Origin of the sequence: Ramlibacter sp. AN1015 (assembly GCF_037726105.1) — a bacterium.
GTDB lineage: Bacteria > Pseudomonadota > Gammaproteobacteria > Burkholderiales > Burkholderiaceae_C > Ramlibacter.
In genome coordinates this window covers 386,742-498,720 of sequence record NZ_JBBJUM010000001.1, presented here as the reverse complement: position 1 = coordinate 498,720, position 111,979 = coordinate 386,742, and the positions used below count along the sequence as shown (strand labels likewise).

The 111,979-nt window shown below is 69.5% G+C and carries 106 protein-coding genes and 2 pseudogenes (2 of these 108 only partly in view); 40 read left to right on the top strand and 68 right to left on the bottom strand.

Features of this window, described 5'->3' with window-relative positions; translation table 11 throughout:
- The 4 genes from WG922_RS02440 to gspG all read right to left on the bottom strand — a co-directional run.
- Positions 1-329 carry the beginning of a PulJ/GspJ family protein gene (locus tag WG922_RS02440; protein WP_340280386.1) on the bottom strand. Its footprint begins 457 nt before the window's first position, so the window shows 329 of its 786 coding nt (coding positions 1-329); its start codon is at positions 327-329; its stop codon lies off the left edge, out of view.
- On the bottom strand, positions 329-697 hold the full coding sequence (gene gspI / locus WG922_RS02435) for a type II secretion system minor pseudopilin GspI (protein WP_340280385.1): 369 nt from the start codon (positions 695-697) through the stop codon (positions 329-331). The genes WG922_RS02440 and gspI overlap by 1 nt, the downstream gene beginning before the upstream one ends.
- Complete coding sequence (locus WG922_RS02430; RefSeq protein ID WP_340280383.1) at positions 694-1,152, bottom strand: pilus assembly FimT family protein; 459 nt, start codon at positions 1,150-1,152, stop codon at positions 694-696. Before WG922_RS02430 ends, gspI begins: the two co-directional genes overlap by 4 nt.
- Positions 1,153-1,216: 64 nt before the next feature.
- Positions 1,217-1,651 (bottom strand): type II secretion system major pseudopilin GspG, encoded by a 435-nt coding sequence (gene gspG, locus WG922_RS02425; protein WP_340280381.1) that lies wholly within the window; start codon positions 1,649-1,651, stop codon positions 1,217-1,219.
- Between the two features lie 48 nt (positions 1,652-1,699).
- Here gspG and WG922_RS02420 point away from each other — a divergent pair, with 48 nt between their 5' ends.
- Positions 1,700-2,170 carry a type II secretion system protein N gene (locus WG922_RS02420; RefSeq protein ID WP_340280380.1) on the top strand — a complete coding sequence of 157 codons (471 nt, stop codon included), beginning with the start codon at positions 1,700-1,702 and terminating at the stop codon, positions 2,168-2,170.
- A 9-nt stretch (positions 2,171-2,179) separates the two neighbouring features.
- Here the strand turns inward: WG922_RS02420 and ilvA are convergent, their stop codons facing one another.
- Complete coding sequence (gene ilvA, locus WG922_RS02415) at positions 2,180-3,727, bottom strand: threonine ammonia-lyase, biosynthetic (RefSeq protein WP_340280379.1); 1,548 nt, start codon at positions 3,725-3,727, stop codon at positions 2,180-2,182.
- Between the two features lie 270 nt (positions 3,728-3,997).
- On the opposite strand from ilvA, the gene WG922_RS02410 reads away from it, so the two are divergent.
- A complete protein-coding gene (locus tag WG922_RS02410; protein ID WP_340280496.1) occupies positions 3,998-4,450 on the top strand; it encodes an OsmC family protein in 453 nt (150 codons plus the stop codon).
- 67 nt (positions 4,451-4,517) lie between these two features.
- On the opposite strand, the gene coq7 is transcribed toward WG922_RS02410, so the two are convergent.
- Positions 4,518-5,141: a 2-polyprenyl-3-methyl-6-methoxy-1,4-benzoquinone monooxygenase gene (gene coq7, locus WG922_RS02405; RefSeq protein WP_340280378.1), complete on the bottom strand. Its 624-nt coding sequence runs from the start codon at positions 5,139-5,141 to the stop codon at positions 4,518-4,520.
- A 229-nt stretch (positions 5,142-5,370) separates the two neighbouring features.
- Here coq7 and WG922_RS02400 point away from each other — a divergent pair, with 229 nt between their 5' ends.
- From WG922_RS02400 to WG922_RS02360, 9 genes are all read left to right on the top strand, one after another.
- Positions 5,371-6,471: a porin gene (locus WG922_RS02400; RefSeq protein WP_340280377.1), complete on the top strand. Its 1,101-nt coding sequence runs from the start codon at positions 5,371-5,373 to the stop codon at positions 6,469-6,471.
- 276 nt (positions 6,472-6,747) lie between these two features.
- Entirely contained in the window at positions 6,748-7,455 is a 708-nt protein-coding gene (locus WG922_RS02395) for a DUF3047 domain-containing protein (RefSeq protein ID WP_340280376.1), read from the top strand.
- An 81-nt stretch (positions 7,456-7,536) separates the two neighbouring features.
- A complete protein-coding gene (locus WG922_RS02390; RefSeq protein WP_340280375.1) occupies positions 7,537-9,120 on the top strand; it encodes an ABC transporter substrate-binding protein in 1,584 nt (527 codons plus the stop codon).
- 202 nt (positions 9,121-9,322) lie between these two features.
- Positions 9,323-10,303 carry an ABC transporter permease gene (locus WG922_RS02385; RefSeq protein ID WP_340280374.1) on the top strand — a complete coding sequence of 327 codons (981 nt, stop codon included), beginning with the start codon at positions 9,323-9,325 and terminating at the stop codon, positions 10,301-10,303.
- 4 nt (positions 10,304-10,307) lie between these two features.
- Positions 10,308-11,543 carry a M20 aminoacylase family protein gene (locus WG922_RS02380; RefSeq protein ID WP_340280373.1) on the top strand — a complete coding sequence of 412 codons (1,236 nt, stop codon included), beginning with the start codon at positions 10,308-10,310 and terminating at the stop codon, positions 11,541-11,543.
- Positions 11,544-11,637: 94 nt separating this feature from the next.
- Positions 11,638-13,224: an ABC transporter substrate-binding protein gene (locus tag WG922_RS02375; protein WP_340280372.1), complete on the top strand. Its 1,587-nt coding sequence runs from the start codon at positions 11,638-11,640 to the stop codon at positions 13,222-13,224.
- A gap of 144 nt (positions 13,225-13,368) precedes the next feature.
- Entirely contained in the window at positions 13,369-14,280 is a 912-nt protein-coding gene (locus WG922_RS02370) for an ABC transporter permease (RefSeq protein ID WP_340280371.1), read from the top strand.
- Positions 14,281-14,287: 7 nt separating this feature from the next.
- Positions 14,288-15,265, top strand: coding sequence for an ABC transporter ATP-binding protein (locus WG922_RS02365; RefSeq protein ID WP_340280370.1), 978 nt, complete (start codon positions 14,288-14,290; stop codon positions 15,263-15,265).
- A 62-nt stretch (positions 15,266-15,327) separates the two neighbouring features.
- The gene (locus WG922_RS02360) at positions 15,328-16,353 is read left to right on the top strand and encodes an ABC transporter ATP-binding protein (RefSeq protein ID WP_340280494.1); all 1,026 of its coding nucleotides are present in this window, start codon (positions 15,328-15,330) and stop codon (positions 16,351-16,353) included.
- A 240-nt stretch (positions 16,354-16,593) separates the two neighbouring features.
- On the opposite strand, the pseudogene WG922_RS02355 reads toward WG922_RS02360, so the two are convergent.
- Together WG922_RS02355 and zwf are read right to left on the bottom strand one after the other, a co-directional pair.
- Positions 16,594-16,809, bottom strand: a pseudogene (locus WG922_RS02355) (MurR/RpiR family transcriptional regulator); the annotation flags it as partial.
- Between the two features lie 22 nt (positions 16,810-16,831).
- Positions 16,832-18,298, bottom strand: a complete 1,467-nt coding sequence (zwf, locus tag WG922_RS02350) for a glucose-6-phosphate dehydrogenase (protein WP_340280369.1) — start codon at positions 18,296-18,298, stop codon at positions 16,832-16,834.
- Positions 18,299-18,496: 198 nt separating this feature from the next.
- Here zwf and tal point away from each other — a divergent pair, with 198 nt between their 5' ends.
- The 3 genes from tal to WG922_RS02335 all read left to right on the top strand — a co-directional run bounded on the left by tal (position 18,497) and on the right by WG922_RS02335 (position 21,496).
- Positions 18,497-19,444, top strand: coding sequence for a transaldolase (gene tal, locus WG922_RS02345; protein WP_340280368.1), 948 nt, complete (start codon positions 18,497-18,499; stop codon positions 19,442-19,444).
- Between the two features lies 1 nt (position 19,445).
- Positions 19,446-21,029, top strand: coding sequence for a glucose-6-phosphate isomerase (gene pgi, locus WG922_RS02340; protein ID WP_340280366.1), 1,584 nt, complete (start codon positions 19,446-19,448; stop codon positions 21,027-21,029).
- Positions 21,030-21,175: 146 nt separating this feature from the next.
- Positions 21,176-21,496, top strand: a complete 321-nt coding sequence (locus tag WG922_RS02335; RefSeq protein WP_340280364.1) for a DUF805 domain-containing protein — start codon at positions 21,176-21,178, stop codon at positions 21,494-21,496.
- Between the two features lie 321 nt (positions 21,497-21,817).
- On the opposite strand, the gene groL is transcribed toward WG922_RS02335, so the two are convergent.
- Together groL and groES are read right to left on the bottom strand one after the other, a co-directional pair.
- A complete protein-coding gene (groL, locus tag WG922_RS02330; protein ID WP_340280363.1) occupies positions 21,818-23,464 on the bottom strand; it encodes a chaperonin GroEL in 1,647 nt (548 codons plus the stop codon).
- A 38-nt stretch (positions 23,465-23,502) separates the two neighbouring features.
- Entirely contained in the window at positions 23,503-23,796 is a 294-nt protein-coding gene (gene groES, locus WG922_RS02325) for a co-chaperone GroES (protein ID WP_340280362.1), read from the bottom strand.
- Between the two features lie 532 nt (positions 23,797-24,328).
- Here groES and WG922_RS02320 point away from each other — a divergent pair.
- On the top strand, positions 24,329-25,282 hold the full coding sequence (locus WG922_RS02320) for a DMT family transporter (protein WP_340280360.1): 954 nt from the start codon (positions 24,329-24,331) through the stop codon (positions 25,280-25,282).
- A 144-nt stretch (positions 25,283-25,426) separates the two neighbouring features.
- On the opposite strand, the gene WG922_RS02315 is transcribed toward WG922_RS02320, so the two are convergent.
- The 4 genes from WG922_RS02315 to WG922_RS02300 are packed head-to-tail and all read right to left on the bottom strand — an operon-like array spanning position 25,427 to position 29,723.
- Positions 25,427-26,329 carry a 5'-nucleotidase gene (locus WG922_RS02315; protein ID WP_340280359.1) on the bottom strand — a complete coding sequence of 301 codons (903 nt, stop codon included), beginning with the start codon at positions 26,327-26,329 and terminating at the stop codon, positions 25,427-25,429.
- Positions 26,330-27,553 (bottom strand): type II secretion system inner membrane protein GspF, encoded by a 1,224-nt coding sequence (gene gspF / locus WG922_RS02310; protein ID WP_340280358.1) that lies wholly within the window; start codon positions 27,551-27,553, stop codon positions 26,330-26,332. It abuts the gene before it with no gap.
- A gap of 58 nt (positions 27,554-27,611) precedes the next feature.
- Complete coding sequence (locus WG922_RS02305; protein WP_340280356.1) at positions 27,612-29,222, bottom strand: AMP-binding protein; 1,611 nt, start codon at positions 29,220-29,222, stop codon at positions 27,612-27,614.
- A gap of 24 nt (positions 29,223-29,246) precedes the next feature.
- Positions 29,247-29,723 (bottom strand): MarR family winged helix-turn-helix transcriptional regulator, encoded by a 477-nt coding sequence (locus WG922_RS02300; RefSeq protein ID WP_340280355.1) that lies wholly within the window; start codon positions 29,721-29,723, stop codon positions 29,247-29,249.
- Between the two features lie 134 nt (positions 29,724-29,857).
- Between WG922_RS02300 and WG922_RS02295 the strand changes: the two genes are divergently transcribed.
- Both WG922_RS02295 and WG922_RS02290 read left to right on the top strand, forming a co-directional pair.
- Complete coding sequence (locus WG922_RS02295; RefSeq protein ID WP_340280354.1) at positions 29,858-31,120, top strand: class I SAM-dependent methyltransferase; 1,263 nt, start codon at positions 29,858-29,860, stop codon at positions 31,118-31,120.
- 4 nt (positions 31,121-31,124) lie between these two features.
- The gene (locus WG922_RS02290; RefSeq protein WP_340280352.1) at positions 31,125-31,448 is read left to right on the top strand and encodes a DUF1840 domain-containing protein; all 324 of its coding nucleotides are present in this window, start codon (positions 31,125-31,127) and stop codon (positions 31,446-31,448) included.
- Between the two features lie 288 nt (positions 31,449-31,736).
- On the opposite strand, the gene WG922_RS02285 is transcribed toward WG922_RS02290, so the two are convergent.
- The 4 genes from WG922_RS02285 to WG922_RS02270 form a co-directional block, all read right to left on the bottom strand.
- Positions 31,737-32,765, bottom strand: a complete 1,029-nt coding sequence (locus WG922_RS02285) for a Bug family tripartite tricarboxylate transporter substrate binding protein (RefSeq protein WP_445322778.1) — start codon at positions 32,763-32,765, stop codon at positions 31,737-31,739.
- Between the two features lie 198 nt (positions 32,766-32,963).
- Positions 32,964-33,941: a tripartite tricarboxylate transporter substrate-binding protein gene (locus tag WG922_RS02280; protein WP_340280492.1), complete on the bottom strand. Its 978-nt coding sequence runs from the start codon at positions 33,939-33,941 to the stop codon at positions 32,964-32,966.
- Between the two features lie 114 nt (positions 33,942-34,055).
- A complete protein-coding gene (locus WG922_RS02275) occupies positions 34,056-34,526 on the bottom strand; it encodes a hypothetical protein (protein WP_340280349.1) in 471 nt (156 codons plus the stop codon).
- A complete protein-coding gene (locus WG922_RS02270) occupies positions 34,523-35,284 on the bottom strand; it encodes a hypothetical protein (protein ID WP_340280347.1) in 762 nt (253 codons plus the stop codon). Before WG922_RS02270 ends, WG922_RS02275 begins: the two co-directional genes overlap by 4 nt.
- A gap of 248 nt (positions 35,285-35,532) precedes the next feature.
- Between WG922_RS02270 and WG922_RS02265 the strand changes: the two genes are divergently transcribed.
- Positions 35,533-36,312: a pseudouridine synthase gene (locus tag WG922_RS02265; protein ID WP_340280346.1), complete on the top strand. Its 780-nt coding sequence runs from the start codon at positions 35,533-35,535 to the stop codon at positions 36,310-36,312.
- A 17-nt stretch (positions 36,313-36,329) separates the two neighbouring features.
- Here WG922_RS02265 and WG922_RS02260 read toward each other — a convergent pair whose 3' ends face one another.
- The 4 genes from WG922_RS02260 to WG922_RS02245 form a co-directional block, all read right to left on the bottom strand.
- Complete coding sequence (locus WG922_RS02260) at positions 36,330-38,723, bottom strand: fimbria/pilus outer membrane usher protein (protein ID WP_340280344.1); 2,394 nt, start codon at positions 38,721-38,723, stop codon at positions 36,330-36,332.
- A gap of 191 nt (positions 38,724-38,914) precedes the next feature.
- Complete coding sequence (locus WG922_RS02255) at positions 38,915-39,694, bottom strand: fimbrial biogenesis chaperone (protein ID WP_340280343.1); 780 nt, start codon at positions 39,692-39,694, stop codon at positions 38,915-38,917.
- Positions 39,691-40,125, bottom strand: a complete 435-nt coding sequence (locus tag WG922_RS02250) for a hypothetical protein (RefSeq protein ID WP_340280342.1) — start codon at positions 40,123-40,125, stop codon at positions 39,691-39,693. The genes WG922_RS02255 and WG922_RS02250 overlap by 4 nt, the downstream gene beginning before the upstream one ends.
- A gap of 55 nt (positions 40,126-40,180) precedes the next feature.
- Positions 40,181-40,645, bottom strand: coding sequence for a hypothetical protein (locus WG922_RS02245; RefSeq protein ID WP_340280341.1), 465 nt, complete (start codon positions 40,643-40,645; stop codon positions 40,181-40,183).
- A gap of 227 nt (positions 40,646-40,872) precedes the next feature.
- On the opposite strand from WG922_RS02245, the gene htpG reads away from it, so the two are divergent.
- Positions 40,873-42,795 carry a molecular chaperone HtpG gene (gene htpG / locus WG922_RS02240; RefSeq protein WP_340280340.1) on the top strand — a complete coding sequence of 641 codons (1,923 nt, stop codon included), beginning with the start codon at positions 40,873-40,875 and terminating at the stop codon, positions 42,793-42,795.
- A 109-nt stretch (positions 42,796-42,904) separates the two neighbouring features.
- On the top strand, positions 42,905-43,303 hold the full coding sequence (locus tag WG922_RS02235) for a hypothetical protein (protein WP_340280338.1): 399 nt from the start codon (positions 42,905-42,907) through the stop codon (positions 43,301-43,303).
- Between the two features lie 48 nt (positions 43,304-43,351).
- Here the strand turns inward: WG922_RS02235 and WG922_RS02230 are convergent, their stop codons facing one another.
- The 4 genes from WG922_RS02230 to WG922_RS02215 form a co-directional block, all read right to left on the bottom strand.
- Positions 43,352-44,347, bottom strand: a complete 996-nt coding sequence (locus WG922_RS02230; RefSeq protein WP_340280336.1) for a serine/threonine protein kinase — start codon at positions 44,345-44,347, stop codon at positions 43,352-43,354.
- A gap of 23 nt (positions 44,348-44,370) precedes the next feature.
- A complete protein-coding gene (locus tag WG922_RS02225) occupies positions 44,371-44,790 on the bottom strand; it encodes an organic hydroperoxide resistance protein (RefSeq protein ID WP_340280335.1) in 420 nt (139 codons plus the stop codon).
- A gap of 150 nt (positions 44,791-44,940) precedes the next feature.
- Complete coding sequence (locus tag WG922_RS02220) at positions 44,941-45,744, bottom strand: ABC transporter permease (protein WP_340280333.1); 804 nt, start codon at positions 45,742-45,744, stop codon at positions 44,941-44,943.
- 4 nt (positions 45,745-45,748) lie between these two features.
- Positions 45,749-46,681 (bottom strand): ATP-binding cassette domain-containing protein, encoded by a 933-nt coding sequence (locus WG922_RS02215; protein ID WP_340280331.1) that lies wholly within the window; start codon positions 46,679-46,681, stop codon positions 45,749-45,751.
- Between the two features lie 121 nt (positions 46,682-46,802).
- On the opposite strand from WG922_RS02215, the gene asd reads away from it, so the two are divergent.
- A complete protein-coding gene (asd, locus tag WG922_RS02210) occupies positions 46,803-47,636 on the top strand; it encodes an archaetidylserine decarboxylase (RefSeq protein ID WP_340280490.1) in 834 nt (277 codons plus the stop codon).
- A gap of 18 nt (positions 47,637-47,654) precedes the next feature.
- On the opposite strand, the gene WG922_RS02205 is transcribed toward asd, so the two are convergent.
- A complete protein-coding gene (locus WG922_RS02205) occupies positions 47,655-49,154 on the bottom strand; it encodes an AMP nucleosidase (RefSeq protein ID WP_340280330.1) in 1,500 nt (499 codons plus the stop codon).
- Positions 49,155-49,327: 173 nt separating this feature from the next.
- Here WG922_RS02205 and WG922_RS02200 point away from each other — a divergent pair, with 173 nt between their 5' ends.
- The 4 genes from WG922_RS02200 (at position 49,328) to WG922_RS02185 (ending at position 52,243) form a co-directional block, all read left to right on the top strand.
- Positions 49,328-49,585 carry a hypothetical protein gene (locus WG922_RS02200; protein WP_340280329.1) on the top strand — a complete coding sequence of 86 codons (258 nt, stop codon included), beginning with the start codon at positions 49,328-49,330 and terminating at the stop codon, positions 49,583-49,585.
- Positions 49,586-49,738: 153 nt separating this feature from the next.
- Positions 49,739-50,545, top strand: a complete 807-nt coding sequence (locus tag WG922_RS02195; RefSeq protein ID WP_340280328.1) for an MlaE family ABC transporter permease — start codon at positions 49,739-49,741, stop codon at positions 50,543-50,545.
- A gap of 4 nt (positions 50,546-50,549) precedes the next feature.
- Positions 50,550-51,530 (top strand): MlaD family protein, encoded by a 981-nt coding sequence (locus WG922_RS02190; protein WP_340280326.1) that lies wholly within the window; start codon positions 50,550-50,552, stop codon positions 51,528-51,530.
- Positions 51,527-52,243 (top strand): hypothetical protein, encoded by a 717-nt coding sequence (locus tag WG922_RS02185; RefSeq protein ID WP_340280325.1) that lies wholly within the window; start codon positions 51,527-51,529, stop codon positions 52,241-52,243. The genes WG922_RS02190 and WG922_RS02185 overlap by 4 nt, the downstream gene beginning before the upstream one ends.
- Positions 52,244-52,726: 483 nt before the next feature.
- Here WG922_RS02185 and WG922_RS02180 read toward each other — a convergent pair whose 3' ends face one another.
- From WG922_RS02180 to WG922_RS02145, 8 genes are all read right to left on the bottom strand, one after another.
- Positions 52,727-53,332, bottom strand: a complete 606-nt coding sequence (locus WG922_RS02180; protein WP_340280488.1) for a histone — start codon at positions 53,330-53,332, stop codon at positions 52,727-52,729.
- 196 nt (positions 53,333-53,528) lie between these two features.
- Positions 53,529-54,764, bottom strand: a complete 1,236-nt coding sequence (locus WG922_RS02175; protein ID WP_340280324.1) for a ribonucleotide-diphosphate reductase subunit beta — start codon at positions 54,762-54,764, stop codon at positions 53,529-53,531.
- Positions 54,765-54,902: 138 nt separating this feature from the next.
- Positions 54,903-57,767, bottom strand: a complete 2,865-nt coding sequence (locus WG922_RS02170; RefSeq protein WP_340280487.1) for a ribonucleoside-diphosphate reductase subunit alpha — start codon at positions 57,765-57,767, stop codon at positions 54,903-54,905.
- Between the two features lie 311 nt (positions 57,768-58,078).
- Positions 58,079-58,678 (bottom strand): 1,6-anhydro-N-acetylmuramyl-L-alanine amidase AmpD, encoded by a 600-nt coding sequence (gene ampD, locus WG922_RS02165; protein WP_340280323.1) that lies wholly within the window; start codon positions 58,676-58,678, stop codon positions 58,079-58,081.
- Positions 58,662-60,113, bottom strand: coding sequence for a sigma-54-dependent transcriptional regulator (locus tag WG922_RS02160; protein ID WP_340280322.1), 1,452 nt, complete (start codon positions 60,111-60,113; stop codon positions 58,662-58,664). The genes ampD and WG922_RS02160 overlap by 17 nt, the downstream gene beginning before the upstream one ends.
- Positions 60,113-61,810, bottom strand: coding sequence for a sensor histidine kinase (locus WG922_RS02155; RefSeq protein WP_340280321.1), 1,698 nt, complete (start codon positions 61,808-61,810; stop codon positions 60,113-60,115). The genes WG922_RS02160 and WG922_RS02155 overlap by 1 nt, the downstream gene beginning before the upstream one ends.
- A gap of 11 nt (positions 61,811-61,821) precedes the next feature.
- Positions 61,822-62,079, bottom strand: coding sequence for a PP0621 family protein (locus tag WG922_RS02150; protein WP_340280320.1), 258 nt, complete (start codon positions 62,077-62,079; stop codon positions 61,822-61,824).
- Complete coding sequence (locus WG922_RS02145) at positions 62,079-62,876, bottom strand: cytochrome C assembly family protein (RefSeq protein ID WP_340280319.1); 798 nt, start codon at positions 62,874-62,876, stop codon at positions 62,079-62,081. Before WG922_RS02145 ends, WG922_RS02150 begins: the two co-directional genes overlap by 1 nt.
- A 66-nt stretch (positions 62,877-62,942) precedes the next feature.
- On the opposite strand from WG922_RS02145, the gene ffh reads away from it, so the two are divergent.
- Positions 62,943-64,307, top strand: coding sequence for a signal recognition particle protein (gene ffh / locus WG922_RS02140; RefSeq protein WP_340280318.1), 1,365 nt, complete (start codon positions 62,943-62,945; stop codon positions 64,305-64,307).
- 123 nt (positions 64,308-64,430) lie between these two features.
- Here the strand turns inward: ffh and mdoH are convergent, their stop codons facing one another.
- The 12 genes from mdoH to WG922_RS02080 form a co-directional block, all read right to left on the bottom strand.
- Positions 64,431-66,467: a glucans biosynthesis glucosyltransferase MdoH gene (gene mdoH / locus WG922_RS02135; RefSeq protein WP_340280317.1), complete on the bottom strand. Its 2,037-nt coding sequence runs from the start codon at positions 66,465-66,467 to the stop codon at positions 64,431-64,433.
- Entirely contained in the window at positions 66,431-67,966 is a 1,536-nt protein-coding gene (locus WG922_RS02130; protein ID WP_340280315.1) for a glucan biosynthesis protein, read from the bottom strand. Before WG922_RS02130 ends, mdoH begins: the two co-directional genes overlap by 37 nt.
- 426 nt (positions 67,967-68,392) lie before the next feature.
- Positions 68,393-69,799 (bottom strand): sigma 54-interacting transcriptional regulator, encoded by a 1,407-nt coding sequence (locus tag WG922_RS02125; RefSeq protein WP_340280314.1) that lies wholly within the window; start codon positions 69,797-69,799, stop codon positions 68,393-68,395.
- A 42-nt stretch (positions 69,800-69,841) separates the two neighbouring features.
- Positions 69,842-70,582 carry a hypothetical protein gene (locus WG922_RS02120; RefSeq protein ID WP_340280313.1) on the bottom strand — a complete coding sequence of 247 codons (741 nt, stop codon included), beginning with the start codon at positions 70,580-70,582 and terminating at the stop codon, positions 69,842-69,844.
- Positions 70,572-72,026, bottom strand: coding sequence for a sensor histidine kinase (locus tag WG922_RS02115; protein WP_340280312.1), 1,455 nt, complete (start codon positions 72,024-72,026; stop codon positions 70,572-70,574). The genes WG922_RS02120 and WG922_RS02115 overlap by 11 nt, the downstream gene beginning before the upstream one ends.
- A gap of 3 nt (positions 72,027-72,029) precedes the next feature.
- The gene (gene miaB / locus WG922_RS02110) at positions 72,030-73,373 is read right to left on the bottom strand and encodes a tRNA (N6-isopentenyl adenosine(37)-C2)-methylthiotransferase MiaB (protein ID WP_340280311.1); all 1,344 of its coding nucleotides are present in this window, start codon (positions 73,371-73,373) and stop codon (positions 72,030-72,032) included.
- Between the two features lie 16 nt (positions 73,374-73,389).
- Positions 73,390-73,836, bottom strand: a complete 447-nt coding sequence (locus WG922_RS02105; RefSeq protein WP_340280310.1) for a hypothetical protein — start codon at positions 73,834-73,836, stop codon at positions 73,390-73,392.
- A gap of 130 nt (positions 73,837-73,966) precedes the next feature.
- Positions 73,967-74,869 (bottom strand): spore coat protein U domain-containing protein, encoded by a 903-nt coding sequence (locus tag WG922_RS02100; RefSeq protein WP_340280309.1) that lies wholly within the window; start codon positions 74,867-74,869, stop codon positions 73,967-73,969.
- Positions 74,866-77,253 carry a fimbria/pilus outer membrane usher protein gene (locus tag WG922_RS02095; RefSeq protein WP_340280307.1) on the bottom strand — a complete coding sequence of 796 codons (2,388 nt, stop codon included), beginning with the start codon at positions 77,251-77,253 and terminating at the stop codon, positions 74,866-74,868. The genes WG922_RS02100 and WG922_RS02095 overlap by 4 nt, the downstream gene beginning before the upstream one ends.
- Entirely contained in the window at positions 77,234-77,926 is a 693-nt protein-coding gene (locus WG922_RS02090; RefSeq protein ID WP_340280306.1) for a fimbrial biogenesis chaperone, read from the bottom strand. Before WG922_RS02090 ends, WG922_RS02095 begins: the two co-directional genes overlap by 20 nt.
- A gap of 129 nt (positions 77,927-78,055) precedes the next feature.
- The gene (locus WG922_RS02085) at positions 78,056-78,565 is read right to left on the bottom strand and encodes a hypothetical protein (RefSeq protein WP_340280304.1); all 510 of its coding nucleotides are present in this window, start codon (positions 78,563-78,565) and stop codon (positions 78,056-78,058) included.
- 149 nt (positions 78,566-78,714) lie between these two features.
- On the bottom strand, positions 78,715-79,410 hold the full coding sequence (locus tag WG922_RS02080) for a glutathione S-transferase family protein (RefSeq protein WP_340280303.1): 696 nt from the start codon (positions 79,408-79,410) through the stop codon (positions 78,715-78,717).
- A gap of 195 nt (positions 79,411-79,605) precedes the next feature.
- Between WG922_RS02080 and WG922_RS02075 the strand changes: the two genes are divergently transcribed.
- Complete coding sequence (locus WG922_RS02075) at positions 79,606-80,055, top strand: hypothetical protein (protein WP_340280302.1); 450 nt, start codon at positions 79,606-79,608, stop codon at positions 80,053-80,055.
- Positions 80,056-80,233: 178 nt separating this feature from the next.
- On the opposite strand, the gene WG922_RS02070 is transcribed toward WG922_RS02075, so the two are convergent.
- The 5 genes from WG922_RS02070 to WG922_RS02050 form a co-directional block, all read right to left on the bottom strand.
- A complete protein-coding gene (locus WG922_RS02070) occupies positions 80,234-81,010 on the bottom strand; it encodes an ABC transporter ATP-binding protein (RefSeq protein WP_340280301.1) in 777 nt (258 codons plus the stop codon).
- 5 nt (positions 81,011-81,015) lie between these two features.
- Positions 81,016-82,791: a branched-chain amino acid ABC transporter ATP-binding protein/permease gene (locus WG922_RS02065; RefSeq protein ID WP_340280300.1), complete on the bottom strand. Its 1,776-nt coding sequence runs from the start codon at positions 82,789-82,791 to the stop codon at positions 81,016-81,018.
- A 1-nt stretch (position 82,792) separates the two neighbouring features.
- The gene (locus WG922_RS02060; RefSeq protein ID WP_340280298.1) at positions 82,793-83,833 is read right to left on the bottom strand and encodes a branched-chain amino acid ABC transporter permease; all 1,041 of its coding nucleotides are present in this window, start codon (positions 83,831-83,833) and stop codon (positions 82,793-82,795) included.
- Between the two features lie 165 nt (positions 83,834-83,998).
- A complete protein-coding gene (locus WG922_RS02055; protein ID WP_340280297.1) occupies positions 83,999-85,138 on the bottom strand; it encodes an ABC transporter substrate-binding protein in 1,140 nt (379 codons plus the stop codon).
- A gap of 99 nt (positions 85,139-85,237) precedes the next feature.
- Positions 85,238-87,040, bottom strand: coding sequence for a feruloyl-CoA synthase (locus WG922_RS02050; protein WP_340280296.1), 1,803 nt, complete (start codon positions 87,038-87,040; stop codon positions 85,238-85,240).
- Between the two features lie 128 nt (positions 87,041-87,168).
- Between WG922_RS02050 and WG922_RS02045 the strand changes: the two genes are divergently transcribed.
- The 6 genes from WG922_RS02045 (at position 87,169) to WG922_RS02020 (ending at position 92,551) form a co-directional block, all read left to right on the top strand.
- Positions 87,169-87,798 carry a TetR/AcrR family transcriptional regulator gene (locus tag WG922_RS02045; protein WP_340280295.1) on the top strand — a complete coding sequence of 210 codons (630 nt, stop codon included), beginning with the start codon at positions 87,169-87,171 and terminating at the stop codon, positions 87,796-87,798.
- A gap of 130 nt (positions 87,799-87,928) precedes the next feature.
- Entirely contained in the window at positions 87,929-88,309 is a 381-nt protein-coding gene (locus WG922_RS02040) for a chorismate mutase (protein WP_340280293.1), read from the top strand.
- On the top strand, positions 88,306-89,307 hold the full coding sequence (locus tag WG922_RS02035) for a Bug family tripartite tricarboxylate transporter substrate binding protein (protein ID WP_340280291.1): 1,002 nt from the start codon (positions 88,306-88,308) through the stop codon (positions 89,305-89,307). Before WG922_RS02040 ends, WG922_RS02035 begins: the two co-directional genes overlap by 4 nt.
- Positions 89,308-89,317: 10 nt before the next feature.
- Positions 89,318-91,510: a chorismate-binding protein gene (locus WG922_RS02030; protein WP_340280289.1), complete on the top strand. Its 2,193-nt coding sequence runs from the start codon at positions 89,318-89,320 to the stop codon at positions 91,508-91,510.
- 229 nt (positions 91,511-91,739) lie between these two features.
- Positions 91,740-91,880: a hypothetical protein gene (locus WG922_RS02025; protein ID WP_340280287.1), complete on the top strand. Its 141-nt coding sequence runs from the start codon at positions 91,740-91,742 to the stop codon at positions 91,878-91,880.
- A 119-nt stretch (positions 91,881-91,999) separates the two neighbouring features.
- Positions 92,000-92,551: a sugar O-acetyltransferase gene (locus WG922_RS02020; RefSeq protein WP_340280285.1), complete on the top strand. Its 552-nt coding sequence runs from the start codon at positions 92,000-92,002 to the stop codon at positions 92,549-92,551.
- A gap of 55 nt (positions 92,552-92,606) precedes the next feature.
- Here WG922_RS02020 and WG922_RS02015 read toward each other — a convergent pair whose 3' ends face one another.
- Positions 92,607-93,650, bottom strand: a complete 1,044-nt coding sequence (locus tag WG922_RS02015; protein WP_340280283.1) for an AI-2E family transporter — start codon at positions 93,648-93,650, stop codon at positions 92,607-92,609.
- A gap of 288 nt (positions 93,651-93,938) precedes the next feature.
- On the opposite strand from WG922_RS02015, the pseudogene acnA reads away from it, so the two are divergent.
- A pseudogene (acnA, locus tag WG922_RS02010) lies at positions 93,939-96,758 on the top strand (aconitate hydratase AcnA); the annotation flags it as partial.
- A 182-nt stretch (positions 96,759-96,940) separates the two neighbouring features.
- Here acnA and WG922_RS02005 read toward each other — a convergent pair.
- Positions 96,941-97,489, bottom strand: coding sequence for a PaaI family thioesterase (locus WG922_RS02005; protein WP_340280279.1), 549 nt, complete (start codon positions 97,487-97,489; stop codon positions 96,941-96,943).
- A 96-nt stretch (positions 97,490-97,585) separates the two neighbouring features.
- Between WG922_RS02005 and WG922_RS02000 the strand changes: the two genes are divergently transcribed.
- Both WG922_RS02000 and WG922_RS01995 read left to right on the top strand, forming a co-directional pair.
- Positions 97,586-98,044: a MarR family winged helix-turn-helix transcriptional regulator gene (locus WG922_RS02000; protein ID WP_340280277.1), complete on the top strand. Its 459-nt coding sequence runs from the start codon at positions 97,586-97,588 to the stop codon at positions 98,042-98,044.
- The gene (locus tag WG922_RS01995) at positions 98,028-99,305 is read left to right on the top strand and encodes an MFS transporter (RefSeq protein ID WP_340280276.1); all 1,278 of its coding nucleotides are present in this window, start codon (positions 98,028-98,030) and stop codon (positions 99,303-99,305) included. Before WG922_RS02000 ends, WG922_RS01995 begins: the two co-directional genes overlap by 17 nt.
- Positions 99,306-99,363: 58 nt before the next feature.
- Here WG922_RS01995 and msrA read toward each other — a convergent pair whose 3' ends face one another.
- Both msrA and msrB read right to left on the bottom strand, forming a co-directional pair.
- A complete protein-coding gene (gene msrA, locus WG922_RS01990; RefSeq protein WP_340280275.1) occupies positions 99,364-99,990 on the bottom strand; it encodes a peptide-methionine (S)-S-oxide reductase MsrA in 627 nt (208 codons plus the stop codon).
- Positions 99,987-100,478: a peptide-methionine (R)-S-oxide reductase MsrB gene (gene msrB, locus WG922_RS01985; protein ID WP_340280273.1), complete on the bottom strand. Its 492-nt coding sequence runs from the start codon at positions 100,476-100,478 to the stop codon at positions 99,987-99,989. Before msrB ends, msrA begins: the two co-directional genes overlap by 4 nt.
- Before the next feature lie 277 nt (positions 100,479-100,755).
- Here msrB and WG922_RS01980 point away from each other — a divergent pair, with 277 nt between their 5' ends.
- On the top strand, positions 100,756-100,977 hold the full coding sequence (locus WG922_RS01980) for a YgaP-like transmembrane domain (RefSeq protein ID WP_340280271.1): 222 nt from the start codon (positions 100,756-100,758) through the stop codon (positions 100,975-100,977).
- Between the two features lie 55 nt (positions 100,978-101,032).
- Here WG922_RS01980 and WG922_RS01975 read toward each other — a convergent pair whose 3' ends face one another.
- Positions 101,033-101,416, bottom strand: a complete 384-nt coding sequence (locus tag WG922_RS01975) for a DOPA 4,5-dioxygenase family protein (protein ID WP_340280270.1) — start codon at positions 101,414-101,416, stop codon at positions 101,033-101,035.
- Positions 101,417-101,592: 176 nt separating this feature from the next.
- On the opposite strand from WG922_RS01975, the gene WG922_RS01970 reads away from it, so the two are divergent.
- The gene (locus WG922_RS01970; RefSeq protein ID WP_340280268.1) at positions 101,593-101,808 is read left to right on the top strand and encodes a hypervirulence associated TUDOR domain-containing protein; all 216 of its coding nucleotides are present in this window, start codon (positions 101,593-101,595) and stop codon (positions 101,806-101,808) included.
- A 48-nt stretch (positions 101,809-101,856) separates the two neighbouring features.
- On the opposite strand, the gene WG922_RS01965 is transcribed toward WG922_RS01970, so the two are convergent.
- From WG922_RS01965 to WG922_RS01940, 6 genes are all read right to left on the bottom strand, one after another.
- Positions 101,857-102,093, bottom strand: coding sequence for a hypothetical protein (locus WG922_RS01965; protein ID WP_340280267.1), 237 nt, complete (start codon positions 102,091-102,093; stop codon positions 101,857-101,859).
- Positions 102,094-102,325: 232 nt separating this feature from the next.
- Complete coding sequence (locus WG922_RS01960) at positions 102,326-102,718, bottom strand: hypothetical protein (RefSeq protein ID WP_340280265.1); 393 nt, start codon at positions 102,716-102,718, stop codon at positions 102,326-102,328.
- A gap of 59 nt (positions 102,719-102,777) precedes the next feature.
- Positions 102,778-104,079, bottom strand: coding sequence for a TRAP transporter large permease (locus WG922_RS01955; protein WP_340280263.1), 1,302 nt, complete (start codon positions 104,077-104,079; stop codon positions 102,778-102,780).
- Between the two features lie 4 nt (positions 104,080-104,083).
- Positions 104,084-104,575 carry a TRAP transporter small permease gene (locus WG922_RS01950; protein WP_340280262.1) on the bottom strand — a complete coding sequence of 164 codons (492 nt, stop codon included), beginning with the start codon at positions 104,573-104,575 and terminating at the stop codon, positions 104,084-104,086.
- A 3-nt stretch (positions 104,576-104,578) separates the two neighbouring features.
- Positions 104,579-105,571: a TRAP transporter substrate-binding protein DctP gene (gene dctP, locus WG922_RS01945; protein ID WP_340280261.1), complete on the bottom strand. Its 993-nt coding sequence runs from the start codon at positions 105,569-105,571 to the stop codon at positions 104,579-104,581.
- Positions 105,572-105,608: 37 nt separating this feature from the next.
- Complete coding sequence (locus tag WG922_RS01940; protein WP_340280486.1) at positions 105,609-106,067, bottom strand: type II 3-dehydroquinate dehydratase; 459 nt, start codon at positions 106,065-106,067, stop codon at positions 105,609-105,611.
- A gap of 141 nt (positions 106,068-106,208) precedes the next feature.
- Between WG922_RS01940 and WG922_RS01935 the strand changes: the two genes are divergently transcribed.
- A complete protein-coding gene (locus WG922_RS01935) occupies positions 106,209-107,003 on the top strand; it encodes an IclR family transcriptional regulator (protein ID WP_340280260.1) in 795 nt (264 codons plus the stop codon).
- A gap of 77 nt (positions 107,004-107,080) precedes the next feature.
- On the opposite strand, the gene WG922_RS01930 is transcribed toward WG922_RS01935, so the two are convergent.
- The 5 genes from WG922_RS01930 to WG922_RS01910 all read right to left on the bottom strand — a co-directional run bounded on the left by WG922_RS01930 (position 107,081) and on the right by WG922_RS01910 (position 110,959).
- Positions 107,081-107,974 (bottom strand): sugar phosphate isomerase/epimerase family protein, encoded by an 894-nt coding sequence (locus WG922_RS01930; RefSeq protein WP_340280258.1) that lies wholly within the window; start codon positions 107,972-107,974, stop codon positions 107,081-107,083.
- A gap of 2 nt (positions 107,975-107,976) precedes the next feature.
- Positions 107,977-108,846 (bottom strand): 4-hydroxyphenylpyruvate dioxygenase, encoded by an 870-nt coding sequence (locus tag WG922_RS01925; RefSeq protein ID WP_340280257.1) that lies wholly within the window; start codon positions 108,844-108,846, stop codon positions 107,977-107,979.
- 36 nt (positions 108,847-108,882) lie between these two features.
- A complete protein-coding gene (locus tag WG922_RS01920) occupies positions 108,883-109,803 on the bottom strand; it encodes a shikimate dehydrogenase (protein WP_340280256.1) in 921 nt (306 codons plus the stop codon).
- Positions 109,804-109,884: 81 nt separating this feature from the next.
- Positions 109,885-110,553, bottom strand: coding sequence for a TetR/AcrR family transcriptional regulator (locus WG922_RS01915; RefSeq protein ID WP_340280254.1), 669 nt, complete (start codon positions 110,551-110,553; stop codon positions 109,885-109,887).
- A gap of 211 nt (positions 110,554-110,764) precedes the next feature.
- Positions 110,765-110,959, bottom strand: coding sequence for a hypothetical protein (locus WG922_RS01910; RefSeq protein ID WP_340280253.1), 195 nt, complete (start codon positions 110,957-110,959; stop codon positions 110,765-110,767).
- A 169-nt stretch (positions 110,960-111,128) separates the two neighbouring features.
- Here WG922_RS01910 and WG922_RS01905 point away from each other — a divergent pair, with 169 nt between their 5' ends.
- On the top strand, positions 111,129-111,979 hold the 5' portion of the coding sequence (locus tag WG922_RS01905; RefSeq protein WP_340280252.1) for a hybrid sensor histidine kinase/response regulator. The gene runs 1,285 nt beyond the window's last position; the window shows 851 of its 2,136 coding nt (coding positions 1-851); it begins with the start codon at positions 111,129-111,131; its stop codon lies beyond the right edge, outside the window.

The following is a 111,979-nucleotide window of genomic DNA, read 5'->3' as shown; positions in this document are numbered from 1 at the left end:
GCGGCGACCCGCACGCCGTCGCCGGGGTTCACCGTGTTGCGACGAGTCATGCGCAACACCCGACCGTTCCACTCGAGGGCCCCCAGCTGCGGCAGCTGCACGATGGCGTCGAGATCGGCCTGCCACTGTGCGAGTGCGACCTGCAGCGCGAGCACGTCGTCGGCGCGCTGCTGCGTCTGCGACTGGGTGCGGACCATGCCGTCGAGCCCGCGCCAGCTGAGGATCGCCACCAGCGAAAGCACGAACAGCGCCACCAGGAGCTCGACCAGGGTGAAGCCGCGCGCTGCGGTGCGGCGTCGGGGGGCGGGGCGACGGTGCGGCAGCGGCATCAGTAGCGTCCGACGACGGTGGAAATGCGCAGCATCGGCTGGCCGGCCTGGCGTACCTGCGCATCGACGCGCAGGAAATTGGGGTTGGGCGTGGCGGCGACGCCGAGGACCACCTCGAAGGCCTGGCCGGCCTGCTCGCAGGTGGAACTGCTCTCGCCCACACCGGGCATCTGCCGGGCCAGGCGGATGCGCGCCAGTTCGTTTTCGGCGCAGATCTGCGCGAGCAGCATGTCAGACTGGCGCAGCGCGTTCCGGGTCAGGGCCGCGGTCGCCTGCAGCCCCGCCACCAGCGCGATCGACACCACCGCGAGCGCCACCATCACCTCGACCAGCGTGAACCCCCGCGAACGGGCGGTGGTGCGGCTCATGGCGGAATTCCTTCACCGGCCAGGCGGAACGGCCGCAGCCCGCCGGTGACCACGCGCACGCTGCGGTCGGGCAGTGCGGTGGACACCAGCACCACCTCCTGCGGTCCGATGACCGGCTCGGGGCCGAGCACCAGCACCGGTGTGCCATGCACTTGCACGGCGTCGGAAAGCCAGTGGTTCGGCAGCGTTCCGTCCATCGCGCCGACGAAGCGGAAGCCGGCTTCGGTGGGTTGCCAGACGATGGGGCGGCCGGTACTGCGCGACTGCGCGCGGGCGGCCTCGAACAGCGACGCGAGGCGCAGCCCCTCGCGCTCCAGCTGATTCGCCGCCGAGTCGCGCAGCGCGAACGCCACGCCGGCGCTGCCGATGGCGATGATCGCCACCACCACCAGCAACTCGATCATGGTGAAGCCGTGCCCGCGGCGGCGGGCGGCGAGCAACGGCGCAAGGCGCATCACGAACGGCTGGACGCGCTGCGCCGATGGGGAGCGGCGCAGCGACCGCGCGCACGGCAGGGCGCTACTGCCAGCTGCCGACGTCGGCATTGACGCCTTCGCCGCCGGGCTGACCGTCGGCACCGAGCGACATCACGTCGATTTCGCCCTTTACGCCCGGATTGAGGTATTGATAGGGCCGGCCCCAGGGATCGGCAGGCAGCTTTTCCAGGTACGGCTTCCAGTTGGCGGGAGCCGGTGCGGTACTGGGGCGGGCCACCAGCGCCTGCAGGCCCTGCTCGGCCGTCGGGTAGCGCTGGTTGTCGAGCCGGTAGAGCTTGAGCGCCTGCATCAGGTTGTTCACGTCGGTTCGGGCGGCCGTGACACGCGCGTCGTCTGCGCGGTCTAGGACGTTCGGGACGATCAGCGCCGCCAGGACGCCGATGATGACCAGCACCACCATGAGTTCAATCAGGGTGAAGCCGGCCGCGCGGCGGAGTCGTTTGCCGAGAAGCTTCATGTGGGGAAGGGAAAGTTGGGAGCCTTGCGGTACATGATAATCGCCGGCATGGTGAGCACTCTGCGCGGCGGACCGCAGCCCCGGTGGGTGGTCCGCGTCACGACCTTGCTGCTGTGGGCACTTGCTCTCTTCAGCGTGGGTTATTGGGTCCTGCGGTTCATGGCCACGCCGGTCGGTGTCCCGACGCAGGCGCCGGTCGTGGGCGAGCCGGCGCCCACGCAACCGGCGGCCGTCGCCCGCCTTCTCGGTGCAGGCGCGCAGCAGGCCGCTGAACCCGCGGCGGATGCGCCGCCCCCCGAACTGGCCAAGCGCTTCGTGCTCACGGGTGTGGTCGCCGGCCGCTCCGGCGGCGGCGCCGCACTGCTGGCCATCGACGGCCGGCCGCCGCGGCCTTACCTCGTGGGCAGCCGCCTCGACGAAAACCTGATCGTGCAGGCCGTCGAGGGTCGGCGCGTGATGATCGGCGCCGAACCGGGTGGGCCCCACGCGTTGGTGCTCGAGCTGCCGGTGCGGCAGTAGGGCCGCGTCTCAGGAGCGCAGGAACAGTCGATAGACCGGGTTGGCGGTCTCGTCCACGTACGGGTAGCCGAGGGTGTCGAGAAACTCCTTGAACGCGTCGTCCTCCGCGCTCGGCACCTGCAGGCCCACCAGGATGCGGCCGTAGTCGGCCCCCTGGTTGCGGTAGTGGAACAGGCTGATGTTCCAGCCGGGACGCATGTGCGAGAGGAACTTGAGCAAGGCGCCGGGGCGCTCGGGGAACACGAATCGCAGCAGCCGCTCGTCCTGCGCGAGGGCCGAGTGCCCGCCGACCATGTGGCGAATGTGCTCCTTGGCCAGGTCGTCGTGCGTGAGGTCGAGCGCCTCGAAGCCGTGCCGGCTGAAGTTGGCGGCGATTCGGCCGGACTCGCCCTTGCCGTGCGTCGTGAGGCCCACGAATACGTGCGCCACCGACGCGTCGCTGATGCGATAGTTGAATTCCGTGACATTGCGCATGCCGCCGGGCAGCGCGCCGATGGTTTCGCAGAAGCGCTTGAAGCTGCCGCGCTCCTCGGGAATCGTGACGGCGAGGAGCGCCTCACGCTCTTCGCCCACTTCCGCGCGTTCGGCTACGAAGCGCAGGCGGTCGAAGTTCATGTTGGCGCCGCACAGGATGACCGCGTAGGTCTGCCCACGCGTCTTGTGCTGCGCGACGTACTGCTTGACGGCCGCGACCGCCATCGCTCCGGCCGGCTCGACGATGCTGCGCGTATCGACGAACACGTCCTTGATGGCGGCGCAGACCGCATCGGTATCGACGCGGATGTAGTCGTCCACCAGGGTGCGGGCAAGGCGGAAGGTCTCCTCGCCCACCATCTTCACCGCGGTGCCGTCCGAAAACAGCCCGACGTCGTGCAGGTTGACGCGTTCCTTGGCGGCGATGGAACGAATCATGGCGTCGGAGTCGCTCATCTGCACGCCGATGATCTTGATCTCGGGACGCAGGGCCTTGATGTAACTGGCGACGCCCGAAATCAGGCCGCCACCGCCGATCGCCACGAAGACGGCATCGAGCGGCCCCTGGTGCTGGCGCAGGATTTCCATGGCGATGGTGCCCTGCCCTGCGATCACGTCGGGGTCGTCGAACGGATGCACGAACGTCAGGCCCTGCGCCTTCTCCAGCTCCACCGCGTGCGCATGGGCGTCCGAATAGCTGTCGCCGTGGAGCACGACCTCGCCGCCGAGTCCCTTCACCGCATCGATCTTCACCTGCGGCGTGGTGACCGGCATGACGATGACCGCGCGCGAGCCCAGGCGATGCGCTGCGAGCGCAACCCCCTGCGCGTGGTTGCCGGCGGACGCGCAGATCACGCCGCGCCCGATCTGCTCCGGCGTGAGCTGCGCCATCTTGTTGTAGGCACCTCGCAGCTTGAAGCTGAAAACCGGCTGCTGGTCCTCGCGCTTGAGCAGTATCTTGTTGTGCAGCCGGCGGCTGAGGTTGCGGGCCGGCTCCAGGGGCGTTTCGACCGCCACGTCGTAGACCCGGGCTGTGAGGATCTTCTTCAGGTAATCGGCGGCGTGCAGGTGAGGCTTCGTCATGTCCGGTCATGATATGCGGCGAGCTCAGCCGCGAGCCGCGAGGGCGCCGGTGGCGCTGGATCGAAAAAAGCCCCCGGACCTTGCGATCCGGGGGCTGAATCCACCAAAGGAGAGGTGGAGGAGACAATCGATGCGTGAGGGCCCGGATGGTGGGCAGCGACACGCTTGCCCGCAGTATAACGCCCGCGTGTGCTGCAACGCAGCAAGGAAATGTGGTCCGCGCAACAGATTTCGCTGCTGCTGCGGCAACTCAACAACAGGAGTACGACTATGGAATGCACCGTCAGTTGGACGGGGGCGACCGGCGCCCGATCAGGGATGGGTTTTCTGGCCGAGACCGGCAGCGGGCACGTGCTCGTCATGGACGGGGCACCCGATGCGGCAAAGCCCGAGCATGGCGGCCAGAACCTCGCCCCGCGCCCGATGGAAACCGTGTTGGCGGGCGCCGGCGGTTGCGCCGCCTACGACGTGGTGCTGATCCTGCGCCGCGGGCGGCATGACGTGCGCGGGTGTTCGGTGCGGCTGGAGGCTGATCGGGCCGAAACCGAGCCCAAGGTCTTCACACGCATCCGCATGCACTTCCTGGTCAGCGGCAAGGCCATCCCGGCTTCGGCCGTGGAGCGCGCGGTGGCGCTGAGTCGCGACAAGTACTGCTCGGCCAGCGCCATGCTGGGCAAGACGGCGGAGATCACCACCAGCTTCGAAATCGCAGAGGTCACCTAGACCGTCGGCAGCGCTGCACCACGCATCGCACGGTCGGCTCCTAGAGCGCCGCCCTGCCGCTGCCTTCTTATATGTAGTGTGCGGTCGTGGTCATGACTCGGGCAGCCGCTCGCATCAGACCCCGTACGGGAGCGGGCAGCTCGGCGGCGCCGGCCTCGCGCGCGCGCAGGGCGTGGCTGGCTTCGTCCGCTTTCATCTGGGCGACGATGGCGCGAGACGCATGGTCGCCGGCGGGAAGGCGCTCGAGGTGCGAATCCAGGTGGGCCTCGACCTGGCGCTCGGTCTCGACGACGAAGCCCAGGCTGATGCGGTCTCCAAGCCGGCCGGCCGCCAGGCCGATGCCGAAGGCGCCCGCATACCAGAGCGGGTTCAGCAGCGAGGGGCGGCTGCCGAGTTCCTCGATCCGCTCGCGGGTCCAGGCGAGGTGGTCGGTCTCCTCGCGGGATGCATCCTCGAACTGCCGACGCAGGTCCGGCCTGCGGGTGGCGAGGGCCTGCGCGGTGTAGAGGGCCTGCGCGCACACCTCGCCCACGTGGTTGACCCGCATCAGCGCCGCGGCCTGGCGCTGTTCGGCAGGATCGAGCTGGCTGAGGGCAGTACGGTCGGAGGTGGTGGGGGTTGGGCGCACGGCCCGGGGACGGGCGAACAAGGTGCGCAGCGCGCTGTCTGCGGCTATGAGCAGGCTGTCCATCGCGACGAGTGTATCGACGCCCCAGTGCTCGCGTGGGGGAGGGCGGCGTTTAAGGCAGAGCCACCCGGCCCGGCTTTGTTGTCGGTCTGCAACGGAACGCCTTCGCCGAAGCTAAATACTTTGCGCGCCAAAAGCCGGTCTGGTGCAATACCCCCAGCTTCCCAAAAGGAGGTTGGCCCGGGGTCCGGCATAAGCATCAATGCCTGCAGTTCCGCGAGACCGGCGCCCTATGTTTAACCTTGGAGAAACTTGCATGAAAAAGACTCTGATTGCGCTGGCCGCTTTCGCTGCCGCTGGTGCCGCCTCCGCCCAGTCGTCGGTCACCCTGTTCGGTATCGTTGACGCCGCCGTGACCATCGGTCGTGGCGACGCGACCGACTTCACCGGCCTGACCACCAACGGCTACAACTCCAGCCGCCTGGGCTTCCGTGGCGTCGAAGACCTCGGCGGCGGCCTCCAGGCCTCCTTCTGGCTGGAAGCCGGCATCGAGACCGACACCGGTCTGGGCCAAGCCACCAACGAAACCAACCTGGCTTCCGGCACCGGCGCCGCCGTTGCTGGCCGCCAAGGCCTGACCTTCAACCGTCGTTCCACGATCAGCCTGGCTGGTGGCTTCGGCGAACTGCGCGTGGGCCGTGACTACACCCCGGCGTTCTGGAACTTCACCGTGTTCGATCCGTTCGGCACCAACGGCGTTGGCACCAACCAGGCTTACCTGGGCTACGCCGCCGCCTACGGCCCGACCGCAGTGCGCGCTTCCAACAGCATCGGCTACTTCCTGCCCCGCAACATTGGCGGCTTCTACGGCCAGGCCCAGTACCACTTCGGCGAGCAGAGCGGCGCCGTCGCTGGCATCGGTGAAGACGACGGCAACGGCTACGGTCTGCGCCTGGGCTATGCTGCCGGTCCGTTCGACGTTGCCATCGCTTACGGCAACACCGAACTGGCTGCTGGTGACCGCACCAACCTGAACGTTGCTGGTGCCTGGAACTTCGGCATGGCCAAGGTCGTGGCGCAGTACAGCCGCACCGAGTCCGACGCTGCTGGCGCATTCGACGTGAACGGCTGGATGCTCGGCGCAACCGCCCCGGTGGGCGCTGGCGAGATCCGTGCTTCCTACGGCCAGACCGAAGTTGACGGCGGCGGCGACGCCCGCGGTCGCAAGCTGGCCCTGGGTTATGTCCACAACCTGTCCAAGCGTACGGCCGTCTACACGACCATCGCTCGCGTTCGTAACGACGGCGGTGCCTCCTTCGGCATCGGCGGCGCCGCTGCCGGCGTCAACGGCGACGCCACCGGTTTCGACCTGGGTGTTCGTCACTCCTTCTAATCCCACGGCCGGCGCAAGCCGGCCGCGAGATGAAGAAACTTGAAAGCCGCCTTCGGGCGGCTTTTTTTTTGAACGCGCCGTGCAATGCAGCAGGCGCATGCACCTACGCAGATGTGAAGGACGCGATTCTTGGCTGTGCTGATGTATCGAAGGTGGTTGGTGGGTGCGCTGGTGCTGGGACTCGGTGCCCTGAATGGTTGCGCACACCGGCAGCCTCCCGGGGAGGATGTGGCGAGCAGTCCGTGGGCCCTGCAGTCGCGGCTGGCGCTCGCTGCCATGAGCTCGCTCGCTCCAGCCCCCGTGGCCGCGCCGGCTTCCGCAGTCCACCCGCGCGGCGGCAACGCACCCGCGGCCCGCGAATGGGAGCACCGCAGGTTCCCCGGAAAGCGTGCAACCGAGTACACGCCCGCCCGCAAGGCGGGACGCGATGCCCTGGTCGTGCGGGCCGCCGCGTCGGCCAGCATGCTGCGCCACCGCGTGCACGTGCCGCCGCAGGCGCTCTCGACGGTCCGCTTCTCCTGGTTTCTGCCGGCGCTCATCGATGCGGCCGACCTGCACGAACGAGATGCCGACGATTCGCCCCTGCGAATCGTCTTGGCGTTCGAGGGCGACCGGTCGCGCTTTTCGACGCGGGACGCGGCGCTCTCCGAGCTGGCCCACGCGCTCACAGGCGAGCCCATGCCGTACGCCACGCTCATGTACGTCTGGAGCAATGCGTCGGCCACGGACGCCGTGGTGCGCGCTCCGCGCACCGACCGCATCCGCAGCATCGTCGTCGAATCAGGGGCGGCCCGGCTGAACCGCTGGATCGATTACGAGCGTGACATCCGCGCCGACTTCGAGCGCGCCTTTGGCGAGGCACCCGGTGCGCTCGTCGGCGTCGCGCTCCTGAGCGACACCGACAACACGGGCGCTATGGCGCAGGCCTGGTACGGACCGCTGAGTCTGAGCCGGCGCTCCGCACAGCAATCCGTGCGGCACTGAGCGCTTGCGGGAAAGTCCCTGGGGAAACACGGGCACGCCTGTTGCATAGTCCGGCTCCTCATGTATTCACTCGAGGCTCTCATGAAGTACAGGATCGCCCTGCTGGCCGCCGCAACGTCGGCCGCGCTGTTGATCGCTCCCGCCGTCCACGCCAAGCCTTTCAAATGGGCAAGCGCCGGCGAAATTTCGACGTGGGACATCCACTCCCAAAACAACGCACTGCAGAACGGCATCCACGCCGCGGTCTACGAGTCGCTGGTCTACTACAACAGCCGCACCTTCAAGGTCGAGCCCATGCTCGCCACGTCCTGGACGCTCGTGCAGCCCAATCAGCTGCGCGTGACCCTGCGCGAAGGCGTGAAGTTCCATGACGGCAGCGCGATGACGGCCGACGACGTGGTGTTCTCGCTGACGCGCGCCATGGCCAAGACCTCGAACTTCACCCCCTATGTGGTGGGCTTCGATCGCATCGTCAAGGTGAACGACAACCAGGTCGATATCTTCACCAAGGGGCCGAATCCGGTGCTGCTCAACCAGCTCACCGAGCTGCGCATCATGAGCAAGGCCTGGGCCGAGAAGAACAACTCGGTCGAGCCCAAGGACATCAAGAACGTCAACCAGGAAACCTTCGCCAACCGCAACGCGATGGGCACCGGACCCTACATGCTCAAGCAGTGGGTGCCCGACCAGCGCATGGTGCTGGCCAAGAACCCCAACTGGTGGGGCCAGGCCGAGACCAACGTCACCGAGATCATCTACACCCCGATCAAGTCCGAGGCGACGCGCGTCGCGGCGCTGCTCTCCGGTGAGATCGACCTGCTGCTCGACCCCAGCCCCCAGGACCTTCCGCGCCTGCGCAACAGCGGCAACCTGAAAGTGGTGGACGGCGTCGAGAACCGCACCATCTTCTTCGGCCTGGACCAGCACCGCGACGAGCTGCCCGGCTCCAACATCAAGGGCAAGAACCCGCTGAAGGACGAGCGCGTTCGCCGCGCGCTCTATCAGGCCATCGACAGCGACGCGCTGCATCGCGTCACCATGCGCGGCCTGAGCCAGCCCACCGGCACCCTCGTGGCGCCCCAGGTGACCGGCTGGACCGAAGGGGTGCACAAGCGGTTGCCGTACGACACCGAAGCCGCCAAGAAGCTGCTCGCCGAGGCCGGCTATCCGCAGGGCTTCGAGGTCGATTTCGCCTGCCCGAACAACCGCTACATCAATGACGAGGAGATCTGCCAGGCCGTCACGGCCATGTGGTCTCGCATCGGCGTCAAGGCCAAGCTGCGCACCATGCCGCTGGTCACCTATTTCCCCATGATCCAGCGCCACGAGGCCAGCATCTACATGCTCGGCTGGGGCGTGCCGACCTTCGACGCGCTGTACAGCCTGCAGTCGCTCACCCGCACGCCGGGCGCGGGCGGCGACGGCAACTACAACGTCGGCCGCTACAGCAACCAGCGCATGGACTACATCGTCGATCGCGTGAAGGTGGAGACCGACCTGCCGGTGCGCAACCGCCTGCTGACGGAAGGCCTGCAGCTGAGCAACGACACCGTCTCGCACATCCCGCTGCACAACCAGATCATCCCCTGGGCCATGAAGAAGAACGTGGAAGTCGTGCACCGCGCCGACAACCGCATCGATTGGCGCCTCGTCAAGGTCAACTGATCGACCTTCATCGCAGCAGGCTTCACAGAAGAGCCGGATCAAAGCAGCTGCGTTCATCGACACGAGCCCTCCCTGGCCACTCCGGGGAGGGTTTTTTCGTGTGCCGATGCCGACGCAAGTACTTCAAGCTTCAAGGAAACCCGGTGTTGGCGCGCAGCTTGCTCTGCTAGCATGGTTTCGCCACCCCGCCCCATCTCCACGCATGTTCGCCTTCATCCTGCGCCGCCTCGTCCAGGCCGTGATCGTCATGGTCTCCGTGGCCTTCATCGCCTTCCTGCTGTTCCAGTACGTGGGCGACCCCATCGTCTTCATCCTGGGCCAGGACGCCACCCCCGATCAGATCCGCGAGATGCGCGCCGACCTGGGCCTGGACAAGCCCTTCATCGTGCAGTTCTGGCACTTCCTGGCCAACGCCGCGCAGGGTGAGTTCGGGCTCAGCCTGCGCCAGGGCGCCAAGGTGTCCCGGCTGATTGCCGAGCGCTTTCCCGCCACGCTCGAACTCGCCTTCGTCGCCGCCGCCCTCGCGCTGCTGGTCGGCGTGCCCATGGGCGTCTATTCCGCCCTGCGTCGCGGCAGCTTCATGAGCCAGCTGTTCATGACCATTTCCCTGCTGGGCGTGTCGCTGCCCACCTTCCTCATCGGCATCCTGCTGATCCTGGTGTTCGCCGTCACGCTGGGCTGGTTCCCCAGCTTCGGCCGCGGTGAGACGGTGCAGCTGGGCTGGTGGAGCACCGGCCTGCTCACGGCCAAGGGCTGGCACCACATCGTGCTTCCGGCCGTCACGCTGGCCATCTTCCAGCTCACGCTCATCATGCGGCTGGTGCGCGCCGAGATGCTGGAGGTGCTGCGCACCGACTACATCAAGTTCGCGCGCGCGCGGGGCCTCACCGACCGGTCCATCCACTTCGGACACGCCCTCAAGAACACGCTGGTGCCGGTCATGACCATCACCGGGCTGCAGCTCGGCGGCCTGATCGCGTTTGCCATCATCACCGAGACCGTGTTCCAGTGGCCCGGCATGGGCCTGCTGTTCATCCAGGCCGTCACGTTTGCCGACATTCCCGTGATGGCGGCCTACCTGTGCCTGATCGCGCTCATCTTCGTGGTCATCAACCTCGTCGTCGATATGCTGTACTTCGCCGTCGATCCTCGCCTGCGCGTCGGACGGGCCGGAGGGCACTGAGATGATGCCGGTGACCACCCCCCGCCTGAAGGCGAACGGCCGGGTCTTCGCGCACATCGCCCACTACCACCCCGAGCTCACCGCGTTCCGGCGCGACCTGCACGCCCACCCCGAACTCGGCTTCGAGGAGGTCTACACCGCCGGCCGCGTCGCCGAGGCGCTGCGCATCATCGGTGTCGATGAGGTCCACACCGGCATCGGCAAGACCGGCGTGGTGGGGGTGGTGCGCGGGCGCGGCCAGGGCACCCGCATGATCGGCCTGCGCGCCGACATGGACGCGCTCACCATGACCGAGAACAACGACTTTCCCTGGAAGTCCACTCGCGCGGGAATGATGCACGGCTGCGGCCACGACGGCCACACCGCCATGCTGGTGGGCGCCGCGCGCTACCTGGCCGAGACACGCAATTTCGACGGCTCGGCCGTCCTCATCTTCCAGCCGGGCGAGGAAGGCTTCGCCGGAGCGCGCGCCATGGTCGAGGACGGGCTGTTCGACCGCTTCCCGGTCGAATCCGTTTTTGCCATGCACAACTGGCCGGCCTTGCGGCCCGGCGTGGTGGGCAGCAATCCGGGCGCCATGATGGCCTCGGCCGACCGCGTCACGATCGAGATCACCGGCAAGGGCGGCCATGGCGCGCACGCCTACCTCGCCGTCGATCCGGTCCTGGTGGCGGCCCACATCATCACGGCCGCCCAGAGCATCGTCTCGCGCAACGTGCGCCCGACCGATGGCGCGGTGGTCAGTCTCTGCGCCATGCAGGCCGGCGACCTGCATGCCATGAGCGTGATCCCCGGCAAGGCCACCCTGGTGGGTACGGTGCGCAGCTTCAGGCCGGAGGTCCAGGACCTGGTCGAGCGACGGCTGTCCGAGCTGTGCAGCGCCGTGGCCCTGGGCTTCGGCGCGACAGCGACCGTGCAGTACGAGCGCATCTATCCCGCCACCGTCAACTCGCGCGCGCAGGCCATGTTCGCCTGCGACGTCGCGCAGGCGCTGGTTGGCGCCGACAACGTGGTGCGCAACCTCGAACCCAGCCTTGGCTCGGAGGACTTCTCCTTCATGCTGCAGGTCAAGCCCGGCGCCTACCTGCGCCTGGGGCAGGGCGGCGAAGGCAGTTGCATGCTGCACAACAGCCGCTACGACTTCAACGACGAAATCCTGCCGCTCGGAGCGGCCCTGCACGCCAGCCTGGTCGAGCACGCGTTGCCAGTGCTGCAGGCGCTGCCGACAACGCCGCACTGAACACCAGGCAAGACGCCGCACCTCACGTCGCCGCACCACCGCCGCACCACCGCCGCACCACCGCTTCGCCCCCTTTCGTCCACAAGGAGAGACCATGACGCCCCGTGCCCCCATCCTGCGTGCCGCCGTTCTTGCGCTCGCGACCGCCGCGTGCGCGCTCGGCGCTGGCGCCGAAACCGTGCGCATCGCCAACCAGGGCGACGCCCTGTCCATGGACCCGCACTCGCTGAACGAGTCGCTGCAGCTGAGCATCACGCAGAACGTCTACGAGCCCCTGGTCGGGCGTGCCAAGGACCTGTCGCTCACCCCCGCGCTGGCCACGAGCTGGCGGCAGACCTCGCCCACCGTGTGGCGCTTCGAGTTGCGCAAAGGCGTGCAGTTCCACGACGGCACGCCCTTCAATGCCGACGACGTGCTGTTCTCGTTCGCCCGTGCCGCCGGCGAGGGCTCCGACATGCGCAGCTACATGAACGACGTGCAGGAGGTGCGCAAGATCGACGACCACACCGTGGAAGTCGAGACCAAGGTGCCTTTCCCCATCCTGCCGGACGTGCTGTCGCAGGTTGCGATCATGAGCAAGAAGTGGAGCGAGACCAACCAGGCCACCCGCCCGGTGGACCGCCGCAAGGGCGTCGAGAACGCCGCCTCGTTCCGTGCCAACGGCACCGGCCCCTTCCGTTTGCGCGAGCGCCAGCCCAACGTGCGCACCACCTTCTCGCGCAACGGCACCTACTGGGGCAAGATCGAAGGCAACGCCACCGAGGTGATCTTCACGCCCATCGCCAACGACTCCACCCGCGTCGCGGCCCTGCTCTCCGGCGAAGTCCATGTGATGGAGCCGATCCCGGTGCAGGACATCGCCAGGGTCAACGCCCACCCGGCCACCCGCGCCGTCACCGGCCCCGAGCTGCGCACCATCTTCCTGGGCATGGACCAGAAGCGCGACGAGCTGCAGTTCTCCAGCGTGAAGGGCAAGAACCCGTTCAAGGACAAGCGGGTGCGTCAGGCCTTCTACCAGGCCATCGACATCGAAGGTATCAAGCGCACCGTCATGCGGGGCGCCTCCAACCCCACCGCGCTGATGGTGGGCCCGGGCATCAACGGTTTCGCGCCCGAGCTGAACACGCGCCTGCCCTACAACCCCGAGGCCGCCCGCAAGCTGCTGGCCGATGCCGGCTACCCGAACGGTTTCGAGGTCACGCTCAACTGCCCCAACGACCGCTACGTCAACGACGGCCAGATCTGCGAGACCGTGGCGGCCAACCTCTCGCGCATCGGCGTCAAGGTGAACCTGGCGGCCGAGACCAAGGGCACCTACTTCCCCAAGATCCTGCGCCGCGACACCAGCTTCTACATGCTGGGCTGGACGCCGAGCACCTACGACGCGCACAACGCGCTGAACGCGCTGATGCGCTGCGTCGACGACAAGGGCTCCGGGCAGTTCAACCTCGGCAGCTACTGCAACCCCAAGGTCGATGAGCTGATCGTGAAGATCCAGGCCGAGACCGACAAGCCCAAGCGCGACGCGATGATCAAGGAGGCGTTCAAGCTGCACGGCGACGACATCGGCCACCTGCCGCTGCACCAGCAGGCGCTCGCCTGGGGCGTGAACCGCAAGGTCGATCTCGTCCAGCTCGCCGACAACTACATGCCTTTCAAGTGGATCACCGTCAAGAAGTGAAGACTTTCCGCCCAGGCGCCTTCGGCGCCTTTCGCCCGAGGGGTGCCACCAGCGGACCGGCAGGGCCGGCTGCGGGGTGGCCCGCCCCGGCTTCGATTGCATTCGCACCGTGCCGCTGCTGCACGGCTGCCGTGGATTCCTGAGATGAGACAGACCTTCGCGCGCTGGTACGACAGCGACATCGCCTTCAGTTTCCGCAGCTCGCCCATGGCGCTTCTCGCAGCCCTGGTGGCCCTCGTCTGCGTCGTGGGCGCGCTGTTCGCGGGCTGGATCGCGCCGCACAACCCGTTCGATCTCACCACCCTGGAGCTGAGCGACGCCCGCCTGCCGCCCGCCTGGCAGGCTGAGGGCAAGGCCAGCTACCTGCTGGGCACCGACGACCAGGGCCGCGACATCCTCTCGGCGCTGATGTATGGCGCGCGCATTTCGCTGGCCGTGGGCGTGGTCTCGGTGCTGCTGTCGATGATGATCGGCGTGTCGCTCGGGCTGCTGGCGGGCTTCCGTGGCGGCTGGGTGGACGGTTTCCTGATGCGGCTGTGCGACGTCATGCTGTCGTTCCCGCCGATTCTGGTGGCGCTGCTCATAGCCGGCGTCGGGCGGGCCATGTTCCCGAACGCGCAGGAGTCGGTCGCCTTCGGCGTGCTGATCCTGTCCATCACGCTGACCGGCTGGGTGCAGTACGCGCGCACCGTGCGCGGCTCGACCCTGGTCGAGCGCAGCAAGGAATACGTGCAGGCGGCGCGCGTCACCGGCGTCGCGCCGTTGCGCATCATGGTGCGGCACGTGCTGCCCAACGTTCTCGGGCCCGTCCTCGTGCTGGCCACCATCCACGTCGCCACCGCCATCATCACCGAGGCCACGCTGTCCTTCCTGGGCGTGGGCGTGCCGCCGACCCAGCCCTCTCTGGGCACCCTGATCCGCGTCGGCAACGACTACCTGTTCTCCGGCGAGTGGTGGATCACCGTTTTCCCGGGCGTCATGCTGATCCTGATCGCCCTGTCCGTGAACCTGCTGGGCGACTGGCTTCGCGACGCCCTGAACCCCCGACTGCGCTGACCCTGCGATGAGCCTGCTCCAAGTCAAGAACCTGGTCGTCGAATTTCCCCACCGGCGCGGCACGCTGCGCGCCCTCGACGACATCTCCTTCGATATCGCGCCCGGCGAGGTGCTCGGCGTGGTCGGCGAATCCGGCGCCGGCAAGTCGCTCACGGGCGCCGCCATCATCGGACTGCTCGAGCCACCCGGGCGCATCGCCTCCGGACAGGTGCTGCTCGAAGGCGAGCGCATCGACTCGCTGCCTGCGCACCGCATGCGCCACATCCGCGGCCGCAAGATCGGCGCGATCTTCCAGGATCCGCTGACCTCGCTGAACCCGCTCTACACCGTGGGGCGGCAACTGATGGAGACCATCCAGGCGCACCTGCCGGTCGATGGGGCGGAGGCGCGCCGGCGCGCCATCAGCCTGCTCGAGGACACCGGCATTCCTGCCGCCGCCGAGCGCATCGACCACTACCCGCACCAGTTCTCGGGCGGCATGCGCCAACGCGTCGTCATCGCGCTGGCGCTGGCCGCCGAGCCCAAGCTCATCGTCGCCGATGAGCCCACCACCGCGCTGGACGTCTCCATCCAGGCGCAGATCATCCAGCTGCTCAAGCGCATCTGCCGCGAGCGCGGCGCCGCCGTCATGCTGATCACGCACGACATGGGCGTGATCGCCGAAACCTGCGACCGCGTGGCCGTCATGTACGCCGGCCGCATCGCGGAGATCGGCCCCGTCCACCAGGTCATCAACGAGCCGGCCCACCCCTACACCGCCGGGCTGATGGCCGCCATTCCCGACATCACGGTAGATCGCGAGCGGCTGCACCAGATCGACGGCGCCATGCCGCGGCTCAATGCCATACCGCGCGGCTGTGCCTACCACCCGCGCTGCCCACGCGCCTTCGACCGCTGCACCCAGGAGCGGCCCGACCTTCTGCCGGCGGGCGCCACCCGCGCCGCCTGCTGGCTCCACGATGCCCACGCCGGGGTTCCCGCATGACCACACCCACCGCCGCCATCGACCTGCCGCGGCCCCGCGGAGACCAGGCTGCCGCGCCCGGCATGTCCGAAGCCGCCGCCGAGGCGCCCGCCGTCGCCGCGCCCCTGGTGCAGGCGCGCGATCTCGCCAAGACCTTCGACGTCTCGGCACCCTGGCTCAACCGCGTCATCGAGCGCCGGCCGCGCCAGCTGCTGCACGCCGTCGATGGCGTGAGCTTCGACATCGAACGCGGCAAGACGCTCGCCCTGGTGGGCGAATCCGGCTGCGGCAAGAGCACCGTGGCGCGCCTGCTGGTGGGCCTGTACGAGCCGACCCGCGGCGGCCTCACCTTCGATGGCCAGGACGCGCACGCGGCCTTCCGCACCGCCAAGGGCCGCCAGCTGCGCCGGCGCATCCAGATGATCTTCCAGGACCCGTATGCCAGCCTCAACCCGCGCTGGATCGTCGAGGACATCGTCGGCGAGCCGCTGCGCGAACACGACCTGGTGAGCGACCGCGCCGAGCGGCGCGGACGGGTGGGCGAGCTGCTGCGCTCGGTCGGCCTGTCGCCGCTGGACATGGTCAAGTACCCGCACCAGTTCTCCGGCGGCCAGCGCCAGCGCATCTCGATCGCGCGGGCCCTCGCCACGCAACCCGAGTTCCTGGTGTGCGACGAGCCCACCTCGGCGCTCGACGTGTCCGTGCAGGCGCAGGTCCTCAACATCATGAAGGACCTGCAGCGCGAGCACGGCCTCACCTACCTCTTCATCTCGCACAACCTCGCCGTGGTGCGCCACGTGAGCGACCAGGTCGGCGTGATGTACCTCGGTCGCCTGGTCGAGGTGGCCGACAAGCAGCGCCTTTTCTCGGACCCGCAGCATCCCTACACGCGCATGCTGCTGGACGCCATCCCGAAGATGCACGACACCGGCAAGGACCGCACGCCGGTGCAGGGCGAAGTGCCCAACCCGCTGAACCCCCCGCCCGGCTGCGCTTTCAACCCGCGCTGTCCGCATGCCAACGAGCGTTGCCGCGCCGAGCGACCCGCCTTGTTGCACCTGCGCGGCGTGCGCGTGGCCTGCCATGCGGTAGAAGAAGGGCGGATCTGACCGGCGCTGCTTGCAGCGTCGGTTTGCGTGATGAGCGGACGAAAGGTGCGCATCAAGTGCGCCAGGGACATGGACCCGTTCTTCGCGAGGTGCGGGCCGATGCTGCGAACGGTGTCTTGTCCGGTCTCGATGCAATGCACGGCTGACCGCTCGATATGCAGCGCATTCGTGGCGCCGCCGTCCGGTGGATCCCGCGCGCGGGCGCGCGAGTCCCTCCGGGGGTGCTCAGCGTGTGGGGCGGAGCTCCGCGGCCAAACGTTCCTTCAGGTCCGTCAACCCGTCATATCCCAGGCTGCGGCAACAACGCACCACGGTCGGCGTGCTCACCTTTGCTCTGGCGGCGAGGGCGCTCACCGGCAAGCGGGCGAAGGCGACCGGATCGTCGAGCAGCAGCCGGGCCACGCGCTGCTCCGCGGGGGCGAGCTGCGGGAGTGCGTTGCGTACGCGATCGAGCATCGGCTGCGACATGGTGCGAGCTTCAACACTCCTCGCTCCAACAGAACCCATCGCGCGCGATCATCGCGCTCGAGGCGCTGGGCCCCCAGCTGCCCGCGGCATAGGGGCGGGGACCGTTGCGTTCGTGGCGCCAGAAGTCCAGCAGGGGCTCCACCCAGCGCCAGGCCTCCTCCTGTTCGTCGCTACGCACGAACAAGTTGAGGCGGCCGTCGATCACGTCCAGCAGCAGGCGCTCGTAGGCGCCCACGCGCTCGGCGCCGAAACGCTGCGTGAAATCGAGGTTGAGGTGCACGGGCGTGAGCATCGGAGACCCGGCACGCGCCGCATGGCGGCTGTCCTGCGACTGCGCCAGCAGGTGCAGCTCCAGCCCGTCGCGCGGCTGCAGGTTGATCACCAGCCTGTTCACCGCGCCCATGGGTACGTCGAAGATGGCGTGCGGCGCGGCACGGAAGTTCACCACGATGTGGGCGTCGCGCGCGGCCAGCCGCTTGCCCGTGCGGATGTAGAACGGCACGCCCGCCCAGCGCCAGTTGGCGATCTCGCAGCGCAGCGCGACGAAGGTCTCGGTCTGGCTGTCGGGGGCCACGCCGGGCTCCTCGCGGTACCCGGGAACCTGCTGGCCGCCCACCCGGCCGGCGGTGTACTGCCCCCGGATCGCATGCTGGCCCAGCGACTGCACGGTCCAGGGCGTGAGCGAGCGCAGCACCTTGAGCTTCTCGTCGCGGATCGCATCGGCATGCGCGTTGATCGGCGGCTCCATCGCCAGGGCGCACAGCAGCTGCAGGGCGTGGTTCTGCACCATGTCGCGCAGCGCACCGGTGCTGTCGTAGAAGGCGCCGCGCTTCTCGACGCCCAGGTCTTCGGCGATGGTGATCTGGATGTTGGCGATGGTCTCGCGACGCCACAGCGGCTCGAACAGCGCGTTGCCGAAACGCAGCGCGAACAGGTTCTGCACCGAAGGCTTGCCCAGGTAGTGGTCGATGCGAAAGATCTGCTTTTCCTGCAGCACGCGGCGCACCGCCTCGTTGATCGCGCGGTTGGAGGCCAGGTCGTGCCCCAGCGGCTTCTCCAGCACCAGCCGCGTGTTGGGCGTGTTCAGGCCGGCCGCGGCGAGCTGCTCGCACACCCCGGTGAACAGGGCTGGCGCGGTGGCCAGGTACATGACCACCGTGTCGGCGCCGCGCGCGCGCAGCGTCTGCGCGAGCCGGTCGTAGTCCTGCGGGCGCGACAGGTCCATGCGCAGGAAATGCAGCAGGGCCGCAAACCGATCGAACTCCTCCGCGCTCGGGCGTTTGGCCAGCTCGACCTGGTCGAAGCGGCTGCGGATCAGGCTGCGGTACTGCTCGTCGCTCAGGTCGTCTCGCGCCACGCCGACGATGCGTCCTTGCGGCGGCAAGCTGCCGTGGCGGAAGGCCTGGAACAGCGCCGGCATGAGCTTGCGCCAGGCCAGGTCGCCGGTGCCGCCGAAGAGGACGAGATCGAAGCTCATGCAGGGGTCCTTGTGGGGAAGCGGAGGTAGGTGGTCGAGGGCTCACTGTAGCGGCGTTCGCACGGCGTGGCGGCCGCGCGCAGCGTACCGCGCAAGCCTCGCCGCGCGTGTGGGAACAGGCCGTATCTGCCCGCAGCGCGCGGGGCCGCAGCGGCTGCGACGGCCCCGCGCGCTGCGGGTGCGCCCGATAATGGCCGCATGAACCAACTCGATGCGCTCAAGCAGTTCACCACCGTGGTGGCCGACACCGGCGACTTCCGGCAGTTGGCGCAATTCCAGCCCCGCGACGCCACCACCAATCCTTCCCTCATCCTCAAGGCCGTGCAGAAGGCCGAGTACGCACCGCTGCTGCAGCAGACGGTGGAGCGTTACCGCGCAAAGCCGCTCGATGAGGTCATGGACCGGCTGCTCGTGCGCTTCGGCACCGAGATCCTGGGCATCATCCCCGGCCGCGTCTCGACCGAGGTCGATGCCCGCCTGAGCTTCGACGCGGGCGCCACCATCGCGCGCGCGCGGCGGCTCATGCAGCTGTACCAGGCCGAGGGCGTGCAGCCCGAGCGCGTGCTGGTGAAGATCGCCTCGACCTGGGAGGGCATCCAGGCTGCCGCCGAGCTGCAGCGCGAGGGCATCCGCACCAACCTCACCCTGCTGTTCTCGTTCTGCCAGGCCGTGGCCTGCGGACAGGCGCGGGTGCAGCTCATCTCGCCCTTTGTCGGCCGCATCTACGACTGGTACAAGAAGTCTGCAGGCGGCGCCTGGGACGAGGCGGCGAGTGCCGGCGCCAACGACCCGGGTGTGCGCTCCGTGCGCGAGATCTATCACTACTACAAGCACTTCGGCATCGCCACCGAAGTGATGGGAGCGAGCTTTCGCAACACCGGCCAGATCCTCGCGCTGGCCGGCTGCGACCTGCTCACCATCAGCCCCGACCTCCTGGCCGAACTCGCTGGCAGCGACGCGCCGGTGCAGCGCGCCCTCGACCCCGACAGCGCAGCCCGCCTGGCGCTGGAGCCGGTGCAGTACGACGAGCCCGGCTTCCGCTACGCGCTCAATGCGGACGCAATGGCCACCGAGAAGCTGGCCGAAGGCATCCGCGCCTTCGCCGCCGACGCCGTCAAGCTCGAGCAGCTGATGAAGGCGCTCTGACATGGCGCTCGACCCCGACGCATTCACGCGCTGTGACCGCAGTGCGGTCTGGCCCATCCTGCAGCAGCGCTGGAGCGAGGCGGGGCGCAGCTTCGATCTGCGCCAGGCCTTTGCGCTCGATCCGGACCGCGCGACGCACTTCGCCATCGAAGCGCCGCACGTGTTCGCGGACCTGTCGAAGAACCTGCTGGACCGCGAGACACGGGACCTGCTCGTCGAGCTGGCGCGTGAATGCGGCCTGCCTGCGCAGCGCGACGCCCTGTTCGGGGGCGAGGCCCTGAATCTCACCGAGCAGCGCCAGGTCATGCACTGGCTGCTGCGCGTTCCCCCGGTGTCAGCGGCGTGGCGCCCCTCCGGCCTCGATCGCCTGGGCGCCGAGTTGGCCGAGGTGCATGCCACGCTGGACGCCATGCTGGCGTTCGCCGAGCGGGTGCGCGCCGACGAGGCGATCACCGACATCGTCAACATCGGCATCGGGGGCTCCGACCTCGGGCCGCAGATGGCGGTGCTGGCCCTGGACACCTGCGCGCAGCCGCAGCGCCGGCGCCTGCACTTCGTCTCCAACGTGGACGGACACGAACTCGACGCGGTGCTGCGCGGAGTGCGACCCGAAAGCACGCTCTTCCTGGTGGCCTCCAAGACCTTCACCACCATCGAAACCATGACCAACGCGCGTTCCGCGCGCGAGTGGTTCTCGGCGCAGGGCGGGCGCGACGTGGCGCGGCACTTCGCCGCGCTCACCACCAACGTGGAGGCGGCGCGCGCCTTCGGCATCGACACCACCTTCGGCTTCTGGGACTGGGTGGGCGGGCGCTACTCGATGTGGTCGGCCATCGGCCTGCCCATAGCCATCGCCGTGGGCGCAGACAACTTTCGTGCGCTGCTGGCCGGAGCGCACGCAATGGACGCGCATTTCGCCACCACCCCGCTCGAGCGCAACCTGCCGGTGCAACTGGCCCTCCTCGATATCTGGTATCGCAACTTCCACGGCTTTTCGAGCCGCAGCATCGCGCCCTATCACAGCGGTCTGCGCCGCCTGCCGGCCTACCTGCAGCAGCTGGAGATGGAAAGCAACGGCAAGCGCGTCGATCGTCGCGGCGAGCCGCTGCCCTTTGCGACCAGCCCGGTGCTCTGGGGGGAGCCGGGCACCAACGGCCAGCACGCCTACTTCCAGATGCTGCACCAGGGAACCGACGTGGTGCCGGTGGAGTTCATTGCCGTGCGCGACGCGGCGCATGCGTTGCCTGGCCATCACGTCCAACTGCTTGCAAACGTGCTGGCCCAGGCGCAGGCCCTGATGCTCGGCAAGGAAGACGCGGGCGGCCACCGGCATTTCACCGGCAACCGGCCCAGCACCATGCTGCTGCTGGAGCGGCTCGACCCCGCCAGCCTGGGCGCGCTGGTGGCGCTGCAGGAGCACCGCGTCTTCTGCAGCGGCGCGCTGTGGGGCATCAACAGCTTCGATCAATGGGGCGTGGAACTGGGCAAGGTGCTCGCCAAGGACCTCGCGCCGCGCCTGGAGAGCGGCGACACGGAGGGGCTGGACGCTTCGACGGCGATGCTGGTGCGGCGGCTGCACGGCTGAGTGGGAGCGGCTTGACTGGGGCGCCGTGCACGACGTGCGCGAGCGCGATGCGTTCGGGCATTCGCCCGCCCCGGGGTCTGGCGGGCCGCTCCCCATCCGTGACTATGATCGTGGTCCTTGCGCGACCACCTGCTGCCCTGCCGCCCATGCAATTCTTCGATGCCGTCCGAACCTGCCTGCGCAACTACGCCACTTTCCGGGGGCGCGCCGGCCGGCCCGAGTTCTGGTGGTTCATGCTCTTCGCCACTTTGGCGAGCATGGTGGCCGCTGTGTTCGGTGAGCGCATCAACCTGGTGGTGACCGTGCTGCTGCTGCTGCCGGCGATTGCGGTGACCGCACGGCGCCTGCACGACATCGACCGCAGCGGCTGGTGGCAGCTCGTCGGGATGGTGCCGCTGGTCGGCTGGATCGTGGTGTTGTACTGGTACGTGCAGCCCTCGCAGCCGGGGCCGAACCGCTTCGGCTGACCACGGCGGCGCCTCATGCTCCATAGGCACGAGGCGCCGTGCGAGTACCGGGCGCACGGCCCAGGTACCGGGCATCCGAATCCGGCATGGGACACGGAACCCAGCGCGCCGCGCTGAGAGTTCCGAGCACGCAGCACGCAGCACCGAGTGAGCGGACGGTCAGCGCCTTCAGGCGTCCGGCGGCCGTCCACGCCGGACGCGTGTGCCAGAAGCGCGGCAGGCCCAGAACGAAAAAAGGCCGGGATCGCTCCCGGCCTTTTCTTTCGTGCGCTTGCGGCGCGGAGCCCGCGAGGCACGGCGTGCCTCGCGAGAGCCGTGGACTTACATGTCCATGCCGCCCATGCCACCCATGCCACCCATGCCGCCGCCCGGCATGGCCGGGGCATCCTTCTTCGGCGCCTCGGCGATCATGGCTTCGGTGGTCAGCATCAGCGAGGCCACCGACGCGGCGTTCTGCAGCGCCGTGCGGGTCACCTTGGTCGGATCCAGAATGCCCATCTCGATCATGTCGCCGTAGGTGTCGTTGGCGGCGTTGAAGCCGTAGTTGCCCTTGCCACCCAGCACGGCGTTGATCACCACGCTCGGCTCGCCACCGGCGTTGGCGACGATCTTGCGCAGGGGCGCCTCGACGGCCTTGAGCACCAGCTTGATGCCGGCGTCCTGGTCGGGGTTGTCACCCTTGAGGTCGCCCACGCCCTGGCGGGCACGCAGCAGGGCCACGCCACCGCCGGCGACGATGCCTTCTTCCACGGCAGCGCGGGTGGCGTGCAGCGCGTCTTCGACGCGGGCCTTCTTTTCCTTCATCTCGACTTCGGTGGCGGCACCGACCTTGATGACGGCCACGCCGCCAGCCAGCTTGGCCACGCGCTCCTGCAGCTTCTCGCGGTCGTAGTCGGAGGTGGCTTCCTCGATCTGGACGCGAACCTGCTTGACGCGCGCCTCGATGTCGCCCGCAGCGCCGGCGCCGTCGATGATGGTGGTGTTTTCCTTGCCCACTTCGATGCGCTTGGCCTGGCCCAGGTCGGCCAGCGTCACCTTCTCCAGCGTCAGGCCCACTTCTTCAGCGATGACCTTGCCGCCGGTGAGGATGGCGATGTCTTCCAGCATGGCCTTGCGACGGTCGCCGAAGCCCGGGGCCTTGACGGCCACGACCTTCAGGATGCCGCGGATGGTGTTGACCACCAGGGTCGCCAGGGCCTCGCCCTCGACTTCCTCGGCGATGATCAGCAGCGGACGGCCGGCCTTGGCCACCTGCTCCAGCGTGGGCAGCAGGTCGCGGATGTTGCTGATCTTCTTGTCGAACAGCAGCACGAAGGGGTTCTCGAGAACCGCCGACTGCTTTTCGGGGTTGTTGATGAAGTAGGGCGACAGGTAGCCGCGGTCGAACTGCATGCCTTCGACGACGTCCAGCTCGTTGCTCAGGCTCTTGCCGTCTTCGACGGTGATGACGCCTTCCTTGCCGACCTTGTCCATGGCATCGGCAATGATCTTGCCGATGGATTCGTCGCTGTTGGCCGAGATGGAGCCGACCTGCGCGATTTCCTTGGAGGTGGTGGTGGGCTTGGACGCGGCCTTGAGCTGGTTCACCAGCACTTCGACCGCCTTGTCGATGCCGCGCTTGAGGTCCATGGGGTTCATGCCGGCGGCGACGTACTTCATGCCTTCGCGCACGATGGACTGGGCCAGCACGGTGGCGGTGGTGGTGCCGTCACCCGCGTTGTCGCTGGTCTTGGAAGCGACTTCCTTGACCATCTGGGCGCCCATGTTCTGGAGCTTGTCTTCCAGCTCGATTTCCTTGGCCACGGACACGCCGTCCTTGGTCACGGTGGGGGCGCCGAAGGAGCGCTCGAGCACCACGTTGCGGCCCTTGGGGCCCAGGGTGACGCCGACGGCGTCGGCCAGGATGTTCACGCCTTCGACCATGCGGGCGCGGGCGTCACCGCCAAAAATCACGTCTTTTGCTGCCATGTTGATGACTCCGGAAATTCAGTTGATCGGGGGCTGGATTACTTCATTTCGACGACCGCGAACAGGTCGTCTTCCTTCATGACCAGCAGTTCGTCGCCTTCGACCTTGACGGTCTGGCCGCTGTACTTGCCGAACAGCACGCGGTCGCCGACCTTCACGTTCAGGGCCATCACCTCGCCCTTGTCGTTCTTGCGGCCCGGGCCGATGGCCACGACTTCACCCTGGTCAGGCTTCTCGGCTGCGGTCTCGGGGATCACGATGCCCGAAGCGGTCTTGGTTTCGTTCTCGAGGCGCTTGACGATCACGCGATCGTGCAGGGGACGAAGTTTCATTGGAGCTCCTTGTCTTCAAGTACAGGGGAAAGACACCGAAAAGCGCCATGCCTGGCGCTTTTCTGTAAACCCTGAGGCGGTGTTAGCACTCGGCCTCAGCGAGTGCTAATGATAGGGGCATTTGCCGGCGTTTCAAGTCCCCGACCGCGCGCCAGGCGCGTGGCGGCTCGGTCGCGGAGGCGCCGTCGCCGCCTCCGCTGCACCCCGAGTTCCGGCAGATGGCGCGGCCGCGTCAGGCAAGCCGGCGCTCGTCCATGGGTTCTCAGGAGGTGGGGCAACAGGGTCTTCGTGCCCCGCACTGGCGGGGCCAGGAACGCCCGATGCGCTCGGGCAGTGACGACCAGGCCCGGACCAGCCCCGATACGGAGGCGCGGAGCTTATCGCAGTGCAGGCGGCGATGAGCTCATCCACACGCGGTTTCTTTCTTGCGTCGCGTCTTGGCGAAGCGAGCCCGCCGCACCCGGAAAGCGGCCGTCCGGCCCCGCGCCGACGCGGCCGGAGCGGGCCGGCCGGGTCGGCCTATAGTCGCCGCATGCCGTCTGCCCCATCCGCTTCCGGCCTGCGCAGGCGCCCGCGCTGGATGCGCCACGGCGTCGTGCTGCGCTGGCGTGCCGCCCGACTCGACCCGGCGGTGCGCGGGTTGCTGTGGGCGGTGCTGGCAGGACTGATGTTCACCAGTCTGAACGCCACGATGCGGGGGCTGGCGCAGCAGATCGAGCCGTTTCAGGCCCAGTTCCTGCGCTACCTGATGGGAGTGGTGGTGATGGCCCCGCTGGTGCTGCGCTCGCGGTTGGCGTCCTTGCGGCCGCACAGCGTGCGCGGCCAGTTCACCCGCGGCCTGGTGCACACCACCGGGCTGAGCCTGTGGTTCCTGTCCATCCCGCACATCACCCTCGCCGACATCACCGCCATCGGCTTTACCGGGCCGATCTTCATCATGCTCGGCGCTGCCCTGTTCCTGGGCGAGCCGATGCGGGCGGCGCGCTGGGCGGCGGCGCTGGTCGGGCTGCTCGGCGTGCTGCTGGTCGTCGGCCCGCAGCTCACCGGGCAGGGCGGCATCTGGCTGCTGGTGCTGCTGTCCTCGTCCCCGCTCTTTGCGGCCTCGTTCCTCATCACCAAGGCGCAGACGCGCTACGAGCGGCCCACGGTGATCGTGGCCTGGCAGTCGATCACCGTGGCCGTGCTCAGCCTGCCGATGGCCCTGCTGGAGTGGCGCTGGCCGAGCCTCGGGCAGTGGCTGCTGTTCGCTTTCGGCGGCGTGCTCGGCAGCACGGGCCACTACTGCCTGGCGCGCGCTTTCGCGGCCACGGACATCTCGGCGACGCAGTCGGTGAAGTTTCTGGAACTGGTGTGGGCGGCGCTGCTGGGCTGGGCGGTGTTCGGCACGATCCCCAGCCGGTGGACGGTGGTCGGAGGCGCCGTCATCTGCGCGTCCACGGTGTGGATCGCACGACGCGAGACGCGCGGCACCGGTGGCCGGCGCTGAGCCTGCCGGAGTTCGCTGTGCCGCGGCCGGACACCGGACGCGAATCGGATCGATCGGCACGGCCCGGTCGCGGCGCCCGGCGGGCACGGCGGGTGCCGGGCGCCCCGGAACCCACCAGGCCTTCACCGGGCGTCCGCCCGACCCTCAGCCCCGCAGGTTGGCCACGCCCGCCGCTACGTGGCCGGCCGGCACGTGCCGCGCGGCGTGATCGACATGGCCGGTCTGGTCGTCGAAGAAGAAGTCCGGCTCGAACTCCCGCAGGAACTCGCCTTTCGGAAGGCCGCCGAGGAACATCGCTTCATCGACGTGGATGTTCCAGTTCATCAGCGTGCGAATGGCCCGCTCGTGGGCGGGTGCGCTGCGGGCCGTCACCAGCGCCGTGCGGATCTTCATGGCCGGGCGCCCGGCCTGCTGCAGCCGGTGCAGCGCCGCCAGCAGCGGTTTGAAAGGGCCCTCGGGCAGCGGCTGCGTGGCCTTGCTCAGCTCGTGCTGCTGGAAGGCGTCCAGGCCCTGGGCCTGGAAAACGCGCTCGGCCTCGTCCGAAAAGAGCACCGCATCGCCGTCGAAGGCGATGCGCACCTCGTCCGGGTAGTTGGTGCCGGCCAGCACCGACTCGGTGAGCACCCGCGCCGCCGGGAAGCCGGCGTTCAGTGCCTCGCGCACGTCCTCGGCGTTGGCCGACAGGAACAGGTGTGCGCCCAGCGGACGCAGGTAGCGAAAGGGTGGTCGCCCCTGGGTGAAGACGCCGCGCTCGAGCTTGATCTGGTTGGCCGCCCCCGAGCGGAAGATGCGCATGCCCGAGACCGGATCGTTGCGCGAGAGGATGACCACCTCCACGCGCTGCAGCGGTGGCTCGTTGAATGCCAGCAGTTTTCTGATGAGTGAAAAAGCGATACCGGGCTTGGCCGGCAGCTCCAGGCGCTGCAGCTGCAGCGCCATGTAGGAGCCGGGGTCGCCGCTTTCGAAGAGCCGGTTCTCCTCCTCGAAATCGAAAAGCGCACGCGACGAAATCGCGACCACCAGCTTGTCTTGCAGGGTGGCACCCATTCAGCGCACCCACTGGTTGAGTTGGATGATCGGCATCAGTACGGCCAGCACGATGAGCATGACCACCAGCCCCATGGCCACGATCAGCAGCGGCTCCAGGATGGTCGCGAGCTGCATGGCGCGGCGTTGCACCTCCGCGCCGAGCTGGTTGGCGGCGCGTTGCAGCATCACCGGCAGCTGCCCGGTCTGCTCGCCCAGCCGCGCGAACATCGACAGCAGCCCGGGAAAGCGTTTCTTCTGGGCAAGCGCCGACGCGAGGGGAGCGCCTTCGCGCACCTGCACCAGGGCCTCCATGGCATCGGCTCGCATCGCGCGGTTGCCCAGTGTCTCGCCGGCCGCCTGCAGCGCCTTGAGGATGGGAACGCCGGCGCCGGCCAGCATGGCGAGCGTGCTTGCGAAGCGCGCCGCGTTGTAGCCGCGCGAGAGCCGCCCGACCAGCGGCAGCCGCAGCCAGCCGGCGTCGAAGCGTTCACGGAAGCCCGAATCGCGCAGCGCGAGCCGCAGTGCGGCGAACGCCGCCAGCAGCAGCGCGGCGCCGAGCCAGCCCCAGCTGCGCACGCCGTCGCTGATGGCCAGCATGGCCGAGGTCAGGAAGGGAAGGGCGCGCTTGCTGCCCGCGAACACGTTGGCGACTTGCGGCACCACGTAGGTCACCAAGAACAGCACGATCACGATCGCCACCAGCGTGACGATGGCCGGATACAGTGCGGCGCCGACCAGCTTGGCCTTGAGCGCCTGGCGGTTTTCCAGGTCGTCGGCCAGGCGGTCGAGCACGCCGCCGAGCTGGCCGCTCTGTTCGCCGGCGCCGACCACGGCCACGTACACGTCGGAGAACTCGCGCGGGTGCTGGCCCAGCGCCTTGCCGAAAGGCGAGCCGGCATTGACCTCGGCGCGCAGCGCCGCCACCAGGCCGCGCTCGCGCTCGTTCTCGGCCTCGTCGGCCAGCGCGGTGAGGGCGCGCTCGATGGTCAGGCCGGAACTGACCAGTCCGGCAAGCTGGCGGGTCCAGATGGTGAGGGCCGTGGAGGTGAACACCGGCCGGGTGCTCAATCGGGAAAGCAGTCCCGCGTCGCGGCCGGCGCCGGCCTGCACCGGTTGTACCTGGATGGGCACCAGCGCTTGCGCGCGCAGCAGGCTGCGCGCGGCCTTGGCGGTGTCGGCCTCCATCACGCCTTTGCGGGTGGCGCCCTGGCTGTCCAGGGCTTCGAAGGAGTAGGCGGGCATGGGGCCGATTATGGCGAGCGCCACGCGGCGCCCTTCCGGACGCGCTGCGGCGTCCCGCTCAGCCCTGGCGCAGCTTGAACCGCTGCAGTTTCCCCGTTTCGGTGCGGGGCAGGCTGGCCACGAACTCGATTTCGCGCGGGTACTTGTAGGGCGCGATGCTGGCCTTTACGTGGTCCTGCAGGGTCCTGACCATCGCCGCGTCGGCGGTGTGGCCCGGCCGCAGCACGCAGAAGGCCTTCACGACCATGCCGCGCTCGTCGTCCGGTTTGCCGATGACGGCGCACTCGGCCACCGCGGGGTGGCGCAGCAGCACGTCCTCGACCTCGGGGCCGGCGATGTTGTAGCCCGCGCTGATGATCATGTCGTCGGCGCGCGCCTGGTAGATGAAGTAGCCGTCGGCGTCCTGCACGAAGGCGTCGCCGGGGTGGTTCCAGCCCTTGCGTACGTAGTTCGCCTGGCGCGCGTCGGCGAGGTAGCGGCAGCCGGTGGGACCGACCACGGCCAGCTTGCCGACTTCGCCGCGGGGCAGCTCGCGCCCGTCGTCGTCCACCACCTTGGCGGTATAGCCCGGCACCACCCGGCCGATGGCGCCGCGGCGCACGTCGTCCGGCGACGAGGAGATGAAGATGTGGAACATCTCCGTGGCGCCGATGCCATCGACCATCTCCAGGCCGCTGGCTTCCTTCCAGAGCTGCCGGGTGGCGTCCGGCAGCCCCTCGCCTGCGCTGACGCTCAGGCGCAGACGCGCGACGCCCAGCTCGCGCGCGAACGGTGCCATCTGCCGGTAGAAGGTGGGTGCGGTGTAGCAGATGGTCGCGCCGACCGCGCCGATGGTGCGCACCAGGCTTTCAGGCGTGTACGGCGCCTCGGGGAAGTACACCGAGGCGCCGGCCCACATCGGGAAGATCAGCAGCCCGCCCAGCCCGAAGGTGAAGGCCAGCGGCGGCGAGCCGACCACGATGTCATCGGGCGTGGCGCGCAGCACGTGGCGCGGCCAGCACTCGCAGGCCGCGAGCACGTCGCGGTGCGAGTGGGCCGCGGCCTTGGGCGTGCCGGTCGTGCCCGAGGTGAACGCCAGCATCGCGATGTCGTCGGCCAGCGTGGGGCAGGCGGCGAAGTCGCCGGGTTTGCCGGCGGCGCGCACCGCCAGCGAGCCGGGCGCGTCGGCTGCGTTGAATGCCACCACGGTGCGCAGCACCGGACGCGATGCGCGGGCCGCTTCGAGCTCGTCGAGCAGGCGCGCGTCGCACAGCGCAGCGCTGGGCTGCGCCGTGTCGATGATCTCGCCGAGCTCGCGCGCACGCAGCAGCGGCATCGTGGCCACCGCAACCAGCCCCGCCTTGACCACGGCGAGCCAGGCGAGCGCCAGCCCGATCGAGTTGCCGCCGCGCAGCAGCACGCGGTTGCCGGGCACCAGGCCCAGGTCCTCCACCAGCACGCGGGCGATCCGATCGACCCGCTCGCGCACGTCCGCATAGCTCAGAGCGATGCGCTCCGAACGCAGCAGCGGGCGATCGGCAAAGCCCTTGGCGGCGGCCTTGTCCAGCAGCTCCTCTACCAGGTTGAGCCGGTCGGGCAGCGCCAGCTCGGGCAGTTCGTAGCGGAATTCGGGCCACTGCTCGCGCGGCGGCAGGCGGTCGTGGACGAAGCGGTCGGTGTGGGCGGTCATGGCTTTGCCTTGTCTTGTGCGCGCTCAGGGCTGCGCGGGTTCGGGCGAGCGGGCGCCTTCCTTGACCTTGCCGAGCAGGCGGTACAAGGTGCTGATGTCCTTGTCGCTCAGGCTGGCGAAGGCCTCGAGAATCCAGCTCTCGTGCTGGCGTGCCATCTCGTTGAACAGCTTGCGGCCGCGCGGCGTCAGGCGCACGCGCCAGGCGCGGCGGTCGCCCTCCACATCGACGCGATCGACCAGTCCTTCGGCGGCCAGCTGGTCGGTGATGCCGGTGACGTTGCCTCCGGTCACCATCATGCGGCGCGACAGCTCGTTCATCTTCAGCCCCTGGGGAGCGCGTTCGAGCTGGGCCATGAGGTCGAAGCGCGGAAGCGTGGTGCCAAAGCGCTCGCGCAGCCGCGAGCGCACCTCCTTTTCGACCAGCTGCGTGCAGGTGAGCATGCGCAGCCAGAGGCGCAACGCCTCGGGGTGCTCGCTATGCGCGCGTGCCTCCATGTCCATGCCATCTCCTGCTGCCTGAATTGTTGAAGTCTAAACAAAGCTGGCCGCCCCGCAAGCGGCGCATCCTTTTCGTCGGTGCCGTCCTACAGCAGAGCCATTGACGCTGTGTGCAGGCTCTGGCAAGAATCCGCCGCATGGAAGCTCTGGTACGAAGGATCGCGCCTCGGCTGGAAGGCGCCCCGGTCCGGGTGGCCCTGTGCCTGCCCGGCGGCCTGCGCGTCGGCGACGCGCAGGCGGCGGTGACGCTGCGCTTCGACGACTGGTCGTCCATGGCCACGCTGGCGGCGGGCCAGATCGGCAAGGTGGCCGAGGAGATCGTCGAGGGGCGCGTGCAGTTCGAGGGCTCCATGCGCGACCTGATGCTGGCAGCGGCCCACCTGCTGCCAGGAAGCCCCGTGGCCAGCAACACCCACTGGTGGGAGCAGGTGGTGCGGCGAACCCGCTCGCTGGTGCAGCACACGCCCCAGCGCGATGCGCAGCAGATCCAGTTCCACTACGACGTCTCCGACGACTTCTACGCACTGTGGCTCGACTCCCGACGCGTTTATTCCTGTGCCTACTACCAGAGCAGCGACATGTCGCTCGCGCAGGCGCAGGAGTCCAAGCTCGACCACATCTGCCGCAAGCTGATGCTGCGCGAAGGCGAGCGTTTCCTCGACATCGGTGCGGGCTGGGGCGGGCTGCTGCTGTGGGCGGCGGAGCACTATGGCGTGCAGGCGCGTGGCATCACTCTCTCGCGCAACCAGCATGCCTACGTCAACCGGCTCATCGAGCAGAAGAAGCTGCAGGGCCGCGTGCGCATGGACCTGCTGGACTACCGTGAACTCGACGAGACGCAGGGCTACGACAAGATCGCGTCGGTCGGCATGTTCGAGCACGTGGGCCAGGTCAACATGGGCCTGTATTTCGAAAAGATCCTTCGCCTGCTGCGCCCCGGCGGACTGGTGATGAACCATGGCATCACCGCCGGCGGCATCGAGCCAGGCCAGCTCGGAGCCGGCATGGGCGACTTCATCGGCAAGTACATCTTCCCCGGGGGCGAGCTGCTCCACGTGAGCCACGTGCTGCGCGAGCTTTCGCTGGCGCGCCTGGAAATGGTCGATGTGGAAAACCTGCGTCCGCACTACGCACGCACCCTCTGGGCCTGGTCGGACAGCCTCGAGTCGCAGCTGGAGGAGGCCACCGCCGTGCTGGAGCGCAGCGGCGTGCCGCAGCGTGCCGCGCGCGTGCTGAGGGCCTATCGGCTGTATCTTGCGGGCTGCGCCATGTGCTTCGAGCAAGGCTGGATCTCGCTGCACCAGATCCTGGCGACGCGACCCGACGGCGACATGCACACCGGCCCCATGCGCGGCGCACAATCGGCTTATCCCTTCCACCGCGGCTACATGTACCGCTGAATAGATGCTCTACAAGTTCAAATCCAAGGCCGCGGGCGACCTGATCATGCTCGAGCCGAATGGCCGGCGCGTGCTCGAAATCATAGGCAAGGACCCCGCTCCCACCGGCATCATCCTGCCGCAGGAGATGCCCGCCGCAGTCGGCGCGCTGGAGCAGGCCATCACGCAGGAAGAAGCGCGCCAGAAGGCGGCCGTCGAAGAGGCCGAGGCCAAGGGTGAGCCACCCCCGTCCTTCGAAGCCATCGGACTGCGGCAGCGGGCGCTGCCCTTCATGGACATGCTGCGCCGTTGCGAGCGGGCGGGCCGCGAAATCGTCTGGGGTGTGTGAGGCGCGGCGCGTGCGGCCAGCGGTGAGGCCGCGCGCCCGCCAGTAGGAGTTCGCTCGCAGCCGCGTCGGCCCGGGTCTTGTTCCTGCATCGAAAGCAGACTGCTGAGCCAGAGCGCACGCAGCCGGTTGAGCCCGCCGCAAGGTCGGCAATCCGGCGGCCCGTCCTGCAGGGGCAGCGCCGAGACCGTCGGCGCTGCAAGCGGGTGGCGGTGCGTACGCCGGTCCGCGCGCGCCCGGTGCGTGTCAGCAGGACAGGCGTCTCAGGGCTCCGAGGCCCTGCGGGCGCCGTCAGTCCACCTTGGCGCCGGACGTTTTCACCACCTCGGCCCACTTGCGGTGCTCGGCGTCGATATGACGCGCGAACTCCTGCGGAGTGTTGCCGCTGGGAATGGCGCCCTGCGCTTGCAGCTTTTCCTTGATCGCCGGCGTGTTGAGCGCCTTGGCGACTTCCTGCTGGATGCGGCTGACCACCTCGGGGGGCGTTCCGGCGGGCGCCAGCAAGCCGAACCACGAGCTCGCGTCGAAGCCCTTCAGCCCCGCGGCTTCCTCCACCGTCGGCACGTCGGGCAGCGCGGTGGAGCGCTGCGCGCTGGTGACCGCCAGGGCCTTGAGCTTGCCGCCCTTGATCTGCGCCATGGACGAGGGCAGGTTGTCGAACATGACATCCATGTTGCCGGCCACCATGTCCATGAGCGCAGGGCCTGAGCCGCGATAGGGGAAATGGACCATGTAGGTGCCGGTCATGCTCTTGAACAGCTCGCCGGTGAGGTGGATCGAGGTGCCGTTGCCGCTGGAGGCCATGTTCAGCTTGCCGGGATTGGCCTTCGCGTGGCGGATGAAATCGCTGACGTTGTTGATGCCCATGCTGCGGGCCTTGTCGGCATTCATCACCATCACGTTGGGAACGCCCGCCACCAGCGTCACCGGGACGAAATCCTTGATCGGGTCGTAGGGCAGCTTGTCATAGAGCGCGCGGTTGATGCCGTGCGTGCCGACGGTGCCCATCAGCAGGGTGTATCCGTCTCCCGGGGCGCGCGCAACGAGCTCCGCGCCGACATTGCCGCCGGCGCCCGCGCGGTTGTCCACGATGAACTGCTGGCCGAAGGCCTTGCTCAGTTCCGGAGCGATGGCGCGGGCCAGGATGTCGGTGGTGCCGCCGGGCGCAAACGGTACGACGATCCGCACGGGCTTGCTGGGCCAGCCTCCCTGCGCGAAGGCAGAGGGCAGGCAGGCGAAGGCGGCGGCGGCGCACGCGGCGCTCAACACCACGCGGCGGCGCAAGACGGAAGCAACGGTCACGGAGGTCTCCTTGTTCATTCGGTTCGAGGTGTGATGGTGCCGCAGCCGGCTGGGCGCGACCATCGGTGGTTTCGGCAGGCCTCGTCGCGCGGATAGCGCCGCCGCAACGCAACAGGCCGCCCGCGGGCGGCCTGTTGCAGCTGGACAGGGCGTTCCCGAGCGGCTGCTGTGGTCCGCGTCGCAACGTGTTCCGCTGCGCGCGTACCCGGGAGGGCCTCAGTCGGCGTAGACGCCGGCTTTCTTGATGATGGGGCTCCACTTGTCGAGCTCGGCGGCGACGAACTTCTTGTGCTCGGCCGGCTCGGCCCGCTTGTCGGTCACGACCACGGCGCCCAGGCCTTCCTGCTTCTTGATGAAGTCTGCGTCCTTCAGGGCCACCTTGAGCGCTTCGTTGAGCTTGCGCTGCGCCTCGGGCGGTGTGCCTTTGGGTGCGTAGAGGCCGTGGAAGATGGTGACCTGGAAGTCCTTCAAGCCGGCCTCCTGCAGCGTGGGCAGGTCCTTGAGCGCCGGGGTGGTCAGGCGCTTGGGGGTGGTGACGGCGAAGGCCTTGACCTTCTTGCCCTCGATCTGCGAGGTGGTGTTGGTGGTCTGGTCGCACAGCAGATCGATCTGGCCGCCGATCAGGTCGGTGATGGCGGGGCCGGTGCCCTTGTAGGGGACGGCGGTCATTTCCACGCCCATGGCCTGCTGGAACAGCAGCCCGCACAGGTGCGATGCCGAGCCAACGCCGGCGTTGCCGAGGTTGATCTTGCCCTTGTTCTGGCTGATCCAGGCCTGCAGTTCCTTGAAGTTGTTGGCCGGCAGGTTGGGGCGGGAGATCAGGGTCATGGGCACGTCGTTGATCATGCCCAGGTACTCGAAGTCCGAATCGACCTTGAAGGGGATGTTGCGCACCAGGGTAGGCATGGTGGCCATGCCGATGTGGTGCAGCAGCAGGGTGTGGCCGTCGGCGTTGGCCTTGGCTACCTTGTTCGCCCCGATGGAGCCGCCGGCGCCGGCGGCGTTATCGACCACGACGTTCGCGCCCAGCGGCTTGCGCAGGGCTTCAGCCAGGTCACGGGCCACGCGGTCCGTGGGGCCGCCGGCAGAGAACGGCACCACGATGGTGATGGGGCGGTCCTTGATGGGAAAGTCGGCCGCGTGGGCGCCGAAGGCGACAGCTGCCAGGGCGGCAAGCGGAACGAGTTTCTTGATCAGTTTATTCACCTCAGGGTCTCCGGGAAAAAGGTGGCCCGATGGTAATCGGGCCTATCGGCCGGTGTATGCCTGCTACTACCTAGTTCCGAAGCACCATCGTGCGCCTGTGGATCAGGAGTAACCCTGAGTCAGTGGCCGCAGTGCGAAGCGCGCGCGCAGCGTCCCCGCCTGCGTCGCCAGGTGCCGTACCGCGGCGGCCGCCCGGCTCGGCAGCTCGTCCTGGCACAGCTCGAGCGACGCGCAGGCGACCACCGTTCCCGAGCCCGGATGCAGACCGAACACCACGGGCAGTCGCCCTGGCGCCAGAGCGCGCTCGAGCAGTGTGCGGTACAGGACGGCCTCGTCCCGGGGGGCGGGCCGACCGCAGTCGGCCAGGATGTGCAGCCGCGCAGCGGATGCATCGAGCTCAAAGCCCACGTCGATCGCGTCCAGGCGCAGGAAGCCGTCCCGCACGATGCCGTCGGTATCGCGGGGCAATGCGCCGAGTTGCTCGCACAGTGCTGCTAGTACCGTGGACAAACCGGACCCGTCCGGGCTGGTGTCGGGCTCCCGCCGTCCGGGTGCCCTATCGAGCAGTGTCATGACGATTGTTCCGGGTCAGCGGCGGCGGCTGATGCAGGTGCGGCGCCCCGGGCATTGGCGATCAGCTCTGCGGCGCGGTTGCGAAAAGCCCATCCGCCCGCGGCGATGGCGAGGGGCGGCAATATGAAGGGCGCGCCCGGGGCGCGGAAGGGGTTCCACGCCCGCTCCGCCGCAAACGGCACGAGCACCACCGCGCGGCCGAGAGCCTTGTCGCCCACCCCAGGGCCCGCCGCGTCCGGTTCGTTCGGGCGCGGTTTCGCGCTACCGCGCCGGGAATGCTGGGCAGCGAGTTCGGTCATGGCGCCGCCTGCGAAGGATCCCGCTACCGACACCGCGGCCGACAGTGCGAACGCCACCGGCGGTGGCCGTAGCGGCGCGACTTTGCTGAGCGCAAAGATCGCTGCGGGCGTAAGGGCGTCCAACGCAAGAGACGGCTGGGCAGGCTGGGTCGGCTGGTATCCCGAGGCATTCGCGACGTAACTTTCGGCCGGCGCCGTCAAGGCACCTGCAACCACGCCGGGCAGGCCACCCAGAGCTTTGGCAGCGCGATGGCGCGAGTAGGTCGCCACCGCGCCGCCGATCGGAAAGCCGGTCGCGAACGCGGTTCCGCCCACGACGGCCGTGAACGCGGCGCTGCAAGCCGACCTACCCAGGTCGATGTGGTCGGGCAACGAAGGCCAGCAACCGACCGGTACCTCGTCGAGCAGCAGTTGGCCGCGCAGTTGGGCGAGTTCGTTCGCGTCGAGTGCCTGCGGCACGTGTCGCGGGGTCACTGAAACGCTTCCGGCGCAGGCGGCCGGCGGGGCAGCTGGGGACACCTGTGGTGGCGTACTCGTGCGATGCGCTGCGGTGCGGTCCATGCTCAGCTCCTTCGATCGGTTCGTAGAGGGTGGACCATGGTTGCCCACGGCTGCCAGAACGCCGCATAGGGTTTACCGGTCACTTCAGGTCCCAGTCAGGCGCCAGCGCGGCCCACGGATAATTTGCGCCTGACCAGCCCGCCCGCATGACACACCCTCCGCCCGACGACCCCACCACCAGCCGCCTGAACAAGCGCATGGCCGAACTTGGCCTGTGCTCGCGCCGCGAGGCCGACGAGTGGATCGCGCGCGGCTGGGTGCGCGTCAACGGCCGGCCGGCGTTGGTGGGCGTGCAGGTGCGCCCGCAGGACCGCATCGAGGTCGATCCGGCGGCGCGCGGCCAGCAGAGCAGGCAGGTCACCATCCTGCTGCACAAGCCGGTAGGCTACGTCAGCGGCCAGGCGGAGGACGGCCACCAGCCGGCCGTGACCCTGGTACAGGCGCGCAGCCACTGGCGCGGTGATCCGTCCCGCCTGCGTTTCGCGCACGAGCAGCTGCGCGGGCTGGCGCCTGCCGGCCGCCTGGACATCGATTCCACCGGCCTGCTCGTGCTCACGCAGGACGGTCGTGTCGCGCGCCAGCTGATTGGGGAAGATTCGCAGGCCGAAAAGGAGTACCTGGTGCGGGTGGCTTACGCCGACGTGGAGACCCAGGTGCAGCGGGCATTCCCCGCCGAGGGGCTGCTGCGCCTGCGGCACGGGCTCAGCCTGGACGGGCGGCCGCTCAAGCCCGCCCGCGTCGATTGGCAGAACCCGGAGCAGCTGCGCTTCGTGCTCACCGAAGGGCGCAAGCGTCAGATCCGGCGCATGTGCGAGCTCGTCGGCCTCAAGGTGATGGGTCTCAAGCGCGTGCGCATCGGGCGTGTGGCATTGGGCCAGCTGCCGCTGGGGCAGTGGCGCTATCTGGGCGAGAACGAACGCTTCTGAGGGCGGCGGGCCGCACGCTAGCGGCAAGCGAGCGTGCCGAAATCGGTGAACATGCCTGCGTCTGCATCGATGTCGAGTGCGAAGCGGCAGGTCGCGCCCGAGTCGTCGGTGGCATGGACCTCGTGGCGACCTGCGGCGAGGTTCTCGAGATACAGCTCGCCGTCGCGGCCAGTGACCGCATCGAGCGGCGCCTGCGCCGGCCCCGTCGCATGCTGCACCCGTATCCGTACCACCGACAAGGGCGACGCATCGATCGCGCGCACCAGGCGCGCCAGCACGGCGCGCAGGCGCGTGGCTTCGAAATCGATGACGCCGCCTGTGCGCGCCGGCAGCACCACCAGGCGCTGCATGCGGGCAACCATGGTGTCGATCGGCAGCTGCCGCGCATCGAGGGCCACCTCGGCCGTGTAGAACGCGCCGATGCTGGGCAGGAACAGCTCACCCCGTGCATCGGTGTGGCCCGCCTCCAGGCCGTTGACCCTGATCGGGAGGTCGGCAACGCCGCCGACGCGGGCGAGGGCGAAGCTGTCGTCGATCGGACGGCTGAAGTAGCTGCGCCCGTCGAGCCAGGCGATGCCGCCGGCGGCGGTGAGACGCAAGGTGCCGCGCCCGCCGACGCTCTGGTCCCAGGTGCCACGCCACTGCGCATGGCGGCCGTTGAACTGGGTCGATCCGCGCCAGTGTCGATGCGAACCCGCAGCGTCCGCGATCCGGTCGGCATCGAGTTGCCAGCCCCAGCCTGGTCCGAGCGGTAGCGGCCGGCTCAGGTGCATGGTCGCTGCCTGGTCGCCGCCGCTGTGGTGGCGTGCCTGTGCCGAGAGCAGGTGCAGTCCGTCGAGCTGGGCGCTCAGGCCGGCGGTGAGTTCCGTGCGCCGGCCGCGCTCGTCGAAGCGCCGCTCGAGCGCGATCCGGAAGCTGGCGCGCAGCGCCGGCAGATAGCTCGAAAACGCCAGATGGGCGGCTCTGCCGGGCTGGCTGCCCAGATGGATAAAGCCGGCCGGTGCGGCGGTGTGAGCCGCATCGTGGATGCTTTGCCGCGAATAGGAGACGCTGAGGGTTCCCAGCCCGCCCAGGCTGCGCGCAAGGTGCGCCAGGCCTTGTGCGCGCCGGTTCGAGACGGTGCGCCCTTCCGACAGCACCGCGTATCGGGGCGACTCATGCCGCAGGCTCGCGCCGAGGCTCCAGGGGCCACCCTGCCAGGCATAGCGCACGACGGCAGCCTGGCCGTCGAGGCCGCCCGCGCGGCTGCGTGCATAGGTGCCGCTGAGCACGCCGGCGGAATCGCCCAGCCGCGCGGCCGCCGACAGGCCGAGCTGGGAGAGGCCGCTGCGGCCCTCGGCCTGCACTCCGAGCGTGACGCGATCGCTGAAGCCCCACCGGTGCACGGCGCTGTATGCGGCAGGTCCGTAGTCGTTGCTGCGCAGACCGTAGCCGCGCCGCAGCGCGCCCCAGGCGTAGCGGTACTCGTGCAGCCCGGCTTGGAGCAGCAGATCGCTGGTGTAGAACGCATAGTCGATCTGCTGCACACGGCCGAACGGGTCGCGCACGCGCAGTTGCACGTCGCGTGCGCCCTGCTGGGAGATCAGATCGCGGATCTCGAAAGTGCCGGCTTGCAAGCGCTCGCTGCGCACCGGCAGCCCGTCGATCAGCACCTCGACCTCGCTGGGAAACGCCAGCTGTCCCTGCACCGAGCCGAGTGGATGGCGAATGGCGGCGGGATCGAGCCCGAAGGCCCGCGACACCGCAAATCCCCCTAGCTGCACCGCGCCGCCCAGCTCGGCGGGCGCGATGAAGAAATCTCCCATGGTCCAGCGCCGCAGGGCCGCGAAGTCGTCGTAGTACGCCGTGGTCGATAGGCGCACCGGCTGGCGTCGCTCGGGGCCTTTGGGCACCCAGCTGGCCGAGGACTGCAGCAGGACGGGGCCCAGGCGCAGCCCGCCCTCCGAAGACAGGCGCGCGCGCGCGCCATCGGAACTGTGCACGTGCTCGACGGCCCAGTTCAGAAATCCGCTGTCCTGGCCGATCCGCTCTCCGGCGCGCTGTCGGGGGCCGGCTTGCAGCACCGTGTGCTCGAGCAGATCGGGCTGCGCCGTGAGATGCAGCGACAGGGTGGCCGTATCGAGCCGCGCCTGCAGTCCGGCAATCGAGCGCAGGGCGACGTGCGGCTCGCCTTGCGCGAGGACGATGGGCCAGCCTCCGTCGCGCAGGCCCAGCCGACGCAGATCCTTTGCCGTGAGCAGGAAGTCGCCGTCCGCCGTGCGCAGCGCAAATACCTCGGCCGCGCGACCCGCGTTGACCGTGACCACCACCACCATCGGCTCCGCCGTGGGCTCGGCATGGCTTGCCGCGCACGCGGCAATCGCAAGCCCTGCGGCAAGCACACGCGTGGCGCCCGCGCAAGAAACACCCACGATGCCTGCGGCGACAGCACGCACTACGCCTGCAGCGGGACCGCCCACTACCTTTGCGGGCAGGCCACGCCGGACGCCCCCGCCCGGATCGCGCGGCGCGCCGGCGCCTGCGCCTGCGCCAGAAAATCGCAGGGCATCTGCAAGCCCCGGCGCCGTGGTGCGGCGGGGCCCCGCACCGACCAGCCCGCAGGTCATGAGCAGGCGGGCTGCGGGCCGGTCTCGGTGAGCTCCCGCAATTCGGAGCGTTCTGTGACGAGCGCTATCTCCAGGCGCGCCAGCCGCATGCAATCGTGCTGTGGGAGCGGTACCGCAAAGGCGCGGACCTGCCCGCTCAGCAGGTAGCGATCTTCGGGACGGTGGACAAATACTTCGCTGCCCTGCGCATCCAGGCCGCGCAGCGCCAGCGACTCGACGCGCGCGTGCTGATTGCCGGCGTTGTGCAGCCGCCAGCGCGCCGCGCCGTCGGCGACCGTGGCCTCCTGCAGTTCGAGCCGGTCCAGCGGTCGCGGAGGCAGCACGTGCACCGGTGCGCCGAAGCGCATCAGGAAGCGCACCTGCGGCGCGCTGCCAGGCGCTGCCGCCGCCACGGCGCCTGGTAGTTCCTCGATGAACAGGCGGAAGGTCTTCTCGGTCGTGACCACCGGCTGGCGCACGCCCACGCGGATCACGGCTTCCTTGCCGGGCGCAACAGTGAGCAAGCGGGGAAAGTAGATGAGTTCTCCGCTGGCGTCGCTGTAGTGCTCCTTGCCTGCCGCGTCCTGGCTCCAGTGCATCGCCTGCACTTGAAAGGACAGCGGCACCTGGTCGTCGTTGCGCACCGTGATCGCGCCGCTGCGCGCGGTGGTGCCGAACTCGAGGCGCACGGGCGATACGGCGAAGGCGCCGGCCAGACTTGCAAAGGGGGCGGACAGCAGCGCCAGCCCGATCAGCCAGCAGCCGCCGCTTCCCACGCAGCACAGAGTCTTGTTCACTGCGTCACCTGCAGCACCACGGTGTCGCGGTACGAGCCCACGGGAGCGTCGCGGAAGGCTTCGGGGACGATCTCGCCAGCGACAGCGAACGGAACGTACCGCGCCGGTCCAGGACTGGGCATGGTGCGGTCGAAAATCAGCTTGTAGGCGATGTACTCCGCGCCACCTTCCTGCCTCAGCCGCAACTGGGCACCCATTGCGTGGTCGCTGCGGTGGACGCTGAACTGCATGGTGGTGTAGGGCAGGCATCCGCCCACTGCACCCCCGGCCGATGCCGTCGCGGACCTGCGGACCACATCGGCGGCGTTGGGCATGAGCCCGCCGAAGCCGAGCCGAAAGCCCGCGGGGGCCTGGAACTCGCAGACATGCGGGTGCCCGGCGGCGCGCGGACGTCCGGCGGCATGCGCCGGCGCATGCAGGGCGAGCGCCACGGCCGCGAGACCCGCACACCTGCGCACCGTGCCGGAGGCGCCGGCACCCCGGCCATCACTCGGCGGTGACGGTGACCAGCAATACGCCACGGTAGTCGCCCGCCGCGAGGTCGCGGAAGTGGTCCGGCTCGATCGAGGCCTCGAGTTCGAGGGAAAGTACCTTGTTGTCGCTGAAGCCGAGGCCGCGCCGCTCGGCGGTAGCCCACTTGACCGACACCGGGAGCGTCTCTTTACTTCCGTCGGCGGCCAGCGCACCAGTGGTCTTGCCGGTGGCGCTCTCGTTCACCTCGACCTTGTGGCGCATATTCTTGGTGCAGCGATAGAGCAGTTCGACGGTCTTCGTCACGCCTTCGGTGCTATCGGGTCGGATCGAGTCGAACGACACCGGCGCGCTCAAGGTCTGGAATACGCACACCGGCAGTACGCTGGCCGTCACATCGACGGTGGCGGTGGATTGGGCGAAGACTGCGGAGCCGGCGCATGTGGCGAGGGCGGCGGCAATTAAAAGACGGGGTTTCATGAGTTCTTTCTGACTGGGTTGAAGGGTTGAAGGGCCTTCGACAAGCCACTTTTGGCCGGCAATGAGAATACCAAGGCATTAATACCAAGGGAGGCCGGGTTTCTTGCGCCATGCTTGCGTCGCCCTGCGGCAGGCGACTGGACGCCACGATGCCCAGACCTTGAAATGGTCTGCACTGCCCTCACTCTCCCGGTCGCCAGTTCAGTTCATCCCCAAGATACGAATCCATGAGCCAGAAACAGACCCTGTCGTTCCAGGCCGAGGTGGCCCAACTGCTCCACCTGGTCACCCACTCGCTCTACTCCAACAAGGAAATCTTCCTGCGCGAGCTGATCTCCAACGCCTCGGACGCCTGCGACAAGCTGCGCTTCGAGGCGCTCGAGAACAACGCGCTGTACGAAGACAAGCCGCAGCTCGAGGTGCGCGTCGCCTTCGACAAGGCCGCGCGCACGCTGACCATCACCGACAACGGCATCGGCCTGTCGCAGCAGGAGGCGATCGACAACCTGGGCACCATCGCCAAGAGCGGCACCCGCGATTTCCTCAGCCGCCTGTCCACCGACCAGAAGACGACGGCCACCGAGCAGGGGCAACTCATCGGCCAGTTCGGCGTGGGCTTCTATTCGGGTTTCATCGTGGCCGACGCGATCACGGTGGAGTCGCGCCGTGCCGGCGTGCCCTCCGAGCAGGGCGTGCGCTGGACCAGCCGCGGCACCGGCGACTTCGAGGTCGAGACCATCACCCGCGCCGAGCGCGGCACCAGCGTCATCCTGCACCTGCGCGAGGATGCGATCGAGTACCTCTCCACCTGGAAGCTCAAGTCGATCGTCGCGAAGTATTCGGACCACATTTCCCTGCCGATCCTGATGCGCAAGGAGGAGTGGAAGGAAGGCGAGGACAACCAGGGCGGCGAGATGGTGCTCACCGACGAGTGGGAGACCGTCAACCAGGCCAGCGCCTTGTGGAGCCGGCCCAAGAAGGACATCACCGCCGAGCAGTACCAGGAGTTCTACAAGCAGATCAGCCACGACTGGGAGCCGCCGCTCGCATGGGCGCACAACCGTGTCGAGGGCTCGACCGAGTACACCCAGCTGCTCTATGTGCCGGCCCGCGCGCCCATGGACCTCTGGAACCGCGAGAAGAAGGGCGGTGTGAAGCTGTACGTGAAGCGGGTGTTCATCATGGACGACGCCGAGGCACTGCTGCCGGTGTACCTGCGCTTCGTCAAGGGCGTGATCGACTCGGCGGACCTGCCGCTCAACGTCAGCCGCGAGTTGCTCCAGGAGAGCCGTGACGTGCGCGCCATCCGCGAGGGCAGCACCAAGCGCGTGTTGTCGATGCTCGAAGAGCTCGCGCGCATGGAGCGGGACGAAGCCGCCTCGGACGAGGACAAGGCCAAGTACGCGAAGTTCTGGGCCGAGTTCGGCGCCGTGCTCAAGGAAGGCCTGGGCGAGGACACCGCCAATCGCGAGCGGCTGGCCAAGCTGCTGCGTTTTGCCTCAACCCAAGCCGACGCTCCCTCCGTGTCGCTGGCCGACTACAAGGCCCGCATGAAGGAGGGGCAGGAAGCCATCTACTACATCACCGCCGACACCTTGGCCGCGGCGCGCAACAGCCCGCAGCTCGAGGTGTTCCGCAAAAAGGGCATCGAGGTGCTGCTGATGGCCGACCGCGTCGATGAGTGGGCGCTGAACTTCCTCACGGAGTTCGAGGGCACGCCCCTGCAGTCGGTCGCCAAGGGCGCGTTCGATCTGGGCAAGCTGCAGGACGAGACGGAGAAGAAGGCCGCCGAGGACGCCGCCGAATCGTTCAAGCCGGTGCTGGCGCGCCTGAAGGAGGCGCTCAAGGACCGTGCGGAGGACGTGCGCGTGACCAGCCGGCTGGTCGATTCCCCCGCCTGCCTGGTGGTGACCGACGGGGGCATGAGCCTGCAGCTCGCGCGCATGCTGCGCCAGGCTGGCCAGAAGGTGCCCGAGAGCCGACCGGTGCTGGAGGTGAACCCCGAGCATGCACTGGTGAAGAAGCTCGACGGCTCCGTGCACTTCCACGACCTCGCCCAGATACTGTTCGACCAGGCCGTGCTGGCCGAGGGCGGCCTTCCCGAGGATCCCGCCGCATACGTGAAGCGTGTCAACGCATTGCTGGCGTGAGGCATCGCACCCGCGCCGCTCGGATCCGGCGCCGCCTGTGGCAGCGCCGAGTGGAAAGCGTTGGTAACTGCCTCGCGTCGGGCGTCGCACGCACGGCTAGCATGAGTTCATGAAACCGATCCTGCGGCGTCGAGTGCTTCGCGCGGCGCAGCGCGCCTTGCTGCCGTGCGGCCTGCTGGCCCTGGCGGGCTGCGCCCATGTGGGCATGGGATTCGGCGTTCCCATGGGCCCGCTCTCGGTCGGCGTCGGCGTCGGCTCCGGCGGCGTCTCGGCGGGCGTCGGCGCCGGTGCCGGGCCGCTTGGGGTTGGCGTGGGCGTGAACTCGCGCGGTCAGGTGACGGGAGGGGCCGGCGTCGGGACCAGTGTGCCGATCGGCAGCGGCCCCGCGCGTGCCGGCGTGGGGGTCGGCACCGGCGGGGTGCTGTACGACCCCCAGGGGGCACCGGTACAGCCGGCGCCTGGGACGGTCACGCCGGCCGTGGTGGCGCCGCGCGGCGCCATGCCCTGAGTCCGACCTTCCACAGCCCGTAGCGCGCCGGTTTCCTCTGCGGCGCGCCTAGGCCACCATCGCCGGCTCGGCCATGGCTTCGAGCTGCTCTTGCAGCATGTCCACTTGCCCCTCCCAATAGTCGCGCGTCCCGAACCACGGGAACGCCCGCTCGAACGCAGGGTCGCTCCAGCGTCGTGCGATCCACGCGCTGTAGTGGATCAGGCGCAGCGTGCGCAGCGGCTCGACCAAGGCCAGCTCGCGCCGGTCGAACGGCCGCATCTGCTCGTAGCCGTCGAGCAGGGCGCCGAGCTGGCGCTGGCGCTGGGCGCGCTCGCCCGAGAGCAGCATCCACAGGTCCTGCACGGCCGGTCCGGTGCGGGCATCGTCGAGATCGACGAAGTGCGGGCCATCGTCCGGTGTCCAGAGGATGTTGCCGGGGTGGCAGTCGCCGTGCAGCCGCAGCCGCTCGGGCGTCAGGGCCGCCCAGCACGCCTCGATCGCGGCGATGGCTTCGTCGCATGCCCTGCGCCACGGACCTTCCACCTCCAGCGGGATTGCGCCGTTGCCGAGCAACCAGTCGCGTGGCTCGACGGCGAAGCTGGCGGGATCGAGCGCCGGGCGATGTGCGAACGGGCGGCGTGCGCCCACCTCGTGGAGGCGGGCCAGGAAGCGCCCGATCCATTCGAGCACCTCCACGTCGTCGAGCTCGGGCGGACGTCCGCCGCGCCGTGGACTCACGCTGAACAGGAAGGCTCCGTGGCGATGCAGGCTGCGCGTGTCCAGCAGCAAGGGCGCGACCATCGGAACCTCCGCCTGCGCCAGTTCGGCCGCGAAGGCGTGCTCCTCGAGGATCGCGTCCTCGCTCCAGCGGCCGGGGCGGTAGAACTTCGCTACGACCTGCGCGTGGCCCTGCACCGGCTCCTCCAGATGGAGCTGGTACACCCGGTTTTCGTAGGAGCTCAGCGCCATCAGTCGGCCGTCGCCGTGGAGGCCGACCTCGGCAAGCGCATCCATCACCGCGTCGGGGGTGAGCTGGTCGTAGGGGTGAGGGGTGTCGGCCATCCCCCGATTGTCGGCCCCGTGACTCAGGCCGGCGTGATCGTCACATCGATGTTGCCGCGCGTCGCATTCGAGTAGGGGCACACCTGGTGTGCGGCATCGAGCAGCTTCTGTGCCGCATCGCGGTCGAGACCGGGCAGGCTGACCTTCATGCGCACGGCGATGCCGTAGGCATTCGGGATCTGGCCCAGATCGACCTCGGCGTCGATGGCCGTGTCGGCTGGCAGCGTGACCCCGATCTTGGGGGCCACGGCCTTCATGGCGCCGAGAAAGCAGGCCGAGTATCCGGCCGCGAACAGTTGCTCAGGGTTGGTGCCGCTGCCCGAAGCGGCACCGGGAGGCGAGAGCCGTACGTCGAGCCGGCCATCGTCCGTGCGGGATGCGCCGTCGCGCCCGCCGGTCGTGTGGGCCTTGGCGGTGTAGAGAACCTTGTCGAGCTGGGTCATGGAGCTGTTTCCTCGTTTCGTTGCGCTGCATGGGCGAAAAAATAGCAGCCTTGGCGGCCGACCCCGCAGGTTGCCAGAACTCCGGCCGTCCGTGTGGCGGCGGGGGACGGCCATGGCGCTGCGGCTGATGGGATCGTCGCGCGCAGGCGCTCAGCTGCGAAAGCGCCTGCGGGTGAGTCCCAGGGCCAGCCAGAACGCCGCACCCAGGGTGACGAGCAGCACCAGCAGATGCCGCAGCGGCGCCTGCGGCCACTGGTCCAGGAACATGGGTCGCACCAGTTCGACCGCGCTGGTCAGGGGCAGCCAGTCCGATGCGATGCGCAGCGGCGCGGGAAGCTGCTCGCGCGGGAAGAAGACGCCGGAGAGGAACATCATCGGCGTGAGCAGCAGGGTGAAGTAGTAGGCGAAGAAGTCGTAGTTGCGGGCCAGGGCGTTGAACACCAGCGCGATGCACGAAAACGCGACGCTGGCCAGCAGCAGCACCAGCCATGCCACCGCGAGCTTCGGGCTGTGGCTGATGCCCAGCGCCAGCATCACCAGCAGAATCGCCGTCACCGTGAAGGCGGCCTTGTAGCTCGCCCACATGACTTCGGCGACGAAGACGCTGTCCAGGGACACCGGCGCATTCATGATGCCGTCCCAGGTGCGCTGCACGTGCATGCGCGAGAACGCCGAATACAGCGCCTCGAAGGAGGCGGCGTTCATCGCGCTCATGCAGATCGATCCGCCCGCGAGGAACACGAGGTACGGAACCGGCTGTCCCTCGAAACGCACCTGGCCGACCAGCGCGCCCATGCCGTAGCCGAAAGCCAGCAGCCACATCAGCGGCTCGGCGATGTTGGCCAGCAGCTGCGGGATGGCCAGCCTGCGCCAGACCAGCAGGTTGCGCAGGAACACCGGCCACCAGCCCAGGGACAGGTCGGGCGGGCTCCAGACACCGCGTGCACCGCGCACCGCCTCAGCCCTCCTCGCGGATCTGGCGTCCGGTCAGCTTGAGGAACAGGTCTTCGAGGTTCGCCGGGCGGTGCAGCGTGCGCAGCCCCGGCACCGTGGCCAGCGCATCGAGCAGCGCCCGCGCGTCCTGCGTGTAGAAAAAGACCGTATCGCCGCTGACTTCCACGCGCTCGGCCAGGGAGCGCAGCGGCGCGTGGGCGGTGCCCAGCGCACCTTGCCCGTAGACCTCGACCACATCGGGCTCGAGATGTTGCGCGATCAGGGCACGCGGCGTGCCCTCGGCGATCGCGCGGCCGCGGTCCATGACGAGAAGCCGCGTGCACAGGCGCTCCGCCTCGTCCATGAAGTGCGTGCTCAGCAGGATCGACTTGCCCTGCTGCAGCAGCAGCTGCAGCCGCTCCCACATCAGGTGGCGCGCCTGAGGGTCGAGCCCGGTCGTCGGTTCGTCCAGCAGCAGCAGGCGCGGATCGTTCACGAGTGCGCGCGCGAGGCTCAGGCGCCGGCGCATGCCGCCCGAGAGATCCCCCGGGCGCGCGTGCGCCTTGTGGGTGAGCGCGGCGAACTCCAGCAGCCGGGGGATGCGCTCGCGGATGCGCGCTACCGGCATGCGGAAGTAGCGGCCGTAGACGAGCAGGTTCTCGGCGCAGCTCAGATCGGGGTCGAGCGAGTCGAACTGGCTGACCACGCCCAGCTGCGCCTTGATCGCCATCGCATCGCGCGGCATCGACAGGCCGAGCGCGCGGATGCTGCCGCCATCGGGCACCGTGAGCCCGAGGCACATGCGCAAGGTGGTGGTCTTGCCGGCGCCGTTCGGCCCCAGCACGCCGAGGCATTCGCCGGCCTGAATGCGAAACGAGAGCTCGCGCACCACGGCGGCGCCGCCATAGTGCTTGGTCAGGCGGTCGGCCTCGAAGAGCGGCGCGGCGGTCTCGGACATGTGGGCGCCATTCTCACCCGCTCTGCCTGACTCCTGCGCCCCCGTAGAATCCGGGCCGACCCGTACCGACCCGCACCGATCAGCCCCCGTGTTTCCTCCCCTGTCCATCCAGCGGCAATACATGCTGCCCAAGCGCCTGCTGACGCAGCTGGCGGGCGCCGTCGCGTCGATGCGGGCCGGTGCGGTCACGCATGCGCTGATCCGCCGCTTCGTGGCGCACTATGGCGTCGATATGCAGGAGGCCGCCGACCCGCGCATCGAAAGCTATCCGAGCTTCAACGAATTCTTCACGCGGCCGCTGCGCGTAGGTGCGCGCCCGATCGCCGACACGCCCTTCGTCTGCCCCGTCGATGCGGCCATCAGCCAGTTCGGACCCATCGAGCACGACCAGATCTTCCAGGCCAAGGGGCACAGCTACTCCACCACCGCGCTGCTCGCCGGCGACGCGCAGCTTGCACGCCAGTTCGACCACGGCCACTTCGCGACGCTCTATCTCGCGCCGCGGGACTACCACCGTATCCACATGCCCTGCGACGGGCGCCTGCTGCGCATGCTGTACGTGCCGGGGGACCTGTTCTCGGTCAACCCGGTGACGGCGCGCCACGTGCCCGGTCTCTTCGCGCGAAACGAGCGCGTGGTCTGTGTCTTCGAGACTGCGTGGGGTCCCTTCGTGAACGTGCTCGTCGGCGCCACGATCGTCGGCAGTGTCGCCACCACCTGGCACGGCGTGGTCAATCCGCCGCGCACGCGCGACGTGCGGCAATGGCGTTACGAAGACCAGCAGATCGTGCTGCGCAAGGGGCAGGAGATGGGCCGGTTCCTGCTTGGCTCCACCGTGGTCATGCTGTTCCCGCGCGGCGTGGTGACCTTCCGCCCCGACTGGGCGCCGGCGCGCGCGGTGCGACTCGGAGAAGCGATGGCGACGGCCGCGACGGCGGGCACGCCGGCCGGCTGATCACGGCCCGACCACCAGCTACTGGAAGGCCACTTCGTCGAAGCTGCGCAGCTTGCGGCTGTGCAGCCGTTTGGAGCCGCCTTCGCGCAGGATCTCGATCGCGCGCATCCCGATGCGCAGGTGTTGATCGACGCGTTCGCGATAAAACTGGTTTGCCATGCCGGGCAGCTTGATCTCGCCGTGCAGCGGCTTGTCGCTCACGCACAGCAGCGTGCCGTAGGGCACGCGAAAGCGGAACCCGTTGGCCGCGATGGTGGCGCTCTCCATGTCCAGCGCCACCGCGCGGCTCTGGCTGAATCGGCGCTGCGCCTTGTTGCCCGCCAACAGCTCCCAGTTGCGGTTGTCGGTGCTGGCGACGGTGCCGGTGCGCATGATGCGCTTGAGATCGGCACCCTCGCAGCGGGTCACGTCGGCCACGGCGCGCTCCAGCGCGAGCTGGATTTCCGCCAGCGCGGGTATGGGCACCCACAGCGGCAGGTCTTCGTCGAGCACGTGGTCCTCGCGCACATAGGCGTGCGCCAGCACGTAGTCTCCCAGCTGCTGGCTGCTGCGCAGCCCGGCACAGTGCCCCAGCATCATCCAGGCGTGCGGACGCAGCACCGCGATGTGGTCGGTGATGGTCTTGGCGTTGGCCGGCCCGACGCCGATGTTCACCATCGTGATGCCGCCGCGGCCCGGGCGCAGCAGATGGTAGGCCGGCATCTGCGGCAGCCGCGGCGGCGCCACGCCGGGGAGGGACGGGCCGGTGGTGTCGGCGGGCAGGCCCACGCGCGTGGTCACGACGTTCCCCGGCTCGACGAACGCCGAATATTCGCTCGTCGCGTCGGCCATGGCCTCGTGTCCGAGGCGCACGAACTCGTCGATGTAGAACTGGTAGTTGGTGAACAGCACGAAGTTCTGGAACCACTCGGGCGCCGTACCCGTGTAGTGGCGCAGCCGATGCAGCGAGTAATCGACGCGCGCTGCCGGGAACAGCGACAGCGGCTGCGCCTCGCCGGGGCCCGATTCCCAGGTGCCGTTGGCGATGCCGTCGTCCATGGCCTCGAGGTCGGGCAAGTCGAACAGGTCGCGCATCAGCACGCGCCGCTCGGGCGGCATCGTGCCCTCGATGTGGTCGTTTTCGGCGAAGGAGAAGTGCACCGGTATGGGGTGCGTGCTGGTGCCCACCTCGAGTTGCACGCCATGGTTTTGCTGCAGCAGCCGGAATTGCTCGAGGTAGTAGCCGGCATAGAGGTCGGGGCGCGTGAGCGTGGTCTCGTAGCGCCCGGCCTGGGCCACGAAGCCGTACGACAGGCCCAGGTTCTCCAGCACCTGCTGGCGCACGGCGCTCTCTACATGTATGCGCACGTACGGATAGCACGCGCGCACGCGGCCGGGGAGCGACTCGCCCGCGGTGAAGCGCTGGACGGCGTCGCGCAAGTGCGCAATCTGCTGCGCGTACACCGCGCGCACCTGCGCCAGTGCACCTTCGGGATCGTCGTGACGCGTGGGTTCGACGAAGCTTGGCATGTGGGGCATGCGGCCTATTGTGCCCACGCAGATCGCGTACGCACATGGCGGCTCAGGAGGAGGGCGAGCGTCCTACAGCGCGTTACGAATCCACCTGACGTTACAACTTATGCCCGGTCTGCGACATTGGCTCCACATCGTTTCGCCCCACAACTCAAACGAACTTCAAGGAGTCCCAAAGAATGGAAAACGTAATCACGGCCAACCCGTTTGCCCTGATGACCGACCCCGCCTCCGTGCGTCAGATGGTCGAGCGCTCCGAGCAATTGAGCAAACTGAGCCAGCGTACCTGCCATCCGCTGGATCGTGCCGTGATCCGCAGTGCCAGCGCAGAACTGGCCGCCTTCGACTCCAAGATCGACCGCACCACGATCTACCTGCCGCCCGAGGAAGACAAGTCGCAGGCGATCACGCGCTCGTACGGCCAGACCGTGAACTGAACGCCCGCGGCCCGCGCTTCGTCCGCGCGGCCGCGTCGCATGCGGCATCCAGGCCGCGCCGTCAAGCCGCCCCGCCCCAGCGTGGCGGCTTCGTCGTTTCTGGGGCGGCGCGCGCAGGCGGTGCGCGAGGCGGGCGGCGCTATCATGCCGCGCATGACCAGTGCCGTTTCCCGGGGGGCCCAGGCCCTGCGCGCGGGCCGTGCGCCGCTGCGGTGGCTCGCGGGCTGGGGTCGCATCGCGTGGCTGGGTGCCGTGCTGTCGGTGCTTGCGCTGTCGCCCTCGAGCTGGCGCGACCCCGCCACGCGCCATGCGCTGGCGCGTCATGCCTACACCGACACCGCCCCCATCCTTCCCGGTTTCACCTGTCTGAGCGCCTTGCTCACCGTGGTGATCACACGCATCGTCACCGTCACGGCCAGCAGCTACGGGCTTTCCCAGTACGCCCTCGAGATGGTGGTTCGGGTGCTGGTGCTCGAACTGATTCCCCTGGGCGCCGCCCTGGTGGTGGCGCTGCGCTGCACCATTCCCAACGGCGCGGCGCTCGCGCAGATGCGACGGCGAGGCCGCTTCGACGAGGCGCTCAGGCGCGGGGCCGACCCCTTGGCCACCGAAGCCGTGCCACGCATGGTGGCAGGCATCTTTTCGACCCTCACCCTTGCGGCGCTCTCCAGCGTCGTAGGCATGGTGCTGGCCTACCTGGCCGTCTACGGCTTCACCGAGGCGGGGCTCGCGGCCTACGCACGCATGTTCGGCCGTGTGTTCGACGGCACCGTCTCTCTCATCTTCGTGCTCAAGACCGTGCTTTTCAGCCTCGCGGTGTCCGTGATCCCGCTGGCTTCGGCTCTGCAGGATGGGCCCGCGCGCGGCTCACGCGAAAGCGCTGCGCTGCAGGGTCTGGTGCGCATGTTCGCCGTGCTGCTGCTACTCGAGGCCGCTTCGCTGATCGGCAACTACTACTGATTCCATGGCTTCCCCAGACGAGACGACGGTCCTGCCCGAGCCGGGCACCTCCGCGCCGGTGCCCCACCTGGCGTTGAAGGCGCGGCTCTTGCTGCTGTTCACGCTGCTGCTGATTGCGGCGGCCACCACTTACGTGCTGTATGCGCGGGGAGTCTTCGAGCCGACGCAGACGCTGGTGCTGACGACCGACGACTCCGAGGGCGTGAGCGCCGGTATGGACATGACCTTTTCCGGTTTCCCCATCGGCCGGGTACGCCGCGTCGAGCTGGGGCCCACCGGCGAGGTCCGCATCCTGATCGACGTGGCCACCGAAGATGCGCACTGGCTGCGCACCAGCAGCGTCTTCACGCTGGTGCGGGGCCTGGTCGGCGGCACGGCAATCAAGGCCTACACCGGCGTGCTCACCGACCCGCCGCTGCCCGACGGAGCGGTGCGCCCGGTGCTGCGCGGCGATGCGACGGCCGACGTGCCGCGGGTCATCGGCAGCGCCCGCGAGGTGATGGAGAACCTGTCGGCACTCACCCGCCCGGACGGCGAACTGCGCGCCACCCTGGCCAACATGCAGGCCGCAACGGCCAGGCTCCAGGGCAATCAGGGAGCGCTCGGCCTGCTGTTCGGCAACGAGGCCGACGCGCGCAAGCTGGTGACCACGCTCGAACGCACCAACGCGCTGCTCGCGCGCGCCGACCAGCTCACCGCCCGAGCCGACTCGCAGGTGTTTGGGGACGCCGGCGTGGTGACGCAGGTGCGCGCCACGGTCGGCCAGATCAACGGGCTGCTGGCCGACACCCGCGCCAGCCTGCGCCGCATCGACGCGGTGCTCGACGAAGCCAAGGGCATCGCCACGGACGTGCGTGGCGCGACCGGCGAGCTCGGGCAGCTGCGCGGCGAAGTCGAGGCCAACCTGCGCAAGATCGACGCGCTCGTCAACGACATCAACCGTCGCTGGCCGTTCGCCCGCGACCGCGAGGTGCGGCTGCCATGAGCGGCGCACTGCCGTGGCGACGCACGCTGGCCACGTGCCTGGCGGCGCTCGCCCTTGCGGGATGCGGCACCGGCGGGCCGCCGCCGCCGCCGTGGCGCGGCGAGGCGGCGGCGGCCCTCGAGCGCTACCAGCAGGCGGTTCTCACCGGCGCAGAGCGCGTGGCGCAGGCCGACTTCCGGCGCGCCCGCGATGCGCTGGCCGCGACCGGCGACGCCACGCTGGTGGCCCGGGCCGAACTCACCCGGTGTGCGATGCAGGTGGCCGTGCTCGACTTCCGCGATTGCGCCGGCTTCGAGTCGCTGCGCGGCGATGTCGCGCCGCCCGAACACGCCTACGCCGCCTACCTGTCCGGTCTGCCACTGAGCGCTGCGCAGGTGGGGCTGCTGCCGGTGCAGCATCGGCCCGTTGCCGAGCCGGCGCGCGCGGCAACGCCGGATGCGGCGGCCTTGCGCGCGATCGAAGACCCGGTAGCGCGGCTTGTCGCCGCCGGCGTGCTGCTGCGGGGGGGGCGCGCCGCGCCAGCCGTGGCAGAGCTCGCGGCCGACACGGCATCCGCCCAAGGCTGGCGCCGCCCCCTGCTCGCCTGGCTGGGGGTTCAGCTGCGGCTGGCCGAGCGTTCCGGCGATGGCGAGCGGGTACAGCAGCTGCAGCGGCGGATGGCGCTGGTCGCGGGGGAAGAAGCGGCGCGCGACGGGCAGGGCGCGCGTCCCTGAACGTACTGGCTGTGCCCGCGCGCCGGCGGCAGCTGGCACGCGTGGCGAGCAGCGGCGGCACCGGCTGCAGTCGGCCGCTGGACCAATAGAAGCGCGCCGAACTGGACCACGCGGCGCCGGGCGCGCCGTTCGTCGTGGTCCAGGGCTTCCGAGGGCGGAGCCTGCACCTGCGCCAGAGGTGCTGCGCTTCCTGCGCACGCGAGGGAGTCGGGCTGGAAGTGCACGCCCGCGGGCAGCGGCGCAGCGACGCTGCCGAAGATGGGGAGTCCGCCCTGAGTCACTGTAGCCAAGTGTGGACGTGCCGCAGCGCCGATGCGGTCTTGGCATGCGCGTGCGCGTGCGTGCCGCAGATACAAGGAAGCCGCGGCATGGCGGCAGGAACGCGAAAGCCGCGCATCCCTGCGGCAAAGAAAAAGCCGCGGCATTGCCGCGGCCGGGTAAGGCTGGAGACCGGGCCGACCTGCGCCAGCCCGGAACAGCGCCTCAGGGTTTGCTGGCGGTAGGGAACGGCCAGGCAGCCTGCGGGTTCAGCGTCGTTTGCGCTGCGGGTGCGGCGGCGGCAGCAGGTGCCCCGGCGGGCGCAGCGGCAGCAGGCGCTTTCGCAGCTTTCTTGGCGGCCGGCTTCTTGGCGGCCTTTTTCGCGGCGGGCTTCTTCGCAGCCGGCTTCTTGGCTGCGGCCGACTTCTTGGCCGCGGCCTTCTTCGCCGGCGCCGCCTTCTTCGCGGAGGCGGCCTTCTTCGCTGGCGCCGCCTTTTTCGCGGAGGCTGCCTTTTTCGCCGGCGCCGCCTTCTTCGTCGCGCTGGCCTTCTTCGCCGGAGCGGCCTTCTTGGCGGTCGCCTTCTTCGCGGTCGCCTTCTTCGCCGGTGCCGCCTTCTTGGCCGGAGCAGCCTTCTTCGCCGGAGCGGCCTTCTTGGCCGGTGCCGCTTTCTTGGCGGTCACTTTCTTGGCGCTTGCCTTCTTGGCCGGGGCGGCCTTCTTCGCCGGAGCGGCCTTCTTGGCGGCCGTGGCCTTCTTCGCCGGTGCCTTCTTGGCGGCCGGAGCCTTCTTCGCAGCGGCCTTCTTGGCGGCCGGTTTCTTTGCAGTTGCCATCACATTCTCCTGTTCAAGTTGATCAACATCAACGAAAGAAGCACTCCGCACCTGTTGGGGGCGCCGAGCGATTCGGGCGGCTGGGTCCGGACCCAACCGCCTGAACACCATGGCCCGCGGCGCTGGTCGGCTCTCGGGCCGGCTCAGCGCCGCGGGCGAATCTCACCTCACCTCGTATCCACTGTCGCAGTTGCCATCAATCCCATGAAAGCGCGCCACCCGACTGGTACTCGATCACGCGGGTTTCGAAGAAATTGCGCTCTTTCTTCAAGTCGATCATTTCACTCATCCAGGGGAACGGGTTTTCCTCGTTCGGGAAGAGTGCCTCCAGGCCGATCTGCGTGGCGCGCCGGTTCGCGATGTAGCGCAGATAGCCCTTGAACATGGACGCGTTCAGACCCAGCACGCCGCGCGGCATGGTGTCTTCGGCGTAGCGGTATTCGAGCTCGACGGCCTTCAGGAACAGCGCCTTGATCTCGGCCTTGAACTCCGCCGTCCACAGGTGCGGGTTCTCGAGTTTCAGCTGGTTGATCAGGTCGATGCCGAAATTGCAGTGCATCGACTCGTCGCGCAGGATGTACTGGTACTGCTCGGCGGCGCCGGTCATCTTGTTCTGCCGCCCGAGCGCGAGGATCTGGGTGAAGCCGACGTAGAAGAACAACCCCTCCATCAGGCAGGCGAAAACGATCAGGCTCTTGAGCAGGGTCTGGTCGGCCTCCGGCGTGCCGGTGCGGAAGTTCGGATCCATGATCGCGTCGATGAACGGGATCAGGAACTGGTCCTTGTCGCGGATGGACGCGACCTCGTGGTAGGCGTTGAAGATCTCGCTCTCGTCCAGGCCCAGCGACTCCACGATGTACTGGTAGGCGTGGGTGTGGATCGCTTCCTCAAAGGCCTGGCGCAGCAGGAACTGGCGGCACTCGGGCGCGGTGATGTGCCGGTAGGTGCCCAGCACGATGTTGTTGGCGGCGAGTGAATCGGCGGTGACGAAGAAGCCCAGATTGCGCTTGATGATGCGGCGCTCGTCCTCGGTAAGGCCGTTCGGGTCTTTCCAAGTGGCGATGTCGCGGGTCATGTTCACTTCCTGCGGCATCCAGTGGTTGGCGCAGGTGGCGAGGTACTTTTCCCAGGCCCACTTGTACTTGAAGGGCACCAGCTGGTTGACGTCGGTCTGGCCGTTGATGATGCGCTTGTCGGCGGCACTCACGCGGCGCGTGCTGGGTGCCTGGGCGGACGTGGCGGCAGCTACCTGGACCGGGGGCACCGTGGAGGAACGCGAGGAGGCGGGGAGCGCAGCGTGTGCCGCGCGGGAAGCGACTGCGGGAGCGAGCTGCAGATTCGCGAGGGAAGATGCGGGCTCCTGGCTGCCGGTCAGGCTGCCGGGGCGGCTAGCTGGCGATGTGGGCGTGACGTCGTCGTCCCAGGTCAACATAGGTTTTCCAATGCTCTCATTATGAGAGCAGCAATGTGGAATGCAAAGTGCACGTTCACATCACCGCTCGATTGTGTTGCTCAATTGCGTCGATGCAATGTCGGAGAACTCCGACAGATCGACGCACGCATCACGTGCTCACTGGCACGCTTCGCAGCCCGGGTCGTCGATCGCGCAGAACTTGATGTCGGTCGCGGGCGCCGCGTTCATCTGGGCCTGCGCTGCGGCGGCCGCCGCTTCGAGCGGGCTCATGACCGCAGAAGGCGCTGCGCCCGACGACACCGCGTTGAGACGACCCGAGGTCACGGTAGATTTCTCGGTGTGCGTGGCACTGATGGTGCGCAGGTAATAGGTGGTCTTCAGGCCGCGCGTCCAGGCCAGCTTGTAGGTGTCGTCGAGCTTCTTGCCCGAGACGCCCGCCATGTAGATGTTGAGCGACTGCGCCTGGTCGATCCACTTCTGCCGGCGTGCCGCGGCCTCCACCAGCCACTGCGGTTCCACCTCGAAGGCGGTCGCGTACAGCGCCTTCACTTCCTGCGGCACACGGTCGATCGGGCGCAGCGAGCCGTCGAAGTGCTTGAGGTCCATGACCATCACGTCGTCCCACAGGCCCAGTCGCTTGAGGTCGTGCACCAGGTAGTGGTTGATGACGGTGAACTCGCCCGACAGGTTCGACTTGACCGACAGGTTGCCGAAGCAGGGCTCGATGGACGCATCGACACCGATGATGTTGGAGATGGTGGCGGTGGGGGCGATGGCCACGCAGTTGGAGTTGCGCATGCCGTCCTGCGCGATCTTGCGGCGCAGCGCATCCCAGTCGAGCGTGCTGGAGCGATCCACCTCGACATAGCCGCCGCGGGCCTTGGCCAGCAGGTCGAGCGTGTCCGGCGGCAGGATTCCCTTGTCCCAGAGCGAGCCCTTGTAGCTCGAGTAGCGGCCGCGCTCGCGGGCCAGTTCGGTGGAGGCCCAGTAGGCGTGGTAGCACACCGCTTCCATCGAGCGGTCGGCGAACTCCACCGCTTCCTGCGAAGCGTAGGGAATGCGCAGCTCGTACAGCGCGTCCTGGAAGGCCATGACGCCCAGGCCCACCGGGCGGTGGCGCAGGTTGGAGTCGCGTGCCTTCTTCACCGCGTAGTAGTTGATGTCGATCACGTTGTCGAGCATGCGCATGGCCACCGTGATGGTGCGCTTGAGCTTGTCGTGGTCGATGCCGCCGTCCTTCAGGTGCTGGCGCAGGTTGATCGAGCCCAGGTTGCAGACGGCCGTTTCGGTGTCGCTGGTGTTGAGCGTGATCTCGGTGCACAGGTTGGACGAGTGCACGACGCCGGCGTGCTGCTGCGGCGAGCGCACGTTGCAGGCGTCCTTGAAGGTGATCCAGGGGTGCCCGGTCTCGAACAGCATCGTGAGCATCTTGCGCCACAGGTCGGCGGCCTGCACGGTCTTGCTCGGCTTGATCTCGCCGCGGCGGGCCTTGTCTTCGTAGGCGACGTAGGCTTTTTCGAAGTCGGCGCCGAACAGGTCGTGCAGCTCGGGCACGCTGGAGGGCGAGAACAGCGTCCACTCGCCCTTTTCCACGACGCGGCGCATGAACAGGTCGGGAATCCAGTTGGCCGTGTTCATGTCGTGCGTGCGGCGGCGGTCGTCGCCGGTGTTCTTGCGCAGCTCCAGGAACTCCTCGATGTCCAGGTGCCAGGTTTCCAGGTAGGTGCAGACGGCGCCCTTGCGCTTGCCGCCCTGGTTCACGGCCACGGCGGTGTCGTTGACCACCTTGAGGAAGGGCACGACGCCCTGCGACTCGCCGTTGGTGCCCTTGATATGGCTGCCCAGCGCGCGCACGCGGGTCCAGTCGTTGCCGAGGCCGCCGGCGAACTTGGACAGCAGTGCGTTTTCCTTGATGGACTCGTAGATTCCGTCCAGGTCGTCCGGCACGGTGGTGAGATAGCACGAGGAGAGCTGCGAGCGCAGCGTGCCGCTGTTGAAGAGCGTCGGGGTGCTCGACATGAAGTCGAAACTGGAGAGCACCTCGTAGAACTCGATGGCACGCGCTTCGCGGTCGATCTCGTTGAGCGCCAGGCCCATGGCGACTCGCATGAAGAACGCCTGCGGCAGCTCGATGCGGCTCTTGCGCACGTGCAGGAAATAGCGGTCGTACAGCGTCTGCAGCCCCAGGTAGTCGAAGTTGAGGTCGCGCTCGGCCTTCAGCGCGGCCCCCAGGCGCTTGAGGTCGTACTGCAGCAGTTCGGGGTTGAGCAGCTCGTTGTCGACGCCCTTCTTGATGAAGCCGGGGAAATAGTCGGCGTACGAGCCGGCCATTTCCGCGGGCGGCAGGTCGCGCCCCAGCACCTCCTTGAAGATGGTGTGCAGCAGCAGGCGGGCCGTCGCGTAGGTGTAGTCGGGGTCCTTCTCGATCAGCGTGCGCGCGGCCAGGATGGAGGCCTTGTAGACCTCGTCCATCGGCACACCGTCATACAGATTGCGCAGCGTTTCGGCCACGATGGGCTCGGGGCGGACATCGGCGCCGAGGTTGGCGCAGGCGCTGTGGATCAAGCCGGTGAGGTGCCCGAGGTCCAGGGCGACGCGCTCGCCGCCTTCGATCACGTGCAGGACGGCCTGCGGCGCCGCCGGCGCTTCGGCCTGCTTGGCGCGCTCCTGGGCGCGGCGCTCGCGGTACAGCACATAGGCGCGGGCGATCTCGTGATGGCCGCCGCGCATCAGGCCGAGTTCGACCTGGTCCTGGACGTCTTCGATGTGGAAGGTGCCGCCGCCGGGGCGCGAGCGCATCAGGGCCCGCACCACCGCCTGGGTCAGCCCGTCTACCGTCTCGCGTACGCTGGCCGAGGCCGCGCCCTGGGTGCCGTGCACCGCCAGGAAGGCCTTCATCATGGCGATGGCAATCTTGTCCGGCTCGAAGGGCACGACAGCGCCATTGCGGCGAATGATCTGGTAGTGCGACAGGGGCTGGCCGCTCGCGCCGGCGAGGGCGCCGTGGCCCGTGCTCGACATGGTGGCGCCGGCGTAGGCGGCAGCGGTGGGGGTGCTCAGGGCAGTCTGCATGTTTCCTCTTGTATGTGACTTCGGGGAACGCGGCTCCGCAGGAGGGGCCGGCTGTTTTTTCTTATGGGAGAAAAGGCGTCCGAGCCACTATATCTAGCGTCAATAGCTGTGGCAAGACACCACAGGTGGTGTTTTTGCAAGACTGGAAAATTTTCGGCTTGCATGCTTGCGGATGCTGTGCGAGGCAGGTCCGTGGCTGTTTGCGCACCCGTGCGGGCGAGGCTGTGGAGGTGCGCGAAGGCAGCCGCGCGCGGTGCGCCTCAGGCCGCGAACTGCGCGTCCGGCCAGCCCGACGCGTTGCGCAGGCGCCGCCAGTCGAAGCCCGGCCCCGGATCGCGCTTGCGCCCGGGCGCGATGTGCTCGTGGCCGGCGATGTGCCCGATTGCATAGCGCTGACCGATGGCCGCGAGGATGGCCGCGAGCGCCTCGTACTGGGCGTCCTCGAAGTGCTCGCCCTCGAGGCCTTCGAGTTCGATGCCGATGGAGTCGTCGTTGCAGCGCTCGCGCCCGCGCCATCGCGAGACGCCGGCGTGCCAGGCGCGCGCATCGCAATCGACGAACTGCCAGAGCTCGCCGCCGCGCCGCACATAGAAATGCGCCGACACCTGCGTGCCGCGGATCGACTGGAAATACGGGTGAGCATCCCAGTCGAGCGTGTTGCAGAACAGCTGCTGGACCTGGTCGCCTCCGTACTCGCCCGGGGGCAGGCTGATGGAGTGCAGCACCACCAGGTCGATGCGCGCATCGGGCGGACGGGGGCCGAAGTTGGGCGAATCGAGCCTGCGTGCGAAGCGGTACCAGCCGCCGTCCCACAGCCCGTCGGCCGCGGCGGGCGGCCTCTGCTCAGGCGCGTTCGTCATGGACTTCATCACCGGGGCAGGAAATCGCCAGGCGGGCGATGCGGTAGCGGATCTGGCGCAGGCTGATGCCCAGGCGCTGGGCCGCCGCCGTGCGGTTGAAGCCGCACTCGCGCAGCGTGCGCACGAGGATGTCGCGCTCGCGGGCGTCGAGCCACGCCTGCAGGTCGGACGGGATGAGCTCGCCCGTGCCCGACGCGCCGGCCATCTCATGCGCCGGCGCACCGGGCGCATCGGCCGTGGGCGAGTCATCGACCTGCAGCGCGCCGCCCTCGTACAGCGCCACGGCACGGTGCAGGAGGTTTTCGAGTTCGCGCACGTTGCCCGGCAGCGGATGGGCCTGCAACTGCGCCAGCACCTCCGGCGAGAGCTGCGGCACCGGCATGCCGGTCTCGTGGGCGATGCGCACGAGCAGGGCCTCGCACAGTTCGGGCAGGTCGTCCCGCCGCTCTCGCAGAGGCGGGATGGAGATCTCGATCACGTTGAGCCGGTAGAACAGGTCCTGGCGGAAGCGCCCGGCCTGAACTTCGGCCACCAGGTCCTTGTGGGTCGCGCTCACCACGCGCACATCGACGGCGTCTTCCTGGGTGGAACCGATGGGGCGTACGCGCCGCTCCTGGATGGCGCGCAGCAGCTTCGATTGCATCGGCAGCGGCAGGTCGCCGATCTCGTCGAGAAAGAGCGTTCCGCCTTCGGCCGCCTGGAAGTAGCCGTCGCGGTCGTGCGTGGCGCCGGTATAGGAGCCTTTGCGCGCGCCGAAGAATTCGGCCTCCAGCAGGTTCTCTGGAATGGCGCCGCAGTTCACCGCGACGAAGGGGCGGTCCGCGCGGTGGCTGCAATCGTGGATGGCGCGGGCCACGAGCTCCTTGCCGGTGCCCGATTCGCCGCGCACCAGCACCGGCGCCATGCTGCGCGCGACCTTCGCCACCCGGTCCTTGACCTGCTGCATGGCGCGCGAGCGGCCCACCAGGCGCCGCAGCGCGGCCATGCCAGTGGCCGCGGGCTCGCCTTCGACCGCCGCTTGGGGCCGCGGCGCCGCGTTGGGCCGGCTGCGGCCCGCGGCATCGTGGATGGCCGACGCCACGACGTTGCGGAACTGCTTCAGATCGACCGGCTTGGTGAGGTAGTCGAAGGCCCCGGCCTTGAGCGCCTCCACAGCGTTCTCGGCCGAGCCGTACGCGGTCATGACCACGCAGCGTTCGGGGCGTTGCTGCGCGGTGAGGCTGTGCAGCAGGTCGAGGCCCAGGCCATCGGGCAGGCGCATGTCGGAGATGACGACATCGAAGCGCTGCGCTGCCAGCAGCTCGCGCGCGCCGGCGAGGTCGGCCGCCGCCTCCACCCGATAGCCTTCACGCAGCAGCGTGAGCTCGTACAGGGTGCGCAGGTCGGGCTCGTCATCCACGACAAGGACCTGTGCGGCAACGGCTGGGGCGGTCATCAGCCCTGGATTCTGGCAGCGGCCGTGGGCACCCCGGCCGCACGCCCGGGAGCGGTGCGGAAGTGCACGAAGAATTCGTTGCCTTCGCGCGACGCGTCCAGCGGCGCGCGGCAGCGGCGGTAGCCGATCTGCGCGCCATGGCGCTCGCACAGCTCGCGGCAGATGTACAGCCCCAGGCCGCTGGAGCGGCTCTGCGACGAGAAGAACGGCTCGAAGAGATGACGTTGCACCGACGGATCGAGCGGCGCGCCGTCGCTCCAGACGCGCAGGCTGGCCTGGCCGCCCAGCAGGCCGGTGGCGACCTGGATCGCATCGGGCGCCGGGCCGGCATGCCGCGCCGCGTTGTCCAGCAGGTTCACCAGCACGCGGCGCAGGTGCGCCGGCTCGAACACCACCTGGTGCGCGTTGGTGCGCAGGCGCCGGAACATGCGTCCGGAGGCACCCGAAGCGGCGGCCCACTCGTCGCAGGCGACGGCGATCGCCGCGTCCAGCGCCACCGGCTCCGCGTGGGAGGGCGCGTGCTGGCGCACCCGTGCGACGTCGAGCACTTCATCGACGATCTGCGCCAGCCGCTGCGCGTTCTGGCGCACCAGCGCGCTGAGCTGGCGCTGGCCGGCGTCGCTCAGCTCTTCGTCGAGCAGGGCGTTGGCCTGCGTGATCGCCGCCAGCGGGTTGCGGATCTCGTGGGCCACCGCCGCCGACATGCGGCCCATCGCGGCCAGCTTCTCGGTGCGCAGGCGCGCTTCGAGCTCGCGCAGGTCTTCCAGGAACACCACGCACAGGCCGCCGCGGCCGTCGGCCTCGGTGCCGGCCAGCCGCGTGCGCACCAGCACCCGGCGCGGCGGCTCCCCTTCGCGGTGGAGTGCGATCTCGCTCAGTTGCATGGCCTGGTAATCGACCGTGCGCTGCGTCAGCTCGAGCAGCGGCAGCCAGCCCGCCTCCTGCGACAGCGCCATGCCAGGCGCGTTCCCGACCGTGACGCCCAGCACTGCGCAGGCGGTCGGGTTGGCCGCGCGGATGCGGCCACGCGCATCCACTACCAGGATGCCGTCGGCCAAGGATTCGATGACCAGCTCGTTCACCTGGGCCTGCAGGCGCGCGGCCTCTTCGCTTTCGCGCGACTTTTCTTCCTCGCGGGCCAGGCGCCCCGACAGCTGGTAGGCCAGCGCCGCCAGCGCGAAGTAGCCCAGGCCGGTCAGGCCCGCCTGGAAGAAGCGCTGCGCGGCTTCGGCCGGCAGCTCGGCCGCGCGCAGCCAGGCTTCGGCCAGCAGGAGCAGGGCCACGGCCGCGGCCGTGCCGAACGCGAGCGATGCCGCCCCCAGCACCGACGCCATGAGCACCGGCACCGCGAACAGGGGCATGAAGGTCATGCCGCCGGCCTGCATGTACTGAAGCACCGAGATGGCCACCAGATCGATGCCGATGGTGGCCAGCCACAGAGGCCCCAATTCACGACGCGGCGGGCGCTCGACCAGGCGCACGCAAACGGTCGCGATGAGGTAGAGAAGGCAGATGCCGAGCAGCAGGTCGTTTGCGGGCGCCGGTTGCACCACCGAGAACAGCGCCGCAAGGACCAGCAGCAGCACCGAGGCGACCACCACGCGTGCGTTGGCAAAGCCGCGCCAGAGCCGCACGAAGGCGGAGCTCTGGCCGGCCGGCACCTCGCGGGGCAGGGCGCCCCAGGGCGCGACGGACACCGGCCCAGCCATCAGGCCGTGTCCCGCTGGCGGTGCTCCGGGCAGCAGTAGGTGCGGCCGCGCGCATCGAGCAGCGCATCGGTGCGCGGCAAGTGCAGCGCGCAGACGCTGCACCGGACCATCTCCTGCGGCAGCGAGGGCGCGCCGGTGGGCGGCCGGGGCGGTGCGGCGCGCTCGCCGGCGGCGCGTTCCTGGCGTTCGCTGCGGCGTTCGTGCCGCCAGAGCAGATACACCAGCAGCAGGACGGCAAACAGGACCAGGTACTTCATCACGCGGCCCGTCCGAGCATGACTTCCATGACGAAGCGCGAACCTACGTAGGCCAGCAGCAGCAGCAGCGAGCCGACGTAGAGCATGCGCACGGCCTTGCGTCCGCGCCAGCCGAAGCGCGCCCGCCCGAGCAGCAGCAGGGCGAAGGCGATCCAGGCCAGGAAGGAAAAAAGCGTCTTGTGGTCCCAGCGCCGGGGGGCGGTGTCCTGCGCCTCGCCGAACACCAGGCCTGCCAGCAGCGTCGCGGTGAGCAGCACGAAGCCGGCGCCGACGAAGCGGAAGGTGAGGCGTTCGAGCGTGAGCAGCGGCACGCCCGCGTGCGGATCGGAAGCCTGCCGCATGTGCCGCTCGGCCCGCATCATCAGCCAGGCGTGCACCACGGCTGCGGCGAACAGGCCGTAGGAGGCGATGCCCAGCGCCCAGTGCAGCGGCAGCCAGGGCGATTGCGAGACGTGCAGCGGCGTGCCCGGGAACACCATCGCCAGCACCACCGCAGCGGCTCCCAGCCCGGCGAGAGCCCAGCGCGCTTCGAGCTGCGGAAAGACCTGGCGCTCGACGGCGTAGACGGTGAGCACCAGCCATGCCGTCATCGACAGGGCCGGCGCGAACCCGAAACGCGGCGCATCGCCCAGCAGCGACCAGCCCAGCACCAGCCCGTGCAGCAGCCACGCGACCAGCAGGGCCGCGCGCGCGCCCTGGGTGCTCAGGCGCCCGGCGGCGGCGGCCGGAACCGCATAGGCGGCGGCTGCGGCCAGGGTCAGGGCGACCCCCAGGGGGGATGCGCTGGGTAGAATCATGGGCTCGCAGTTTAGTCCTTCGCTTCAGTTCCCCGAAGCGCCGCGACGCCCTTCCCACACTCCCCCATGGCCTCCGCACTGTCCGACAAACTTTCCCGCCTGGTCAAGGAAATGCGGGGCCAGGCCCGCATCACCGAGGGCAACGTGCAGGACATGCTGCGCGAGGTGCGCATGGCCCTGCTGGAAGCCGACGTGGCCCTGCCGGTGGTGCGCGACTTCGTTGCCCGCGTCAAGGAAAAGGCGCTCGGGCAGGAGGTGGTGGGCTCGCTGAACCCGGGCCAGGCGCTGGTCGGCATCGTCAACCGCGAGCTGGTGTCCACCATGGGCACGGGCGTGAGCGACCTGAATCTCGCGGCCCAGCCGCCCGCGGTCATCCTGATGGCCGGCCTGCAGGGCGCCGGCAAGACCACCACCACCGCCAAGCTTGCCCGCCACCTGATCGACAAGCGCAAGAAGAAGGTCCTCACCGTCTCGGGCGACGTCTACCGGCCCGCCGCCATCGAGCAGCTGCGCACGGTGACCGGGCAGGCCGGCGCCGAGTGGTTTCCCAGCACGGCCGACCAGAAGCCGCTGGACATTGCGCGCGCCGCGCTCGACCACGCGCGGCGGCAGTACTTCGACGTGCTGATCGTCGACACCGCCGGCCGCCTCGCGGTGGACGAGGCCATGATGCGCGAGATACGCGAGCTGCACGGCGCACTCAATCCGGTCGAGACGCTGTTCGTGGTCGATGCCATGCAGGGCCAGGACGCGGTCAATACCGCCAAGGCGTTCAAGGAGGCGCTGCCGCTGACCGGCATCGTGCTGACCAAGATGGACGGCGACTCGCGCGGCGGCGCTGCGCTGTCGGTGCGGCAGATCACCGGCGCTCCCATCAAGTTCGCCGGCATCTCCGAAAAAATCGACGGGCTCGAGGTCTTCGACGCCGAGCGCCACGCCGGCCGCATCCTCGGCATGGGCGACATCGTGGCGCTGGTCGAGCAGGTGCAGGCAGGCGTCGATGTCGAGGCCGCGCAGAAGCTCGCGGCCAAGGTCAAGAGCGGCGAAGGCTTCGATCTGAACGACTTCCTCATGCAGATCCAGCAGATGAAGAAGATGGGTGGTCTGTCCGAGCTGATGGACAAGCTGCCCGCCCAGATGCAGGCCAAGGCCGGCCAGGTCGATATGGACAAGGCCGAGCGCGACATCCGCCGCAAAGAGGGAATCATCTGCAGCATGACGCCGCTGGAGCGGCGCAAGCCCGAGCTGATCAAGGCCACCCGCAAGCGCCGCATCGCCGCCGGTGCCGGTGTCCACGTGCAGGAAGTCAACCGTCTGCTCAACGAGTTCGAGCAGATGCAGGGAATGATGAAGAAGATGAAGGGCGGCGGCCTCATGAAGATGATGAAGCGCTTCGGCGGCATGAAGGGCATGCCCAAGCCGCCGTTCTGAATGCTGCAAGAAACGGCAACGGGGCCCGCGGGCCCCGTTGTCATTTCTGCAAATGGGCCGTGAGCCCCCGTGGTGGCCGGACCCGGACCCGCAGGGGCCCGCGGCGGCCCGTCTCTGGTCCCGTCAGGCCATGCGCAGTTCGCGCGCCGCGCGCATCGCGTGGTGGCGCGCCCGGCGCAGCACCAGCGGCGAGCGCGACTCTTCGGGGATCAGCAGCCAGCCGGCGCCGCGCATGCGCTCGCCCAGGTGCACATGGCTGGTCAGAACCGCCAGCGGCAAGGCCAGCAGCAGCGGCACGGCCACCGGCAGGATCGCGGCGACGGCGGCCGGCTCGATCCAGGCCACGCCGGCAGCGAGTACCAGCACCAGGGCGATCAGCGGGGCCAGGCGCGAGGCGGCGTCCGACCACTGCAGACCCGACGCTTCCCGGGGGGGCGACTTCCACTCCAGCTTGATGCCGGTGAGCGCCACGGCAGCGAAGAGCGAGTGGGCGAGCATGCGCACGGGCGCCTGCAGCATGGCCATGGCGGTTTCCAGCAGGGCGCTGCGCAGCAGGGCGCCGGCGCCGCCGAACTGGTGCTGTTCGCCGCGCAGGAACACCGCCACCAGCCCCAGCACCCGCGGCAGCATCAGCATGCACAGCGTCCACGCCCACAGCACGACCAGATGGCGTGGTGCCGCGTCCCACTCGGGCACGATGTGCGCGCCGGCCACCCACAGGGCGGTTCCGAGTGTCATGAAGGCGAGCCACAGCGGCGCGGACAGGTAGGACATGGCGCCCACCGCGAACATCGCGCGGTGCACCCGGTCGATGCCCGGCTCGGCCATCAGGCGGGCGTTCTGGAGGTTGCCCTGGCACCAGCGGCGGTCGCGCTGCAGTTCGGACAGCAGGTCCGGCGGCTGCTGCTCGAAGCTGCCGGTCAGGTCGGAGACCAGCCAGACCTCGAAGCCCGCGCGGCGCATCAGGGCCGCCTCGACGAAGTCGTGCGACATGATCGGACCGGCCAGGCCGCCCCGGCCTTCGATCGGCGCCAGGCCGCAATGGGCCATGAAGGGCGCGATGCGGATGATGGCGTTGTGGCCCCAGTAGTGCGAGGCGCCGAGCTGCCAGAACTGCATGCCCAGCGTGAACAGCCGGCCCGTCACGCGCGAGGCGAACTGCTGTGCCCGCGCGTGCAGCGTGGCGTGGCCGACGGCCTGCGTGGCCGTCTGGATGATGCCGGCCCGGGGGTGGGCCTCCATCAGCTTGGCCAGGGTGAGCAGGCACTCGCCGCTCATCACGCTGTCGGCATCGAGCACGATCATGTAGCGGTAGTCCTGGCCCCAGCGGCGGCAGAAGTCGGCCACGTTGCCGGCCTTGCGGTGCGTGCGGCGCTGGCGCCGGCGGTAGTACACCTCGACCTGCGGCTGCTCGCCGAGCGCGGCCAGCGCTTCGCGCAGCTGCTCCCAGGCCGAGCGCTCGGCGGCGGCGACCCGGTCGTCGGCGGTGTCGGAGAGCACGAACACATCGAATTGCCGCGCATGCCCGGTGCGCGCGACCGATTCGCAGGTGGCGCGCAGGCCGGCGAACACGGTGGCCACGTCCTCATTGCAGATCGGCATGATGATCGCCGTGCGGGCGTCGGGTGCCAGGGCATGGCCCTGCACGCCGCGCGCCGAGATGGAGTGCCGGTCGCCGCGCAGCACCACCCAGAAGCCCATCAGCGCGGTGACGAAACCGGTCACCACCCAGGTGGACAGCACGGCGAACAGCGCGATCTGGCCGTAGCGCAGCCAGCTGCTCGAGTAGTCCGGCTGGGCGCCGGCGAACAGCGAGGTGGCCACCACGGCGCTGACCAGAGTGAAGAGCGCGAACACGCCGCGCCGGCGCAGCGCCGCGTTCTCCCAGGCGGCGCGCGGCGTGCGTCGCACCGGTGCGTCGGCGGGCGCCAGCAGGGCCTGCAGCTGGGCGCGCAGCCCCGCGCCGATGCTGCTCCAGAAGCCATGCCACGGCTGGGTGGGCACGGAGCCGCGGTGGATCGGCGGCGCGGTCACGCTGTTCGGGTGACGCTCTTCGCGCAGTGCGCTGCGGCGTGACCGCACGGGCGTGCTGGAGCCGCCGGTATCGCCCTCGTCCCACTGCTTCAGTGGACGGCGTCGGGAAGGATGATGTTGGTCCATGTTTCGCTCAGGCTGTCGTTGCCGTGTTGAAGGAAGGCCCGCAGCTCGACGGGCTGCGCGGGGTCGATGGGGCGCACCCGCAGCTGCATGCGCCAGCTGCGGGTAGCGGGGTTGAAGTACGCGTTCTGCTCCTCGACGACGCCGTTGGCGTCCGCGCTGGCCACCGCGCGCACGGGGGCGTCGGGCGGCAGCGCGGCCAGCGAGGGGCCGCTGAAATCGACGAGGTACTGCACCTGGCCGGCCACGGAGCTGCCTTCGCGCACGTAGCCGAAGCCCCGTCGCGTCTGCTGCACCCAGGCGCCGGGCGGGCGCTGCTGCTCGTCGCCCTGCCAGCTCAGCTCGTAGGAGAAGTCGAAGGGCTCGCCGGGAGCCGGCAGCGTGGCCGGCACCCAGTACGCGACGATGTTGTCGTGGGTCTCGTCGGGCGTGGGCAACTGCACCAGCTCTACCCGGCCGGGACCCCAGTCGCCCAGCGGCCGCACCCAGGCCGAGGGTCGGCGCTCGTAGCGGGCTTCGACGTCTTCGTAGTTCGCGAAGGTGCGATCGCGCTGCATCAGCCCGAAACCGGCGAGGCCCTGCACCTGGAAGGTATTGACCAGCACCTGCCGTGGGTGGACCAGCGGACGCCACAGCCATTCACCACCCGCGGTGGCGACCAGCAGGCCGTCGGAGTCGTGCACCTCGGGACGGAAGTCGCTGCGGCTGGGTTGGTTCTCGCCGAACAGGAACATGCTGGTCAGCGGCGCGATGCCCAGCGTGGCGACGGGAGGCGTGCCCGGGCGCACGAAGACGCGGGCGCGCACTTCCATCGTGGTCTGGTTGCCGGGGCGCAGCACGAAGCGGTACGCACCGGTGGCCCGCGGCGATTCGAGCAGCGCATACACGACCACTTCGCGGGCATCGGCGGCGGGCCGCTCCAGCCAGAACTCGGTGAAGCGCGGAAACTCCTCGCCGGCCCCGCCCACCGTGTCGATCGCCAGCCCGCGCGCCGAGAGGCCGTACTGCTGGCCCGCTCCGAGCGCGCGGAAATAGCTCGCGCCCAGGAAGACGACGAGTTCGTCCTTGTAGGCGCTGGAATTCAGGGGGTAGTGCAGGCGAAAGCCGGCGAAGCCGAGATCGCCCCAGGCCTGCGGATCGACCGCGTTGCGTCCGTAGTCGAACGCGGCGGGCTGGTAGGGGACCGGCTGCACGCTGCCGTCCGGCGCAACCTCGTGCACCCGCACCGGCTGCGGCGCGTACTTGCCGCGGTGGAAGAACATGGCCTCGAAGGGCAGGGCGGATTCGCGCCACAGGGCGCGGTCGCGGCGGAAGCGGATATCGCGCAGGCCGTCGTAGTCGAGTGCGCCGAGGTCGGGCGGCAGTGCGGCGGGCGCCTCCACCCACGGAGCCTGGGAGCGCTCGCCGGCCAGACCGCTGAGCGTATCGAAATCGAAGGCGTGTGCGAGCGCGGCTTGGGCGAGGAGAGCAAGAGCCAGGAAGGGGGCACGCAGTGAACGCATGCCTGTCTAGTGCAAACCCTATGCCAGGCCGAAATGTCCTTCGGAATCAGGGACTTGCGTCATTCACGTGCCCAGACTTCGCGCGCCGGCACCGTGCGGCGCTGAAATCGGCCAAATCCGTCGCCTCCTGACGACAAGCCAGCTGCCGGCCGCCTCGAAAAGACGGCGCACGCGCTCGTCCGTAGCTGCTCATCTGCCACGGGTGTTTGCCTTGCACCTGCCAAGCCTCGAGCTCGAGCTCGACCGGTATCGAACCCGGTGTGTCGTCAAGCGACGACAAGCCCAGCAGCACTGCGTCCCGAGATGGCCTGAGTTGTGCACACGAGCTGTGTCGCGCATCGCCGAAGGCTTGGCTGCGCTCCGGGGCGCCGGGGTGACCGTGGCTCAGCTCGCGCGAATCTGTCGTCGGTTCGGCCCTCCTCAGGCTCAGCCGCCCCCCAACCCGTCCTCTGATCCCGTCTGCTTCGAATCGCCCACCCCGCCACCTTCCCCCTTGAACAACCCCGGCGTCAGCTCGTTCTTCTGCAGCAGCCGATAGAACTCCGTGCGGTTGCGCCCGGCCAGGCGGGCCGCATCGGCCACGTTGCCGTCGGTGAGCTTGAGCAGGCCCACCAGGTACTCGCGCTCGAAGCGTTCCTTGGCCTCCGCGTAGGTCAGCACCTCCACGCCCGGCACGCGCAGGGCGCGCTGCACCAGGGCCAGCGGCACCAGCGGGGTGGTGGACAGCGCGCAGACCTGCTCGACCACGTTGAACAGCTGGCGCACGTTGCCCGGCCAGGCGGCGGTGGTCAGCGCCTTCATGGCTTCGGGCGCGAAGCCCGAGAGGCGGCGCTGGTACTTGGCGGCCAGCTTGTGCAAAAAGTGGTTTGCCAGCAGCGGGATGTCTTCGCGGCGCTGCGCCAGGGTGGGCAGCGACAAGGTGACGACGTTCAGGCGCCAGTAGAGGTCTTCGCGGAACTGGCCGCTCGCCATGGCGGCGTCCAGGTCCCGGTGGGTGGCCGAGATGATGCGCACATCGACCGGGATCGACTGGCTCGAGCCGAGCGGACGGACGGCGCGCTCCTGCAGCACGCGCAGCAGCTTTACCTGCAGCGCCGGCGGCATGTCCCCGATTTCGTCGAGCAGCAGCGTGCCGCCGTCGGCCGCCTGGAACAAACCCTTGTGGTTGCTCACCGCGTCGGTGAAGGCGCCCTTGACGTGGCCGAACAGCTCGGATTCGAGCAGCGCCTCGGGGATGGCGCCGCAGTTGACGGCGACGAAGGGCTTGCGCGCGCGTGGGCTGGCGCGGTGGATGGCGCGTGCCAGCACTTCCTTGCCGGTGCCGCTGTCGCCGCGCAGCAGCACGGAGGCGTCCGATGCGGCGACCAGCCGCGCCTCCGCCAATAGCTCGACCATGCGGCTGGAACGGCTGATCAGCTCGCTGCGCCAGGCTTCGTCGGCCGGACCGGCGCTGGCCACGGGGCCTGCGACGCTGAGCGCCTGCTCGATCTTGTCGAGCAGCTCGCGCGGCTCGTAGGGCTTGGTGAGGTAGCCGAACACGCCGCGCGCGGTGGCTTCGACGGCATCGGGGATGGTGCCGTGCGCGGTGAGCAGGATCACCGGCAACGACGGGTGGCGCGTGCGGATCTCGTCGAACAGCGCCATGCCGTCGCGTCCGGGCAGGCGCACGTCGCTCAGCACCAGCTGCGGCCGCTCCACGGCCAGCTGCGACAGTGCGGCTTCGGCCGATGCGACGGCGCTGACCTGGTAGCCGGCGGCCGCGAGCCGCATCGACAGCAGGCGCAGCAGGTCGGGGTCGTCATCGACCAGGAGGATGCGGGATTTGGCAGACATCGTGGGACAGCGCGGAAGCAGGCAAAAAGGGCCGCGGGGCGCTCAGCGCGCCGGGCGGGTGGGCATGCTGCGCTCGATGGCGCGCAGCGCTTCGAGGCGCTCGGTCAGCTGCTCGCTGCGGCGCTGCGCGTCGCGGGCGGCCTGGGTCTGGCGCTCGAGCTGCTCCTCCAGCCTGCGCTGCTGCGCCTGCTGCGCGTGCTGGGCGAGCAGCATGCGCACCAGCGGGTGCAGGGCGCGTGCTTCGTCGGTGTCGGTGGAGAGCACCGCCTGCAGCAATGCATGGATGCGCGAGGACTCCGCCGGCGTGTTCGCCTGCAGCAGCGCGATCGCGAGTTGCACCTGGCGCATCGGGGAGGGGCTGGTAGCCGCGAGGCGCGCGATCTCGCTGGACAGCTCGGACGCATTCAGCGTGCGCACCCGGTCCGCATGCGCCAGCGCGCTGCCCAGGGCCGACTCACCGGCGCTGGGCGCAGGCCGGGCCGGTGCAGGCGCGGGGGGCGTGGCGGGCGGCGAGGGCGCCGGCGCGGGGGCCGCTGCGTGCGGCATGGGGGTGGCGGGAGGGGCGGTCGGCGCCGGGGGCTGCAGCGGGGGCAGCGCGCCGGTGTGTGCCGGTGCCGGCGCCGGCGGCGCCGAAGCCGGCGGGGCAGCGCGGGGCGGCACCGTGGTGCAGGCGGACACGAGCACGGCCAGGGCCAGGCACGCGCTCAGGCGCAGGCCGCGGCGGGCTCCGGGCGCGGCTTGCTGCGGCGCCGGCCGGCAGCGCGGTCGTGGGTCAGTTGGCATGGGGTAGCTCGATACGGAAGTGGGCGCCGGGCGTGTCGTCGTGCAGCAGCACCACCCGGCCACCGTGGGCAGCAATGTACTCCTGCACGATCGACAGCCCGATGCCGGTGCCACGCACCGCGTGCTGGGGCTGGCGCTCGCCCCGGTAGAAGGGCTCGAACACGCGGTCCCGGTCGGCCGGCGCGATGCCGGGCCCCTGGTCGCGGATGTCGATCAGCGCGAGCGGGCCCTGCGCGCCCAGCTCCAGCAGCACCTCGCTGCCCTCGGGCGCGAACCGGATGGCGTTGGACAGCAGGTTCGCCAGGGCGGTCCCCAGCTTGTCCGGATCGACCCGGGCCCACACCGGCTCGCCGGCCAGGCGCACGCGCACGCCGTTGGCCTGCCACTGCAGCCGCTGCGACTCCACCTGCTCCTGCAGCAGTGCGCGCAGGTCGGTGCGCTCGCGGCGCAGCTGGCGCGCCTCGAAGGCGGCGGCATTGAAGTTGAGCAGCGCCTCGATCTGCCCCTGCAGCACCACGGTGTTGTGGCGCAGGATGCGCGCGACTTCCTTCTGGTCGGCGGTGAGGTCGCCGGTCACGCCCTCTTCGAGCAGGGACACGCCTTCACGCAGCGCCGCCAGCGGCGTCTTCAGCTCATGCGAGATGTGCCGCAGGAAGCGCGCCTTGTCGGCGTCGAGCTCCATCAGGCGCAGGCGCAGCCATTCGAGCTGCTGGCCCAGGCGCCGCACGTCGGCCGGGCCGCGGATGTCGATGGGCGCGTCCAGCCGGTTTTCGCCGAGATCGACCACCGCCTTTTCCATGCGCTTGAAGGGCCGGGCGAGCCAGACCCCCAGCGCGATGGCCAGCACCGCGGCCAGCACGATGGCCAGGCTCACCTGCTGCATCAACCGGGTGCGGCTGACCGCCAGGCTCTCGCGCAGCGAGCGGTCGCGCGCCTCGATGTCGTCCTGCACGGCGCGGGCGATGCGGCTGTTGATGGTGTCGAGGTCACGGAACTCCACGCTCACGAGCCGCTCGCGCTCCAGCGCGGTCTCTTGCGGCCCGCGCATTGCCTCGGAAATTTCCGCCGCTTCCGCCTGCCACTGCAGCGCGAGCTTGTCGGGCAGGCCGTTGCGGCGCATGCGGTCCAGCGTGCTGCGCGCCTCTTTCAGTTCCTCTCGAAAGCGCGCGAGCAGCACCGGATCGTTGAACACCAGCGACTGCCGCGCGGCCCGCTCCATGGCCACCGTGCGGGCGGTCAGGCCTTGCGAGCTGGCGGTCAGTTCAAGCGCGCGTCCGGCCTCGGCGCTGCTCTGCGTCATGAGCTGCTCGAGGATCAGCACGGCGCGCACGGCGGCGGCCCCCAGCAGCAGGCCGATGGCCAGGAACGCGACCAGCAGCAGCTGGCGAAACGACGCCAGGCTGACCCAGGGCAGGCGGACCCGGCGACGCGCAGCCGTGGCCACCGGTCAGGCAGCCAGCGCGTGGTCGCGCAGCACCACCTCTCCGCGCAGCGAATGCGCGAAGGATTGCGTGATGCGGACATCGACCATCTGCCCCACAAGTCGCGGCGGCGCCGGGAAGTTCACCACGCGGTTGCACTCGGTGCGCCCGGACAGCTCGCTCGCGTCCTTGCGCGAGGGGCCCTCCACCAGCACCCGCTGCACCGTGCCCACGCGACTCGCGCCGATGCGCTGCACGTTGGCCTCGATGGTCGCCTGCAGGTGCTGCAGCCGCTGCAGCTTCACCGGCTGCGGCGTGTCGTCGTGCAGCTGCGCGGCCGGCGTGCCGGGTCGCGGGCTGAAGACGAAACTGAAGCTGGCGTCATAGCCCAGCTCCTCGATCAGCTGCATGGTCTTGCCGAAGTCGGCCTCGGTCTCGCCGGGAAAGCCGACGATGAAGTCACTGGAGAGCGACAGCTCCGGGCGGATCGCGCGCAGCTTGCGCACGGTGCTCTTGTATTCCATGGCGGTGTAGCCGCGCTTCATCGCCATCAGGATGCGGTCGCTGCCGTGCTGCACCGGCAGGTGCAGATGGCTCACCAGTTGCGGCACGCGCGCATACACCTCGATCAGGCGCTGCGTGAACTCGTTGGGGTGGCTGGTCGTGTAGCGGATGCGCTCGATCCCGGGAATGTCCGCGACGTACTCGATCAGCAGCGCGAAGTCGGCGATCTCCGCCGCCTCGCCCATGCGGCCGCGATAGGCGTTCACGTTCTGCCCCAGCAGGGTGACTTCCTTGACGCCCTGTTCGGCGAGGCCCGCCACCTCGGTCAGCACGTCGTCGAACGGGCGCGAGACTTCTTCGCCGCGGGTGTAGGGCACCACGCAATAGCTGCAGTACTTGCTGCAGCCTTCCATGATGCTCACAAAGGCGGTGGCGCCCTCGACGCGCGCCGGCGGCAGGTGGTCGAACTTCTCGATTTCGGGAAAGCTGATGTCCACCTGCGCGCGCCGCTCGCGCTCGCGGCGCGCCAGCATCTCGGGCAGGCGGTGCAGCGTCTGCGGGCCGAACACCAGATCGACATAGGGCGCGCGCTCGATGATGGCGGCGCCCTCCTGGCTGGCGACGCAGCCGCCCACGCCGATCACCGCGCCGCGCGCCTTGAGGTGCTTGACGCGGCCCAGGTCGGAGAAGACCTTCTCCTGCGCCTTCTCGCGCACCGAGCAGGTGTTGAACAGGATCAGGTCCGCTTCTTCCACGTCCTGCGTCGGCTCGTAGCCCTCGGCGGCCTGCATCACGTCGGCCATCTTGTCCGAGTCGTACTCGTTCATCTGGCAGCCGAAGGTCTTGATGAACACTTTCTTGGTCATGGTGTCGCTCCCCGTGTCAGCGCCGCGCGCCGAAGATGGTGGCCAGCAGCACCTGGAACTGGCGCACGGCCTCGGCATCGCCCGTGGAGCCGCTGCCGCCCAGGCGCGCGTACTCGGCTTCGGTAAGCAGCCAGGCTTCGTGCACCAGCCCCGCGGCGTCGCGCCGGTACACCACCGGCAGCTCGCGCCCGGCCAGGCTGCCCGAGAGCACCAGCATGTTGCGCGTGTCGCGGATGCGTGCGCCGGGGGACAGGCGATCGGCGGTGCCGTCGAGGGTGATCTGCGGCGGCAGCGTGACCTTCATGCGGGCGGGCCGCACGTCGCGCGGCGCCTCGCGCACGAAGGTGGGGGCGGCGGCGGGCGCTTCGAGCACCTGGGAGAAGGCCGGCGCGGCAGCGGACGCGGCGAGCACGGCCAGCGAGAAGGAGAGGGGAAGGGAGAGGTGAGAAGTCCAGCGGTTCATGGGGTAGATCCAGAGGCTGAGGGGCATTTGGCAACGGTATCGCACGCCCGGACGGAGGGCTGCGAGTGTACCCGGCGGACTCGACCGGCCGGGCGCAACCGACGCGTATCCGGCGGGCGCTCGCCCCTAGTCAGTAGCTCACGACGATCTGGTGGATGCGGGTGGCGCGGCAGGTGCTGCCCGCGCCCACCGGGCAGCGCCCGATCTGGCCGGCCGGCGCGATGCCGGTGATGGTGTGGCGCTGCGGCTGCGCCGTGCCCTGGCCGAGCGTCGGGTCCAGCAGCAGGCGGTAGCGGATGTCCACCGCTTCCATCACCGCCGAGGGCGGGTCCAGCGCCAGCGTGTAGGGCGTGCCCAGCGTGCACGTCACCTCGAAGGAGGCCGTGCCCTGGACGTCGTGCTTGGAGAAGGCGGTGTAACTCAGCGCCAACGGCGCCGCGGGCGGCGTGATGCGGCACTGGTCCGCAATGCGCGCGCCCACCGTGAACAGGGTCGAGGCCAGCACCGGGCCCGCAGACGATCCGTGGCGAAGCACGGCGGCGGCGCTCGCGTCCGCGTATTCACCCACCTGCCGGTGCAGCCCCGCTGCCACATGCGCGTTGAAGGTCAGCACCCGCTGGGCCGACAGGCTGCCGGCAGCGAGGAAGTCGAAGGTGAACAGCAGCGCGCCGGGGTTGACATCCCCTTCCGCGCGCTCGCCGGTGTCGGTCCACAGACCGAGCTCGGGGCGTGCGCGGTACAGGGCATAGGGCAGGCGCTGCGGTCCTCCCTGCTGCAGCAGGTCGCGGCCGGTGGGCGGCTGGTTGAGGCCGAGCCATAACAGCTGGGTCTGGGCGTCTTCGGCGCCGCGGGTGCAGGTGATGGTGAGGGAGCCGTCCATGGTGAGCGCGTTGTCGGCGGAGTAAGTGCCGCTCGGGGACGTGGCGGACAGTCCGCAATGGAGGGCGGCGCGCGCTGAAGTCCCGGCCAGCGGCGTGAGGGTGCACAGCATCCAAACCATTACCACGCGCAGGGCGGACAGCACCTCGTTCATCGGGCCACTCCCTGGCACACCAGCGGCCCGACGCGGGTGATGTCTTCGTCGCCGACCGGAGGCAGCACCACCTCAAAGCGGCAGCTCGCCTGCTTCCAGCGCAGCACGAGGTGGCTGCGGTCCTGAAGTCCGCTCACGAACGCAGCCCCGCGGTGGCCCACGACGAAGGTCTCGGCGTCGCCTTCGGCTCGCACATGGGCGCCCAGCGGCGCCGGCTCGCCGTCGGCCAGCACGATCTGCAGCAGCGCACCGCGGCCGGAGCGCACCGGAAACGTCACCTTCACCGCGCTGCGGCGCGCGGGCGTCACCGTGTGCTCCATGCTGTCGAGTTCGGCCGTGATCGGCAGGTCGTTGCCGTCCAGCCGGATGCGGCTGGTCGTGAACGCGGCCAGCGCCGGCGCGAGCGTGCGGCCGCGGGCGTCGGTGACGCCCAGGGTGCGGCCGTGGGCGTCCACCCGCACGTTGGCGTGGCCGGGCACTTCCACCAGCGCGAAGCTGTCGTCCAGCCGCTGGGTGGCGAACACGCTGCCATCGACCAGCGCCAGCGCGCCGCGGGCGCCCAGGCGCAGCCGCTGCTGTTCGCCCGAGACGCCGAGGTCGCCCGACAGCCACGCCTGCCGCGTCTGGCGATACAGGCTGGCCTCGGCATAGGCGTCCTGCCGGTCCTTGCCGGCGGCCACGCGCCAGCCCAGCGCGTCCGGCTGGTGCGGGGTGCTGCTGGCGTGAACCCTGGCGTCGGCATCGCCATCACGTCGCGACAGTGTGCTGGAGAACTGCGTGCGGTCCAGGTAGAAGGTCCAGGTGGCCGCCAGCGTGTGTCCGGACCGGCCGGGGGCCCGCGCCTGGTTTGCCGAGACGCTGAAATAGCCGCCGCGCCAGCCGCGCGAGTAGACCAGCCCCAGCGTGCGCGAGCTGCCGCCGTCGGCGGCCCGGATCTGTCCCGCGATCAGCCGCAGCGTGTGCCCGGGCAGCGACAGCAGGCCCAAGCCGAACGAGGCCTCCCGCCGCGCCGGCGCGCGCGAGGCGGGCTGCCCGAGTTCGCGGAAGGCGGCGCTCGACGTCTGCAGCCGCGCGGCGAAGCGCTGGTGCAGCGGGTCGGCGTCCAGCTGCAGCAAGGCGCGCCAGCCGGTGCCCGCCTCGCTTCGCGACAGCGCGAGCGCCCCCTGGCCGAACCAGAATCCGTCGGGCGAGCCCAGCAGGCCCGCGCCGGCCGCCTGCCGCTGGCCCGAAAGCTCCGCGCGCGTTTCCACGGTCACCGTCTTGCTCAAGCCGCGGCGCCACAGCACCGCGCCGAAGCGGCGGCCATAGCGTTGCTGCGCGCCGCCCAGGCCCTCGCGCAGCGCACCGATCTCGGCGCTCCAGTCGCTCAGGTCCTCTTCGAGCAGGTTGGGGCTGCCGAAGAAATCGCTGACCACCACCGACTCGCGGCCCAGTGCGTCGCGCAGCACCAGGCGCGCCTGCCCGGCCCGCGTGAGGCCGGTCGCGCCCTGCAGGCTGAAGGGGCCGGGCGGCACCTGGGCCGTCTGCTGGAGCACGTCGTTCACGTACAGCTCCAGCGTGCTGGGCGCGTTGGCGCTGCCGGCGAACACCGGGATGGGCTGGCTGATGAAGCCCGGGTCCAGGCGGAAGTTCTTGCCGAACTGCAGGCCGGCGAAGTAGGCGGGCCGTGACCAGAACGCTGGCCGCGTGCTGCTGTCGCCTACCCGCCAGCTCAGGTGCTCGCCCGGCTGGTCGTGCGTGAAGCTGGTCTCCAGGCGCCGCGTGGTGCTGCCGGCGGGGCTCCATTGCAGGGCATGGCTGGTGGTGAGGAAGCCCCACGGGCCGGTCCAACCGACCTCCGCCAGCGTTCCGCCATCGCGCGCGGCGCCGTGGCCGGGCCGCCGCGTGACATTCGCGCTCGCGTCGTAGTTCAGGAACAGGGCATGTTCGCGCGGCGCGGTCGCCACCCCCTGGCCGGTGGCGTTGTCGATGCGGGCTTCCTCGAAGGCTTGCGGCTCGAACTGCAGTTGCAGCTGCTGTCCGTCGTCTTCGAGTCGCGACGCGAACCCGGGCCAGGCGGCCAGCGGAAACCAGGTCTGGTCCTGGTAGTCGAAGGTGGCCGCATCGGCGGGCGCGCGCAGGCGCCAGGCCTGCCAGGCTTCGCGTGTCGCGTGCAACTGTCCATTCGCCTGCAGCAGCAGCCAGTCGCCCGACCTGGTGCCGTTCACCACCACGGCGGCGGCGAGCGCACGCGGTCCGGTGCTTGCCGGTGTCACGCGTGCCGGCCGTGCCTCGCTCGCGCCGGCTGCTCCGGCTGCACCGGCCACGCCGAGGAGCGCGGCCAGGGCGAGCCGCCGTAGGCGGCGCAGGCCGAGCACCGGCAGCTCACGGTAGGGCGGCGTCATGCGCCTGCGTCGTGCCGTCCTCCAACTCGATCAGAAGGCGCGCCGGCCCGCGCGCGCCGGGTGCCTGTGCCTTGATCGGCAGCACCTTCGCGGTGCCCGGCAGGAGGTAGGCCGCCGGGCTGCTGGTGGCGAGCTCCGCCTCGCCCTGGAACAGGCTGAGTCGCCGCACGCGCGCGAAGGTGTTGCCTTCATTGCGGCACGTCACTGAGGCGAAGTCGGGCGCCGGCTGGCAGCGTACGTCGCGCATCGGCGCGCGGGGCGCCACGAAGATCGGCACGCTGAAGGTGAACGTGAAGCGCAGGTTGAGCGCCTTTTCCGCGGGGGCGTCGGCGGACGGCAGTTCGTGAACCAGCAGGCGATAGCTCAGCTCCTGCTCGGGCAGATGCCGCCGCAGGCGCGCCAGCCGGATCACCTTCCGCGCTCCGGGAGCCAGCTTCAATAGCGGCGGCGAGGCCACCACCTCGTCTGTCGGCTCCAGCACGTCGGCACCATTCGGTCCCTGGGACCAGCGCAGCGTCTCGGCCTGCACCGTGACCTCGCGCGCCCCGTCGTTCCCAAGCGTGACGGTGACGATCCGGTCTCGGGGCGTGAAGACGATGCGAACGGGCGACACCTGGATGCCGGACCACGCCGGTGGAGTAGCACCGCACAAGCCAATGAGCGTGGCGAGCACAACGAGGCGCAGCACGCGGTAACACGCTCGATTCGACATAAGCCTCGATCTCGATGATTCGGATGGGGCGGCCGCTGCCAGCGCTGGTGGCTCACGGCATCCTGGGAGACTCGGGTTTGGGTAGGCGCCTCAATAGGTAACGACGATCTCGAACTGGTTGTTCGTCGAATCAATGTTCGTGCAGCTGAAAGCGCCGTCCCGGCAGGCGATCTTGTGGAGATCGTCGGAACTCCCTCTGGCCTGGATGTGGTAGAGCTTTTCCTCGGCGTCTTTCGAATTTGCTCCAAGGAACGCGAGCTGAATTTCGTACGGTACCTGGAACGAGCTATCGACTATCGACAGCCACACTCCGACTGCTGCTTCGCTTGTGCCCTGATCGGAGATGTTGCGGAGTACAACGGAGTGGCCCAAACTTGGAGAGCACTTAACGCTGAAAGGGGCGGCTTGGCTGCTGACTTCGCCAAACGCCTGCATGTTCAGTTTGACGAGTGGCGACGCCAACGTCGCCATGGTGCATCCCGCCGTGAAATCGATCTGCACGGAGAAAGGCTGCGTCAAGGTGAGGGGTGCGGAATGAGCAGAAGGTGGCGCAACGCTCGCGAGGGCTGCCATCGCAACCGCGGCAAGTGACTTTTTCATGAGGATTCCTATGGAAGTAGTGCCCCCTGACGGCCGGTTGCACCCTTTCGATTTCCTGAGTGCTCATCCGAAATTCTTTTGTATTCTTTTTTACGGATGAGCGCAAGCGGGGCAGCCCGCTCCAGGAATCCTCTCTGCCGCCGCCGTCGTTAGCGCTTGAGCCGTTCGTTCGACGGGAACAGGTGCTTGCGCGCCTCGTCGTCCATCTCGGCCTTGAAGGCATGGCGCGTCTTGATCGCGTCGGCCCGTTGCGCAGCCGGCCGGGCGTTGATGGTGTCGAGCAGGCGCTTGACATTGGCGTAGCGCTCCCAGGTGGCGTCGCCGGTGCCCAGCACGTAGGGCAGCATGCGCGCCCAGCCCCAGAAGGCCATATCGACGATGGAGTAGTCCGCGCCCAGCATGAACTCGCGGTCGGCGAGGTGCTTGTCCAGCAGGGTCCAGTGGCGGTGCGCCTCGAAGTCGTAGCGGTTGAGGGCGTATTCCTTGGGTTCGGGCGCGGCGTGGCGGAAGTGCACCGACTGGCCGGAAAACGGGCCGATCCCGCTGGCGATGAACATCAGCCACGACAGCATGCGCGCGCGCTCGGGGCTGCGCGGGTCCGTGGGAACGAAGCGGCCCTCGCGCTCGGCCAGCCAGAGCAGGATGGCGTTGCTGTCGAACATGGTGACCTCGCCGTCCACGATCGCCGGCACCTTGGCATTGGGGTTCACCGCCAGGTAGGAGGGGGCGAACTGCTCGCCCTTGCGGGTGTCGACCGGCACCGCCTCGTAGGGCAGCCCCAGCTCTTCCAGCAGCAGGGCGACCTTCATGGGGTTGGGGGCGGTGTTGTAGAAAAACTTCAGCACGAGGAACTCCGTTGTTGCAGGGGACCTGTCATTGTGTGACAGATCATCCGGGGCGCTACGAGCGCGCCAAAATCGCAAGTGCTCGTGTAACAATGTGTCACATCCACGCCGCATCCATGCTGTGGCGGCACACCATGCGGGAGCGAAACGACCATGCCTTGCCCTTCCTGTAGCTGCACCGACTGGGCGCCGGTGGTGCAACACCAGTCCGGCGACGCGCCGGCGCCTTCGACTTTCCGCCGCCTGCTGGCGCTGCTGCTCGCGCCCATACGCGGCCTGCGCGACCCGGTCACCGGCGAGCGCGCCGCGCGTCAGTGCCTGCGCTGCGGCACGGTCTACGACCAGAGCGGCGCCGTGCACCGCCCGGGCGACGCCGAGGACGACGATGTGATCGAGCAGCGCATGTCGCGCCTGCACTCGCAGATGTCGGGCTTCAGCGCCAGCGTGCCGCCGCTCGCACCTGCCGAGCCGGACCCCCTAAACCGCTTCAAGGTGCAGCCGAAGGAGCAGATGCGCAAGTGCCCGCGCTGCGGACACTTCGCGCTCGCGGTGCCGGCGTCGGATGCCTGCCCCAGCTGCGGACGGCTGTACGCCAAGATGGAGGAGGCGCCGCCGCCCCCCGCCAGTCCCTTGGCAAAGAGCTGAGCGGCCCTCGGCCCGCGTGTGTCTGTCGGCGCGTCGTTCAGCCGTGTCGCGCAGGGGGCCGAGTTCTACGTGCGACGCTGCGCACCGCATGGCCGTGATGCGGTTTGGCGCCAGACTCTCCCGAGCCGCAGCCGGCTGCTCGCGAGCAGCAGCGTGCCTGCAGCCCCCCCCCCCCGCTTCAGCGCCCCCGCTCGCGCTGGGCGCCGAGGTAGGTATCGATCACGCGCGGGTCGCTCGCCAGCGCCGTGGCCGGGCCGTCAAGCACCAGCTCGCCGGTCTCCATGACATAGCCGTGGTCGGCCACCTGGAGCGCCGCCCGGGCGTTCTGCTCCACCAGCAGGATGGTCACGCCGCTGGCGCGCAGCCGCTCGATGGTGCTGAAGATGTCCCGCACGATGAGGGGTGCGAGCCCCAGGCTCGGCTCGTCGAGCATCAGCAGGGTGGGGCGCGACATCAGCGCCCGGCCCACGGCGAGCATCTGGCGCTCGCCGCCCGAGAGCGTGCCGGCGGGCTGCGTGCGGCGCTCCTGCAGACGCCCGAACAACGCATACACCGTCTCCAGCTGCCCGCGCCATTGCCGGTTGCTCAGGCGCAGCTGGCGCCACGCGCCCAGCAGCAGGTTGTCTTCGACACTCATCGAGCCGAACAGCTCGCGCCGCTCCGGCACCAGCGCGATCCCGCGCATCACGCGTTCCTCGAGCGTGAGCGTGCCGATGTCTTCGCCCTGGTATTCGATGCGCCCGCGCGACGGCAGCACGCCCATCAGGGCGTTCAGCAGCGTGGACTTGCCGGCGCCGTTGGGGCCGATCACCGTCGCCACGCTGCCGCGGCCAGCCGCCAGGGAGACGCCGTGCAGCACCTCGGCGCGGCCGTAGCCGGCGTGCAGATCGACGACGCGCAGCAGCGCCTCGCCGGAGGGTGCCGGCGCGCCGCGGGGTGTGGTGGAGGCGTCCATGTCCATCAATGCTCCGTGCCCAGGTAGGCGGCGCGCACCGCGGGGCTTTGCTGCACGTCCTCGGGCGTGCCCTCCATCAGGCGCGTGCCGAATTCCATCACCACCATGCGGTCGCACACCTGCATGACCAGGTCCATGTCGTGCTCGACCAGCAGGATGCTCATGCCCTCGCCGCGCAGCTGGCGCAGCACCGCCGCGAGCGCCTGCTTTTCCTTGTGGCGCAGCCCGGCAGCGGGCTCGTCGAGCAGCAGCAGGGCCGGGTCGCCGCACAGCGCGCGGGCGATTTCCAGCAGCCGCTGCGGACCCATCGCGAGGTTGCCGGCCAGCTCGTGCATCTGCTCGCCCATGCCGACGCGCCGCAGCTGCCGCGCGGCTTCGGCCAGCAGTCGATGCTCCTCGCGGCGGTCCAGGCGCAGCATGGCCGAGACGGCGCCGGCACGCCCGCGCAGGTGGGCGCCGAGCGCGACGTTCTCCAGCACGGTCATGTCCGGGATCATCTTGACGTGCTGGAACGAGCGCGAGATGCCGCGTTGGGCGATCTGGCGGGAGCGCAGGCCGCTGATGGTCTCGCCGCGAAAGCGCACGGCGCCGCCACTGAGCGCGAGCACGCCGGTGATCAGGTTGAAGGTGGTCGATTTGCCGGCGCCGTTGGGGCCGATGAGGCCCATGATCTCGCCGGCGCGCAGCGCGAAGCTCACGTCGTTCACCGCCACCAGCCCGCCGAAGGTCTTGCGCACCTGATCGACCTGCAGCACCACTTCGCCGGGCACCGGCCGCTCGCGTGCCCCGAGCGGCGCGGCTGCTTCGTGCAGATCCTTTCCCTTGGCGGCGGCCCGCGCAGGCCGCCAGCGCTCCACCAGCGACCACAGGCCGTCGGGCAGGTACTTGAGCACCAGCACCAGCATCACGCCGAAGACGATGATCTCGAAGCTGCCGCTGGTGCCCAGCAGCCGCGGCAGCAGCACCTGCAGCTGGTCTTCCATGAGCTTGGTGAGCAGCGCGCCCGTGATGGCGCCCCAGATGTAGCCGGCCCCGCCCAGTACGGCCATGAAGAGGTATTCGATGCCCATCTTCAGCCCGAAGGGCGAGGGATTCACCGTGCGCTGGAAGTGCGCGAACAGCCAGCCCGAGATGCAGGCGAGCAGGGCCGCGATGAGGAAGATGCCGATCTTGTAGCGCAGCGTGCTCACGCCCATCGACTCGGCCATCTGCGAGCCGGTGCGCAGCGCGCGGATGGCCCGGCCGGTGCGCGAGTCGAGCAGGTTCAGCAGGGCGAACGCCGCCAGCAGCACCAGCAGCCACAGGAACACGAAGAAGGGCTTGCCGCGGCTGATGTCCCACTCGCCGAGGGTCAGCGCGGGCACGCCCAGCAGCCCGTCGTACTTGCCGAGCGCGTCCATGTTGCCGAGGAGGTAGTAGAGCGCCAGTCCCCAGGCGATGGTCGCGAGCGGCAGGTAGTGGCCCGACATGCGCAGCGTGATCCAGCCGAGCACCAGCGCACTGGCGGCCGTGATGGCCAGCCCCACCCACACGGTGAGCCAGGGCGACAGCCCAGTGTTGAGCGTGAGCCAGGCGGTGGTGTAGGCGCCGATGCCGACGAAGGCGGCCTGCCCGAAGGAGGTGAGGCCGCCGATGCCGGTCAGCAGCACCAGCCCCAGCGTCACCAGGCTGTAGAGGCCGATGTAATTGAGCTGGGTGAACCAGAACTCCGGCAGCGGCAGCAGCGCCACCAGCGGCACGAGCGCGAGCAGCGCGAGGCGTTGGACGAGCACGCTGCGCATTTCAGTGCTCCTCGTCCGCATGGCCGCCTGCGATCGACCGCCACAGCAGGACCGGCAGGATCAGCGTGAAGACGATCACCTCCTTGAAGGCGCTGGCCCAGAACGAGGCGAAGGCCTCGACCAGCCCGACGAACAGCGCGCCGACGGCCGCCACCGGGTAGCTCGCAAGCCCGCCGATCACCGCGGCGACGAAGCCCTTGAGTCCGATCAGGAAGCCCGAGTCGTAGAAGATGGTCGTGGTCGGCCCGATCAGCAGACCCGAGAGCGCGCCGATCAGGGCCGCCATCGCGAGCGTGAGGCGGCCCGCGGCGTGCGACGAGATGCCCATCAGCCGCGCGCCAAGCCGGTTGATGGCCGTCGCGCGCAGCGCCTTGCCGTACACGCTGCGCTCGAAAAACAGCCACAGCAGCAGCATCAGCGCCGCCGAGGCCGCGACGATGATGACGGCCTGGCCGTTGAGGGTGAGCATGCCGGCCGAGACGCGTTCGTCCCAGAACGGTGGGTTGCGGAAGCCTTCGGCGCCGAAGAACAGCAGCGCGAGTCCGGTCATCGCGAAATGCACGCCGACCGACACGATCAGCAGCACCAGCGTGCTGGCATCGGCCAGCGACTGGTAGGCCACGCGATAGACCAGCGGCCCGAACGAGGCCACCAGCCCCAGCGTGAGCACCGCCTGCACGACCATGGGGAAGCGCTGCGGCGCGGCCCAGGCGGTGAGCAGGGCCAGCGCCACCGGAAGGGCCACCATCCGCAGCGTGGAGACCAGCGCCGCGCGCAGCCCGCGGCCCTGGCGCAGGGTGTCGAACAGCTCCATGACCGCCGCCAGCGCCGCGAGGCACAGCAGCAGCCACACGGTGCCGGGCACGCGTCCGGCCTGCAGCAGCGCCAGCGTGAGCGCGCCGTAGGCGACGAACTCGCCCTGCGGCACGAAGATGATCCGGGTGACGGCGAAGACGAGCACCGTCGCCAGGCCGAGCAGCGCGTAGATCGCGCCGTTGGTGATGCCGTCCACCACCAGAATGCTCGCGATCATGAGGTCCATCGCGCGGGGCCTTTCCTGTTCTTCGTAGTCGTAGTTGTTGTCGTCACGCCGAATTCCTGTCGTGCCGCGGCACCGCCCGCGGCGCCGCGCATGCGAAACGGCGGCAGTCCCCGCCCGGGACTGCCGCCGCCCGCCCGCGCGGCGGAGATGCGCCTGCTTCCGCGCTTACTTCTCGACCTGCCAGTCGCCGTTGACCACCTTCACGATCACGCCCGAATCGTTGGTGTAGCCCCAGTGGTCGTCCTTGGTCCAGTTCATCACGCCGTGCGCGAAGGTCGTCTTGCCCATGCCCTCGATCGCGTCGCGCAGTGCGGCGCGAAACTCGGGGGTGCCCGGCTTGGCTTTCTTCAGCGCCACCGGCACGGTCTTCTCCAGCACGATCAGCGCGTCGTAGCCGTGGCCGGCGAACTGGTTGCGGCTGCCGGCGCCGTAGGCCTTCTCGTACTTCTGCACGAAGTCGGTGGCGCGCTGCTTGGAGGGGTGGCTCTCGGGCAGCTGCTCGGGCGCGATCACGGGGCCGGACACGACGAAGGAGCCCTCGACGTCCTTGCCGCCCACGCGCATCAGGTCGCGCGTGGCCGCGGCGTGGGTCTGGTAGATCTTGCCCTTGTAGCCGCGCTCGACCACCGCCTTGTGCGGCATTGCGGCGCCGCTGCCCGAGGCGACCAGCAGCATGGCGTCGGGATTGGCCGACACCAGCTTCAGCGCCTGGCCGGTAACGCTGGTGTCGGTGCGGGCAAAGCGCTCGGCGGCCACCACCTTGATGCCCTGCTGCTCGGCCACCTTCTTGAAATCGTTGAGCCAGCCTTCGCCGTAGGCGTCGGTGTAGCCGAGGAAGCCGACGGTCTTGACGCCCTGCTTCTTCATGTGCTCGACCACCGCGTGGGCCATGACCGCGTTGGACTGCGGCAGGCGGAAGCTCCAGGTGTCCTTGCCGGGCGGCAGCTGCGCGGGGGAGGCCATGAGCTGCGTCGTCTTGCTCTCCGCGGCGACGTCGGCCATGGCGATGGCGACCGGCGTGGCGGCCGAGCCGATGATCAGATCGACCTTCTCGTCGGTGACGAAGCGGCGGGCGTTACGCACCCCGTTGGTGGGATCGGTGGCGTCGTCCAGCACGATCAGGCGCACCTTTTCGCCGGCGATGGTGTCGGGCCAGAGCTTGAACTGGTTGGCCATGGGAATGCCCAGACCCGAGGCGGGGCCGGTCAGGGGCAGGCTCACGCCGATGGTGATCTCGGCCAGCGCGGCCGCCGAAGCGGACAGTGCCGCCGCGGCCACCAGGATCTTCTTGAGGAAGGGTTTCATGCAGGTCTCCTTTGCAGTTGGAAGGCGAGGGGGTGGGCTTCGGGGGGAAAGCGGTGCGGCGGACCGGACGATCGTCGTGCTGCGGGTCGGGCCGGTGCGTCAGGCGGGGAAGACGACGCCATCGCCGCCGGCGTACAGCGCGGCAACCGCGTCGGCGCGGCGGTGCAGCACCGCGCGCTGGTTGATGTAGCCCTTGTCGGTGATCTCGCCCGCGTCGGCGCTGGGGGGCTCGGACAGCACCAGCGCGCGCGCCGGGCACTGCGAGGAGCCGCCGCCTTCGGCCCGCAGCGCGGCCAGCACCGCGGCCACGCGCGCGGCCAGAACCGCAGGCTCCAGCGCCGCAGCTGCGGCGCTCGGAAAGATCAGCACGCCGACTTCGTCGCGGTCGTGGCCGGTGACCACCACGTCCTGCGCGAGCGGCGCGAGGCCAGACACCACCTTCACGCGCAGCGTGCCTGCCGACACCCAGGTGCCGGTGCTGAGCTTGAAGTCCTCGGCCACCCGGCCGTTGAACACCACGCCACGTTCGGGATGCTCGGGATCGGCCGGGAAACCGGCGTCGCCGATGGCGTAGTAGCCCTCTTCGTCGAAGGCGGACCGGGTGAGCTCGGGCGCGTCGCGGTAACCCGGGAACACGCTCACGCCGCGCACGCGCATCTCGAGCTTCTCGCCGTTGGGCACGAACTTCAGTTCCATTCCGGGCAGCGGCAGCCCTATCACGCCCGGGCCGTCCAGGCGCCAGTGCGCGCTAGTGACCGCCGGCGAGGTCTCGGTGGCACCCCAGGAGGTGGTGAGCCACACGTCCTCGCCGCGCGCCTTGCGGGCGACGGCCTGCAGGCGCTCCCAGGTCGAGGGCGCGAGCGCCGCGCCGGCATAGAAGACCACGCGCAGCCGCGCGAACACGCGCAGCGCGAGCGCGTCGTCGGCCTCGAGCAGCGGCAGGGCCAGGTCGAAGCCGCGCGGCACGTTGAACCACAGCGTGGGCTGCATCTCGGCCAGGTTGCGCACGGTCTTCTCGACCAGGCCGGGCGCGGGGCGGCCTTCGTCGATCACCAGGGTGCCGCCGTTGCGCAGCACCATGTGCAGGTTGTGGTTCGCTCCGAAGGTATGGCTCCAGGGCAGCCAGTCCACCAGCAGCGGCTTCTCGTGTTCGAGGAAGGGCCAGACCTGCGCCATCATCTGCTGGTTGGCGCACAGCATGCGGTGGGTGTTGATCACCACCTTGGGGTGACCGGTCGAGCCGGAGGTGAGCAGGTACTTGGCATGCGTGTCCGGCGTGATCGCCTCGAAGGCGGTGCGCACCTCGACGGACTCGGCCTGCTCCAGCAGCCGCGAATAGGGCAGCGCCTGCGCCACCGACTCGGCGCCACGGCTGAACACCACGGGCGCCGCGACCCCGCTTGCGGCGATCGCCGGCCCGTAGACAGCCGCATCCGAGGCATACAGCAAGCCCGGGCGCAGCGCCTGCAGGATGGCGCGGATCTTGTCGTGGCTCGTGCTCAGCCGGCAATAGGCGCTGGAGACGGTGCAGGCCGGAATGCCCACATGCATCGCCGCGAGCAGCAGCAGCAGGTGATCCAGCGAGTTGTCCGACAGCACCACCACCGGGGCCTGCGGCGCCAGCCGCAGCGCAAGCAGGCCCTGGGCGATGCGGCCCACGCGTTCGCGCGCTTCGCGCCAGCTCAGGCGCACCCACTCGCCGGTCGCGTCGCGTTCGGCGAACGCCAGCGCGTCGGGCGTGTGCCGCGCCCAGTGCTCGAGCCACTCGCCGACGCAGCGCGCGGTGGGGCCCAGCGGCTCGGGCGAGCGCAGCACGAAGCTGCCGCCGGCCCGTTCTTCCACAAGCACGCGCGGCGCGGCGAGTTGACGCGCGTCCGACATCCAGTCCAGCGCCTTCTTCATGTCTCCATACATCCCTGTATGTTGTGTATCGACGCACTGTAGATCGACGGTACGCTCGATTGCTTCAGGGAAAACGCTCACTCCATACACGACTGCATGGTCACGCGCGCTTCCTAGAATCTGCGCCTATGCCCGCCGCACGTCCGATGACCGCCCCCAAGGGCAAGGCCCGCGCCGCCGACGCGCTACCCGCCAAGGCCCAGCTCACGCCCGACCGGTGGATCGACGCGGCCACCGACGTGCTGGTGGACGAGGGCATCGACCACGTGCGCATCGACACGCTGGCGGCCGAGCTCGGCGTCACGCGCGGCAGCTTCTACTGGCATTTCCGCGACCGCGAGGAGCTGCTGCGCAGCGTGCTAGAAGCCTGGCGGGCCCGGGCGACCGAAGACCTCACCGCGCGCCTCGAAGGGGCGCATCGCGACCCACGCGAGCAGCTGCGCGACGTGCTGAGCCTGCCTTTCAGGGGCCGCTCCGCTGCCCGGGCCGCCCGCATCGAGCTGGCCATCCGGGCCTGGGCGCGCCGCGACGAGATGGCGCGCTGGGCGGTGGACGAGGCCGACGCCTCGCGGCTGGCCTACATCGGGCAGCTGTTCTCGTCGCTCGGTTTCGGGCTGGCCGAGGCCCGCTCGCGCGCGGCGCTGCTCTACGGCTTCATCGTCGCCGAGTCGCTGTCGGCCAGCCTGCGCATGCCCGCGCCGCAGCGCGACGCCCGCAACGCGATTGTGGAGCGGCTGCTGGTGCAGGCGCTTGCGTAGAGCCAGCGCGCGTGCGGCGGTTTCCGTCACGGCGTGACAGGTATGCTCGCCCTCTCTTTCGAAATACGCTCCTCGCTCCCTCAGACATGATCCGCGCGACACCATCGCGCGACTTCCGCATGGCCTTCGCATGACCCCACCTCCCACCGAACCCCGCACCGACACGCCACCCGTGCGCCGCTTCAAGGACCCGCACTACCAGCCCGTGGCCGAGACCCTGTCCGAGCTGCGCGAGCGCATCGATGCACTTGATGCGCAGATCGTCGAGCTGCTCGCGCAGCGCGCCGCCTGCGTGCGCGACGCGACCCGCTTCAAGCGCGACGCCTTCCAGGTGCAGGCGCCCGAGCGGCAAGCCCAGGTCTTCGCGCGCGTGCGGCAGCTCGCAGCGGTGCACGAGGGCCTCTTCCCCGGCCTGCCCGACATCGTAGAAGCCAGCTACCGCAGCCTCGTTGCCGGCTTCGTCGCCGCCGAGGGCCAGTTGTTCCACCACACCGAAAGCATCGAACCATGAGCAATCTTCTGTCCCGCCGCACGCTCGTGCGCAGCCTGGCCGCCCTGGGCCTCGCAGCCGGCACCGCCCTGTCCGCCGGCACTGCCGCCGCCCAGCAGGACTGGCCCAGCAAGCCGGTCCGCATCGTCGTGCCCTACGGCCCCGGCTCCTCGCCCGACGTGATCGCGCGCATCGTCGCCGAGCGCCTGTCGCCCCGGCTGGGCCAGCCGGTACTCGTGGAGAACCGCGCCGGCGCCGGCGGCAACAACGGCACCGGCGCGGTGTCCAAGTCCGCGGGCGACGGCTACACCTACGTCATCAGCACCAACGGCCCGCTGGTCTACAACACGGTGCTGTACAAGAACCTGCCGTACGACCCGTTCAAGGACCTGCGGCCGGTGGTGCTGGCCGGCGGCCAGGCCAATGTCTGCACGGTGCGCGCAGATTCGGGCATCGACTCGCTGCGCGAGCTGGTGTCCGCGATGAAGCAGAACCCGGGCAAGTTCAACTTTTCCTCCACCGGCGTCGGCAGCCTGTCGCAGCTCGGCGTGGAACTGCTGAAGGTGAAGACCGACACCTTTGCGGTCCACATCCCCTACGCCTCGTCGCCGCTGGCCGTCATGGCGCTGCTGCAGGGCGACGTGCAGTTCGCCTGCGTGCCGGCGGTGTCGGTGATGCCGCACGTCAAGTCGGGCAAGCTGCGGCCGCTGGCGGTCTCCACCGCCAAGCGCAGCGAGCTCACGCCCGAGATCCCCACCATGAAGGAGGCGGGCCTGCCGGAGATCGAGAACCTCGCATGGATGGCGATCATGGCGCCGGCCAGCACGCCCGATGCGATCGTCTCGCGCATGAACCGCGAGATCAACGCCGTGCTGGCCATGCCTGAAGTCAAGTCCCGCCTGCACAGCCAGTTCATGGAGCCGATCGGCGGCACCCCGCAGGAGCTGCAACGCTTCATGCAGCAGGAGCTGCGCGTGATGACGCCCATCATCAAGCGCACCGGCATCACCATCGAGTAGGGCGGCCGCCATGATCCGCGTGCGCGCGACGCGCACAGGCGCCACGCCGCAGGACGCCGAAGCGGCCCTGGCGCGCCTGGATGCGCACGAGGGCATCTACTTCGGCGTCGATGCCGGCATCGCCGGCCTGCACCCGCTGCAGGCCACGCTCGTGTCGCAGCCCGCGCTGCGGCTTACGCTCTGGGACGACGGCGCCGAGGCCGAGGCGCTCGACGCATTCGGCGCGGCCTTGCTGGGCCAGCCGGCGCTCGCCGGCTGGCGCGCGGCGCTGGGTCGCGGGCGCGCTGGCGCTGGATCGGCCGCCTCGGCGCTCGACTGCGCACGCGGCCTGCTTGCCTGCTTCGAACCTAGCCCGGACCTGCTGCTGCTCGGTGCCCTGCCGTTCGCGGCGCACCGGATGGCCGGCGTGCCGGAGGGCGCCGCCGAACGCCCGCACCTTGCCCCCGGCGGCGAGTTCCTGGGCGTGCTGTACCTGCCCTCGCGCCTGCTGCGGCGCGACGCGCAGGGGCAGTGGCATGCGGTGCAGCTGGCGCTGGACGCACCGGCCGCGCTGCGCGCCGCCGACGCGCCGAACTCGGCGGCCGTCGCGGGCGGCCGAAGCCGCATCGCCATCGAGAGCCGGCTCGCGGCCGACGCCCAGGCCAACGCCAACGCCAACGCCAACGCCGACGCCGACGCCAACGCCAACGCCGACGCCGACGCCGACGCCAACGCCGACGCCAACGCCGACGCCGACGCCAACGCGCCGACCCCGCCCGCAGGTTCATCCCGTGCTGCGTTCCCAAGCGCCGCGCACGATCCTGTGCCGGTCGATGACCACCCGCCGGGTGGCTATGCCGACATGGTCCGGCGCGCGCTCGACGTGCTGCGCAGCCGTCCGCTGGTGTCGCTCACGCTCAGCCAGTCGTACCGGCGCCGGGTGGAGCGCACGCCGTCGCAGGCCTTCGCACGGCTGCGTGCGGCCAATCCGGCGCCGGCCTGCTTCTTTCTGCGCGACCACGCCGGCACGCAGCTGTTCGGCGCCTCGCCGGACCTGCAGCTGGTGCTGCAGGGCGGCGTGGTGCAGGCGCTGCCCGTCTGCGGCACCGTCGCGCGCCGTCCGGGCGCGCAGGGCGAGGCCGCCTCGCTGCGCGAGCTGCTCAACGAAGAAGTCGATGCGGCCGCGCTGGCCGTGTGCAGCGATGCGCTGCGCAACGACCTCGCTCCGCTGTGCGAGCCGGGCAGCCTGCGCCTGCGCGACCGCCGCCGCCCCATGTCGCTGGCCACCGTGGTGCATGCGGTGGATCGCCTCGAGGGCCGGCTGCGCGCCGGTGCCGACGCCTGGGACTGCATCGCGGCGACGGCGGCGCCGGTCATGCTCACCGGCACGCCGCGCGCCGAGGCGCTGCGTGCCATCGCCGAGCTGGAGGCCAGCCCGCGCGGCTGGTACGGCGGCATGGTGGTGCAGGTGGCGAGCGACGGCGACGCGTTGGTCGGCACCATCCTGCGCGCCGCCTGCGTGCGCGGGAGCGTCGCCGAAGTACGAACGGGCGGCGACCTGCTGGCCGATTCGTCGCCGCACCGGGAGGAAGCCGAATCGCGCCTGAAGACGCGTTCGCTGTGGCGCGCGTTCGGGCTGGACGACGATGCGGCCGTCGGCGCGCCGGGAACTCTCGCGGCTTCGCCGGCGCCCTGTGCACCGCAGCCGCTCCCCGCGGCCGTCCGCTTGCTGGACAGCGGCGATCCCTTCGGCGCCGCGCTGCGCGACTGTCTGGGCGGGCTCGGCATCGCGGTGGACGCGCGCGCCGCGCTGACGGTGGTGTGCGGCGAAGCCGCGTTACCTGAGGACGGTGCCGGCCCGCGGGTGGCGCTGGCCGATGCCGCCCTGCGCGCGCTCGCCGCGGCGGGTGCGGCGGTGCAGGGCGGGGTGGCCGAGCACGGGCGCGCGCTCGACTGCGAGGTGCTGGGGGGTGCGCCGCTGCTCGCGGGCTCCCGCTTCGGCGCCGGCCATTACGCCAGCCACCGGCTCGTGCGCAACGAGGTGCCGACCGGCTGGCAGGCCTGGGCCCGGGACGCCGAGGGCAGGCCGGTCGCCCTGGTGCGTGACGGGGAAGCGTGCATCACCTACCGGCCCGATTCGCTGCTGTCCGATGCTGGAGCTCTCGCGCTGTTCGCCGCGGCGTTGCGCCACGCGCAATCGACCCACCCGCGAACCGAGGCGTAGTGCGCCTGGCGGCGCCGCGCTGAGCAGAGCCGAGCCGCGTCGTGCCGCGCGTGCCAGGCCGTACCGCTCCCCGCCGCTGGAGCCACGCCACGCCGTTCCGCGCCTGCGCGCCGACCAGAGCCGTGCCATGCCGTCCCGCGATTCGGAGCCGGCCGCGCCACACGGGCATGCTCCGGCGGCATGGCCGAGTACACGTGCCATCGACCGCGGCCTACCGGCCGCCGGTCCCTTGCCCGTCAAGCCCGGCCATGGGCGCGCGATACCTTGGGTCATCTGCAATCCACAGGAGACCACCATGCCCGTCATTCTCTGGCTGCTCGGCGTGCCGCTCGTCGTGATCGTGCTGCTGATGCTCTTCGGCGTGCTCTGAGCGTGTGTTCACGCCCCTCGCTGCGCGGCGCGCAGCCGAGGGTGCGCGGCCCGTGTGCGCTGACGCGCGGCCGCGACTGTGGACTTCGTCGTCGATCGTTCGGCCCCGCGTTGTCGTACATGCCTTCCGAACGCGAAAAGATGATCGCGGGCGCGCTCTACAGCGCGGTCGATCCCGAGCTCGCGGCGCTGCGCGAACGCGCGCGGCGCCTGTGCGCCCGCATCGGCCGCCTGCCGCCGGACGCGGCGCGCCGGCGCGAACTGCTGCAGGAGCTGTTCGCCCGGGGGGGCGACACCGCGATCGTGGTGCCCCCCTTCCACTGCGACTACGGCAGCCAGATCGAACTCGGTGAGCAGGTGTTCTTCAACTTCAATTGCGTGGTGCTGGACGTGTGCCGCGTCGCGGTGGGTGCTCGCACCCTGATCGGCCCGGCGGTGCAGATCTACACCGCACTGCATCCGCTGGATGCGGTGCAGCGCCGGACGCTGGAGTACGGACGGCCGGTCGAGATCGGCTGCGACGTGTGGATCGGCGGCGGTGCGCTCATCCTGCCGGGCGTGCGGGTGGGTGACCGTGCGGTGATCGGTGCCGGGGCCGTGGTCACGCGCGACGTGCCGCCGGACGTGTTCGCCGCCGGCAACCCCTGCCGGGTGCTGCGCGCGCTTGCCTAGGCCGCCGCAGTCCGCGATGCGCGCCGCGCTCGCGGGCCAGTGCACCGCGCGGTGTTCACTTGCCTTCTTCGGTGCCGATCACCTCGACCTGCTGGCCTAGCGCGTCCTCCACGTACAGCATCTGCGTGCCCACCATCGCCACCACCAGCAGCGGCGACGCGAGCACGGCGCCGAGCGGCCCGAACAGCATCAGGAAGGCGATGGCGGCGACCAGGATCAAGGCCGGTGGCAGCGACACCGCCTTCTGCTCCACCAGGGGCGCCAGTACGTTGCCCTCGAGCTGCTGGATGGCCAGCACCAGGAACAGGGCGTACAGCGTCGTCATGGGATCGACAGTCAGCGCCACCATGAGGATCGGCACCGCCGCCAGGATCGAGCCGAAGAACGGGATGAACTCCAGCAGGCCGGCCACCAGGGCCAGTGGCATCGCCAGCGGCACCCCCACCAGCTGCAGGCCGGCCCAGGTCACCAGCGCAACCACCACCATGACGACGATGCGGGCGCGCAGCCACAGCCACAGCGCCTGCCCGGCCCGGTGCAGCACGTCCTCCATGCGAGGCTGCCTCGACGCGGGGAACAGGCGAACCGCGCCCTTGACGTACAGCCGCGGTTCGATGGCGAGGTACAGCCCCGCGAACACGACGATGACCAGGCCGAGCAGCGCATCGACCACGGTGAACATCAGGCTCGGGATCCTGAGCAGCATGCCGCCCCCTTGCGCGCCTTGCGATGCGGAGTCCAGCAGCGCCCGCCCCCAGGCGGTGTCCGACAGAATGCCGCGCACGCGCTGCGCTCCGGACGTAAGCGCCTCGCCGAGCTCGCTCAGCTGCCCGGCGACGGCTGCGCCTGCCACGCTGACGGCCAGGATCACCAGGGCCAGCAGCGCAACCGCGCAGGCCACCACCGAGCCGCGCATGGGCAGGCGTGTCCAGCGGTGCAGGTGGTGCGCGAGATGGCGCAGGAAGACGCCGAACAGGACGCCCCCGAAGCCGAGCAGCACGGCATACCACACCCGCCAGAGCAGCAGCGCGAGCGCGAGCAGCCCGAGGAAGACGAGGGCGTAGCGGACGGCGACGCGGGCGGGGGGTGGGGTGGTCATGCTCGGCCTTCCTCGAAGCCGGACGGTGCAAGCGGCCAAGCCCTTCGGAGTGGAGCCATTCTGGAGCCCGACCCGCTCTTGCCGGTGCTGGCGTAAACAGATGCATCGGCGCCCGGCGGCGACCGGGCGTGTGCGGCCGCGCGGGCGATTGCGTTTGGCTACACAGTGCGCCGCGGGAAGCGCCTGCGCCTGGCGGGTGCGGCGCCATGATGGCGCAGGCGCCTGCCGCGCCGGGCGTTCACACGAGCATCGGCGGCGGCATGCGCGCAAGCACGCAAGGAGAGACCAATGCAAGACAGCTTCAAGGCGCGCGGCGTCCTGCGGGTGGGCGCGCGCGAATACGAGATGTTCCGCCTGCAGGCCCTGCAGGATGCCGGCATGGACGTGTCCCGCCTGCCGTATTCGCTGCGCATCCTGCTGGAAAACCTGCTGCGCCACGAGGACGGCGTGACCGTCACGCGCGAGGACATCACGGCGCTGGCGCAGTGGGATCCGAGCGCGCCAAGCGATCGCGAGATCGCATTCACGCCCGCCCGTGTCGTGCTGCAGGATTTCACCGGTGTGCCATGCCTGGTCGATCTGGCCGCGATGCGCGACGCCATGGCTGCGCTCGGCGGCGACCCGGGTGCCATCAACCCGCTGCAGCCGGTCGAGCTGGTGATCGACCACTCGGTGCAGGTGGACGCCTTCGGCACGCCGCAGGCCTTCGGGCAGAACGTCGAGCTGGACTACGCCCGAAACGCCGAGCGCTACGCCTTCCTGCGCTGGGGCCAGCAGGCCTTCGACAACTTCAAGGTCGTGCCGCCCAACACCGGCATCGTCCACCAGGTCAACCTGGAGCACCTGGCCCGCGTGGTCTTCACCACCGGCGACGGGGCCGGGGCAGCCGCACCGGCGCGCACGCAGGCCTATCCCGACACCTGCGTCGGCACCGACTCCCACACCCCGATGGTCAACGGTCTGGGCGTGCTGGCCTGGGGTGTCGGCGGCATCGAGGCCGAGGCCGCGATGCTGGGCCAGCCGATCTCGATGCTGATCCCGCAGGTGATCGGCTTCCGGCTCGAGGGCGCGCTGCCCGAGGGCGCTACCGCCACCGATCTCGTTCTCACGGTGACCGAGCTGCTGCGCAAGAAAGGCGTGGTGGGCAAGTTCGTCGAGTTCTTCGGGCCGGGCGTCGCCAGCCTGTCGCTGGCGGACCGCGCCACCATCGGCAACATGTCGCCGGAGTACGGCGCCACCTGCGCCATCTTCCCGCCGGACGAGGTGACGCTGCAGTACCTGCGCCTGACCGGGCGCGGCGAAGAGCGCATCGCCCTGGTCGAGGCCTACATGAAGGAACAGGGCCTGTTCCAGACCTCGGCCAGCCCGCAGCGGGTGTTCACCGACACCGTGACGCTCGACTTATCGACGGTGCGGCCGAGCGTCGCCGGACCGGGGCGGCCGCAGGACCGCGTGGTTCTGACCGAACTCAAGCAGGCATTCCACCATGCGCTGCCCACGCTGCTGCCCGCCAGCGGCGGGCAGGCGCGCACGCAGAAGGCGCAGGAAGCAGGCGCCGCAAGTACCCGCGGCGAGGGCGTATGGGGCGAGGGGTCCGGGGGAACGGACGGCTTCGACGCCTCGCGCACTGCCCAGGAGGTGTCGGACCGCTCGCCGTCAGGCGCGGCGAACGCCATCGACCACGGCTCGGTGGTGATCGCGGCCATCACCAGCTGCACCAACACCAGCAACCCGTCGGTCATGATCGCGGCCGGGCTGCTGGCCAAGAAGGCCGTGGAGCGCGGCCTCGCGCGCAAGCCCTGGGTGAAGTCGTCGCTCGCGCCGGGCTCGCTGGTGGTGACCGAGTACTTCCGCCGCGCGGGGCTCGAGCGGTACCTCGACGCGCTCGGCTTCCACACCGTCGGCTACGGCTGCACCACCTGCATCGGCAACTCCGGGCCGCTGCCCAGTGCGATCGCGGCGGCAATCGAGGAGCGGGGGCTGGTCGCGTGTTCGGTGCTGTCGGGCAATCGCAACTTCGAGGGACGGATCAACTCGGAGGTGCGCGCCAACTACCTGATGTCGCCGCCGCTGGTGATCGCCTTCGCGCTCGCCGGTCGCATCGACTGGGACCCGACGAACGAGCCGCTCGGCACCGACCCGCAGGGCCGGCCGGTGTTCCTCGCCGATCTCTGGCCGACCGCACGCGAAATCGAGGAGACCATCCATTCGTCGATCGACGCGGCCATGTACGCGAGCAGCTACAGCAGCGTCTTCGAAGGCGACGCGCGCTGGAAATCGATGGATATCCCGGCCGGGAACCGCTATGCCTGGTCCCATGATTCGACCTACGTGCGGCGGCCGCCGTACTTCGACGGGATGTCCAAGGAGCCGCCCGCCTCGGTGGACGAGGTGCGTGGCGCGCGGGTTGTGGGCATCTTCGGCGACAGCGTGACGACCGACCACATCTCGCCGGCCGGCACCATCGCGCGCAGTTCGCCGGCGGGGCGCTTCCTGCTGGAGCAGGGCGTGGCGCACACCGAATTCAACTCCTACGGTTCTCGCCGGGGCAACCACGAGGTGATGGTGCGCGGCACCTTCGCCAACGGGCGCATCCGCAATGCGCTGGCCGGCGGCCGCGAAGGCGGCTGGACCACGCACCTGCCCAGCGGCGAGGTGCTGAGCATCTACGACGCCGCCATGCGCTACCAGCAGGAGGGCACGCCCCTGGCCGTGCTGGCGGGCAAGGAGTACGGCAGCGGGTCCTCACGCGACTGGGCCGCCAAGGGCCCTTACCTGCAGGGCATCAAGTTGGTGATCGCGCAGTCGTACGAGCGCATCCACCGCAGCAACCTGGTGGGCATGGGCATCCTGCCGCTGCAGTTCGTCGATGGCGAATCGGTCCAGGCGCTGGGCCTGAGCGGCAGGGAGACGCTGGAGACCATCGGGCTGTCCCAGGCCATCGCTACCGGGTTCGCGGGCGGTCGCACGATCCGCGTGCGCGCCACCGATGAAGCCGGCGCGACGCGGGAGTTCGAGGCCCTGGTGCGCGTGGACACCCCGCAGGAGGTGCTGTATCTGCGCCATGGCGGCATCCTGCAATTCGTGCTGCGGCAGCTGCTCGGCAAGGGCGAGGCGCCGAAGGCGGTGGCACCGGCGCCGGCGACCCCTGTCCCCGCCGCATCGAGCGCGGAGGACGCCCAGGACGCACAGGACGCTGTGGACGAAGGCTCTATCGAGTCGTTCCCGGCCAGCGATCCGCCGGCCCATTGAGCCGGCGCGCCTGCAGCCGCAACGCTGCGGCGGCGCGCTTAGCGTGGCTCGAACACCAGGCAGGTGGTGGTCGCGTGCGCGTACAGCGTGCCGTCGGGGCCGACCAGCCGGGCCTCTGCGGTCGCGAGCTGGCGACCGCAGTGCAGCACCTTGCCCTCGGCGCGCACCCGCGGGGCCTTGCTGCCGATCGCGCGCACCAGGTTGATGCCCAGTTCGGCCGTGGTGTAGGCGCGCCCCGCCGGCAGCGCCGTCTGTACGGCGCAGCCCAGGGCGGAGTCCAGCAGCGTGGCATACCAGCCTCCGTGGACGGTGCCCATCGGGTTCAGGTGGCCGGGCCCCGGCGTGCCCTGGAACAGCGCGCGACCGGCATCGACCTCGAGCAGGATGAAGTCCAGCGTGCGGGCGATCGGCGCATAGGGCAGCTCGCCGCGCAGCATCGCCTGCATGGTTTCCAGGCCGGTGCGGCCGGCCAACTGCTCGCGCGTGGCGACGCCGGGGCCGGGTCCGCGCTCGAGCACGGCGCGCACGCGTTGCTCGTGCTCCAGCCAGGCGGCCAGGGCGGGGCTGTCGGAATGGGTGCTGGTCATGGGGGCTCCGTGAGAAAAGCGGCGGGACGCGTCGCGCCGGGCGATGGCGTGAAATATAGCTTGCATATGCAATGGTTGCACCTACACTAGTTTCCCATGGATGCTCCTGTCAAGCCGCAAGGCTGCACCAACCTCAAGCTGCGCCAGCTGATGCGGCGCGTGGGGCAGCGCTACGACGCCGAGGTCGGCAAGTCGGGCTTGCGGGGCACGCAGTACTCGCTGCTGTCGTACGTCGCCAGGCTGGGGCCGCTGCGCCCGGTGGAACTGGCGGCGGCCATGAAGATCGATGCGTCCACGCTCACCCGCAACCTGCGCCCCCTGCTCGAGGCCGGCTGGGTCACGCTGGGACCGGGGGCGGACGCGCGCAGCCGCCTTGTCGAGATCACGCCGGCCGGCCGCGACAAGCGCCAGCAGGCGCAGCGCCACTGGCGCACGGCCCAGGAGGCGCTCAACGCCAGGCTGGGAACGCAACGGGTCGTCGCGCTGCACGCGCTGATCGACGAGTGCATGGCCTTGCTGGAGTCCACCGGAGACGACGATGAGCACCTCGACTGACGCTTCCCGGCCCCTGGCTGCGCCTGCCGTGTGGCTGGTGCTGCTGGCCGCAGCCGGTACCTTCGCGCTGACCATGGGCACGCGCCAGACCATGGGGTTGTTCCTCTCGCCGCTGAACACCTCGACCGGGCTCGGGCTGGCAAGCATCAGCCTGGCCTTCGCGTTCGGACAGCTGTGGTGGGGGCTGACGCAGCCGGTGGCCGGCGCCATCGCCGACCGTTATGGCGCGGGGCGCGTTCTGCTGGCCGGCGCCTTGCTGGTCGCGCTGGGCACGGTGCTCACGCCCTTCATGACGAGCACCTGGGGGCTGGTGCTGGCGATCGGCGTGCTGGCCGCAGGCGGAGCGGGAATGGCCGGCCCGGCGGTGCTCATGTCGGCCACCATGCGCCTCATCCCCGCGCAGCGGCGCGGCCTGGCGACCGGCATCGTGAACGCCGGCGGCTCCTTCGGCCAGTTCGCCATGGCGCCGCTGGCCGCGACGCTGATGGTGGGGCTGGGCTGGATGTCGGCCATGCAGGTGATCGGGCTGCTCGTGCTGCTGTGCCTGCCGGCCGCCTGGCTGCTGCGCGGCAGCGCCTCGGCCGGGGCCACCGGGATCAGCGGGACCGCGGCGACCGCAGGTGCGGGCCCCGCCCGCGCACCGCAGGCGCCAGGGCTGCGCGCCGCGGTCGGCGAGGCGCTGCGCCACCCCGGCTACCGCCTGCTCGCGACGGGCTTTTTCGTGTGCGGCTTCCACGTGGCCTTCCTGGCCACGCACCTTCCCGGGGTGGTGGCCGCCTGTGGCCTGCCCACCGAATGGGCGGGCTGGTCGCTCGCGATGCTGGGGCTTTTCAACATCGTCGGCAGCATCGCCATGGGCTGGGCCGTCGGCCGCTGGCGCATGAAGTCCCTGCTGTCGCTGGTGTACGCGGCGCGCGCGCTCGCGGTGCTGGTGTTCCTGTTCGCACCCAAGACCGGCGCCGTGGTGCTGCTGTTCTCGGCAGTGATGGGGCTCACGTTCCTGTCCACGGTGCCACCCACAGCGGGGCTGGTGGCCAAGTTCTTCGGCACCGCCAACCTGGCCACCCTGTTCGGACTGGTGATGTTCGCGCACCAGGTCGGCGGCTTCTTCGGCGCCTGGCTGGGCGGGCGCGTATTCGACGCGACCGGCTCCTATGACTGGGTCTGGTACATCGACATCGTGCTGGCCGTCGGCGCGGCGCTGGTGCACCTGCCGATCCGCGAAGCACGCCCGAGGCCGGTGGCCGCCGTCGCCGCGTGAGGCGTGCACCGCACGCGCGGCACGCAAAGGGCATCCGGCCGGCGTGCGCCCCAGCGACTCAGGAGGCGCCCCACAGCTCCTGCAGGCGTGCGTCCCGGCCGCAGCGCCAGCGGTAGAACTGGTAGCGCACCGGGTTCTTGCGGTAGTAGTCCTGGTGGTAGTCCTCGGCCGGATAGAAGGTCGTCGCCGGAACGATCTCGGTGACGATCGGCGCCTCGAAGGGCTTGGTCTGCTGGAGCTTCTGCAGGGACTGCCGGGCCGCCTGCATCTGGATCGGCCCGTGCGTGAAGATGGCCGTGCGGTACGGACTCCCGATGTCGCAGAACTGACGATCCTTCGTGGTGGGATCGACGCTGCGCCAGTAGGTAGCCAGCAACTGCTCGTAGCTCACCTTGGCCGGGTCGTAGGTGATCTGCACCGCCTCGGCGTGACCGGTGTCCTGGGTCGACACCTGTTCGTAGCTGGGGTTGGGCACAGTGCCGCCGATGTAGCCCGAAACCGTCTCCAGCACGCCCGGCACCTTGTCGAAATCGGCTTCCACGCACCAGAAGCAGCCGCCGGCGAAGGTGGCCTTGGCGGTGTCCTGCGCCAGCGCCGCCAGCGGCGCGAGCGCAGCGAGCCCGAAGCACAGCGCGGCGAGTGGATGTCCCACCCGCAGCGCGGGAAGGCGCAGGCGTTCGGTCATGCTGCCGCCGGTTCGAAGCGCAAGGCCACGCCGTTGTTGCAGTAGCGCTTGCCGGTCGGCTTCGGGCCGTCGTCGAAGACGTGCCCCTGATGGCCTTCGCAACGGGCGCAGTGGTATTCGGTGCGCGGCCAGATCATGCTGAAGTCGCGCTTGGTATCGACCGCGCCAGGCAAGGCGGTGAAGAAGCTGGGCCAGCCGGTGCCGCTCTCGTACTTGGCCTCGGAGGAGAACAGAGGCAGATCGCAGCCCGCGCAGTGGTAGCGCCCCGGACGCTTCTCGCCATTGAGCGGACTGGATCCCGCGGGCTCGGTGCCGTCCTTGCGCAGCACGCGGAACTGCGCCGGCGTCAGCCGTTGCTTCCACTCGGCTTCGCTCAGACGCAGCGGTTGCACGTGTCCGGCAGTGGCATCGGCGGCTGGGGATGCCCCGGAAGAGGCCGCCTGTGCGGCACCGTGGGCACCCAGGCCCAGCAAGCTCAGGAGTTTCATGGCGTCGCGTCGTTGCATGCCTGGAAAGACTCGCGCGGTGGGGCAGGAGTTCCTTCTGTCTGTGGCTGTGCTACCCCCGCGCGAGGTCGCGCGAGGGGGCATGGGAAGGCCGCCGCTCGCGGCCGAGGCGTCCGCGCGCGCTGCACACGCGCCGCGTGCCGCCAGGCCGGCGTAGGACGCGTCCGCCCGCATCTCCCGCCGTCGTCCCCGTGCGCGAGCTTCGATGCGCTTCGACCATTCAGAGGGTCGCCATGCCGGCGGCAACAGGAGATCGTGGATGGCTGATCCGAGAAGAAACGTAGGCGGATGGGACAAGGACGCGCGCCTCGTGGTTGGCGGGGCTGCGGGCGCCCTTGCGCTCTTCGCCGCCTGGCCGATGTCGGCGCGGGCAGGCGCGGCCGCGCTCTGTGCAATCGCCCTGGGCACCGCCATCGGCGGCTATTGCCCGCTCAACCAGCTGCTCGGCGTCAATAGCTCGGGCCCCATGCGTTTGACATGAGGGCCGCGCGCGGCGGGGCGGGGGCGCCGTCCGCGCCACAGGGCAGATCGCCGTGCTAGCCGGACGCCCCGCCCGACTGGCCGTCGGTCGCATCGGGGCGTTGGAATATGGACAGGTCCAGCGGCCATTCCCGGCCCAGCCAGTAGGCGTGGGTGGTGTGGTCCTGTAGTTCGTCGCCGCTGAGCCCGTGCACGAAGACATCGAGCTCGCCGCGGTGGGCGTCCAGCCAGGGAATGAGTTCCTCGAACCGGTCGCTGTCGAAGGCAAGCTGGCAGCTCCAGCGGGGATGCGGCCCGACCATCTTCTCGTGCACCCGTCCGACCTGCACGCCGAAGCGCCGGCCGGCCTCCGAGCAGAGTGCACGCGCCTGCTCGACGGTCTGGGCGTCGAAATAGACGTGGGCGTGGTAGGCGGCGTGGATGTTGACTGGGCGGGCCATGCGCGCATTGTGGCCGGCCACCAGGGCGTTGTGGCTCTGGTGATGGGTGCCCGGGATGTTGCTGGCCCTGGCGGTGCATTGCCAGGGCGCCCGGGTGCGCAATGGCGTCGTCCTACATGCAGGCCGCCGCGGCAATGTCAGCGTGCGCCGTGGAACACCAACACAAGGAGCCGAGCATGGCGGATCGCCTGAAGAAGGGTGACAAGGTCGAGTGGAACACGTCGCAGGGGCGCACCGACGGCGTCGTGAAGAAGAAGCTCGTCGCGCCGATCGACATCAAGGGCCACCATGTGGCGGGCTCGCCCGAAAACCCCGAATACCTGGTCGAGAGCGCCAAGACCGGGGCGCAGGCCGCGCACAAGCCCGAAGCGCTGCGCAGGAAAAAGCGCTGAGGCGCGGCGCGTGCACGCTCGCCACGCGCGGCGCGTGCAGCCGCGACCTCAGTGCAGCGCCTGGCGTGCGGGAAGGCCCTGCCTGGTGCGCAGCGCGCTCTCGTGCTCCCACGCCGCGGCGCACTCGCTGTCGCAGAACAGGCGCTGCGCGATGCGCTCGGTGTCACCGCAGTAGTGGCACTGGCCGATCGGCTGCATCACGCTTCGTCGCCGCCGCTGGGCGGCGAGGGCTTGCGCCATGTGACGCTGCTCGGAATCGAATGCGAGATCTGCTTCATCGGCCATGGGGTGTCGGATCGCGAAGGACCCGCCTGTAGCGAAGACACCTTCATTGTGGAAGCGGGGTGCGACCGTTCGGCTTGCGCTTGTGCTTGCGCTGACGTAGGACATCGGCTGAGGCAGGCATCAGCGGGCCGGCCGGTGCGCCGCGCGCTGCCGGCGGGTGGCTGCGTGGCAGAAGCGGGCATGAGCGAGCCAGAGCGCTCCGACCCTTCGCGGCAGGCAGGCGTCCGCTCGCCTATTCGCGTGCCAGGCGGGCCAATGCCTCGCGCAGGCGCTCGCCGACCTGCAGCCCGAGCGCCCGCGCCGCTGCGTTCAGGTGGGCGATCTCTCCGTGCTCCCACACGTCGCGCGCGTCGCCGATGCGCGCGGAGGTGTGCGAGACGGCGCCCGCCGCCATGCCGCGTTCCTGGAGCATGGCGAGCGCTGCGATGCCGGCGTCGTCCTTGCCTACTCCGGCGTCGCTGAAGAACGCCGCCTTCAGCGGCACCTCCAGCGCGAACCCGCCCGAACTCACGCCGCCATGCGAGCCCGACACCGCGACGCTGCCCGCGTCCTGCGCCGATACCTCGGTGATCGAGTCCATCAGCACGATGCGCAGCGCGCCGTCGCATTCCACTTCCTGCTTCATCTGCACACCCTCCAGACGGCCGGCAGGATAGGCGAGGCCGGCAGCGCGGGCAATCTCCTTCAGCCGGTGTAGCCGGACAGGCGCGGCAGCCAGAGCACGAAGCCCGGCCACAGGGTCACCACCGCCAGGGCCGCCAGCATCACCGCGAGGAACGGCACCACGTCGGCCAGCAGCTCGCGCATGGTGATCCCGGCGATGCGGGTCATCATGAACAGCAGCAGGCCATAGGGTGGCGTGACGAGGCCCAGCATGATGTTGAGGACGCAGACCACGCCGAAGTGCACGGGATCGATTCCCAGGGCGACGGCGGTGGGCAGCAGCACGGGCAGGATCACGAGAATGATGGTCGAGCCCTCCAGGAAGGCGCCCAGCACCAGCAGCAGCAGGTTGACCAGCAGCAGGAAACCGACCGGAGACATGTCCAGTCCCGAGAGCATGGTGCTGAGCGTTCGCGGGATGTTCTCGGAGGTGATCACGTAGTTGAACACCATGGCGCCGGCGATCAGCACGCCGATGGAGACGCTCACGCGCGCGCTCGTCGCCAGCGCGCGATACACCTCGCCCCAGCGCAGGCTGCGGTACAGCACTGTCGAGATCAGCAGCGCGTAGGCGGCGGCCAGGCCGGCGGCTTCGGTCGGCGTGGTGATGCCGCTGTAGAGGCAGCCGAGCAGGATCACGGGCAGCATCAGCGCCGGGAAGGCATCGCGGGTGATGCGCGGCATCTCGCGCAGCGGCACCGGCTCCTCGAGCGGGAAGCCGCGCCGCTTGGCCAGGGCGTGGATCAGCACCATCTGCACCGCCCCGAGCAGCAGCCCCGGCAGCACCCCGGCGATGAACAGGAAGCCGATGGAGGTGCCCGACACCAGCGCGTAGAGCACCAGCGGGATCGATGGCGGAAGGATGGGGCCGATGACGGCGGAAACCGCACTCAGCGCCGCGGCGAAGCTGCGCGTGTAGCGGCCGTCCTTGGTCATCATGGCCTGCATCAGCTTGCCGGAGCCGGCGGCGTCGGCCAGCGCCGATCCGGACATGCTGGCGAAGACGATGCTCTGGAGCACGTTGACCTGCGCCAGCCCGCCGGGGAAGCGGCCGACGATCGCATTGCAAAAGCGCAGCAGGCGATCGAGCACGCTGCCCGAGCTCATGAAGGCTGCGGCGAGGATGAACAGCGGGATCGCCAGCAGCAGGAAGCTGCTGTAGGTGCCGTTGAGCAGCTGCTCGGCGGCGGCACCCATGTCCATGCCCTTCAGGTACAGGTAGAGCACCGAGCCGCCGATCATGGCGTAGCCGACGGGAACGCCGAAAAGGCTCAGACCGACGATGGTTGCCAGGGCGAGGGAAAAGGGGCTGGTGAGGTTCACGGGATCACGGCTCGCGGGGCGCGGGCAACGCTCGGCCCCGCACAGACCGCACCAGCACCATGGCGCTGCGCACGATCACGGCCACGGCGAAGAGCATGTAGATGGAATAGACGAAGTCCATGCGCAGGTTCAGGTAGGAGCTCTTTTCCACCTTCATGAAGCTCACATAGGACCAGGTGGCCGGCAGCGACATCGCGAACAGCACGATGACCGCGAGCGATCCGAGCGCGCTGACCACCCGGCCCACGCGCGGGCCCGCATGCTCGGTGAGGAGGTCCAGCCGGATCTCTTCGTCTTCCTTCAGCACCAGCGAGGCGCCCCAGAGCACCAGCCACAGCCACGCCATCAGCGAGACCTCGGTGGTCCAGCCGACGGGGAGATTGAAGACGTAGCGCAGCGCGATCTGGGCCAGGAACGCCACGAAGATGATCGCCAGCAGCGCCGCCGCCACCGCTTCGGCGAAGCGGTGCAGGAGCGTGCGGGCGACCTGCAGCATGGATCAGGACTTCATGGCGTTGATCTTCTCGAGCATGCCCTGCGGCCAGTTCTTTGCCTCGTCCGAGGCGAGGTACACCTTCTGCGCGTGCTCGCGGAACGCCTGCAGGTTCGGCGTGTAGACCTCGAGCCCGCCGCGCTTGAACTCCTCGGCCAGCTGCTGTTCGCGCTTGACGTGTTCGGCCGTGCTGTAGGCGATGGCCTTGTTCGCCGCTGCCTGGAAGGCGCGCTGCTTCTCGGGGCTCATGCCGTTCCAGACCTTCTGGCTCACGGACAGCACGTCGAAGCCCACCAGGTGCGAGGTCAGCACGATCTGCGACATGACCTCGTTGAACTTCATGTTCTGCACGTTCGGCAGCGGATTGTCCTGGCCGTCGATGGCGCCGGTCTGCAGCCCGGTGTAGGTCTCGGCATACGCCATGGGCGTGGGATTGGCCCCGAGCGAGCGGCCCAGCATCTGCCAGGCGTCGCCAGGCGGCATGCGCAGCTTGATGCCGGCCAGGTCCTGCGGCGTGGTGATCTTCTTCTTCGGCTTCAGGCCCACATGGCGCGTGCCGAAGAAAGTAGGGCCCAGGATCTTGATCTTGAGCTGGTCCTCGGCCATCTTCTTCATCTGCGCGCCGGCGTCGCTCGCGAAGAAGGCGTTGAGGTGGTTGGCGTCGCGGAACAGGTAGGCCGACGTCAGCAGCGACCAGGCTGGCACCTGGCGCGAGATGTCCTGCGGCGAGATGTTTCCCATCTCCAGGTTGTCGCGCTGCAGCGCGACCAGCTCGGTGCCCTGGCGGAACAGCGTGGAGTTCAGGTGCAGCTCGACCTTGTAGTCGGCCTTCAACTCCTCGGCGAACATGCGCATCATCTCGGCGCGGATGTCCTTGTCGGAAAAAACGGCGGCGAAGCGCAGGGTCTGCGGCTGCTGGGCCCAGGCCGGGACGATCGCACCCGAAGCCAGCGCGGCGCCGGCGCGCAGCACACTGCGGCGGTCGATGGGGAAAGTCATGGTGTCTCCTTGGTTGTGGGCGGGGGGATGAGGCGGTTCAGGATGCAGGGGCCGCGGCGTCGGCGAGCCTGCGCGCGAGTGCGCGAATGGCCATCTCGTAGCCGTAGGGGCCGAAGCCGGCGATCACGCCGGTGGCGGCCAGCGACACCAGCGAGTGCTGGTAGAGCGGGTCGCGCCGGTGGATGTTGGTCACGTGCACTTCGGCGATCGGCTGATCCAGGGTCTTGAGTGCATCCAGCAGCGGAATGGAGCGGAAGGACAGGCCGGCCGGATTGATCACCAGCGCGCAGGCGCGCTCGCGTGCCTCCTGCACCCAATCGACCAGGACGCCTTCGTGGTTCGACTGGCGGAACTCGCAGCCGAGGCCGACTTCCTCGGCCACGCGGCGGCACTGCTGCTCGACCTGGGCGAGGGTGGTGCTGCCGTACAGATGCGGTTCGCGCACGCCCAGCAGGTTCAGGTTCGGTCCGTTCAGGACGTAGACGGTGCCGCTCATTCCTGCCAGCCCCGTCGGTTTGGTTTGCACATACAGTTGCCTCCTTGCGCGGTGGGCGACGCCCGCGTGGGCGTGCGGGCGGATTATTCGGCCGCGCAAGGAAAGTCTTTCCTGTCCGGAAACCCGTTTCACATAGCAGAAATGAGCATTGCCCTCGACCGCGGCCTGTCCGTTCTGGAATACCTGGCGCAGCATCCGCAAGGGCTGCCGATGTCGCTGGTGGCGACCGAACTGGACATTCCGCTGAGCGCGTGTCACCGGCTGCTGGCCGACCTGCAGCGCCGCGGCTACGTGCGCCAGGTGCGCGAGCAGGGCGACTACGTCCTGACGACCAAGGTGGTGTCGCTGGGCCTCGGGTTCCTGAGCAGTGCGGGCATCGTGGACATCGCCGAGCCTCTGCTGGAGCGGCTTGCGCAGGCCTCGGGCGAACTGGTGCGCCTGTCCATCATCGACGGCGATCGCCTGACCTGGGTGGCGAAGGCACAGGGCATGCGCCAGGCCGGCCTGCGCTACGACCCGGACATGGGCATGGACGCGCGCCTGTCGTGCACGGCCTCGGGCCACGCCTGGTTGATGACCCTCAGCGACGAGCGTGCGCTGGAGCTCGTCTCCCGGCAGGGCTTCGGCATGCCGGACGACTTCGGACCCAAGGCGCCGACCACCGTCAAGGCGCTGCTCGGATACCTGCACGCCGCGCGGGTGCGGGGCTACGCGATGATCGACGAGGTGTTCGCTCCCGGCATGAGCGCCATGGCCGCGCCGGTGCTGCGGCGGCGCGAGGCCATCGGCGTCATCAGCGTGGCCGGTCCGCGGCTGCGGCTGACCGCCGCCCGCATGCATGAACTCGCGCCCGCGCTGCAGGCCGCGGCGGCCGAGCTGGGGCCGGTGAGCCATGCCTCCAACCTGTTCGGCAAGCCGCCGCTCGGCAAAGGCTGAGGCGGCGTGCGCCGGGTGGGCGACCGGCGCTCTCCGATGCAGCGCGGTGCCCGATCGCATGGCGAGGCCCGGGTGCGTCACGGCCGCACCGCAGTCCAGGGCGGCAGCGGAAAAGGCGTGTGCAGCACGTCCTGCGCCAGCCACAGGGCGCTGCGCTGTGCGCGCGCGGCAACGGTCTCCAGCGGCAGTTGCTGATAGTCGTCGTTGAACACCTCGAAGCTGTAGTCGCCCGCGTAGCCCAGCGCCCGCAGCCGCAGCACGAGGTCGGCCAGGGCCTCGCTGTGCACGCCCTCGCCCGGAAAGACGCGGAAGGTGCGCGCGGTTGTCTTGCGGTCCTCGAAGGTGGGAGCCTCCTGCCACAGGAAATCCGACAGCTGCACGAGGAAGATGCGCTCGGGATCGATCGCATCGAGCGCATCCAGCGGCGTCTGCGCCGCGAAGATGTGGAAGGAGTCGAGGCCCAGTCCCAGGTTCGGGCAATCGGCCCGGTCCACCACCTCCCAGGCGGTGGTGAACTGGTTGACGGTGTGGCCCCACGAGAGCCCCTCGTACGCCACACGGATCCCGAGCGGCACCGCGAGCATGGCGAGCTTGCGCAGGTCGCGCGCGATGTCGATGGGGTCCTGCGACGCGTGCGCAGAGGTCGATGAGCAGGCCAGCAGGACGCGTGCGTCCAGCGCCGCGCACATCTGCAGCATGCCTTGGGCGATGTCCACCTTGTAGCCATGCAGCGGACCCGAGAGACCTTCGAAGTCGCGCAACACCTGGAAGCCGGTGGCGCGCAAGCCGCTGGCACGCAGGGCCCGCGCCGCCTCCGGCACCCCGCCGGGGAAGCCTGCCACGTCGCGCGCGCTGAGCATCACCTGCTCGAACCCTGCGGCGCGCATGGCGGCGAGCTTGGCCTCCAGAGGGCCGGCCAGGCTGATGGTGTCCATGCCGAAGCCGGCGATGCGGCGAGCGATGGTGTCCATGGTCAGCCCTCGGCGTGGACCAGCTCGAAGGCGACCGAGCCGAGCTGCGTGGTCGTGAGCGCGCCGCGGTCGTCGGGATGCAGCTGCCCGGCATCGACGAACTCGACGCCGCGTGCCCGCAGCGCTGCCACGGCGGCGGGCACGTCCGGCGTGCCGATGCCCACGCGCTGCAGGCGCTCGCGGCCGTCGTCGATGTCGAGCGTGGCCGGCTCGATCAGCTGCCACATGAAGCGCCGGCAGGGGCTGTGCATCAGCTTGCCGGCCGGCATGATGCCGAAGCGCTGGTCGTCCGGGATTTCCTGGAATCCGAACATGCGCGCGTAGAACGTCGTCCAATCCGCGCTGCGGCCGGTGCCGATGTACTGCACCAGGCCGAAGTAGCTGCTCCCCGCCACCGGCGGCGGACGTGCATCCACGGTCGGTATGGGCAAGAAGTCGATGTCGAAGATGGAGAAGTCCTGCCAGCGATCGACGAAGTAGAAGTGCGAGCCGCCCGGACCCTGGATGCCCGGGATGTTCAGCTCCATGGCCTGCGCGTGGCTGGGCGTGGCCCAGCCGCCCAGCGCGACGCAGCGTGCATGCGCAAGGCGTGCGTCGCGCACCCGGAAGGCGACCGCCGAGAGCACGGGATGGCCGCCCTCGGTGGCGCTGGCGCGCGCGTCGTCCGCATGTGCGTTCACGACCAGGTGCATGCCGCCCTGGCGATACAGGGTGACCTCGCGCGAGCGGTGGCGTGCCACGGGGCGGAACCCGAGCGTTTCGAGCACCTGGCCGAGCGCCTGCGGGCGCATGGTGGCGTACTCGACGAACTCGATGCCGTCGAGGCCGAGTGGGTTGGGCACGTCCGGGAGGGCTTCGCGATCCTGGTCCATGGGTGGTTCCTCGCTGGTGAAGTTCGGCGCCAGGATTCAGCGCCCTGCGACGAGTGCCCGGAAATGCCGTTCCATGCGCGCCGCATCGGCCTGCAGGCCCGTGAACAGCTCGAACGCGCCGACCGCCTGGCCGACGGCCATGGTGCCGCCATCGACCACCGCGCAGCCGGCCGATCGCGCGGCGCGCAGCAGCTCGGTGTCGAGCGGGAAGTACACGATTTCCGAGACCCACAGCGCGCGCCGCAGCAGCGCGGCGTCCAGTGGCATGCCGGGCAGCTTGTCCATGCCGGTGGGGGTGGCGTGCACCAGTCCGGTGGCCGTGTGCAGGGCGTGCGCGGCGTCGCTGACCGCCTCGACTGGCCTGCCATAGCGCGCCTGCAGCGCATGGGCGAGATCGTGGGCGCGAGCCGTCTCCCTGTCGATGATGCGCAGGCGTTCGGTCCCGCACTGCAGCAGCGCGTGCGCGATCGCGGAGCCGGCGCCGCCTGCACCCAGCAGCACGACGCAGGACAGGTCCGCCTGCGGCAGGGCACGGCGAAAACCCCAGGCCCAGCCGGACGCATCGGTGTTGTGGCCGACGAGCCGGCCCTCCCGGATGACGACCGTGTTGACGGCGCCGATGGCCCGTGCGTCGTCGGAAAGCGCGTCGAGCAAGGGGATGACCGCCTGCTTGCACGGATAGGTGATGTTCAAACCACCGAAGCCCATGATGCGCGCGGCCGACAGCAGGGCCGGCAGCTGCGCCAGCGATCCGGGCGTGCGGTCCAGATCGATCAGCTGATAGTGCAGGCGCAGGCCGTGGGATCGAGCCTCTTCTTCCTGCAAGGCGGGCGTGAGCGAGCGTTCGATGCCGGCGCCGACCAGACCGAGCAGCAGCTTGCCGTCTCCCGGCGGCTGCGCCGTGGCAGCGGGGCCGGGGCCGACGAGGACGGTGCGCGATGCAGCGGCGGAATCCATTTCGTAAATGTACGAACTGGTTAGTTCTTGGGCGCCCGGGACAAACCCTTGATGAAATCCGGACGCTGGCGGGGTGGGCGATCAGCGGCGCACGAAGCGCACGATCATCTCGACGATGCTGTCGCGCCGCGCCGCGAGGGCCGGCTCGGACTCCATGTCGCGCTGGAAGATCAGCGAAAAGGTGTGCCGGTTGGCCACGTTGAAGACGCTCAGCGCGCTGATCGACATGTGCAGATCGATCGCATCGATGCCGTCGCGGAAAACGCCCTGCTGCCGTCCCCGCTCGAGCACCTTGCGCAGGCCCTCGATGGCGGGAAGGTTCAGGCGGCCGATCACCGCGCTTTCACGTAGATACTCGCCGCGGTGCATGTTCTCGTTCATCACCAGGCGGATGAACTCCGGGTGTGCGAGCTGGTAGTCCACGGTGAAGGCGACCAGTTTGCGCAGCGCGTCCTCGGGTTCGAGGTCTTCCAGGTGCAGCTGCGACTCGATCTGCCGCATGCGCCGGTACGCCTCCTCCAGCACGGCCACGTACAGGCCTTCCTTGCTGCCGAAGTAGTAGTAAATCATGCGCTTGCTGGTGCGCATGCTCTCGACGATGAGATCGATGCGTGCGCCGGCGAGGCCCTTCTCGGAGAACTCGCGCATGGCCACTTCGACGATGTCGGCCTTGGTGCGCTCCGGATCGTTGGTGCGCCCCGGTGCCTCGGGGGCCGGCGTTGCGTCGGACGTGGGGGCCGTCTCGTTCATCGCGGGCAGTGTAGGGCAGGCCAAACGGACCGCCACGGCGCCAAGGCGCCCGCCGCGATGCAGCGCCTGCCCGCGAACTGCACCACCACGGACGTGCTGCCGCAGGCGGCCTGCCGGCCCTGCAAGCACATCGCCCGCAGCAGCGGACGCGACGCGCGAACTCAGGAGAAGTGATGCACGCGGGCCGCCGCTCCCGCCATGCGTATTCCGCTCAGCAAGAACCCTTGCACCGCCACTGGCGGCCACCGGCCAGGAGGAAAGAGGCCATCTGTGTGCGGGGCCGGTGCCTGCCGCACACGAAGCAGCTGATCGTATAGCCCAGCGCGGTGGGAAACGCCGTTCCCTGCGTCTTCGATACATAGCGCAAGCCATCGGGACTGATGCGCGTTTCGACGTCGTCTTTCACCGGTACTGCTCCTCGTTGACCGTGCCCGCCGCCGCGAAGGGTTGCGGCGTGACATTCGCCACATCATCCCCCGGAACGCGCCCGGGAGCGGGCCTTTATTTCAGCGCAGCACGCGCGCACGCGGCGCAATCGCCCTAGCCACGCGCCAGGGCCCCTAAACTGCGGCGCCATGGAAACGGATCAGAGCAGTACGTCACCGTCCATCTTGCTCCAGGACGCCGACGGGCCTGGGCTGCCGGCGACGGAGGCGGGGCAGCTGTTTCGCACGATCGACTGGAACACGACGCCACTCGGCCCGCAGGATGCGTGGCCGCAGAGCCTGCGGATCGCACTGGGGGTCTGCCTGAACTCCCGCTTTCCGATGTTCGTCTGGTGGGGGCCGTCGCTGGTCAACCTGTACAACGACGCCTACATCCCGGTGCTCGGCAAGCGGCATCCGACGGCCTTCGGCCGGCCCGCGCGCGAGACCTGGGCCGACATCTGGGACGTGGTCGGGCCGCAGGCCGAGCAGGTCATGCTCGAGGGGCGCCCGACCTGGAACCAGGACGTGCTGCTGGTGATGGAGCGCAACGGCTACCCGGAGGACACCTACTTCACCTGGTCGTACAGCCCCATCTACGACGACGACGGCTCCATCGGCGGCCTGTTCTGCGCCTGCCAGGAGGAGACCGCGCGGGTGGTCGCGGAGCGTGAGCGCGACCGGCTGATCCGCCAGGCACAGGACGCCATGCAGACGCTGAAGACCTGGTTCGACCAGGCGCCCGGCTTCGTCGCGCTGCTCAAGGGGCCCGACTTCGTGTTCGACATGGTGAATGACGCCTACCTCCAGCTGGTCGGTCACCGCGGGATCGAAGGGCGGCCTGCGTTCGAAGCCTTGCCCGACCTGCGCAACCAGGGCTATGAGGAGCTGCTGCAGCGCGTGTACGTGAGCGGCGAGCCGTTCATCGGCCGGGGCCTGCGCCTGCAGGTGCAGGAGAGCCCCGGTGACGACCTGCGGGAGCGCTACGTCGATCTGATCTA

Coding starts and splice junctions, on each gene's coding strand:
- WG922_RS01930 (WP_340280258.1), bottom strand. CDS start 107,974: ATGGACACCATCGCTCGCCGCATCGCCGGCTTCGGCATGGACACCATC.
- dctP (WP_340280261.1), bottom strand. CDS start 105,571: ATGACTTTCCCCATCGACCGCCGCAGTGTGCTGCGCGCCGGCGCCGCG.
- WG922_RS02320 (WP_340280360.1), top strand. CDS start 24,329: ATGCCGTCTGCCCCATCCGCTTCCGGCCTGCGCAGGCGCCCGCGCTGG.
- coq7 (WP_340280378.1), bottom strand. CDS start 5,141: ATGGACAGCCTGCTCATAGCCGCAGACAGCGCGCTGCGCACCTTGTTC.
- WG922_RS01975 (WP_340280270.1), bottom strand. CDS start 101,416: ATGGCCCGCCCAGTCAACATCCACGCCGCCTACCACGCCCACGTCTAT.
- WG922_RS02105 (WP_340280310.1), bottom strand. CDS start 73,836: ATGAACCGCTGGACTTCTCACCTCTCCCTTCCCCTCTCCTTCTCGCTG.
- WG922_RS02095 (WP_340280307.1), bottom strand. CDS start 77,253: ATGACGCCGCCCTACCGTGAGCTGCCGGTGCTCGGCCTGCGCCGCCTA.
- WG922_RS02195 (WP_340280328.1), top strand. CDS start 49,739: ATGACCAGTGCCGTTTCCCGGGGGGCCCAGGCCCTGCGCGCGGGCCGT.
- gspI (WP_340280385.1), bottom strand. CDS start 697: ATGAGCCGCACCACCGCCCGTTCGCGGGGGTTCACGCTGGTCGAGGTG.
- pgi (WP_340280366.1), top strand. CDS start 19,446: ATGGCGCTCGACCCCGACGCATTCACGCGCTGTGACCGCAGTGCGGTC.
- WG922_RS01915 (WP_340280254.1), bottom strand. CDS start 110,553: ATGAACGAGACGGCCCCCACGTCCGACGCAACGCCGGCCCCCGAGGCA.
- WG922_RS02235 (WP_340280338.1), top strand. CDS start 42,905: ATGAAACCGATCCTGCGGCGTCGAGTGCTTCGCGCGGCGCAGCGCGCC.
- WG922_RS02315 (WP_340280359.1), bottom strand. CDS start 26,329: ATGGGTGCCACCCTGCAAGACAAGCTGGTGGTCGCGATTTCGTCGCGT.
- asd (WP_340280490.1), top strand. CDS start 46,803: ATGCTGCCCAAGCGCCTGCTGACGCAGCTGGCGGGCGCCGTCGCGTCG.
- WG922_RS02145 (WP_340280319.1), bottom strand. CDS start 62,876: ATGATTCTACCCAGCGCATCCCCCCTGGGGGTCGCCCTGACCCTGGCC.
- WG922_RS01980 (WP_340280271.1), top strand. CDS start 100,756: ATGGCTGATCCGAGAAGAAACGTAGGCGGATGGGACAAGGACGCGCGC.
- zwf (WP_340280369.1), bottom strand. CDS start 18,298: ATGAGCTTCGATCTCGTCCTCTTCGGCGGCACCGGCGACCTGGCCTGG.
- WG922_RS02130 (WP_340280315.1), bottom strand. CDS start 67,966: ATGCGTTCACTGCGTGCCCCCTTCCTGGCTCTTGCTCTCCTCGCCCAA.
- WG922_RS02410 (WP_340280496.1), top strand. CDS start 3,998: ATGGAATGCACCGTCAGTTGGACGGGGGCGACCGGCGCCCGATCAGGG.
- WG922_RS02015 (WP_340280283.1), bottom strand. CDS start 93,650: ATGACCACCCCACCCCCCGCCCGCGTCGCCGTCCGCTACGCCCTCGTC.
- WG922_RS02365 (WP_340280370.1), top strand. CDS start 14,288: ATGAGCCTGCTCCAAGTCAAGAACCTGGTCGTCGAATTTCCCCACCGG.
- WG922_RS02430 (WP_340280383.1), bottom strand. CDS start 1,152: ATGCGCCTTGCGCCGTTGCTCGCCGCCCGCCGCCGCGGGCACGGCTTC.
- WG922_RS02400 (WP_340280377.1), top strand. CDS start 5,371: ATGTTTAACCTTGGAGAAACTTGCATGAAAAAGACTCTGATTGCGCTG.
- WG922_RS02005 (WP_340280279.1), bottom strand. CDS start 97,489: ATGACCAGCACCCATTCCGACAGCCCCGCCCTGGCCGCCTGGCTGGAG.
- WG922_RS02170 (WP_340280487.1), bottom strand. CDS start 57,767: ATGTCGAGCACGGGCCACGGCGCCCTCGCCGGCGCGAGCGGCCAGCCC.
- WG922_RS02190 (WP_340280326.1), top strand. CDS start 50,550: ATGGCTTCCCCAGACGAGACGACGGTCCTGCCCGAGCCGGGCACCTCC.
- tal (WP_340280368.1), top strand. CDS start 18,497: ATGAACCAACTCGATGCGCTCAAGCAGTTCACCACCGTGGTGGCCGAC.
- WG922_RS01960 (WP_340280265.1), bottom strand. CDS start 102,718: ATGAAGCAGGAAGTGGAATGCGACGGCGCGCTGCGCATCGTGCTGATG.
- WG922_RS02335 (WP_340280364.1), top strand. CDS start 21,176: ATGCAATTCTTCGATGCCGTCCGAACCTGCCTGCGCAACTACGCCACT.
- WG922_RS02040 (WP_340280293.1), top strand. CDS start 87,929: ATGACCCCACCTCCCACCGAACCCCGCACCGACACGCCACCCGTGCGC.
- WG922_RS02305 (WP_340280356.1), bottom strand. CDS start 29,222: ATGACCGCCCACACCGACCGCTTCGTCCACGACCGCCTGCCGCCGCGC.
- WG922_RS02175 (WP_340280324.1), bottom strand. CDS start 54,764: ATGTTGACCTGGGACGACGACGTCACGCCCACATCGCCAGCTAGCCGC.
- ampD (WP_340280323.1), bottom strand. CDS start 58,678: ATGACGAACGCGCCTGAGCAGAGGCCGCCCGCCGCGGCCGACGGGCTG.
- WG922_RS01965 (WP_340280267.1), bottom strand. CDS start 102,093: ATGGCCGATGAAGCAGATCTCGCATTCGATTCCGAGCAGCGTCACATG.
- WG922_RS02030 (WP_340280289.1), top strand. CDS start 89,318: ATGATCCGCGTGCGCGCGACGCGCACAGGCGCCACGCCGCAGGACGCC.
- msrA (WP_340280275.1), bottom strand. CDS start 99,990: ATGACCGAACGCCTGCGCCTTCCCGCGCTGCGGGTGGGACATCCACTC.
- groL (WP_340280363.1), bottom strand. CDS start 23,464: ATGGCAGCAAAAGACGTGATTTTTGGCGGTGACGCCCGCGCCCGCATG.
- WG922_RS01995 (WP_340280276.1), top strand. CDS start 98,028: ATGAGCACCTCGACTGACGCTTCCCGGCCCCTGGCTGCGCCTGCCGTG.
- WG922_RS02085 (WP_340280304.1), bottom strand. CDS start 78,565: ATGAAAAAGTCACTTGCCGCGGTTGCGATGGCAGCCCTCGCGAGCGTT.
- WG922_RS02295 (WP_340280354.1), top strand. CDS start 29,858: ATGGAAGCTCTGGTACGAAGGATCGCGCCTCGGCTGGAAGGCGCCCCG.
- WG922_RS02375 (WP_340280372.1), top strand. CDS start 11,638: ATGACGCCCCGTGCCCCCATCCTGCGTGCCGCCGTTCTTGCGCTCGCG.
- WG922_RS02370 (WP_340280371.1), top strand. CDS start 13,369: ATGAGACAGACCTTCGCGCGCTGGTACGACAGCGACATCGCCTTCAGT.
- WG922_RS02360 (WP_340280494.1), top strand. CDS start 15,328: ATGTCCGAAGCCGCCGCCGAGGCGCCCGCCGTCGCCGCGCCCCTGGTG.
- WG922_RS01950 (WP_340280262.1), bottom strand. CDS start 104,575: ATGCTGCAGGTCGCCCGCACGCTCCTGCACCGCTTCGCCGAAGCGGTG.
- WG922_RS01925 (WP_340280257.1), bottom strand. CDS start 108,846: ATGGACCAGGATCGCGAAGCCCTCCCGGACGTGCCCAACCCACTCGGC.
- WG922_RS02275 (WP_340280349.1), bottom strand. CDS start 34,526: ATGACACTGCTCGATAGGGCACCCGGACGGCGGGAGCCCGACACCAGC.
- WG922_RS02225 (WP_340280335.1), bottom strand. CDS start 44,790: ATGACCCAGCTCGACAAGGTTCTCTACACCGCCAAGGCCCACACGACC.
- WG922_RS02160 (WP_340280322.1), bottom strand. CDS start 60,113: ATGACCGCCCCAGCCGTTGCCGCACAGGTCCTTGTCGTGGATGACGAG.
- htpG (WP_340280340.1), top strand. CDS start 40,873: ATGAGCCAGAAACAGACCCTGTCGTTCCAGGCCGAGGTGGCCCAACTG.
- WG922_RS01970 (WP_340280268.1), top strand. CDS start 101,593: ATGGCGGATCGCCTGAAGAAGGGTGACAAGGTCGAGTGGAACACGTCG.
- WG922_RS02020 (WP_340280285.1), top strand. CDS start 92,000: ATGCCTTCCGAACGCGAAAAGATGATCGCGGGCGCGCTCTACAGCGCG.
- WG922_RS02060 (WP_340280298.1), bottom strand. CDS start 83,833: ATGGACCTCATGATCGCGAGCATTCTGGTGGTGGACGGCATCACCAAC.
- WG922_RS02185 (WP_340280325.1), top strand. CDS start 51,527: ATGAGCGGCGCACTGCCGTGGCGACGCACGCTGGCCACGTGCCTGGCG.
- WG922_RS02205 (WP_340280330.1), bottom strand. CDS start 49,154: ATGCCCCACATGCCAAGCTTCGTCGAACCCACGCGTCACGACGATCCC.
- WG922_RS02385 (WP_340280374.1), top strand. CDS start 9,323: ATGTTCGCCTTCATCCTGCGCCGCCTCGTCCAGGCCGTGATCGTCATG.
- WG922_RS02290 (WP_340280352.1), top strand. CDS start 31,125: ATGCTCTACAAGTTCAAATCCAAGGCCGCGGGCGACCTGATCATGCTC.
- WG922_RS02125 (WP_340280314.1), bottom strand. CDS start 69,799: ATGTCTGCCAAATCCCGCATCCTCCTGGTCGATGACGACCCCGACCTG.
- WG922_RS02420 (WP_340280380.1), top strand. CDS start 1,700: ATGGTGAGCACTCTGCGCGGCGGACCGCAGCCCCGGTGGGTGGTCCGC.
- gspG (WP_340280381.1), bottom strand. CDS start 1,651: ATGAAGCTTCTCGGCAAACGACTCCGCCGCGCGGCCGGCTTCACCCTG.
- WG922_RS02035 (WP_340280291.1), top strand. CDS start 88,306: ATGAGCAATCTTCTGTCCCGCCGCACGCTCGTGCGCAGCCTGGCCGCC.
- WG922_RS02070 (WP_340280301.1), bottom strand. CDS start 81,010: ATGGACGCCTCCACCACACCCCGCGGCGCGCCGGCACCCTCCGGCGAG.
- WG922_RS02120 (WP_340280313.1), bottom strand. CDS start 70,582: ATGCCAACTGACCCACGACCGCGCTGCCGGCCGGCGCCGCAGCAAGCC.
- WG922_RS02215 (WP_340280331.1), bottom strand. CDS start 46,681: ATGTCCGAGACCGCCGCGCCGCTCTTCGAGGCCGACCGCCTGACCAAG.
- WG922_RS02230 (WP_340280336.1), bottom strand. CDS start 44,347: ATGGCCGACACCCCTCACCCCTACGACCAGCTCACCCCCGACGCGGTG.
- WG922_RS01920 (WP_340280256.1), bottom strand. CDS start 109,803: ATGGATTCCGCCGCTGCATCGCGCACCGTCCTCGTCGGCCCCGGCCCC.
- ffh (WP_340280318.1), top strand. CDS start 62,943: ATGGCCTCCGCACTGTCCGACAAACTTTCCCGCCTGGTCAAGGAAATG.
- WG922_RS02300 (WP_340280355.1), bottom strand. CDS start 29,723: ATGGACATGGAGGCACGCGCGCATAGCGAGCACCCCGAGGCGTTGCGC.
- WG922_RS02100 (WP_340280309.1), bottom strand. CDS start 74,869: ATGAACGAGGTGCTGTCCGCCCTGCGCGTGGTAATGGTTTGGATGCTG.
- WG922_RS02380 (WP_340280373.1), top strand. CDS start 10,308: ATGCCGGTGACCACCCCCCGCCTGAAGGCGAACGGCCGGGTCTTCGCG.
- msrB (WP_340280273.1), bottom strand. CDS start 100,478: ATGAAACTCCTGAGCTTGCTGGGCCTGGGTGCCCACGGTGCCGCACAG.
- WG922_RS02180 (WP_340280488.1), bottom strand. CDS start 53,332: ATGGCAACTGCAAAGAAACCGGCCGCCAAGAAGGCCGCTGCGAAGAAG.
- groES (WP_340280362.1), bottom strand. CDS start 23,796: ATGAAACTTCGTCCCCTGCACGATCGCGTGATCGTCAAGCGCCTCGAG.
- WG922_RS02245 (WP_340280341.1), bottom strand. CDS start 40,645: ATGAAACCCCGTCTTTTAATTGCCGCCGCCCTCGCCACATGCGCCGGC.
- WG922_RS02045 (WP_340280295.1), top strand. CDS start 87,169: ATGCCCGCCGCACGTCCGATGACCGCCCCCAAGGGCAAGGCCCGCGCC.
- WG922_RS02265 (WP_340280346.1), top strand. CDS start 35,533: ATGACACACCCTCCGCCCGACGACCCCACCACCAGCCGCCTGAACAAG.
- WG922_RS02390 (WP_340280375.1), top strand. CDS start 7,537: ATGAAGTACAGGATCGCCCTGCTGGCCGCCGCAACGTCGGCCGCGCTG.
- WG922_RS02000 (WP_340280277.1), top strand. CDS start 97,586: ATGGATGCTCCTGTCAAGCCGCAAGGCTGCACCAACCTCAAGCTGCGC.
- WG922_RS02050 (WP_340280296.1), bottom strand. CDS start 87,040: ATGAAGAAGGCGCTGGACTGGATGTCGGACGCGCGTCAACTCGCCGCG.
- WG922_RS01935 (WP_340280260.1), top strand. CDS start 106,209: ATGAGCATTGCCCTCGACCGCGGCCTGTCCGTTCTGGAATACCTGGCG.
- miaB (WP_340280311.1), bottom strand. CDS start 73,373: ATGACCAAGAAAGTGTTCATCAAGACCTTCGGCTGCCAGATGAACGAG.
- WG922_RS01940 (WP_340280486.1), bottom strand. CDS start 106,067: ATGAGCGGCACCGTCTACGTCCTGAACGGACCGAACCTGAACCTGCTG.
- gspF (WP_340280358.1), bottom strand. CDS start 27,553: ATGCCCGCCTACTCCTTCGAAGCCCTGGACAGCCAGGGCGCCACCCGC.
- WG922_RS02285 (WP_445322778.1), bottom strand. CDS start 32,765: ATGAACAAGGAGACCTCCGTGACCGTTGCTTCCGTCTTGCGCCGCCGC.
- ilvA (WP_340280379.1), bottom strand. CDS start 3,727: ATGACGAAGCCTCACCTGCACGCCGCCGATTACCTGAAGAAGATCCTC.
- WG922_RS02065 (WP_340280300.1), bottom strand. CDS start 82,791: ATGCGCAGCGTGCTCGTCCAACGCCTCGCGCTGCTCGCGCTCGTGCCG.
- mdoH (WP_340280317.1), bottom strand. CDS start 66,467: ATGGACCAACATCATCCTTCCCGACGCCGTCCACTGAAGCAGTGGGAC.
- WG922_RS02055 (WP_340280297.1), bottom strand. CDS start 85,138: ATGAAACCCTTCCTCAAGAAGATCCTGGTGGCCGCGGCGGCACTGTCC.
- WG922_RS02150 (WP_340280320.1), bottom strand. CDS start 62,079: ATGAAGTACCTGGTCCTGTTTGCCGTCCTGCTGCTGGTGTATCTGCTC.
- WG922_RS02200 (WP_340280329.1), top strand. CDS start 49,328: ATGGAAAACGTAATCACGGCCAACCCGTTTGCCCTGATGACCGACCCC.
- WG922_RS02395 (WP_340280376.1), top strand. CDS start 6,748: ATGAGCTCGCTCGCTCCAGCCCCCGTGGCCGCGCCGGCTTCCGCAGTC.